We start from the raw sequence: 115,343 nt of genomic DNA, 5'->3' as shown, positions 1-115,343 counted from the left end.
TTTTTGGCCTTACCCTTTCTTACCCGATAAGCTTCCGGATTGGTCTTGCAGTGCGTTTCTTCGGTATCTTCATAGTAAGTGACATCGTATTCGCGCCCTTCTTCCAGGAAGTCAAGTTTGATGTCCAACGTCCCGCCTTTCCGGCTATAAGCGCTGCCAATAAACCATTCCTTACCATGGCGGCGGGCCGTTGTGATGTATTCGGCCATTTTGGAATGGAGCACGCGGCTTTCGTCCCATTTGCCAACGGGCATTTTCTGAATAAACTCGAACAAATCGGCCTTGGCCGCATAGGCCTCCGGCGCATCGGGGATGCAAACCAGGCCGCTGAAAATGATTAACGTCCGGGCTGCTTCCGAAGCCACTGTCGAAAAATAGCTGTTTGTTTTCCGGGGCCCTTTTTGCCGCAACCCGGCGTTGATCCCTGACAAGTCGAAATTACCGTTGTTCATATCCAAAGGGCCTGTTATGGCATTGATCAAGGCCATTTTGATGAAGGATTCCGGAGTAAACGCCCGCCTCGAATCTTGCTGGGCATGGCAATACTCCCGCGTGATAGCATTGGGGTAAGTACGCCGGATCCCTGTAAAAGGAACAGGGCTATCGTGAAAATCGATTAACAGTTTGCTTTGCGCACTTTTCCGGATGGATTCTCTGGAAAAATCGACTTTACTTCCCATAAAACCGTATTTGATGCCTTTCATCCCCAGAGACCTGTAATAGGGGAACAGTTCATCGTCCCCGTACTCCCCGTGCCTCCGGTCGTAATATAACATCAGATCAACCTCTTTTTCCGCTGCGTAATCTATGACAGCCTGTAAATCCAGTTTGTCCGACAGCTCGAAATGCCCTTTGGAAACGTGTTTGTACCATGCGTCATCGATCATAAAATATTCGATTTCGTTTTCGGCAGCAAAATCGACAAAACGCTTATAACTCTCCGTGTTAATCCCGTACACAAAACCATCGGGAGCTGTATATCCGTGTACACGCCAGTCCCACAGTGTTTTCCCCGGCTTGATCCAGCCCGTATCTTCCAATTCACACGGCGTGGCCAGGTTAACAGGAACGGTATTTACCACAAGGTCCCCTGCTGTTTCTCCTGTCAATATTACCCGCCAGGGGCTTACCCATTTTTTCTCGCTTAATTCTACTTTATTCACCGACTCAATTATCCCTTCGCCCTCGCCCAGGCCCAGTTGCATTGCCTCGATACCTCTTGCTGCGTACAGATCGGATTCCAAAAGCGCCAGATAGGGCCGGTTGGTAGATTCAACCACCAGCGGAACGCTGATTTTCCGGCCGTTTTTCTCTCGCAAATAATCCCTAAGGCCGCCCAATGTCACCGGCCCCAGTGGCTCGCTCTCGCCTGCCGGTGTATAATAGTGGCTTCCTTCCGGTAAAGCGTATTCACATTTGAAAATGGCTTCCTTTGGTTTTCCGCCTTCATCAAGAATGAATCGAAACGCTATACCCCGGTCGTAAGCCCTGGCTATCAGCTTGCCGCCTACTCCATCGATATCAATATCCAGTGTAAGTTCATTGAAATGGTCGCGGATAGCGCCGTGCTGACCCCAAACAGGGTTCCAGGTTGTATCTTTTGTGATCAAACTTGTTTTAAGAATATTTACGGTGGCGTTGGGCAGTATCGACAATTGTGAGCTGCCCACGACTTCGTGCCCCTGCCAAACCATTTCATATTCCAGCACGCCCGCTGTGTCGTTGAACCTAATTTGCAAGGTTTCATCAGGCGATTGCAACGATAGCGTGTTGCCCTTTTCGGCACAGCCCGTTAAAAGCATTATCGCTAAGTAAAAAAGCACTAAAATTTTCTTTTGCATATTTTTAAAATTATATTTTCATTTTAAGTTAATGTAATGTTGGTTCATCCGTCTATAGCTATAAACCCTTTCTGGGAACCACAGCGCCATCATATAAAATTTCCTGATATTATTTGAGACTTCTTCGTATAGTCATACAATCCGATTATTCTATCCGCGTAATAATTTCTACCGATAACAATTCGCCCGGAGTATAAATGACTATGTATTTATTCCCTTCAATAAGATGGAACCCTGAAGCCATTTGAATAATACCATTATCATTAATCCGGTATTCTACGTGTTCATTCAATGTAAATACTTTCTGTACCTTACCGTCATTAAGTGTAAAACTCCTACCTCCTACCTCGACCAATATCCCTTTCATTTTTCGACGATTGGTGTGCTTAACAACTGGCGGTAACCAGGTTGGTCCTTGTTCCGTATCTACTTTTAACTCACCTTCCAATTCCAAAGCCACAATCGGCACACATTTTTCATATGCACTTTCTGGAATGGTGACAGTCATGGTTGCCTTGTCCGTATTCTGCATAAAAGATAGGGCTATGTTTGTATCAAGCAGGTAAGCGTTTTTTACTTTTGATTGAATACCATTAACCTGAATTAATCTATTTTTTCTACCATACAAGTGCAGAAAAGCCTTGTTTTCTTTGGTCGTAACAGAGCCCCATTCGTATTCGGCTTTAAAGGGAGATCCTTTGGTTTCATAGATAGCTTCTCCATTCTGTTTTGTCCATTGTCCAATATTTTCCAGGCGTATTATCTCCTCCGGAGTAAAACGGCCATCGGGTCCGGGTCCAATATTCAGTAAAAAATTAGAATTACGGCATGCACACTTTGATAGCATGGCAATTACTTCCTCGGAGGATTTCCAGTTGGAATCGTTTTTATCAAAACCCCAGTTCAGTCTTAAGGTCATGATGGATTCAACGTATCCGTCAATACCCGGAGGTGCCAATTCACGATCGCCCAAATTCCGATAATCGCCAAGCTTATTTCCTATACGGCTACTTATAATGCATTCAGGTTGATATTTGCGTACCATATCGAAACACATCTGGTTTAGTTTCTTATGCTGATCAATTCCCATATCAAACCAAATCAAATCTATTTGTCCGTAATTGGTCAGCAATTCTTTCAGGTGAGTAGCTACTAGTGCTTCATAGGACTGGGGAATTTCAGAAGTATCTCTTCCCACTTTACTACGATGGTACCAATCCTTTTCGTGGGAATAATAGAGTCCCACACGTATTCCATTTTTATGACATTCTTCGATAAATGCCTTTACAATATCCTTTTCATAAACTGAGGATTTCATAATGTTCCAGTCCGATGCTTTTGTATCGAACATGGCAAAACCATCGTGATGCTTTGAGGTAAGCACGATATATTTCATACCGGCATTTTTAGCCATTCTTACCCATTCTGCCGCGTTATAATGGATTGGGTTGAACTGATGAGCAGCTTCTTTATAATCTTTTTGGGGAATATCTGCCATGAGATAAATCCATTCAGAACTTGCCCCCCCCATTTCCTTACCGTGGTCAATACCATCCCATTCGCCGCCAAAAACTGAATAAACCCCCCAATGAATAAACATGCCAAATCGGCCGTCCTCCCACCATTTCATTCTTTCATCAAGATCGGAAGCACTCATACCAGTGTTATGATTTGATTGGCAAATGGCGCTATTTAATAGTACCAGACAAAAAAATATGGATAAATAATATTTTTCTTTCATTGTTATATTCAATTTGATAGCAAGGTCTATTTATAAAATGTTGAAAAAATTCAACCTTAGTTACCTGGAGGTCATATCTACGTTGCTGCAATATTTTTCCCGAATAACTAGCATTGAACGAAAATTGCTCTCTCTTTTCATTCAACGTGCTTTTTATTCTTTTGCGAGGTGGACTATTCCACCACGCATCCTGAGATAATTGTTAACCAACAATAATGAGCTTATATTAAACTTTACTAAAAATAGATTTAATATCTTCTATTGACACGTTAAAAATGTTTTGAACTATTTCGTCTAAATATTTTTCATTACCGGTAACATGAACTATTCGTTGGACATGTGTAATGCTTTCTCCTGAATATAGCAATGCGGCCGGTGAAGAACTTTCGATTTCGTAAAAAGGCCCCATGATCGATCCGTCGTCAACAGGCCCGTCGTTGTATGAGTTTAAAGCATCGCCTTTTAAAGGATCTTCCTGTTTTCCCCATTTTGAATTTACATACCTGGCCGGCTCATCGGGTTTTGAGTACCACAGAATTGTTAAGCTATTTGTTTCAGGGTCGTAACTACCGCAATATGGTGTAGACCGCTCCGGCGATAAGCCAATTTTACTTCGATACTTGCCATCGACTTTAAAATAAGCGATTCCATCTTTAGTGATTAGTCTTTCTGATGGCACCTTACCGAAATAATCGTCTTCCACAACTTTCCCCAGCTCTTCTCCATCCCCTTTATTATAGGGCAAAAACACCACACCCTTTTCAGCCGGATTGAACATGCATAACAACCAAATAGATAAAAAACCGGAATCCTCTGTCCAGTTATTATCACCTCTGTTTGTTAATACATTTTTAGATTCGTACGCCACCCATTTAATCGATTCGTTTAGGGATGTTTTTAACGTTTTCTCCACTTCGCTATTTTCCAGAAGTTTAATGGTACGATCGATACCTATTTTCAAGGAAGTTCCTATAGCATTGGTTAACTCAAACGATTTTTGGAATACAGCCTTTTGTTCACTTTTTTCAACCAAATCAAAAGGTGCTGTATCAAGCTCTTTGGGCACGCTCCAGCTTTCGAATATTTGCTCATCTCCCTGGTCAAAGTAAATGGAAAACGGACCTCCTTCCGGTCCCAGCCAAAACCGCTCCTCACCTCCAAATGGATTAAACTTGTCATTAATTTGGCCAGCTTTTATGTAATCATGATTTATCCACCCAAAGCTTTTGCCTTTCATACCATTGGCCGTACTTGTCATTACCCTGCCCTGGTAACCGGGAGAAATGAGAACAGCAGCACCACTGTCATCATCCTTCAACTGAAGAATTTCAATCTGTTGATTCCTGAAGAACTCCACATCATAGCCATAATCGCCTTCAGTGTATTGATTCTTTTTATCCTGAAGGTTACACGACATCAATAAAACGGACATACATAAATAAAATAGTGTAGTATTCATTGATTCTAGGTATTAACTAATTTTGTTCATCAATTATTGATTTGACTAAAAACTTAAATAATCCGGTAAAAAAATCAGGATTATATATTTCAAAATACTTGTGATAACCTTCACCGGAAATCCGCTCCCTTCTTTTTACCCATTCATATCGGTAAGCCTGTTTATAAAGCCCCAGTGCAAAAACATCCCAAATTTTGCTTATGCCCATTAGGATCAGGACATACGTTCAGTTTATTCCGCTTCTGTTTCATCCCATATTTTTTTGAGAAAAAACGGATTGCATCATGAGACTACCAGCCAGCAATACAAAAAATTATTTTTTCCCATTCCGGTTATTCAATAGGTTTGATGTTCTAATTTATAATCGTTTGTATTTGCGTCCAGCCTTCCATACCTTCGTTTTCCTGAGTGGCACCGGGAGTACTTCTTCCATCAAGAATAATTTTTTTGAGCGCTGCTTTTAACCGGGCAGCTTTTTCTGGATATTCTGATATCAAATTTTTAGTTTCACCAATATCCTCTTTTAGGTTATATAATTGCATGGCCGGTAAATCCAGTTGTTCCTTTTTTAAATCTTGTGGTCGCGGGAAACTCCAGCCCCCAGATCCGGGACAAGTACATAATTTCCAATCGCCCTCCCTAATGGCAAACGAGCCGTTTATTGAATGATGGATGATATATTTACGAATATTTGTATCGCTTTCACCGGTAATAAGGGGTAACATACTGTAACTGTCTTCTGCTTCGTTATCCTGAATTTGGTATGCAGTGAGTTCGGCGCATGTGGCAAAAAAATCGGTGGTACATATTGTTTTATCCGAGCTTGTATTTTTTAATGCTCTGTTAGGCCATTCCACAATAAATGGCACACGGTGGCCGCCTTCAAAAATATCTGCTTTTGTGCCCCTGAACGTATAACTTGGGTCATGATCTACTTTGGCCAGTTCTTCAAAATCGGCTTTCGGTGAACACCCATTATCACTGGTAAATACCAAAAGCGTATTTTCTGATACCCCCTGGCTTTTTAACGCTTCCCTAATTTGGCGCACCACATCATCCACCTGCATCACAAAATCGCCATACATGTTTGTATTACTTTTACCTAAAAACTCTGTTCTGGGCAAAATAGGTGTGTGGGGGGCAGGTAATGGGAAGTATAAAAAGAATGGTGCCCCTCCGTTTGCTTTTTTGTTGATATAATTTACTGCCTTGTCTGTTAAATCCTGTAAAATATTGGCATGCACAAAATCATCCGATGTAAGCCCTTTTCTCCAAATTCCTTTTTCATCTACAGAAACCGTAGTTTTGGTGGGTACCATGGTTGCCATGTCATTTTCCACAAACACATATGGTGCCATATCCAGCGAACCACAAAAACCAAAAGAATAATCGAATCCATGGGATGATGGACCATTTTTTATTGGATTATTAAAGTTTACTTTAGGTTTTGAATTTAGCTTATTGATATATTGTGTTGACTCTTCATTTTCAAGGGACCAATCCCAGCCTAAATGCCATTTGCCAATATAGGCCGTTGAATACCCCTGGCGTTTTAGCATTTCTGCAATAGTGGTGGTTTCTTGTTTTATTAGCGATTTAGAATAACCACTTAATACACTACTCTTTAACGAACTTCTCCAGTTGTATCTCCCTGTTAATATTCCATAGCGGGTTGGCGTGCAAACTGCAGATGACGTATGCGCATCTGTAAACATGATTCCATTTGAGGCCATTTCATCCATGTTTGGCGTTGGTATCTTTCCATCCTGATTAAAACATTTCACATCACCATATCCCAGGTCATCGGCCAGAATATAAACAATATTTGGTTGTTTAGTTTCATGTTTTTTTCTTTTTGCCGCGGCATTAAAGGTACATGCAACCATAAAAACAGTGACTAATAAAATTAAAAAAGTGCTTCTCATTTTATAAAATTTAAGATCAAAAAGTGAAAATAGAAAAGTAAATCCCAATTGATTGTTGACAGCGACTCGATTGCTATTGTATATCATTCATCTTAGTGATTAAAGACCATTTATGGTAAATATGGCGATACCTGAGTGTAAAATGTTATTAAATTACATTGTCAACATTGATGTAACAGTTTAAATATATTATCCGAGATCTGTCATTCGGAATTTAAAAAATTACTTAGTGTCTACAGGCATCAGCCGCATCGAAAAAGTCCCGATATAGAAAATCTTACCCTTCTGTGTTTAAATTATGTTCAGATTTTGTTAATCGAATTGGTATTTAGTTGAACTCTATTGACAACTTTGGGGTTATTATTTCGTTTCATTTTATTTATGGTTAATATTTTATGTTATATATTTATATCTTTTGTTTTTTCATAGCACTGTTCACGATTATTCGATTACAAGTGAAAGGATTCCTCATTACATTTGGAATGAAAATAACAGTTCTATTGATTGCTCTTCAGCATCGTTCTGTTTTTGTCTATGGCATGTCCACTTTATCAAACATCAGGTCCTTTCCATCCGTTGTAATCAATCCCTGTTGCATCCTGGCCTCTCGTGCAGTTTTTATCGGATCAAGAATTGTATAAAGCTCAGTCTCAAACTCCTTAAGTTTACCAGCATATGCGGGATCAAGTGCCAGGTCATTGAGTTCTTTTGGGTCAGCCTCCATATCGAACAAGCTGGGTCTGTTTCTTTCGTAGAATACATATTTGTATTTCTTATTGACTAACATATACCAGGCGCCTGGAAATCCAACGCCGTGCCATTCGGAGAATATGTTGCGATCAGCCGCAGCCTCATTTCCCTGCAACACAGGCAGCAGGCTTTTACCCGGCATATTCTGATCGTGATAATTAATTCCGGCCATATCCATTATCGTTGGATACATATCAACCAGCGCCACCGGCTTATCGATTTTTGCGCCACGTTTTACTCCCGGCCCGGCAATAACCAACGGCACACTTACAGATCCTTCCATGGGTGTATGTTTGTTTCCAATCATACCATGTTCGCCCAAATTGTCACCATGGTCGGAGGTAAAGATGATGTAGGTATTTTCATACATTCCATTTTTTTTAAGTTCGGCGATAAGCTCGCCCAGCATGTCGTCTACACATGTTATCATTCCGTAATAGGCCTTGAGAGCTTTCTTCAACTTTTCCTCGTTCGGAGGTACATCAAGCCCATCCCACTGTTGAAAGCTCTGCAAGGCAGGATGCATATCCGTGTTTGGAAACTTGGCATCATGGGGCAGTGGAATGTCTACATCCGCATACATGTCGTAGTATTTTTGCGGAAGTGTAAAAGGCCAGTGCGGCATAAGTAAGCCAACATGCAACATCCAAGGCTTATCATCATCCTTCCGTTCCTTTAAAAACCTCAGGGCCCAGTCCGTTGTCGGGCGGTCTCGTCCATATTGCCCATTCTTTCCAACCTCGTACTTTGGGGTTTTATAATCTTCCAGCCTGAACGTCTTAACCGTAAGATGACCTTTGGCCTGTCGGGGGCGGTCAGGTAGAAAGCGCACATCCGCCCCGTTCACCACTCTTACAGGTCGTTTCGCCGAATGCCACTCCTCGGTAAAGCCCAGTTTTCCATACAATCCCGGCGAGTCCATTTTACCAAAATGTGCCGTATAATATCCGCTGTTGGTAACCCTGCTGGCCCAGGTAACCTCTTCCTCCGGCCACGCCTTAGCGTTATACCAGTTTTTAATCTGAAAAACGTGTTTACCATACATATACGCAGCACGACTGGGGCCACAGACAGGGGATGAGACATAGGTCCGGGTGAAGTGCATTCCGTCAGCCGCCAAGGCATCTAGGTTTGGAGTTTTCACGACTGGATTCCCCCGAAATCCGGAAATTGCCGGGTGTTGCTGATCGGTGCAGATGAACAGTATATTAGGTTTATCTTGTGCCCTTAATTTTAAGGTGTTACAGAAACATAATACCATGATACTGATAACTAATTTAAACACTATCGTTGTAGTAAACTTCATTTTCTTATTCATTCGCATTATTTATTACCTAGTGATTTTCCCCATAGTCCAATTTCTATCTTACGCTCTTTCTGAAAACAGATATTTACAAAGCAAACTCCTTGATTTTCAGAAAGAGTAAACCTTGAACTTTTCAATTCAAACACTTATAAAAAAGTAGTTTTCTTGCTGACACTTCTTAACCTTTAACTCCTAAAAACATTTTTCATAAAATGTTGAGGTCTACTTTCATTGACGGTTCCATGGTAAGTTTTATTTTGTACTTTTAATCAATTCAAAGCCTTGCACAAAAGGCAACTCACCTTTTTTCCTGTCAGGTCTTCCAATTTGAACACCCCATTTGGGCACCTCCCCCTTACCACTTTGAGTAAATGCTTCCGAACGATACGCCCCTCCGGCATGGGGAGAATTTACCAAATCGTAGATTTTGGTAAAATGAATACCATCTTCAGCATATTGAATCGTATTCGTGATTTCCTCAGGTCCGGTTGTTCCAATCATGGCTGCCACACCTTTACCTTGCGCCCATACCAGTACTTCATGGTTGCCGGGAATCACCGGATTTGCCTCGTGCTTCACATAAGGGCCTTGCGGACGCTCTGCAATGGCCACCCCCATTTTTGTTTCGCGTGCAGTTTTTCCCAACTGACGCCCTTTGTAATAGAACCAGTATTTTCCATCTTTAACGATCAAACAGGCATCATCCACCAGGTGGCTGTCAAAATCTTCCGGATTATCGCTATTCTTTAGCACCGGGTTATTGGGCAATCGCTCCCAAGGACCATCGGGCGAATCGGAAACGGCCATACCAATCTTCGAGTCAGGCTTCATCTTCGGGTTCTTTGAAATCCCGGTGAAAAAGAGCCAGTATTTACTTTCAGCAACCAGAATATTAGGCGTAAAAACACTGGCCTCATCCCACGCACCGGCCTCTGGATTCTTGTCGATTGCCATACCTTTTTCCGTCCAGTTCACACCATCAGACGATGTTGCATACCAAACCGTGGCATCATAGCCGCTGGACTTGGGGCCTTTTGAATACCAAACATAATATCGGTCGCTTACCTTGATAATATCGCTGGGATCCCGACGCATAACACCTTTCTCCAAACCAATTCCTTTCAAGTTAAATTTGGTAGCCGTAAGCGTTTTTATCTCATCCTGGCCGAAAACCGACATAGTTAACAGCATGAAAGAAAAAAATAACTTGTTCTTTAAAACCTTCATTCGATTGTGCTTATAGTAATTCTTGCTTAGTTGATGGTTCGCTGAAAGATGGCCTTCCGCGGCAACTTCGTTATTCGTATTTATTTTTCTTCTACAGACAATGTAAAGCCTTGCACAAAAGGCAACTCACCTTTTTTCCTGTTAGGTCTTCCTATTTTAACACCCCACTCGGGCATTTTACCTTTACCACTTTCCGTAAACGCTTCGGGACGATAAGCGCCAGCTGCAACTGGACTATTTACCACATCATGTGTTTTGGTAAAATGAATTCCATCTTTGGCATACTGTATGGTGTTTGTTATATCGTCAGGGCCAGTGGTCCCAATCATGGCTGCCACACCTTTGCCTTCGGTCCAAACAAAAACTTCGTGGTTGCCCTTAATAACCGGATTTTCCTCGTGTTTTACATAAGGACCTTGCGGATGCTCTGCAATGGCTACTCCCATCTTGGTTTGACCGGGACCTTTTCCCATCTGACGTCCTTTGTAGTAGAACCAGTATTTTCCTTCCCGAACAATCAGACAAGCATCATCCACCAGGTGACTATCAAAGTCCTCCGGGTTATCGCTGTTGGTAAGAGCCGGGTTCGAAGGCAGGCGCTCCCAAGGGCCATCGGGCGAATCGGATACGGCAATACCAATTTTTGAATCCGGATTGTAAGGCTGTTTGAATTTACGTGAAACACCGGTATAAAACAACCAGTATCTTCCTTCGGCCACAAGAATATTGGGCGTGAACACACTTTCACCTTCCCAGGTTCCGGGCTTACCTTTAGCCAACGCCATTCCTTTTTCTGTCCAGTTTTTACCGTCGGTAGAAGTGGCATACCACACGGTGGCATCGTAACCGGGAGATATTTTTCCTTTGGAATACCACACGTAATACAATTCACCAACTTTGATGATATCGCTGGGATCTCTTCGCATTACACCTTTTTCTAATCCAATGCCTTTTAAGTCAAAATTGTTAGCGGTAACCGTTTTCTTCTCTTCCTGCCCTACTACAGTTATAGATAACAGTAAAAAACCAATTATAAAATGTCTTTTTAAAATCTTCATTTGATTATCGTTTTATGTTATTTCTATTTATAATCTTCGTTTATTTCTGGCATTTCAGCATCCACCTTTTTTTGCCATTTTTCCAACTTGCTTAACAGCTCATCTCTTTTTTCCGGATACTGGTTGGCCAGGTTGTACGCTTCACTTAGATCATCCTTCAAATTATACAAGTACAATTCATCTGATTCAAATTCCTCAATCAACTTCCAATCTCCCTCGCGAATAGCGGCTCCCATAGAAAGCCCTTCTTTCCGGTGATGGGGAAAATGCCAGTAAATAGCCCTTTCCTGAATAGCTCCTGTCCCGTACATTACAGGAAGCAAGCTTTTGCCTTCCAGCTGTACATGATCAGATGGCGTGCCCCCGGCCAACGCCAAAAAGGTTGGAAAAAAATCAACCGTAGTAACGGGTACAGCACATTTGCTTCCGGGCTTTATTTTCCCAGGCCAGCTAACAATTAGGGGCACCCGAATTCCTCCCTCATTTAAGGTTCCTTTTTTGCCTTTTAAAGGTGGGTTTCCCCATAAGCCGCCATTATCCGAATAAAAAAACACGACGGTATTGTCCAATAAATCCATTTCTTTCAGTTTGTCCATAACCTTTCCCACGTTTTCATCCAGCTTCTCAATCATGGCAAAATAGGGATTACCATCATATTTTTCAATAGTTTCGGCCGGGGCGCTTAAAGGGGTATGAACAGTATACGTAGCCAGGCTTAGAAAAAAAGGCTTTTCTTTATTATGCGCAATGAATTGTACAGCTTCATCCCCCAGTCTGTCGGTTAAATATTCTCCTTCCCTTCGGTCTTTGATGGTGCCGTTTTTATAGGGATCGAAATAACTTTTGGGCTGTCCGTAGGCACAACCTCCGATATTCACATCGAATCCTTGTTTGTCGGGGTGATAGGCAGCATTCACAATTCCATCTTTTGTGTATACGGAACCTTCGCCACCTAAATGCCATTTGCCAATATAAGCGGTTGTAAAACCTTTCTGTTTCAATAGTTCTGCAAAAGTAACTTCTTCATCCGGTAAATGGTCCAGAAAATAAGCTTCCTTCAGTTTTTGTCCCTTGCTGAGTTTTGCCAAATATTTTTCCATGCCCATTCCAGGTATGTGGCAAGTCAGTTTTAGGGTAGCGGGATATTTTCCGGTCATCAGGCTTGCCCGGGTTGGCGAACATACCGGCGCAACGGCATAAGCATCTGTAAAAACCATTCCACCATAGGCCAACTGATCGATATTGGGCGTTTGAATTTCCGGTTTATGATTCATATAACCGACGTCGGAATAACCCAAGTCATCCACTACGATAAAAACGATATTGGGAAGTGTATTACACGACTTTTTTTGACAAGCAAAAAGAAATAACAGAAAGAAAATAACAGGTATAAAAAACCTCCTTTGCATTGTTCAAATTCACATTAAGTTAATATCAATACAATAATACATTTCACACCCTACAAACTTTACCTGTATTATAACAAAAGCTGCAAATATTATAACAACCCTCACTTACATATCAACCAACTGCCTGACTGAATTAATATTAAAGCTGTTTGTTTTTGATTTTAATGTTGCCAGAATAAACCTATTGATTCCAGAATAAATTAAAATCGTGAATAATAAACTCTATTATTTAAATGATTTGTCACAAGCACCGTTTCGATAAAACGTTTTCTTTGATAGAGTCAGACAATTATGAATCATCATAATGAAACTGAACAAACATTTATATTCATTTTTTTATAAACTTAAAATCTACTATTATGAAAAGAATTTTATCTCTAATTAGTTTTTTAATTGCATTTACTTTAAGCATTCATGCACAAACCTTAAACTACTATGTAGAAACAACAGGAAGTGATACCAATGATGGTTTAACAGTTGGGAATGCTCTGGCTACTGTTAGTGCTGCCATTACCGAAATTCACGCCGATTTTGCAGGAGGAACAAATAATGATTACACCATAAACCTTGGAGAAGGTATATTTGGTGCTGCCGATATAATAATTGATAACAACAGTTCTGCATTTACATTGAACCTTGTTGGTGCAGGCGCTGACAAAACTACGCTTACTGCTCAATCATCAGACGTAGTTACCGTTCCAAACATGTACCTTTTTAAGCAGTTTAATGATGACAACTCCAATGTAAACATTAATCTGAACAAACTAAGAGTTTCTAATTACGGATTTTTAACCAACAATTACGGCGCTATATTCTACAATGCTGCCAATGCCCTGGATGTAAATTTTTCAATTGACCAATGTATTGTAGAAAATATTACAAGTAATTTGGGTGGAATCTACTATACAAATCAAGCTACTACCTCTTTTACATTAACAAACACGTATTTGACCGACGTACTTACTCTTAATCATAACAACAGATTTCACTCTACAATTTATGTAGGAGCAGGTAAAGCAGAAATCAATAACTGCGTGTTTAACAACTTTACACAAGACCACAACAGTTCGACACAACAAATTAAAACCAAATGGGGAACTATCCTGTCTGGTGTTCAAGGTAAAACAACAACCGATGCCACCGAGCTTATTTTTGTAAACAATACAATTGTTAATGATAAAGCCATAAATATGGAAAAAACATGGTACGATAAATCTTCGGTATGGTTTACCAATGCCACTGAGAATGGAACAAGTCCAAAACTTACGATTGCCAACAACCTTTTCATCACCGACATGAAAGAATTCACCGGTACGGTAGGAACTGCCGAGGGTAGTTCTGAAGCAACAAAGTATTATCGTGCATTATCCATCACTCAGTCAGTAGCGGATGGCACTGCTGCTATCAATTGGTTAGCATCAAGCAATAATGTTATGATGGCTCAGCTTGGTTTTCCCGAAACAGGTAATATGATTGATGAAATGTTAACATACACTTCTACAGAAATCGATTTTGAAATGGATGGTGACCTTCCTAAAGTTTTATCTGCGGAAAATGGTGTTAGCTATGTTAAAGCTAGTGGAACAGCCATTGTTGAAGCTGGTTTAGCTTCAGTAGCACCGACTAGTGATATTACAGGTAAAACACGCGGCAGCAGCCCTTGGATTGGAGCTTATGATGCTGGTTTAAGTTCAGGTTTCTCTTCGGCGATGGCTACTGAGATTAAACTATACCCAAACCCAGCCAAAGATGTAGTTTATGTAAAAGAAGAAATAGCAAAATTGGTTATTTATGACCTTACCGGCCAGTTGGTCGCCTCTTATCCTGCAGAAAACATGAAAGTGAATGTAAGCGAATTATCAACAGGCATGTACATTGTAAATGGTATTAATACGAATGGTGTACGAATTCACACCAGCCAGTTGATAAAAGAGTAATAGGATTTTGTTTATATAACACAAAGGCCAATTCACATATGTGTTTTGGCCTTTACTGTATTATGTAAGTTCAATTAAAACTATTGAATGCAGATTTTCACATCATTGACTATAAATTTCTAAAACAAACTTGATATAGAACATCTGATTATCAACATAAGATTATTGCGTATTATTGTAGCAACGTTACCCCTCCCTAAACCACACACATCGCAAATTTTAAACACCTTCACACAACCATTTTTGACATTTGTTTATATTCCTGTCTCTATAGGAAAATATTTCTAATTTTATGACTTCAATAAATAATGGATCAAAACTCATTTTAAATGACCTATAAATTCTCCTTTGTCCTTGTATTAATATCTGTTCTGTCAATCCAGATTAAACTCCACAGTCAGGGCGTTTTTTTTGAGCACATTAAACACGAAGGAATTCACCAGGATGGAATATTTGATATTGTACAAGATGAAAATGGATTTTTGTGGTTGGCAACTCACAAAGGACTCGTTCGATATGATGGCATCAATACGATAGCTAATGAACACTTTTACGATGGACAACATATCAAGCCATGTGATAAGGTTTTTGAATTGGTGGTAGATAGAAACAATGATATTTTAGCAATTACCACAGTTGGCTTATGCAAATATGACCAACGGGCAAAGCGATTTCAAAGAATTCCTCATCCAGCTATTGATAATCGTTCCAAACTTTGTCAAACAAGAACTAATGATGTACTTATCACTTCATCCTCAGGCGTTGTATGTCTTTCCGAAAACAATAAAATTAAAGATGTTGTTATAGCTAATCATGATTTTTTTCCTTACGGGGAGAGAATAAGAACAATTTTTCATGTAGAAGATTCATTGTTTTTTGTTGCTGCGGAAAAGGGAGGCATAGGAATAGCACGATATGACCAAAGACGAAATATATTTAATATCATCACGTATTCTGATAGATCTTCTGTATGCAATACGGTTACCAGAGAATCAGATTCGGTGTTTTGGATGGGATTTCAAAGCAAAGTAAGTCGTGTAAAGCTAAAGAAAAAAGATGAATTAAATTCATTAGACCACTTGATAACCCAGGAAGAGTTTTCTCAGGAAATTAATAGCGTGACAGATATAGTTGTATCTTCTAACAACAATATTTATATATCAACTGTCGGAAATGGTTTGTATGAAATTAATCGTGCCACAAAGGAAGTTAAGAGATACTTACAAAATGAGAAAAACAACAGTTTAAAATGGAATACCTTATTATGTATGTTTGAAGATAATACTAAGGTTATATGGATTGGAAAGGGTCAGGGAGGCATCACAAAAATCGACACTAAGCGAAAACCCTTTTACAATTTAGTGCATCACTCTTTGGATAAAAAATCACTGTCCCATAATTATATCAATCCGGTTTTAGTTGATTCAAAAGGCCATCTATGGGCAGGAACATTGCAGGGTGAACTAAACCGATCTGTCAATACATTTGCTGAAACCCACATATCTGAATTTGAATTTGAACTAATTTATGATAAGGATATTATGAGATATGCTCTGTTCGAATTGAATAATCATGTAGTTATTGGAGCCGGCCCAACAATACTCTTTTTTAATCTGAACACTGAACAATTTTCGAGTTTGCCCCTAAATAGTAAATTGCAAAAAATCATTGGGAATAATCCAATTTTTAATTTTGAAGTTGATCATAAAAACAGGTTGTGGATTGGTGGTGCTCAAGGTTTGTTGTGCGTTGACTATGATAATGATTTTCAAAACCTTTTGTCGGGAAATTGTACCCAATTACCTGTTATGGCCAATACTGGAGTAGCATTAAGCGATAGAGTTAATCAAATTCTTTGCACCGAAAGTTATGGAATTTTTATAGCCATGAATAATGGGCTATTCTCTACTGTTGAAGATAGTGACACCATATACCTTAATCATTATTTCTACGAACCTGACAATGAAATATCTTTAAGTCATTCGAGAGTTACCTCGGTATGCGAGGGTGATAATGGCCAAATATGGATTGGAACTTATAATGGAGGATTGAATAGAATTATTTCTAAAGATGACGTTATAGTAGGTTTTCATCATATCAACAACCCAATAAACCTTCCTGTCAGTTCCATCTTTGATATTCAAACCGATGGAAAAAATAATTTATGGATTGCCTCCAATAACGGAATCATTAAATACAACACACAAAACAATACACACATCCAATACGCCTATCCTCTGCCTGAGGGAATTCATAAATTCAATGTAAAAGCCGGGGCAAAAACAAAAGATGGGCAATTGTTATTTGGAGGAAACAATGGCATCGTAACATTCCACCCCGAAAAAGTATCGATAAATGATATTCCTGCCAAAATAGCATTAACTGAATTACAGATTTTGGGTAAACGAGTAAAGGTTGGAGAAGAAATATTTGGAAGAGTGATATTACCAGAATCATTGGAAACATTAGAGCAGATCACCATACCTCACGAATGTAACAACTTTACCATTGAGTTCTCGGCATTGCATTATTCATCTCCCGAAAACAACTCTTTTAAATATAAACTGAAAGGTGTAGATAAAAATTGGCTGCATACATCTGCATTGAAAAATTCAGTAAACTACCCTCGATTACCTCATGGTGACTATACCTTTCAAATAAAAGCACTTAACTCCGACAAGGTTGAAAGCAAAAAAATCAGAGAGTTACACATTCGTGTTTTACCACCTTGGTATTCAACACGGATTGCCAAACTGTTCTTTAGTTTAGCCTTTTGCGGTATATTTTTTACAGTGTATAAAAATCTTTATCGCCTCTCTCAATTAAAGCAGTCTCTGAAATTAGAGGCATTGGCCAAACAGCAGGATAAAGAGTTGTTTGATATGAAGCAACGCTTTTTCACAAATATATCCCACGAGTTAAAAACACCGCTGTCTTTAATTATCGGTCCGGTAGAGGGAATGATAGCGGATGTGAAAGGTAAAGACAAGGAAACTAAAAATTTGTCCTTAGTTTTAAGGAATGCCCGCCGATTACAACGCCTGATAACCCAAATACTGGACTTCAGGAGGTTGGAGCAGAATAAAATGAAAGCTAACCTGCATAAAGCCGATATAAATGAATTAATTCATGACGTTTTATTGGCCTGCGAATATGGATTTCAGGAGGCAAACTTACAGGTTGAGTTTATAAAGAAAGTCGAGAAAATTGAAATATGGATAGATTACGATAAGATAGAAAAGGTACTTTACAATCTTATTTCAAATGTTTGTAAATATTCAAAAAAAGGTGGCAATGTAGTGGTTAAAACAACTATAGACAAGATAAAGAATGAGCTTGTTCTTAGCATTCTAAATGAAGGAGAAGGTGTACCTCCATCAAAGAAACAACAAATTTTTGACCGATTTTATCAATTGGATAATCAATCGTCCGGGGCAGGTATTGGACTTTCTATGAGCAGGGAATTTATTGAATTGCACAATGGTAACATTAATGAGGTTGGTAAGTATGGAGAAAACTCAGAGTTTGTCATTACCTTACCGCTCCGTAATCCGCAAATAGCAAAGGATAGTGATAAAACGATAAAACCTGCAAAAGAACTTTACAGTCCAATAAATAGCGAGTTAGTACAATCCGATGATAAACAGCAAACCATTCTTGTGGTAGAAGATAATACCGACATGCTTGAATTTATTAGTGATATTTGCCAAAAACAATTCCATGTGGTTAAAGCCATTAACGGTGTAGAAGGTTTAGAATCAGCCAGAAAACATATACCGGATATTATTATCAGTGATGTGATGATGCCGGAAATGAACGGGAATGAGCTGTGCAAATTACTTAAAGATGATGCTAAGACCTGTCATATACCTTTGATAATGCTTACTGCCAAAGACACCCTGGACGAAAGAATAGAAGGAATAGCAACAGGTGCAGATGCATATATTACAAAACCATTCCGCGCAGATCATTTATTGGCGCAGATCAATAACCTGCTCGATTCACGAAAGAAACTACAGCAAACATATAAGGAAAAATACGCCTACGTATCCGATAATATTAAAACCACGTCATATGATGATAAACTGTTAAAGAAATTTGTTGCGTTTGTTGATGCAAATATCTCTAATTCAGAACTAAAAGTTGAGGATGTAGCACAAGAATTAGCCTACAGTTATATGCAATTTAACCGTAAAATAAAGGCACTGACGGGAGAGTCGGTGGGCCAATTTATTACACAATACAGATTAAAGAAGGCTAAATTGATGTTTGAGAAAAACCCAACAGTAAGGGTGTCCGATGTAATAGCAGAAACTGGTTTCAATACCCATTCTTATTTTTCTAAATTGTTTAAAGCGCAGTTTGGTCTGACTCCGAAAGAATTTAGGGAACAGCTTTTATCTTAAACCCGGATTGTGTATTGGGGGTTCGTCATGCGCATGGCAAGTACTATAAAACAAGGCATTACCCAAACGAGGCATCACTTGTCCCGATTACTTTCGGGAGCATCGTTCTGGTGAGTTGAAGTGAAGCAGCAGAGTAGCCAGGTCATTTTGCCTGGTAGCGACCCCATAAATGGCGGTAGCCAGGTCATTTTGCCTGGTAGCGACCCCATAAATGCCGGTAGCAAGGTCATTTTGGCCGGTAGCGATCCCATAAATGCCGGTAGCAAGGTCATTTTGCCTGGTAGCGACCCCATAAATGCCGGTAGCAAGGTCATTTTGGCCGGTAGCGACCCCATAAATGCCGGTAGCAAGGCCGTATTGCCTGGTAGCGACTCTATAGTTTTATTTCTTTTTCTGCGAGGATCTCGTCCAGTAATTCATCAGGAACGTTAAAATCACCTTCACCAACGCCAAGTTTAATATGTGACCTGTTAGCGCCATGAAAATCGGTCCCCCCTGACTTTATAAAATCAAAATCTTCAATATACTCGGCACAGCGGAGCTTTTCCTCCTCAGAAAAAGAGGGATAATAACACTCCATACCATCCAAGCCCAATTCCTTTAGCTTTTTCAGCAACATACGGGTATTTTCTTCTGAATAACCTTTAAATCCAATCTTTAAGTGATAATGAGCCAGAAATGCTTTTCCTCCGGCAGCATGAATAGCGCTAAATGCGGCTTCCGGTTGTATGAGTTCCCCGTTTATGTAATCTATCTTATCCAGATAATTTATCCAGGAATTTCTCACACTCTTCGCAAGTCCTTTAGCCACCAGACATTTAGCAATAGCCTGCCTGTCCATGTACCCTCCGGTGACAAATGGCTCTACATCTTCCGGACCAATTGCAACGCCCATAGAACGGAGTTTTTTAAAAACCTGCAAAAGCCTGTCTGATCTATTCTGCCGGTAATTTGTATATATCCGTTTAAACCCTTCACTTTGTGGATCAATTCCCAGTCCGAGTATATGAATCAGGCGATTTTTACCAAATGTCGCACTAAATTCAATCCCGTTAATAAAAGTAACACCCAGTCTGTCTGCTTCATGTTGCGCTTCATCGAGACCGTCAATACTATCATGATCTGTTATGGCAACAGCCAGGAGCCCTGTTTCTTTTGCCTGGTAAATCAACTCCTTGGGAGTAACGGTTCCATCAGAAACTGTTGTATGCGTATGTAAATCTATCATGATATCCCCTTAATGCTTCTTACTTTATTAAAAATAGCCGGCACAAAAATACACTTCTAATGGTTGATTTAAAACTTTTGTTAACTCTCAGCAGGCCAACGTGCATAATTATTGAGGCTGTATGGGTTTTAGTGGGCATAATAAAGCACCACGAAGCGCTCAGAGGGTGTTCTCCCGCCAAGCCATACTTTTTAATAAAGCTGCCTCAAAAGTATTTGGGTTCATAGTATAATTTACGAATGGTAGGTAGGATACTAATCACCCCCATCCCACCACCTTTGTACATAGTTCTCACAATTTGCAAGTTACGTATTTTATTGACTTTTGATACGGTCTTTTTTATTGACCGATACCGTCGTTTTTGGGGGACCATGGTCGACATGTCATTCTCCACATACACATAGGACACCATATCGAGCGAGCCGAAAAAACCAAACCAATGTTCGAGACCATACGTTGTAGGGTCATTTTTACGGCTACATTAAGATTTACCTTTGGTCTTACATCTAAATTATCAATATTTTTGGCTCCTGCATTATCAAGGGCCCAATCCCAGCCTAAATGCCATTTACCAATGTATCCCGTGGCCATTGGCAGCCATATTTACCGGTTTGGGATAGAGATTTTCCTTCCGGATTAAAACATTTTACATCGCCGTAACCCAAATCATCGGCTAAAATATAGATGATATTTGGAGATTGGCTTTTACCTGCATCTTTCCCCCTGGCTTCAACTTTTTAGAGCTGAGCTGCTATTGCTATTAGTGTTAATATCAATAAAAAGTATGAATTTCATATCTTAAACTATGGTGGTTATATAAGCATGTTTGATTTTATTCATTCTAAGCATTCATTAATACTATCAAGTTCTTGTTTTTGAAAAACAGAGAAATCATAAGTCACAACCCCATGGTCATTTTTATGGCAGTTTCAATTCTAACATCCAGCAAGTCTTCAATTTCTATCTTTCGGGGCTTTTTAAACGTATTTACTGTATTCTATTACATCATTCCCAAATGAAATGAAAATTCTTTCTTTTGTTAACTCTTTTCCAAACAAGCTTTGAATAATATGTAAAACTCCACCAATAGCAAGAATATACCAAAATGGGTTTAATTTGAAACCTGATTTGTACCATCCGAATAACCCGATAAGTATTAGAATTATTCCGTAAATGAACATTGCTCTTATTCGGGAAGGGCTTAATCTTGGACTTACACTATATTTTATCAGCGTTTTTATATTCATTCTTATTTAGCGGCTAATTACTTTCTGCAATCCACTTTTTCGCATCATGCCTGTGGGGTTCATCGTCAAAGAACCGTGCTCCCTCACCTATTTTATTGTAATCCCCAATGTCGTTCCGGGCATTTTCTACCAGCTGTAGCAGCGCTTTAACTTCCCCGGGATGTGCTTTTGCCACATCAGTGGTTTCACCAATATCGTTTTCAAGGTCATACAACTGATGCTCCGGGATTTCCAGTACATCATGCAACTTCCATTTTGATGCATGCCCCAGGGCACCACACCATTCAGGCGCCTGTGGGCGCTTTAATACCAATTTCCATTTCCCCTTTCGCACGGCCTGTAGGTGAGTAAGGAAATAGTAGTAATAAATGCGTTCCTGATCGAAACTTACTTTTTCTCCCGTCATCAATGACAGTATATTCTCTCCGTCAAGAATCCGGTCATTGGGCAGGTCAACACCCGCCAGTTTACAAAAGGTAGGCATGATATCCATGCTGGTAGTAATTTCATCACAGGTCTTCCCCTTAGGAATCAAGCCCGGAGCCCACAACACGCAAGGCACCCGTACTCCGCCTTCCCAAGTGGTTACCTTGCCTCCACGCAAGGGAGCTGCACTACCTGCATTCTCTCCTCGAACCAGCCAGGGACCATTGTCGCTCGTAAAAATAACAACCGTATTCTTGTCTAAACCATATTCTTTTACAGCTTTAAGAATCTCCCCGGTACTCCAATCCAGTTCACCTATTACATCGCCATACAATCCACGTTCCGATTTTCCCTTGAATGCCTCGGATGCCCCAAGTTTGGTATGCGGCATGGTGTGGGCAAGGTAGAGAAAGAAAGGATTCTCCTTGTTCTGTTCAATAAAATTTATTGCTTCGGCATGGTATTTTTGTACCAGAAGATCCATCCCAGCCTTTTTTTCAACGACTTCGCGATTACGCCAGAGATCGATGTGTCCACCATCATTTCCGCTTCCTGTTCCAAACCAATAATCAAAGCCGAAGTTGTCGGGATAGATATCATCCCTGGCAAACCCGGCTTTATGTCCATTCATATCCCACTTCCCAATACAGGCCGTTGAATATCCGGCTTGTTTTAACAATGAAGACAGCATAATTTCTTTGGGGTGAACCATGGGGTGATTACGCTTAATATTCCCAACTTCGGCTACACGCATCGGATAACAGCCGGTGTTGAGAGCTGTACGGGAAGGGCCACAAATGGGCTGCACATAGAAATTAGTAAAGCGCATACCTTCTTTTGCCATTTTGTCGATTTGCGGAGTTTTTATATTGGGTGAACCATAACAGCCCAGATCCTGATAGCCCTGATCATCAGTGAAAATGATGATGAAATTTGGTTTTCGCTCATTTTTCTGCTGAGTACAAGAGAAAAACAAAAAAATACAACTGAATATAACAATTGGTTTAAACATCTTGTCTATAGTTAGTTTCACTCTTTATTTAATTGTAATGCAAGTGCTTTAGGATTATCGACATGTCCTGCCGGACGCGCATTTTTTGTCACTTCGGCATCAAACTCCTGCATGGCTTTTTTCAATTGCGCAACAATATCGGGATACTGGTCTTTCAGATTGATTTGCTCGCCCATATCCGTCTTTAGATTGTAAAGCGCTTCTTCCCCTTTAATAATACGGAGTTTCCAGTCTTTCCAGCGTACCGCTTCCAAAGTTCCCCAATGCGAATAAAAGAAATATTCGTGCGGACTATCTGCTCCATCCAGTAACACAGGCAGAATATCTTTGCCATCAATAATGCGGTCGTTGGGAATTTCAGCGCCAATTAATTTTGCAAAGGTTGGCAACAAATCCATTGTGGTGAGTAGCTTATCAATTTGGCTGCCCCCTTTAATTTTTCCGGGCCAGCGAATTACTGTTGGCATACGCATACCACCTTCCAGAGTCTGGGTTTTACGTCCCGACAATGGCTTTGCAGAGCCCCTTTTTCCTGCTGGTCCGTTATCGCTGGTAAATAATACGATTGTATTCTCATCAATGCCTTGCTCTTTTAGGGCCGCAAGAATTTCTCCCACCGACCAGTCGATTTCATAAATTGCAGTTGAATATAATTCCGGCGATGCTTGTACACCATTCGCTAATACCTGGGCATATTCTTCTTTAATTTCGGGCGAGGCTGCCAAGGGGCCATGCGGAATGGGGTGAGGAACATAAAGAAAGAAGTTTTCATTTTTATGGTCTTTTATGAATTTCACAGCTCGTTCCGTAATCCTTCGGGTTAAATAATCATCGTCCGGGTCAAGTTCAATTACTTCTTCCATTTCCAAAAGCGGAAGCGGCGGAAAGTTAAAATATTTTTGTCGCGCATGACGGGGTGATATGTCGTGGCTGTATGGCAAACCAAAGTACTCTTCAAAACCCTGGCGGGTTGGTAAAAACTCCGGCTGATCACCCAGATGCCATTTACCAAACATCCCGGTACAATAACCCACCGATTGCGCAATTTCGGCAATGGTAATTTCATCGGGATTCAGGCCATTACCATCGGCTGCCAGGCAAACCGGGAATCGCTTTCCGGGAGGGACATTAGGTAGCTCCACCGCCAAACCCGAGGGTGGTTCCATACTTACCCGTCGTGGGTAACAGCCGGTCATGAGTGCTGCACGCGAAGGCGTACAAACCGGAGCAGCCACATAAAAACTGGTGAGCATGGCACCTTCCTCCGCCATTTTATCGATGTTAGGGGTATAAACGTGCGCTCCTCCAAAACAGCTCAAATCACCATAGCCTTGATCGTCGGTAAAGATGATCACAAGGTTAGGAGACTTTTCTCCCGGCTCTTTTTTTTCAGTTTTTGGCGTGCAGTTTGTTCCTGCAAAAAGCAGCAAAACCAAAACGCTCTTAAATATCTGATTGGTTTTCATCATAAAATTTATTTAACCGAATATTTTTCTCTTAATTCAGTTAATCTCGCATCCATCTTGGCAACAATTTCAGGATGGTCATTCACTATATTTTGGGTTTGATTGGGATCAGTTTCCAGATTATACAATTGTGCAGAAGGCGCCTCTTCTTTCAACTTTCCATTTTCCATATCGCTATTCTTACCACCCACGAACTCTACTCCTGCAGGTCCTCCCCAGGCATGATGTTCAGGCTTGGAACCATTAAATCCACCACTGCCTTGCGCTGGGATGTACATCCATTTCCCTTGTCGAAGGGATAAATTTGTAGCTTTTCTTGGAGCCAAAAGGAGTTCTTCACGTACAGTTCCCTCTTCTCCCAGAAATGCAGGTAAAACATTCACACTATTTTTGTCGGCCAGCGACAGGCTTTCTTCCTGACCGGTAAGAGCCGCAAAGGTAGCCAGCATATCCAGCGATGAAATTAGCTGATCGGAAACCGTATTTTCAGGAACTTTGCCAGGCCATTTTACAATAAAAGGAACCCGGTGTCCGCCTTCCCATACACCAAACTTAAAGCCAAGTAAATCTCCGTTTATTTTGTGTCCTTTGTCTACAGCTATCCGGCCACCCAGGTTGAGCATCCCACCATTGTCACTGGTAAAAACAATCATGGTATTTTCGGTCAATCCATTTTCTTCGAGCGATTTTACCAACTCTCCTACCATCCAGTCCAATTCGTGAATATAGTCGCCATAAAGACCGGCCTGACTAGTCCCTTTGAAACGAGGTGCAGGCGTAAAAGGATGATGGATATTGGTTGTTGCAAAATAAAGGAAGAATGGATTCTCTTTGTTTTTGGTAATCCAATCTGTTGCTTTTTCAGTTAAGTAAGTCCCTGTTTTTTCATCGTCGTAGATTTTATGCGCCTCTAATGCCCCTGCAAATAAATTGTCACTCTTTTTGGAAGCTTCTTTGGGGAAAGTAGGTGTTGGCGAAGGTTTTAAATCGCCTTTATAATTTCTGCCTAAATAAACCAATGGATCGTTCGCATCGTATCCAACTACGGTTTTATTTTCAACATAAACAAACGGGCTGCCACTGTTTACAAAGGGAACACCCCAATAGTAGTCGAATCCCACTTCGTTGGGGCCAGCTCCGAGTGGTACTTGCCAGTCGTTCTCTTCTGTGCCAAATCCTAAATGCCATTTTCCCAAACAAGCGGTTTGGTAGCCTTTATTCTGAAATACCTTACCTACTGTAAGTGTGGTCGTATCAATAAGAAGTTTATTTAAGGTAGCTAAAGGTCCCCAGCTGTCAATTCTTATAGGGTATTCACCTGTTAGCAGCGCATAGCGCGAAGGCGTACAAACCGCTGAAGCGGTGTGCGCATCAGTAAATCGGCGACCTTCCTCTGCAAGCTTATCAATATTGGGTGTCTGTACTTTTGTGGCACCCTGGCAACTCAAATCACCATAGCCAAGGTCATCAGCATAAATGAGGATAACATTGGGGAGGATTTGTTTTTCTTCTTGTGTTTGTTTCTGCGCACAGGAACAGATTAAACCTGTAAGAAGCAAAAAGCATAAATTAATTTTCATCATGTTTTTCATTTTATTAAAATGATTTGTTTCTAAGGTATAAGATGGAACTCGCCTGATTTTAATAAATCGCCAATGTGTGAAGACTCTCTCATGCTCGCTTTATTCATTTAAAGTTTAGTTACATTCAAAACTACAAATAGCAGAAACTAATGTAAAAGGTGAATGTTGCAAACCTGTGGGCAGATGTTGCAATTTAAACCATATCAGCCTTTTTATGTCCTAAATACCAATTAAACTTTGATTTACATTAAATTGTGTTGGTAGTAATTCCAGACCCTTTCGATAGTATAAATAGAGCAATGGAATCAGGCATCAAACAAATACAAGGGTAATTGAATTTAAATCCAGACGGTTTACACGTCGATAGAAAATTTATAATGAATAATATATACGACTCCAGCCGGAGTCCAACGGTCTTACATTACATTGTTTCCAAATTCAGAAACACAAGGTATCGACGTTATTCGTATAGCAACTATTTCTATATAGTATAATAAAGGCAGCCCATATGAGCTGCCTTAATTTGTAAATCACTTTAAATTATTGGACAACATTAATCGTCCAGTCATGCGTAGTACCATCGGCCGAATGCACCCGGTAAGTAAAAGAGCCGGCAGATAAGTCATTAATAATCCCCGCTACAGGAGCCCCATTTAAAGGTTCCACTTTCGTTCCGTAATGGTAGATTAAAAAACCTATACCGGTAAAGGTTTCCCCTGCATTTAAAGTTACCGTAGCAGTAAAGGCATCTTCATCGATTACGGCCGTGCCCGATGATACTGTAACCTTTCGCGTACCTGTTACAGTTGTCTCGTCCACATAATATTCTTCCAGTTTAACCCCGTCTTTTGTTTCGAGTTTGAACAATTGAACGTTGTTAATAAAAGCATTGTCGCCCCATTGTGCCATATCCATTTCAATGCGCGGATCGCAAGAAAAAAGCGATGCCATGAACAAGAATATGAATCCAAATTTTATAATATTTTTCATTGCATTAAATTTTAAGTTTATCATACACTATTAAAACCATCCCGGGTTTTGCTCCAAAGTTACGCCACCTTTTTCCTCATAGAAATCGATTTCCTTTTTAGGGATAGCTTCTAGATAGTCTCTTTCTGGGTCGATATAATAGCCCCTGCCTGTTTCTGTAAAATCGGCATTTTTAAACAGTGTATTCATATATTCACCTCTTACATCAACATTTTGCCCAAGGTGTAATTTAAGCGATGCCAATTGGCTTTGTGCATATCCGGCAGCAAGCACACGCTCGTCGTCGTTCCAAAAATCTTCGAACTCCTGGTAATACGCGCCTACAGGCTTATAACCATTTACCACATCTTCGTAAATGGCCCAGCGTTTTAGGTCCGTTCTTCTGTAATTTTCCAGTATTAATTCCACCCGGCGTTCGCGGCGTATTTCATTTAAAATATTTGAAGCAGCAGGATCATAACCCTGGGCCACTGAATAGGTAACACTCCATGCATTGGCTTCGGCCATGTTCAGGTGTGTCATTCCAACGCGATCACGAATCACATTCACCGATTTATCAATATCTGTCTGGGTGATGCTTCCCAGCATCGCTTTCGCCTCGGCATAATTTAATAAAGCTTCGGCATAACGGATCATGATTTCATCCTGGTTATCGCCCCATTTGTCGACATAGTGATCACGCATGCCTTTAAATACTTTGTAACCACCACGTCCGGTAAAGGAGTTAGTTATATCCTGATATGGCCCTTTCGTCTGGTTTTCAGGAGCAACAGGAATAAACTGACCAGCGTAATCTGCAAAATTACCCCTGGCAGGTGAGTAAAGGGTTTGGTCCATTCGAGGATCGCGGGCAGCAATCAGGTTGGCCAGCTGGGTATAATCATAATCTACATCGGAAACACTTTCGGGTTTACCATCGGCCATTAGGTAATTATCAACAGCACTTTTAGTTAATCCACCACCATATGATGAACCACCGGCACCATGATTTCCGAATACATCCAAACCATAATCCATGTGTTTGTACAAGAATACACCTTTGGTGCCACTGTAATCCTGCTGGTTGAACAAATCGTAGTATTCCCATCCGGCCCTGCCTTTGTATATTTTGGTGCCTTGATAGGCAATCAGCATTTCTCCGGCTTCTACTGCAGCATTTAAAAAGTTGGTACCATCGGCACCATCTACTTTAAACGTAGTGTTTTTTTGGCCATGGTAATATTCCCAACTACCCTCGAAAAGGCCTACACGGGTTTTAAAGGCCAGTGCACTTTGTTTGTTGATGCGTGGCGCTGTGGCAAAGCCTTCGTTTTTCCAATCCAGGTAATCTATGGCTTTGTCCAGATCTTCTATAATTTTAGTTGCAACAAAATCGCGGCTGTCGCGTGTTTTAAACAATTCTTCGCTTTCGGTTCCCAATACCTGATCGATATAAGGAACACCACCAAAATCATGCAGCAATATAAAGTAATGCCATGCCCTGATAAAATAAGCCTCGCCAATATATTGCTTGGCTTCATCATCCAGTTCTACGAGTTTGTCCTGGCTATTCAAAACATAATTTACCTGTCGGATATAGGAATAACGATTGTTCCAGGTACCATTGGTTTCGCTGGCTGCCCCACTATTCGAGTGCTGCATTTCGTTGGAACCAGGGTCTTCAGCTAAAAAGTTATCGGTACCATTTTCTGCACTACTCACAATATTTTGGTTGGATAAAACATTGTTGTACAAACCATTTACATAGGTTTTAAAATCAGCGGCCTTTGTAAAAAAGGTGGCATCGCTCATGGCATCTTCCGGATACTTATCCAGAATACTGTCGTCACAGGCCGACATTGAAAAAATCAACCCGGTAATTATTATTGTGTATAATAGTATTCTTTTCATTTTTTTAAATTTTTAATGTTAGATACCCACTTTTACACCAAATGAGAATATGCGCGATGGCGGATAAGTTCCAAAATCTTCTTCAAATTGGATGGGATCGAAATGATTCGCCCATGATTTGAAATACACCATACCCAGGTTCTCGCCACTGATATTTACAGCCAGGCTGCGTAACCTTAGTTTCGAGACTATTGAAGCAGGTAACTGGTAACTTAAGTTCACATTTTTAATTCTCAGATGCGCCATATTGTGCGCATAATGGTCATTGGCGTTTCTTTCCCAAATCTGATTATAGTTAAAATCGTACGACCTTGGGAAAAAGGCATCCTGGTTATTTAAATTCCAGGTTCCTCCCAATTCTGCCTGTTGTTTGGTGTAAAAATTCTTTGAAACCATCACATACTTTCTTCGGGTATACAGCGTTTGTTTCCCCACCCCATCAAAGAGGGCAGAAAGAGTAAGACCTTTCCAGCTGGCGTTTAACGCAATGTGGTATTTGTAGCGTGGATAATTATAACCTAACAGTTTACGGTCGCCTTGCGAATACCAATAACTTCCTTGTCCGTTGTTTACCAAGCCATCGCCGTTGGTGTCGGCAAAGTTAAAATCACCCGGGTAAAACCATCCGTTTCTCCATAAAACAGTATTTTGAAAATCTTCAGGTGTTTCGCCAATTCCGCCCCAGGTATATCCGTATAATTCGCCAAATACTTGCCCTGGTGTCCATCCTGAGCGGGCTCCTGTCTCATTTTCTTCGTATTCAACTACGTAACCAATATAATCCGAAACGCCGGCACGAACACTGTACCTGATCGGATCTCCTGCCACATTAAAGGCTCTATCGCTCCAGGTTGCCGACATTTCCCATCCACGGGTTTCTGAAACGGCATTATTTTTCTTGGGTCCTGTGGTTCCCAAAACTTCTGAATATTGTTGGGCAGGTCCCTGTTGATCGAATACTGTTCTTTGGAACCAGTCGTATTCAACTTTTAAGCGGTTTTTTAAGGCGGCAGCCTCTACACCGAAACCAATGGTACGCGGTTTTGTCCAGGTAAGGTCGTCAGAAATAATACCCGGCATGCTTACATAAGGAAGTCGTCCTCCGTCTAAAATAACAGGCGTTTGGGCATTGGTACCCATAGTAGGTAAATAGGCGTAATTGCTACCAGTATTGTTACCCAGCTTACCCCACGAACCTTTAATTTTAAACATGCTTACATAGTCTTTTAAAGGCCAGAAATTCTCGCGGGCTACATTGTAACCTGCCGATACCGATGGGAAAAATGCCCAGCGTGTATCTGGTGAATATTTGGAAGACGCATCGTAACGCATGTTGATATCCAGCAAGTAGGTTTCTTTGTAATTGTAGCTTACCCTTCCGAAGTAACCCTGGGTTGCCCACGAATAAATGACATCATCAACCACAGGGCTATCGCTGTAGGTTGTGCTTAAAGAAGGAACCGAATTGGTGTAGAATAAGCTGTTGTAACCATAAAGGCTGTTAAATTTATTTTCTTCTTCGTTGTAACCTGCCAAGAGCGTTAAGTCGTGTTTATTTACCTGCAGCTTGTAGGTGGCAACAAAGTTTAGAGAATGGTAATATTTATTTTTAGACCTTTCTTCTATATCATTAATTGATGGGCTGCGTCGGCTTGGCTTTGGTGTGCCATCAGCATCCCAACTATTAAAAACAAATGAAGTATTGTTATCAAACTGATGGTTTGTATTCCAGGTGTAATCACCCTTTATACTTAACCCTTTTACCGGTTTAAAATCAAAATTACCCGTTAACCATACATCATCGTTGGTATTGTTAAAAGATCCCGAAGCCCCACTAAGGTTGGGTACAATGGAAAACTCGTTGGGCGAGCCATTGTCGTCGTATGATGGTAAGGAAGGGAAAAAACCTACCGCATCAAAAAAGTTTCCATCATTTTGACCATTTCTCCAAATCCTGGGGCGTTCCGATTGTTGGCGTCCGTATTTTGAACTTACCCCCACACTTAACCAATCGGTAATGTCGGAATTTACTTTTATCAAAGCCGAATAGCGTTTCATCCAGTCAACCGGGCTTTCATAAACCCCCTGGTTATCGATATATCCCAAACTGGCATAATAGGTCGTTTTTTCGCTCCCTCCGTTTATGCTTACATTGTATTTCTGGTTAAACACATTGTCGCGAAAAGCGGTGTCGAATTGATCGTTATTGGCATTGTACTCGTATACACTGCCATATTTTCCACTGGGTAAGATAATGTTGGTGGTTGTAATTTCACCATCGATGTATTGTGTCATACGCTCAATGGCTTCATCACTCCAAAGTGGCGATCTCAAATGGTTATACCTTTGGTTATTTCTAAAAATAGCATTCACATCACTATTAACGGTTTCAGGAAGTCCAATAGGCGAACTTACAATCATATCGGCTGAGAAATTAATCTGCATTTTTTGGCTCTTTTTCCCCGATTTTGTGGTGATTAACACCACGCCGTTAGGCGCACGCGACCCATAAATAGCTGAAGCTGCGGCATCTTTTAATACCGAAATACTTTCCACATCGTTGGCATTTACCAAGTCGATATCCTGTGGAACGCCATCAACCAGTATTAATGGAGAACCTGAAGCATTAAATCCGGTAAACCCACGGATATTTAAACTGGACTCCGCATTGGGGGCACCCGATTTGGTTGTAATGTTTAATCCGGGAACCGAGGCAGAAAGCATTTCCGTCACCGATTTTACTGGCCGGTTTTCCAGGTCTTTGGAATCCACCATTTGTACGGCCGAAGTCAGGTTTACTTTCTTTTGGGTACCGTAACCGATCACCACTACTTCATCGAGTCCTAACGCTTCATCAAGCAAAGTAATATTGATGACAGACCGTGAAGCAACTTGCACTTCCTGAGACTGCATCCCAATAAAAGAAAATAATAATACGGCATCGGCAGGGATATCCGTTAGTGCATATTTCCCATTGATATCCGTTATTGTTCCTACGCTTGTACCTTTTAATAGTACAGTTACTCCGGGCAAAGGTTGTCCTGAGTTGTCGGTAACGATACCTTTAATGGCAAACTTTTCTGCCTGTTGTATTACGGTCACATCAAATAGTACGATTTGTTTGTCTAACACCTTAAAGCCTACATTAGTGTCCTCAAACAAGTCTTTAAGCACATTATCAAGTGGTTCTTTTTCGTAGTCCACATTTACGTTTCTATCCAGATCGACATATTCCGAACTGAATGCAATTTTAAATTCAGTTTTTTCCTGAATAATTTCCAACACTTCTCCAATGGTAGTTTTTTCCATTTTAACGGATAGGGTCGCTTTCTGACCATATCCCCCAATGGCAGAAAGCTGAGCCAAGCATACTGTTAATAAAAACACACTGATTTTCATAATCCGTAGAATTTTTCGTCCTACAAAAGAAGACGTACCTTCTCTTGCGATACCAACTTTTTTCATAAATTTGTATTTAGGTTAACTAGTGTGGCATCATAATGCTGATGCCGATTATTACATCTATTTAGGAAAGTGTGCCAGCACTTTCCTTTTTTTTACTTCATCCTGGATTCAAAATAAATTGTATCATTTCTATGATTTATATTTACTGCGGTTATATGCCTTAAAATATTAATCACATCATCAAACTCCTCATCTTCAATCGATATTGTTATTTTGTAATCTTTTAGTTCGTCTGTCACTTTGAACTTATAATTAAATCTTCTTTCCAGTTTTAAAGCTGCTTCGGAAAGGGGACAATCATAAATATTCAATATCCCTTTTCGCCAGGAGGTATATTTATCAACTTTTACGGTTTTACGGACAACCTTAGCTTTATCCCTTTCGTAAACTACCTGATGACCCGGCTTTAACAACAACTTCTTGGCCGATTTATTCACAAAAGACATTTCAACAGATCCTTCTTCTAGTATAACTGATGTTACATTGGAAGATGGGTAGGCCTCCACCTCAAACTTAGTCCCCAGCACTTGAACATCTACATCCTGGCTTCTTACATTTAATGGCATCCCGGCATTGTTTGAAATGTCAAAATAGGCCTGCCCCTCCAATTTTAGATCTCTGTTTGATTGAGCAAACTTATTATTGTAGGTAAGTACCGAACCGGAATTTAACCAGACTTCTGAATTATCGGGCAAAACGATCCTGGATACCTGTCCGTTATCGGCAACCACCCTGGTGTATAGCGGACCTGCCAACATATCCTTTACCACAAAGCTACCCCCTCCTACAATTATTAACAACATAACTACCGCAGCATACTTGTATAAAGATCGTAACTTCTTTAACCTCATTAAATGGTTAAATTCATCCTTCATTATATGCGACTGAAACCGAATCAACCCTTTTTCGGTTTCCTTGCCCATCATTGACTTAGGAAGTTCCTTTTTCCAGGAAACCTTCTCATTTTTAAAAGTGATCTGGTTATCCTCGTTTTTCATCCAATCCAACAATTGTTTTTGTTCAGAATTCGAAGCCCTTCCTTCAAAATATTTTTGGATAATTTCTTTCATACTATAAATTCCTTCATTAGTAGTAGTCCATATTTTCAAAAACCCTACCTTATTTTTATACTTTTTTTTACTTTTTTTTACACTTATCATTTTAATTCAAGTTATAAACGACAATACTCGAATCGTATACCAGTTGTATATTAAAATGATGTATAATGCATTATTGACAACAACAGTTAATGCCGATACATAAGCACGGGGTGATTTTTACCAATTGTTTTGATACGGAATCGGCATTATGTATTCATGCAATCTAAAGCACACTTTACCCATAGAATCATGTTATAAATTTTAATTCCATTTATTAATTTTTGTTAATTATTTAAACTACTTTTACATTGTAACGATTTTCCATTGATCCCTATATTAAATAATAAACTGCATGAACAACATAGAAATAAATAACAGTTTAAGTCAAGGTAATCCGGATGCTTTTTCTGTTATTTATAAAGAGCTTCATCCCAGAATGCGCAGTTACTGTCGATTATTTATTAAAGAAGCAGATCAAATCGAAGATATTGTTCAGGATTGTTTTGTGCACCTTTGGGACAAACGGGGCAATATTGATGTACAGAAATCCATTGAGAGCTATTTGTTTGTTATCCTGAGAAACAAGTGTTTAAAAGTATTGAAAGACCAACAGCTGCTAAAAAATGAAATTCCCATTGAAGAGTTGCCAATCCAGGAACTTCAGTTTTTATATCAACTAGATTTTCTTGAAAAAAAAGAAAAACCATTAGAGGAAAGACTTATTGTTTCCCTTAAAAAAGCCATTGACGAATTACCCCCTAAAAGGAAAAAGGTATTTATAAAAAGTAAGATTGAGGGGATGAAGCAAATTGATATTGCCGAAGAAATGGGCGTATCAGTTAAAGTCATCGAAAAACATATAAGTCAGGCAAAAAAACAGTTAAGGAAGAAACTTTTGAAAGAATATGCCATGCTTACAGCCGTTATTGCAATGATTTTACAGTAAAACAACCAAAGCCATACACAAACCGCTCTTTACAAAATGAGCGACCTCCTTCTTTAACTACGTAACGAATTGTAATTCCGAACAAAGTGAGCCTGCCTGTCGGGCAGATAGGGAATCTTAATTCAGATAATCCAAAAATTGTCATTAAACCCGGATGATGTATTCGAAATACGTCATGCGCATTTAAAACACCATAAAACAAGGCATTACCGAAACGAGGCCTCACTTGTCCCGATTACTTTAAGGAGCATCGTTCTGGTGAGTTGAAGTGAAGCAACGAAGTGTCTTGTTTTAAAGTAATTTCAATGTGTAATAGAATTTCTAATGTATATGGCGGGTTAAACTTTATAACTAATATAGGTGACCGTTATTTATACCCCTATTAGACTTCATCTAAATGCCCATTCCATAAACAAAATCTATACATTACAAACGCTCAATATAAGCTTTTCTTTCCCAATAGCAATCAGGACGGCTGATGCCTGCTGACATGAAGGAATTTTTCATATTCCTAATGACAGATCTCGGATAAGCTTTTTATTTCATTCTGACCGAACATTAGTCATATATCATACAAAAGCCTGCTCTTTAATAGAAAGCAGGCTTTTGTATGATAATTTTATCTCCTGACAACAGGTCAGCATTTATTTCACAGGTTGCGGAATAAAAATCAACTCTAATTCCCGTTTATAATCGGCCAGGTCATTTAACACTTTTTCTTTCATATTTTTTAAGCTTTCATCTCCCAACGAAAACATTTCTTTATAATAGGAGATTCCATCTTGCAAATTCGCCTTAAACGAATTAAAATATTTTACCTGCGGTGGCGTAAAGTCTTCTTTACACTCCTCGATTTTGTTTTTTAGGTAATCCATATAAATTTTCAATTCCTTGATAAACACATTAGGCCTATCGGCATTAAAAAGACTGCTGGTTCTTCCATAAATATGGTCAACCATCTCTTTTAATGAGCTAATCTTATTAAAATAAGCTAAATTTGGTCCCGGACATACAACAACACCATGATTACCTTTGGGCAGTGCCAGTTTATGAAAATCCATTACAGTATTACCAAGTCCTACACACAAGCAGGCCTTTTCCACCAACTTGTCTACTTTAGCTTTTAATTCTGCAGGATTGGAAATCGTGTTTTTCAGCTCAGCAATCTTCGTTTTCTGATATTGAACCGAAGCTGTACAGATAGGATTTTTTGTGAATTCCGTATTGAACTGCAAAAATTTCTTTAAACACGCAGCGCCCGGCTTTCCGGCTTCAATACGTTTTTGTTTTTCGATATCGGCCCAGTTTCCCTTCACCGAATTAAAAGGAACACCTAACGGGGAAATATCGCTCAAATAGAAATCCTCCTCTTTTCCTTCTTTTAACACTTTTTGGGTAAACTCATCTACTGTAGTCGTTTCAGGCACTAACAAAAAAGGAGAACCCCAACCAACTGATTCCATTCCATAATAATCCAGGAACATTTGATGTTCGTGTGCATCACCAACACCGCCCTGAACCGTATAAGCTACCGGAAAAGCCTGCTCAACCTCAATACCTTTTTCTTGTTTTAACACATTAGCATAACCGGTGAACAACATACTTACCAGCTTCTCTTTGTTATCTTTAAATTCCTTTAGGATTGGGCCTAGCAAATAGCCATCTGATGCAAATGCATGACCTCCGCAATTTAAGCCGGATTCAATTCTATATTCTGAAACCCAAAGACCTTTTTTTCCCAGGAACCGGCCTTGAATCATAGCCGAACGGTAATCACTTACCTTTAATACAATCCTTTTTTTCAATTTTCCATCCGCATCAGGATAAAAATCTTTAAAGCTAGCCATGTAACCGTATAAGCGAGGGTTTAATCCGGCAGAAAGAACTAGAGAAGCATCCAGCTTACTTTCGGCAAAACCTTTTAAAGCAGCGTGTGCATCGTTATACTCAGTGGGATAAGGCTCTTTATCTTTATTAAAGTTTACGCCATCTAATTTGGTCATGATATTTACGTCAATACTTCCGGGACGCATGGAGCTTCGCAATTCTTCCTGCAACTTTCCTTTAGCACGACTATCTTCCCCAAGCATCTGATCATACTTGATTTTAAGAGGAGAATTTGCAGGCAACAACTCAAAATACTTGGTTATTTCGCTCCCTTCTTCAAACGGGGAATTCTTCACCGCTTCAAATTGTCTTAGGACAATGTCATGTACTAAATCTAAATACTGACGTACAATAGTCGCCCTGTTTTCGGGGTTTGAAGCATCTAACAATTCATAAGTCAGACCATTCTTTTTGCTATGTATTTCAATTAAATGATTCATTATATAATGATCCGACAATGGAACTACCGAGTGGATTCCATATTTGGCGACCTTTAATGGCGATTCAATTGTATATCCTGTGCCCATAACAGGGATATGAAAGGTATGCAGTGCTTTGTTTATCATCCGAATTAAATATTTTTAAAAACGCAAAGTTAATTATTGCAGATCGGTTACAAATCTTGATCGTGATAATTGATTGAGATAATCGCATAATTAACTAACTCGTACATTTTGTACGAATAGTCTAATTTGTTTGAACATGCCCTTCGATAGTGCCAGTGAGCGATTTATTGCCCAATAAAAAACGCCTACCAAATAAAGTAAGCGTTAAAATCACGTTCAAAGATACTCAAATATTTACATTCATCATGTATTTTCAATAACTATTCTATATAAAATCTTCTTTAATGCCTATTAAAAAAGATACCAGCGTTAAGTCAAGTTATTTATAATGATTTATTCTGTTAACGCAAGCCTGGCTTTACCGGTACTGTATAAATAAAATCCCATTCCTAATAAACCCGAGGCAATCCCAACCGAGTAAGAGATATTTTGATCCAACTGAAAACCCTCCGGCGCTATCAAAATATAGCTAATTACCACCGAAGTCATAAATACAGCAGGGATCAATACAAACCAATACTTACCGGTTGTTTTACGCATATATACTGCTGCCGTCCATAACACAAAAACAGACAATGTTTGGTTGGCCCAACCAAAATAACGCCAAACTATACCAAAATCAACTTGCGTTAAGATGATAGCAACCAAAAATATGGGGACAGTAACATACAAGCGTTGAATCAATTTACCTTGTTTGATTTTAAAAGAATCGGCAATGGTTAAACGGGCACTTCGAAAAGCGGTGTCGCCAGAGGTTATCGGTGCTGCGACTACTCCAATCAAAGCTAAAATCCCTCCCACTTTTCCTAATAAAGAATTACATATTTCATTTACAATAGGTGCTGCATTGTTTTTAGCTTCAGCAAAGCTAACTCCCAGATCGCTTACTCCACCAAAGAAAGCCATCGCAATTGCTGCCCAGATAAGTGCGACAATCCCTTCTGTGATCATTGCTCCAAAAAATATCTTCTTACCATCTTTTTCGTTGGGAAGACAGCGTGCCATTAGTGGGGATTGAGTTGAATGAAAACCCGATACAGCTCCGCAGGCAATAGTAATAAACAACAAAGGAAATATTGGAAAACTTGAGGATTCACTATGCATATTGACCAAGTTTCCCGGTACTAGTTCAGGAATTTTATATCCGCCAAACACCATTGTTACCGTAATTCCAACCGCCATAATCAATAAACTCAAACCAAAAACAGGATAAATTCTTCCAATAAGCTTGTCTATTGGAATCATAGTTGCCAATAAATAATATACAAATATACCGATAACCAAAATGGTAACATCCATACCTGTAATGCCTTGAAGAATTGCGGCGGGTCCTTTCACAAACACAACTCCTACTATAATCAATAAGCCAACTGCAAACACGCGCATAAAATTTTTGGTTCCATTGCCCAAATACATTCCAACAATTTCAGGTATGCTGGCACCCTTGTGCCGGATAGATAACATCCCCGAGAAATAATCATGAACAGAACCTATAAATATACAGCCAAGTACTATCCAAATAAATGCGACAGGTCCCCACAATGCACCTGCAATGGCACCAAATATGGGACCTAAACCTGCAATATTTAAAAACTGAATTAGAAAAATCCTGGCATTACTCAATGGCACAAAATCAACGCCGTCATGTTGGGTAATTGCCGGTGTAGGTCTATCGGGATCTGCCCCAAATTGTTTTTCGATAAAACCTCCGTAAATAAAATAAGCAGCAACCAGAACCGCAATACAGATAAAGAAAGTAATCATGAAAAGATTTTTATATTTAAAAACGATTTACATGAAATCAAATAAATTTCACAATGTCATACGCACAACAAATTTAATCATTCATAAAAAAATGGCAAGCCAAACGTTTTTGACTCGCCATTTTTTATGCCCACCATTGAACGAAAGCACCGCAGACCTCGTTACGCTTGTCTGGCCGGCGCATACTTTCATGCACTGTTCAATGATTTTATTGCAATAGCTATTGTTTTTACTTTTTAGTAGTTTGCATTGCTTTACAAAACGAATATAATTCATGTAATTGGCTTTTTAAACCATATGTTAAACATATTTATTTTCTTTAACCCACTAGCCACTCAGATGTTAACTTACGTTTTTATTTTTTTTAGAATGGATGACAATACGACCATAAAAATGATTTTTCGAAGCATATTGCATCTCGTTTAACTCAAACCCACAAATTGAATAATAACGCTCACTAAATTCGAATAATTATTTATTTTTGATGACATTAGAGATCCACAATATAACGATAGCCCATGCCGTCCATTATTAATTACAGAAGTAACGTTGAAGAAATAAAAAACACCGCTCTAGGTATTGTAGAAATTTTCGGCAACGATATGTATGTCAACGACAGTTATTTGACAGAAGTTATCAGCACGCTCAGGGAGAACACATCTAAAATGATAGATTCTTTAAACGAGGAAATTGTAAAAAGTACGCTGGCCCCATTAGATTCAAAACGCGACAATTCTGCCCGGGTAATCTTCCTGGAGGTAAAATCAAAAATATTGTGGCCCGATGAAAAAATCGCTCAAGCTGCCCAGACAATCATGGACGTGTTAAACAAATATGGCATGGAAGTCATCCACCTGAGTTACCGCGAAGAATCGGAATGCCTTAAATCAATGCTGGAAGATTTTGAGAAAGATGAAATAGCTGCGGCTTGCAGCAAACTTCACGATTTTGATATACTCATTGATCAGTTAAAAAAGGATCAGGAAATATTTGAGAAAGCATTTCAAGAATATCTCTCCAAAAAAGAAGAAAAGCGCAACCTGTTATCCGCAAGCAAAATTGCTCAACTAATCAAAGATCAAATCAATAAGGAATTAACCAATTATATTGAAGTGATGGCCAAAGTCAAACCTGAACTTTTTGCCGAACCTGCCCAAAAGATGGAAAACATTATTGCCGAAAACAATACCGTTGTAAAAGAAAGAATTGCGAAATTAAACGAAAGGGAACTGCTATAATACTGCTATAATATTATAACTATCGAATGACTACTGCCGTAACAATCTGATGCCCCACCTCTTCGTTTAGGGCATGCATTATTTTATCCTTTAACATCAACAGTTCGTTTCGCATTACGCTGGAATTAATACTAAGGTACAAGGTGCCCTGGTGAACATAGATATTGGTTGTGGCACGTGCAACCGTTTTTCCGATTACCTTTTCCCACGACCTGATTACCCGGTTCTCGAGCATTTTGTGATCCAATTCCCTGTTTTGACTCAGGTATTCCTTAATGATTGATTTTATATGTTGTGCATTTTTCCTTTCCATAGCTGCTACCCTTGCTTGTTAAATTCTCCTTCTTCCACCAAAAATATACTGCTTTCCTTATTAATCTTTTTCAGTACAGGCTTAATTCTGTTTAACTGGGTGTCCGTAATAAATATCTGACTAAAAAAATCGCTACCCACTAATTCAATCAGTCGATCACCCCGTTCACTATCCAATTTATCAAAAATATCGTCGAGCAACAATATGGGTTTTCTTTTTTTGTGTTCTGACAAGAACTTGAACTGCCCCAGCTTTAACGCTATTAAAAAAGTCTTTTTTTGCCCTTGCGAACCCATTTTTTTTATGGGGTACCCTCCTATTTTAAAATCAACATCATCTTTATGAATCCCCTTGGTACTATAACCAAGTATCATATCTTTTTCTCTGCAGTCCCTCAAAGCACGCTCAAAGTCAGCTTCGCTCAGATGCGACTTGTAGGCAAACTCCACCACTTCCTTATCGCCGGAAATAAAGTTATACATTTCCAGGAAAACAGGTTTTAATTCTTCCAGGAATTGCAGTCGGGCATTGGAAATTTTCTTACTCAATTCAAGGATTTGAAAATCCCAGGTATCCAACATTTCATGCGCTTGTGCATTTAACGATTTCAAATTCTTCAAATATATGTTGCGCTGTGAAATGACTTTGTTATAATTAATCAGATGCTCCAAATAAGCCTTGTCGTATTGCGAAATAACACTATCGATATATCTTCGCCGCTGTTCGCTACCCTCCACAATCAATCGCTCATCCTGAGGCGAAATCATTACCAGAGGCAGCAGGCCTATATGATTCGAGAGTTTATCGTACTCCTTTTTGTTACGCTTAAACTGTTTCTTTACCCCTTTTTTAAACCCGCAATAAATATGCTCTTCTTCCCTATTGACCTCATAGGTACCTTGAATCACGAAGAAATCGTGCTCGTGCCGAATATTTTGGCTATCCACAGGGTTAAAATAACTTTTACAAAACGACATATAATAAATGGCATCGAGCATATTGGTTTTTCCGGCACCGTTTGAACCAATAAAACAATTTATGCCCTCGTTCAATTGAAGTTGTGCAAGTTCAATGTTTTTAAAATTAATGAGATGTAAATGTTTAAGATACATGCAAGCCTTTGTTTAAGCTCACAAATGTAATTATTCTCTAAGAAATAAAGCATCCGCAACCTTTGACTTTCACCAAAAATGCAGGCCAAAGCGTTTGTTAATTGATTCTGCTGACAATATTTTAACAAAACACCTAAAGAAATACGATTACGTATTTTGATTTTTTCACAAAACAACTACATTTGCGTAGCAATAAAAAATAAATAATTCATGTCGAATAAGGAAAAAGAATACGCCACGGAAACCAGCATGGAAAATGTTGAGCAAGCGTTAAGTAAAACGGAACAATTTATTGAGGATAATCAAAAGGTTCTTACCATTATCATGTTTGCCGTTATTATTGTAATCGGAGGATACTGGGGGGCTAAAAAATTATATTTCGCACCGCAAGAACAACAAGCACAAGTAGATATGTTTCAAGCTCAAAACTACTTTGAGAAAGACAGCTTTAACCTGGCTTTAAATGGTGACGGAATGAATCTTGGCTTTTTGGAAATTGTTGACGATTACGGAATGACCAAGCCGGGAAACCTGGCCAAATATTATGCAGGTGTATCTTACCTGCATTTAGGTCAATTTGATGATGCCATTGAATTTTTGAGCAGCTTTTCGAGTGACGACGAGTTGTTAGATGCGACAGCAAAAGGTGCTCTTGGCGATGCATACCTCGAAAAAGGCGATGTGGATGCTGCCATCAGCCATTATAAAGGTGCCGCTGATATCAACAACAGTATTGTGGCCCCTACCTATCTTTTAAAATTGGGATTGGTTTACGAAGAACAGAAGGAATACGGCCAGGCATTGGAAGCATACCAAAAAATAAAGGACGATTTCAAAACAGCCATGGAAGCCAGAAACATCGACAAGTACATTACCAGAGCGCAAATTTTAGCAAGCAAATAATTCAAGAAATAAAAATAAATGATGAAAGAGGTTGCCGGTTTTGGTAACCTCTTTTACATTGGTACCCTAAAATTGATTTTATGGCAACAAGTTTGAAAAACCTGTCGGACTACGACAAAAGCAAAATGCCTTCCGCTGCAAACATGAAATTTGGCATTGTGGTGGCTGAATGGAACGAGGAAATTACCGAAGCGCTATACGATGGGGCATACAATACCTTAATTGAAAATGGGGCCAATCCTGATAACATTATCAAAAAATATGTTCCCGGTAGCTTTGAGCTTACAAAAGGTGCCAAATATATGGCCGATTACACCGACGTGGATGCCGTCATTTGCCTGGGTTGTGTTATCCAGGGCGACACGCCACATTTCGATTTTGTATGTGATGGTGTAACGCAAGGTATCACTCAATTAAATTTAGATTATCCCATACCGTTTATTTTCGGGCTTATTACAACCCTAAACTTACAACAAGCCAAGGACAGAGCTGGTGGAAAGCATGGCAACAAAGGTGATGAAGGAGCAATTACCGCCATAAAAATGGTAGATATGGGTTGGAGTTTAAAAAAATAAATTCTAGATTTGAACGCGCATTGGGGGAGATACCAAAGCGGCCAACTGGGACGGACTGTAACTCCGTTGTCTTACGACTTCGCAGGTTCGAATCCTGCTCTCCCCACTTAAAATCGGAAGACGTTCGATTTATATGAAATATGCCAATGTGGCTCTCGAAAACAAACGAACCGAAGATTTGTATTTTAAGGAAGTGGCCCAAGCATTGCATTCAAGGGGTAAATGGCAGCATAAAAGTGGCCATCGCCCATAACAAAGCACAGGCGAAAGTAGCTCAGCTGATAGAGCATCAGCCTTCCAAGCTGAGGGTCGCGGGTTTGATCCCCGTCTTTCGCTCATTCAAAAGCCATTCGACTTCGTTCGGATGGCTTTTTTTATGTGGTATCAGTACCCCATAGATACACGCTAAAATTTGAAAACTAGCATTGCCTGCGGAGAATCCATTATGGAATCCTTCCAACTAAAACAACATGGCATTAATCTTTTTTCTTGTTTCTGCGTTAAAACATATATCATGCAAGATAAATCGACTAGTTATGCCTTTTGACAAAGAAAGAAAATTAAATGAGTTATTTACCAACTTTAAACGTACGGACAAATTTTATGCTGAATTTAAGTTGGAATTCAAATCGGTGATAATGGATGTTATTTTGGATTATTATCCCGAATTTAAGCAAAAGGATGTTCTGAACGATATGATGGGCCATTATGCAACCGAAGTTTTGAGTGCGACGGAGTCCGTATTGGACAAAGACAAAAACTATCCTGAGGAAAGAAAAATTGAAGAGTTGGGGTACATGGACAGGCTTTTAAACAAGGAACAGGTTATCGCCAGGCAAAGCGCTTTTTCCGAAACCGTACATCAAAAAGTTAAGGAGCTAATTGTTGCACATTACCCCAACATAGTAGACTTGTCCACATATGGGTTTAGATTGCTCGAAAGAAATATGAAGATGCATTTGATTGGTTTTATTTCGCAATTTTTATCGTTTGTAAAATAGTAGCCTAATTTTATTATTTTTGCGCTTTCTACAACCCGAATAACAAGGAAAGTACATGAAATTAAAAAAGTTATTACCCGAACTGGCTACAGGAATTATAAATGAGGGCCTCGACAAAACACCCAGACAGATTCAAACAGATGCCATTCCTAAAATTAAATCCGGTGCTGATGTAATTCTGATATCACCAAAAGATTCGGGTAAAACCACAGCCCTTGTTATTGGAACCATCCAGCAATTGAAAAAGCCGTTTGAAGAGGCACCCCGCGCCATCATTATCACGTCAACTAAAGAAAAAGCATTTGAAATCGAAGAACAGATAGCGCTGCTTGGCAAACAGTGCAATCTAAGGACTTTTGTAGCTTTTGACAAGGGTATCATTCAGTATCAGAAAGATGAAATTTACGATGGTCTGGATGTATTAATTTGCACGCCCAAACGCCTGACCGAACTGGTTAACATCAACGGTGTTCCCATGACCAAAATAAGCCTTATTATTATGGACGATGCCGACACGCTTATCACAAACAGTTCCCACTCCATTATTTATCGCATTGGCGATGGCGTAAAAAAAGCGCAGATAATTATTGCAGCCGACAAATGGCACAATAAATTCGACGATCTGTCGGACAGAATATTAAAAAACCCTATCATTATCGAAAACAAATAAAAGGATTCAAGTTCTGAAAGAAAAAACAATGTATTGAATTACCGCAAATAGCGATAACTACAGTGCAGAAACTTTTACCTCTACAAACTTGTAATATTATACCTGCAAAACATATAAAAAAAATGTGTTACCAATCAGATGATTGGCGTCTAAACAAAAAAGAAATACATTTTCACCTAAAACAAAAGAACTAAAACCACACGATGCACAACTTAGTCTGATCATGTATATCCATACTGGTCAATACATTAATAGTGTCCAACACTGGTTAGCCACTTGGCAAAGTTTGATTTTGGCTACTGAAATTTTAGCTAAACTTAACCGCTGTGGGGACCGTAATTATTCCGGTAAATAATTAGTATATTACCTCCCATATTCTGCTGAAAAATGGCAGAATATGGGAGGTGAGGTACCTAAAGTTAAGCTTTTGGAATGGTAAAACATTGACATTATTCGTACATTGTTAATGTAAAATACGACACATAAATGGAAGAATATTATACCCTAATTAAAATTGGCATAGTTGTTTTAGCAGCCCTAATAATTAACCTTATATTACGAAGAGTGATTAAACTTTTGACGACCAAATACGCCAAAAGAGTTTCAGCCGATGCCACCTCGTTTTCGTTCCTTAAAAATTCTGTAGGGTTCATCATATTTAGTGTAGTCATCATTTATATTATCCAATATATACCGGGATTAAAAAATATTGGGACTGCTTTATTTGCCGGTGCAGGTATTTTTGCTGCCATTGTTGGTTTTGCAGCCCAAAAAGCGTTTGGAAATATAATAAGCGGTATATTTATACTGATATTTCGTCCTTTTAGGGTGGGTGATACGGTGTATATTGGTAACATATACCGAGGTATTGTTGAGGAGATAACATTAAGACATATTGTAATTCGGGATTACGAAAACAGGAGAATTATTATACCCAATGGAATTATCAGTGAAGAAACCATAGTAAACAGTTCCATCTCGGATATTTCCATCAAAAAGCATATTGAATTCCGCATAGATTTTAATTCTGACATCGATAAAGCGCTGGAGATATTGAAGGAAGAGGCAGAAAAGCATCCATTGACAGTGGATGCCAGAACCGCTGAACAAATTGAAAAGGGCTCGCCTAAAGTAATGGTCAGGATCGTAACCATTGAAGAGTATGCCTATCGACTGCGGGCTTGGGTTTGGGCCAAGGATAACGATGATGCGTTCATTATATCCTGTGACTTAAACTATTCAATACCCAAACTATTTAAAGAGAATGGCATTTCGATACCCTATCCTCACCAAGAGGTTATAATAAAAAAACAGCTTGATAAATTTGGAAAGTAACTCATATGATGGAAGAAATTAAAAACGTTTTAGATTATACCATACTTAATTTGGGCAATACGCAATTAAAAGTTTTTACGCTATTTATAATAATTGCCATTTATTTTGTCACTAGGCTTATTCTTAGAATCATAAAAAAGGCTTTATGGCAAAAACGATTATTTAGTAAGCTTGACGATGGAACTGCCTACGCCATATTTAAAATCATCAAGTATATAGTTTGGCTTATTGCCATCGGTTTCTTTTTGGAATCCATGGGCATTAAATTAACTTTACTTATAGCCGGTTCAGCTGCTCTGTTGGTTGGGGTAGGTCTTGGTTTACAACAAACCTTTAACGATGTTATTTCCGGAATCATCTTATTATCGGAGCGTTCCATCAAACTAGGTGATATTTTGGAAATTGATGGTGACATCGTTAAGGTTCAAATTATTGGAATTAGAACATCGAAAGGATTAAACCGGGACGAAATAACGGTGATCATCCCCAATTCCCTGATTACAACAAACAAAGTAATCAACTGGAGTCATCAGTCAAAGAAAACCAGGTTTAAAATAAATATTGGCGTTAGCTATGGAAGTGACATTGAGTTGGTGATAAAAACCCTGGAAGCCAGCGTTTTAGCTCATCCCGACATATTCAACAAGAACTTGATAGAAGCCAGACTGATTGATTTTGGATCGTCATCCATTGATTTTCAGGTCCTGTTTTTTAGCGAGAATATATTTGAAATAGAAAGAGTCAAAAGCGATATCAGAAGAATTATTCATGCCAAACTGAAGGAAAATGGCATAACTATCCCATTCCCTCAAATGGATTTACATTTAAAATCAAAAGAATTTTAATAAAATGAAAATAGCGCTTATTTATAATAAAGATTTAACGGGTGTAATTAACACGTTGGGCATGCAGAATAAAGAGTTTTATTCTGAGGCGAATGTAAAACGGGTAGCCGAAAGCCTTGAAAAAGCCGGGCATAATGTACATATTTTAGATGGAAACATGTACATCATTGAACGTCTGCAACATTATATGCCCAGGGTTATTGATGGTGAGCATATGGGAATGGTGTTTAATATGGCCTATGGTATTCAAGGTGAAAGCAGATATACGCACATCCCTTCCATGCTGGAAATGCTAGGAATTCCTTACGTGGGCTCGACACCTTCGGGACATGCTTTGGCATTAGATAAAGTAATGACAAAAATTGTTTGGCAAAACCACCGGTTGCCAACGCCCGATTTTTGGGTTTTCAGCAGTGTTGAGGACGACTTTTCAACGGTTCATTATCCAGTAATTGTTAAACCCAAAATGGAAAGCGTTTCTTTTGGGCTCAAGGTGGTTTACAACCAAGAAGATTTAAAAGAAGCCGTTAATTTTATTGTAACGGAATTTCAGCAACAAGCTTTAGTGGAGGAGTTTATTCGTGGAAGAGAATTTTGTGTTGGTCTGCTCGGAAACAACCCGGTTGAAGCCTTTCCTGTTTTGGAAATAGACCTGGAGGGTGACCCTGATGCCATTCAAACGGTGGGTGATAAAAAAGGAAAACCACGCCAAAAAGTCTGTCCGGCCAATATATCTCCGGAACTGGCCGACAGAATGCAAAAATTCAGTATTGAATCCTTTAAAGCTTTAGGTTTAAGAGATTTCGCCCGGGTTGACATACGCTTGGACGAAGAGGACAATATATATTTGTTAGAAATTAACTCCATGGCAAGCCTTGGGGTTTCCGGCTCTTATCCCCATGCGGCAAAAGTAGCAGGTTACGATTATCAGAAATTGGTTAATCGAATGCTGGACGTTGCTGCGATTAGATATTTTGGTGGCATGCGACCTATCGAAGGAGAGGCATCTTCAAAGAAACTTCCTTTACACAGTCGTCTTCGCACTTTTATCCGAAGTAGAAACGACCAGGCAGAGACATTGTTGGAGAAACTGGTTAATATCAACACATATGTTCGTAACGTAAGTGGTATCAACCAGGCCATTAATTTAATAAAAACAGAATTAGCACCTATTGGTTTTACGCAAGAGGTTTTTCCGAACCTTGAAGTGGGCAACGTGGTTTATTTCTCAAATTCTTATAAAGAAGAAGTTGATTGGCTCTTAATATTGTCTGTTGATGACCAACAAAAACTGGAAGAACAGGAATCTTTTTATGCAACAGAACACAAGTTATACGGTACTGGTGTATGGGAAAACAAAGGTGGTATTGTAACAACATTACTGGCATTGCAGGCTTTAAGGTTTAGCCGCTTATTAAAAAAACTTAAAATTGGAGTTATAGTTATTCCTGATACTAATATCGGCGGTAAGTTCTCACGAGAAGTGTTAAATACTAAAGCAGCAAAAGCAAGGCACATTATTGCTTTGCATGGAGGAAATGATGAAGGAAGTGTTATTACCAGCCGCTCAGGTAGTACCAATTACGTTTACGATGTTAAATTGGTTGACAATACAGCTGAGAATGTGGCAAAAGTATCGGCCCTATTTTATAAAACTTTGGCATCTATTGTGGATATCTCAAAGAATAACCCGGATGTGGTATTAGCCCCATACAACACCAGTTTTAAATCAAATATCTTTAAAGGTTTTGCCAGCGGCTCCTCTAAAATAAGTGTTCGCTTTAACCACAAAGAAGAGTATGAAGCGATTGACCAAAAAGTCAGTAAATTGGTAACCCCTACAAAGAATCAGTTAAAAATGTATAGCAGTCAGTTGCAAGGCGGGGTTTCAAGGCTTCCGATGCCCGAATCTGAAGATAGCAAAAGGGTATTCAATATCTTGCGGAAATTGTCAAAACTAAGCGATGTGAATATTAAAAAAGAACACCGTTGGAGCTCGTCTAACATTTGTAATGTAGTAAAAGGTTGCCCTAAAATTGACGGACTGGGACCCACAGGCGGTTACGATAAAAAATGGGCTGAGTACATATACAGAAATAGTATTACGGACAGAGCTTTGCTTTTGGCTCTTTTGTTAAATGAAAAACTATAAAATTGGATTCGTATTCCCATGGGCTATAATGGCCTATGGGAATACCATTGAAAACAGTTATTATTCGTGAATAAGTAGCGGTAATTATTTACACTCCATCATACCCTATGCAAGTTTGTCAGCTAAAGAGGTCATTATGACATTATTACTCCCCTTCCCTCTGTCAAAATTACTGACGAATCATATCCTCTCTTTTATACTCAAAAAACTAAATATTTGTAAATCAGCAAAAACACTAAAACAGCGTAAGAGGTTACTGTAAATTGGCATTCTGTTTGAAAAATCCTCAATGAGTTTATAAAAATTTGTTGAACTAAAATTTTTGGAGGATTAACGCTATGACACTTGCAAAATTATCAAACAACTGGTTCCCATCAGTTCCTTCAATTTTCGATAGGTTTTTTGATGGCGAATTAATGGATTGGAATAGGACCAACTATTCCAGCACAGACACTACCTTACCTGCGGTAAACGTTAAAGAAAACAACAATGAGTTTTTAATTGACGTTGCTGCTCCGGGGTTATCTAAAGAAGACTTCAAATTAAACTATGACAACGGTCGCTTGACTATTTCATCTGAAAAGAAAAATGAATTTGAAGAAAAAGAGGGCGAAAAGATCACAAGACGTGAATATAGTTACCAGTCGTTCCAACGCTCATTCACCGTTTCTGAAAATGTAGTTGACGCGGAAAAAATTGGAGCCAATTACGAAAACGGGATCCTTCACATCACACTTCCTAAACGTGAGGAAGTTAAGCCCAAACCCGCAAAACAAATTAAGATTATGTAATTGATAATGGGCAGGCCATCCCTGCCCTGTTTTATAAATCTTAAATTTCTTGTTAAGAAATGAGCCATTGTATTGTTTCCTCATACGGGTAAATCAATATTGGCAAGTTTCTCCAATAACTTAGAAACTAAAACTTAAATGAGATGAAAACAATTATATGTAATAGCATTTACCCTTGGTTCAACCCATTGTTTGAGTTTAGTGTCTTTGAGCCATTCATTAAATATGAGAATGCGGTAACGGAGGAGGTTTCACAAACTCCTGATGCTTACAAAATTAAATATTCCGTTCCCGGTTTAAAAAAAAGAGACTTAAATATTTGTGTACAGGACAAGATTCTAACTGTTAAAGGCGCTTTTAAAAAAGGTAAATCGTGGTGGAATAATAAAGAAAACAAGACAATAGAACACCACTTTTTAAAAAACACAAGGTTGTCAGTTGATATGGATATTGATAAAATAAAAGCTAAACTGAAAGATGGAGTTTTAAATATTGAAATACCTAAAAAAGAAAAATTTATAAGCTACCGGGAAATTCCGGTATCAGGCAAATCCGAAACAATAAAGGCTATTGATACCGAAAGGAATAAGGCCACAAGCATTATTAAGAATTTTAAGCAACAAATTGGAAGTCTATTTAAAAAATCAGCATAGTGGCAGTGCTTATATCCAGCTGTTTAAACGGCTAATCATTGGAAATCATTAATACAAATACTTATAAATATACATAAAAAGCCAGATGAAACACTGGAAAAAACAATGCAACAAAAAAAAGAGACTTGTGGTTTAGTTCACTAAATAGTCATCAATAAAAACTATTTATTAAAAGGAGGGCAACGTAATGAAACGATTTAGTTTATTATTAATTGCAGCAGTTTTAGGCAGCGCCCTTACAATAGGTACTTTTCAGTTTATAGGAACGAAAACAAGTAAAACTGTTAAAGTTGAACATATTTCCGGTACCCCAGTTGTTGGCGCTGCTTATTCGGTAAATAAAAATGGCGAAATAGTACCGTTAGAGTTTACGGAAGTGGCAAAAAAAGTAATGCCTGCGGTTGTACATATTAAATCAACACAGGTTCAAAACGTTCAGAACTACAATTATCGTCAATATCCTGATCGGTTTAGGGATTTTTTTCAAGATGATATGTTCAAACATTTTTTTGGACCTGACTTTAAATTTGATTCACCACAACCCCAAAACAGAGGACCTCAAACAAGGGTAGGAACAGGTTCCGGGGTCATCATCAATGCCGATGGTTATGTTGTAACAAATAATCATGTTATTGCTAATGCGGACGACATTGAGGTTACCTTGGATGACAATCGGGTGTTTAAAGCGAAAATAATCGGTACAGACTCTTCCACTGATTTGGCGCTGCTACAAATAAAAGAAAAGGATTTACCATACTTACCACTTGTAAACTCAGATGAAGTGCAAGTTGGGGAATGGGTGTTGGCAGTAGGGAATCCTTTTAATTTAAATTCAACTGTAACGGCCGGAATCATTAGTGCCACAGGGCGAAATATAAATATTTTAAGGGATCAAAGTGCCATTGAATCTTTTATTCAAACAGATGCGGCCATCAATCCCGGTAATAGCGGAGGCGCCCTGGTAAACCTTCATGGCGGTTTGATTGGCATTAATACCGCTATTGCGAGCCCTACCGGAGCTTATGCAGGATATGGCTTTGCTGTTCCGGCGAATATTGTTTCCAAAGTGATTGATGATTTGCTCAAATATGGAATGGTGCAAAGAGGTTATCTGGGATTAATAATTCGCAGCGTCGACGGTAACCTCGCCAAAGAAAAAGACCTTTATGTGACTGAAGGTGTTTTTGTGGACAGCATTGCGAAGAATAGTGCAGCCGGAGAAGCCGGAATTAAAGTTGGTGATGTGATTTCAAAAGTAGATGATATTCAAGTAAATGCTTCTGCTAAATTACTTGAAATTATAGGAAGACATCATCCGGGAGATAAAGTGGCACTCGAAGTTGACCGGAAAGGTAAGAAACTGGAATTCCTGGTCACACTGCGAAATCAAGAGGGAAAAACAAAGCTGAATGAACGGGATGCCAAAAAAATACTGGATGTATTAGGGGTAGAGTTAGAAGAGATAGATAAAACAACCGCCAACAAACTTGGTATAGATAGTGGATTGAGGATTACAAAGTTATTCGCCGGAAAATTAAAGAGGCATACCGATGTACGAGTTGGTTTTATTATTACAAAAGTGGATGGAGAACCTTACAAGTCGATTAAGGAACTTGTAAAATACCTTGAAAACAAAAAAGGTGGTGTTATGATGGAAGGTGTCTATGAGGATTATCCGGGGACTTATTATTACGCCTTTGGGTTGTAGCCAACTTAAGTAATAGTTCGCAGTAAAATTTTAAAAGATGTGTGAAATAAAAATATCCGGGTTTTGCTTTTAAGGTTGAATTCTATTTTAAACGATGACCAGCCTGCTCTTACTAAGGCAAGGCTATATTAAGCCAATACCTGCAAAGCATTTCCCGGGTATGTATGAGTTGTATCCTTTCTGGATTCGCTTAAGCACATCACCCCTTTGGCTACCTGCTTCACACCAATGCGTGAGATATTAAATGAGGATTAACCCTTAAACCAGAATCATTAAAGGAAGTCAAAATTTAATGCTTGAGGATTTAAGGATTAAACCGGCTTTTTAACCGTTAATTCTAATTATTTAAACTTTAACGCTTTCTCTTTTTCTCCCAGTCTTGTATATACGGCATACAGCATCTTTTTCAAATTAGGATCCTGTTTAACTTGGTATGCTTTTAACAGGTAACCTTCAGCTTCCCGATAAATGACTTTAGCTTCCTCCAGCGATTTATGATAGTTTGAGTAATCAACCCGTGTTGGCTTTGCTATTGCTTCGTATGCTTTTTTCTTTTTAGCATATACCTTGTTCCCTTTTTCGAAAAGAATATGACCCAGCCGCATATTCGCTGACGTGTATTCCGCATCCTTGTCCAGTGCTAATTTATAAGCTTCAACAGCTTGATCAATGTCACCTTGGCTTTGGTAGGCCACTCCCATATAATACTTGTACTTTGGAGAATCCGGGAACCATTGTCCCATTTTTTCGGATGAAATCAATAGTTTATCGTACTGTTTAGTTTTTAGATAATGTGAACTTAGTGCTTTCTCAACATCCACTTTAAACTCGGGAAAATATTTTACTTTTTCCATCAATGCCCATTCATGCATTTCATGGTTTTTCATCTCTTTGGTTAAAGATATAGCCTTGTCATAAATGGACAATTCAAGCACCTTATAATTGAGAGCCTTTTTATAATGCTTCAGCGCTTCCCGAACATTACCTGTCTCTTCTAAACAAATACCGGCGTATCCATAAGCTTCTGCGAGCTGCACAGAGTCGCCTATTTCTGTTGCAAAGGCATCTTTATATTTCGATAAAGCCTCGCTGTAGTTTTGTTCCAACACTAAACTTTTTGCTGTATTGAATATCGCGTTTGCCTCTTGTCCCACCACTTGCCATGTCGAAATTATGACAAGTATAGCCAATATTATTTTTCTTAGGTTATTCATCTTTTTACATTTTCTTTCAAAGGTCATACAACCTGCATGAAACCATTAATTTACAAGGTTTTGGTATTGATTACACTGCCGATTACTGATAAGCCATCATTTCCCCTTCGTCCATTCTTTTCAAGCGCAACAATGCTTCCATAAAATAGTAATCGGCATAAATAATTGGTACGTCAATTTCGGAATTTCGAGGATGGTTTCCCGTTGAATGCAACAAAATAGCATTATTGGTTTCCCTGCTCCAATATTTATCAGACGAAAGAGTTGACAAAAGCGTTTCAGCGGCATTCTTGTATTTGTGCGCTAATTCTCTTTCTTCTACCTGGTTGGAAAGCTCTAACATACCACAAGCAGCAATTGCGGCAGCCGATGCATCTTTGGGAGCTTTGGGAATGCGTGGGTCGTCAAAATCCCAAAAAGGGATACCGTCTTCAGGCATACGTTCCAGAAAATGATCTGCCAGTTTTTTGGAGGTCTCCAGAAAGTCTTTCCGTCCCGTTTCGCGGCTGGCAATGGCAAAGCCATAAATACCCCAGGTTTGTCCGCGTGCCCACATAGATTCATCGGCATAACCCTGATGTGTGTGTCCCTTAATAAATTCACCTGTTTCCTTGTCAAAATCCCCTACATGGTAAACGGCATTATCCGAGCGAACTATATTTTTCATGGTCACTTCGGCGTGACTCTCTGCCATTTGATATAATTGTTGACCGCCCCCGTTTTTGGATGCCCAGAACAACAATTCCAGATTCATCATATTATCGATGATGGTATTATGCGAATACTCTTTTTTGCGAGGCCAGGAATGAATAGTACCTACATGAGGATTATAAAGCGTTGCCAAGGTATCCGCGGCAGCCAACATCACCTCCTTGTAGGCCTTATTTCCGGTCAATCGGTAACCGTTGCCAAAACTACAATACACCTGAAAACCTATATCATGATCGTAAGCCTTGTTAAAGGCAATGTATTTAATAGGTTCGGTAAATTTTTTAGCTTGCTTTAATATTTCCTCATTACCCGTATACTCATAGGCATACCAAAGTACGCCCGGATAGAAACCGCTGGTCCAATCTTTTACCCCCACATAATTCCATTCCTTTTTACCCGGATCAATGTTTCGGGGGAATGAATCTGCATACTGGGTTTGACCTATACTTTTTGTAACCTGCTCAAGGCAATAATCCAACGAAACCTTTGTATCCAATTCTTGAGGGGTTGTACAACTAATCATAAGCGCGACAAGTACCAATTGACTTAAAATTAATAGTTTTCTCATTTTAATATTTTAATAATGTGTATCTACTGCAATTCCTTAATGCCATACACAGGTTGTTTATTACAATTTTTATTGTAACGAAAGTAGATAAAACCCAAAAATGAAGATAGGGAAAGCATACCAAACAATGCAATGATTGTTGCATGGTTGCGTATGTCACTCAAGCACAAAGCATTCAGTACTATTTGCCACATACACACCATATTCATCTCAGTGTTTCTTTTTTAGTGCCTTGGAAATGGATTTTTCGAACAAAAGCCCCATCATTTGGTAACCCTTGTAATTGGGATGTACCCCATCCGGAGAAAACTCTTTTTTTAAACCTTTGTGTTCGTTCGCCATTGGCGTGTGGCAGTCAATATAGGAAAGCTTGTTTTTTTTTGCGTAAGCTTTCAGCAGTTTATTGAGTTCGATAACCTTTTCCGCAGGTTTTATTTCCTTTCTCCATTTGTATTGCACAACCGGCAAAACAGAACACAACACAACCTCAATTTGATTGGCTTTGGCCAATTCAACCATTGAAAATATATTGCCTGCTATCTCCTTTATCGTAATGGGGCCTTTATTTTGCGCTATATCGTTGGTTCCGGCTAAAATCACGACCACCTTAGGCTGAAGCTCAATAACATCTGCTCGAAAACGAAGCAACATTTGCGATGTCACCTGTCCGCTGATACCCCTATTAATATAAGGTTTACCTTTCCAGAACATAGAATCTCGGGAGCCCCATTTTTCGGTTATGGAGTTGCCCATAAAAACCACTCTCTGCTCTTTTTTTGCTGGAACTTTGAGCATGGCGTTTTCTTTCCGGTAACGATTCAAATTGGCCCAATCGGTTTCTTGTGCAGACAAAACGTTTGGCATGAGCAAAGTTAGCAATAGAAATACCGCATTTAAACTTTTCATAACTTATTAATTAATTTGCTGAATAAGAAGTACATTCCAAGCCGCAATTTCTCTATTAATAGTAAGTTTCCCATCCTTATCTGCAATAATGATTTCTGTTTTCAAGTTATTTGCATAATCCTTCATCACTTTTATTTGCTCACGTGTTGGAGGCTCCGGCTTTCCCATTTTTTCCCAATAGTTATAAATATTCCCGTGGTCTTTATCCAGTGTTTCTATTTTAAACTGGGTTCCGGGTTTTAAATCAGTCATGGTAACATTTAGCTGACGCGATTTTCCTTCCTCATATTTCTCAATTTTCTTAATGCTTGCCGGAACTGCCTGGTAATGATCTTCAGGATAGTTATAGGCTAGCGCAACCACTTTTCCGTTACCTGATTTGCGGCTTACGAACAAGAAATCGTTCTTAAACAGTTTTTCGTCACCCAACTGATGCAGCATTTTGTATGCATGATAAGTAGGTTTTACCAACCCCTGGTAGTTGATCATACCGAAACCGCCATGAAAAATACTTGCTCCTCCTCCTTTCTCTTCAAAAATATCAGTGAAGGTCCAAAATGCCAACGAGTTGGTTAAACCGATACAATCCAGGTTAACCTTTGTGATGTACGCGGCGGGAGGAAGAAAATCGTGCATGGCGTCCCTACTGTTAGGACTGGTATTCCACTCTGTCAAATGAATTTCAGCATCAGGGTAAGCGCTGTTAGCAATTACTTCGTTTAACCATTTAATGTCAATCATGGTAGAATTTACAAAACGAGAAAAATCTTTTCCTTTACCTGTTCTGGGATCCAACGGGTAATCGGTAGGATAAGGGTGTGTGGTGACAAAATCTACCGGAAGATTCTCTTTTTTACAATATTCAAGGAAGTCTTCTATCCAAACGCCACGCCACGCCAAATCGTTGATGTTTTCAGCTGTAAACGTTTTGGTAAATCCCTTGGTGTCTTCCCGTTCGCCTTTATAGCGATCATCAGCCACAAAGTTACTTGTTGAAGGACCGCCTACCTTCAACAGACTATCCACAGAGCGTACTGCTTTTACAGATGCCTTATACAAGTCGAAATATTGCGATTTTGTTCCATCAAAAAAAGCTCTGCACAAGTTTGGTTCATTCCAAACCTCAAAATACCAGGTACGTACTTCATCCATCCCATATCTATCAACACAGTGTTGGGTAAAAGCTTTTACCAGATCATGCCATTTCCCTAAATACCCTTCTCCGGGAGTCGTGTACGCTTTCCACCAGAATACGGTCTGAGAATTTTCAGCCGCCATGGTTTTTGGAAAATAACTCAGCTCAACAAAAGGACGAACATCCAGCTCGAGCATGCGATCAAACACATCATCGATATATTGCCAGTTGTAGGTAGTTTTACCTCTTTCTGTAACAATTGGAAACATATCATCGTGAAATAAGCCATGGAATCGCACTGTTTCGAAACCACAGGTCTGATGAACCAGTTCAAGCTGTTCGAGCCAGCCTGCCCTTAAAGCTTCGTTGGCCCGACCTGCACCAACACATTTACTCCAAAAATGATCGAATGTTTCACCTTCAGATGTGGCACTTATCGTTACGTTATTTTGAGCACTTACCAGTTGAGTAAGCACCATAACTATTAAAATAAAAATATTCTTCAATTGCATTTAATAATTTTTTAGTCATGATAAACAATAAAGCTAAGTTAAGTATGCTGAAATTATCCGTATGAAGAATTTATCTCAAAGAGTAGTAAATATGTTGCATTCGCGGTTTACCTTAACGTAAACAACTACCTCCTTAAACAAAAAACCTTTTTTTTCTGAACCCACCTGAATGTTAACCCAATATTTCCCTTTTATATCACCATTATAAATACAACAGTAGCAAGGAGATATCTCTTTTCGGTTGTTTCCGGTTAAAATTATCAGAGATCCGTCTTTCGGGATTTGAAAAATTCCTTCATGTCAGGCCGATTCAGCTGTCCCGATTGCTAGCATGATAGAAAATCTTACAAGGCTGTTTTTCAATAAGGTTTTGGTTTTGGTCAACGAATTGGCATTTAAATGAAGCTATTTGACAATTGTGGATTAAATACCAAAAAGTTAGAATACAATTTAATCACTGCCTGTGATATGAAACAGGAACTTATCTTAATGAAACATTCAAGACAACTACTTACAGAAAAATAATGGAATGAAATCCCGGATATAATTAATCCGAAACTACTGTATTCTTATCTTTGTCCGAGTTAAGAATACTAATTTTACCTTTTAGTTAAAAGAGAGTGGCACCAATAAAAATGACAAAACAGATATGAAGACAGCAAATATCTTTTCGATAGCACTACTAATTTCAGCTTTATTCTCCCAATCTATAGTAAGTCAAAAAAATAAGGTTGACAAGCAAAAAACAAATGTAATTTTACTAATGGCAGATGATTTAGGATGGGGAGATGTTGGTTTTAACGGCAATAAAAAAATTATTACCCCACATTTAGACGACATGTCGGATGATGGTATCCGTTTTACGGATTTTTACGCTGCGGCCCCACTTTGCTCACCGACAAGGGCCAGTTGTTTAACCGGTCGCAGTCCTTTCCGTCAGGGAATATTTGCTGCGCATACTGGTGCCATGCGGCATGCAGAAAAAACCATTGCCGAAGTGCTAAAAAATGAAGGTTATCAAACCGGTTTCTTCGGCAAATGGCACCTGGGATGGATAGAATCAGAAAAAGTTGAGTCAAGAGGCTATTATTCACCACCATGGCAACACGGATACGATGAAACATTCGCTACTAAAAGCGCTGTTCCCACCTGGAACCCAACTAAGACACCTGCGGGGTGGAACAGCTGGGGAAGTATGGATGATGGTTCGTGGGGTGGATCGATATATGTTCACAACGGTGTACCAGCAAAGGAAAATTTAGAGGGTGACGATAGCCGTATTATCATGGACAGGGCCATCCCTTTTATTGAAAAATCGATTAATGAGGGAAAACCGTTTTTTGCTACTATCTGGTTTCACGCACCACATGAACCGGTAGTTGCCGGTCCCGAGTATTTAGCTAAATATCCCAATCTGCCGGAAGACCAAAAACACTTGTATGGCTGCATTACTGCCATGGACGAACAAATAGGCCGTTTAAGAACATTTTTACAAGAACAAGGAATTGAAGAAAACACGGTACTTTTCTTTTGCAGCGATAACGGCCCTGCCGATCCTCAGGCCAAAGCAGGAATAGCATCTGCCGGACCGTATCGCGGACACAAACATCAGATGTGGGAAGGCGGTCTTCGTGTACCATCTCTAATATTATGGCCTGAGCATATCAATGGCGCACAGGTTACCAATTTCCAGGCCAATACCAACGATTACTTTCCTACTATTCTGGATATGCTTAATATCCCTGTTCATACTAAAATTCCTTTAGACGGAATAAGCTTAGTTCCTGTTTTAAAAGGAATAACAGCTAAACGAAACAAAAGTATGGCCTTTGGCTATAAGCGCATTTATAAAAACACGGAATTATTTGCATTATTAAACGGTAAATACAAAATCTGTATTCCGGATAAAGGCAAAGATATGATGCTTTTTAATTTGGAAGAAGATCCTTCTGAATCGCATGACCTGGCAAGTGAAATGCCGGAATTATTTGAAAGGATGAAAGCAGCACTTCAGGAAACGAAAGAATCGTGGAAAGACAGTCGCGAAGGGAAAGATTATCAATGGTAAATGATTTTTTGGCAGGAGAATAAAATAAAACTGCTTACCCCCATCCTCACACCATTTTTCAACGGCCATAGCTTTGCAATGTTCCCGCTAAAGTAATAGCGACAAGTGATCGGCGAAGGATTTGGTGTGGTACCCTCCCCTATCTCAGGTATTCGGGGAAGAGCCATTTGCATGGAGCTTTAATTTGAATAGTTAGTGAAAATCTTACAACCAAATGAAAAACAATAAACTTCTATCTCTGATTGCACTATTCGTTTCCTGTTCTTTCAACCATAAAATAAATCGATATAGTCGGAAAACGATTATATCATGGTTGATGCCAAAGTAAATGATAAAGAAGGATCAAACACACTGTAATGGCAACCGACTCAGAATTTTACAATGAGGCAGTCGCCAGAACCGGGGGAGCTATGAAAAATGGTACTCTAAAAGAAATCCTGTTACGCAAAACAACTACTTCAAAACAAGGCGTTTTACGGAGTTGCTCATACTCTCCTGAGCGGTGCAATGCCTCGTATCAGCAACTCCTTGTTTTATGGTATTTTAAATGCTCATTACATATCTCTAATACATATCCGGGTTTAATCACTTGCTCATCAACAACTAATTCGCTTTTTTTCATGCCGACAATTCGTTTGTTTTTTGCAAAGGAAACACCGGTAACAAAAAAATAACTTTGATGAAAGACTACCGACTATTCATCATCAAAAACCTGCTCCAGTTTAATATAATCAATTGCAAATTGTCCCTTTGAAGGTTTCCAGTTGCTCTTGAAAATACGTACTAAGTTATCTCCGGCTTTTAATTCTACAATACCAAAATCAATTTCGGTAAAGGTTTCTGATGGTGGAAAAACAAAACCTCTATATTGATGACTATTTATCAACACATTGTGGTTTGATTCTCCAGCAGGGGAAGCATATCGTACTTTAAAACGATATTTAGACGGTTTTGCTACTTGAGCCAAAATTGATACATGGTCGTAGGGATTATCAAAATTTGTAACATATCCTCTACCACTGTAATCTTGTATATATGTATCAACAATTACATTGTATAAGTCGCCACCGGCAGCAAAGCCGTTTTCAGCTTCTAACTTGAGTGTTGTTTTTGTACGCTTTGCATTAGCCAAACCTTCTTTTGAAGGAACAATGGGAATAATATTTCCCTCTTTGTCATACCTAAGGTAATCTGCCATTACGCAGCGTGTTTCACTTAATCCGCCGGATAACCAAGCGCTGTGGTAAAACATGATATCTTTTCCTTTATAAGTCACAATACCTCCATGATTGGTGCCACTTTGACCTTCAAAATCATCGATAAAACAACCTTTATATTCGTATGGTCCTAAGGGTTTATCGGCCACGCCATAAAACATCTTTTCAGGCCATCGTCGTGGAGTAAGGCCGGGGTAAGTCAGGTAATACTTTCCTTTATATTTATGAACCCAGGGACCCTCAAACACATACTTTAACTGGGGCTTTAGGTCTACTTCTGTTTCTGGTTTAATAGACATTAAATCATCATTCAATTCAGCGCCGTAGCACTGACGGTCGTGCCCCCAAAAAAGATATGGAGTACCCTGCCCGTCCGGCAGGCGGGCATCGTCATCGATAAAAATAGCAGGATCCTGACCAAATTCCACTCCTTTAATATAACCTAAGTCGGTAAAAGGTCCTTCGGGACGGTCACTACGGGCAACCCCGGTTCTAAAAAGTCCGATACCGGCTTCTTTCATGCAATATATAAGGTAGTATTTTCCCCGGTAATAGGCCGCATCCATGGCCCAGGCATGACTCTCTGCCCAATCTACATTTTCTAAATGTAATATACGGCCATGGTCTGTCCAATTGACCATGTCGGTAGTAGAAAAGGCATGATAGCCAGTCATTCCGTAATGGTTATTAGAACCGGGTTCATCATGGCTGGTATAAACCCAAAGGCGATCGTCGTTTGGCCAAACATGGGGTGAAGGATCGGCTGTAAAAACATGGGTAAAAACAGGGTTTTGCGCAGAACCAACCGTTAGCACAAAACACATACTAAGTAGCAGAAATATTTTCTTCATGGTAATAAATTTCTTACAAAACAGCTAAGTCGCAAAAAAATAAATATATCTTCTCTACCACTTCGCGTTTTTGCCGTTATAATTTTTTTTAGGTCTTTACTTTTTCACCATAATGATGGTTTGTCCAGCTTCGGTTTCAATATCGTACAAATAAGTATCTTTTAAATCAAAACCTTTTAATTCAGCTTTTTTTGAAATGATTGGCTCTTGAATATCCGGAACCTGATAGAATTGGTTTTTGTTCTTACCCTTGGCAATGGTAAGTGCTTTGCCTCCTTCGGTTGTTAACTCAGAATAGGAACGGATTCTGCAATTACCCCCTAAATTGGACTTGATAACAGCTTTTACGATCTCGCCGTTATTCCATTCCAACGATTCAATTTCGAATCCTCCACGAGCACGCAGTCCCGTTACGCTTCCTGTAAGCCAAACATCGGGCAATGCAGGAATTAAATGGATAGCTCCATCGTGACTCTGCATCATCATTTCTGTTAAACCGGAAGTAAACCCAAAGTTTCCATCAATTTGAAAAGGTGGGTGGGCGTCTAACATGTTGCCATAAGTACCGCCACCTCGAGTGCCGGGAACACCAACCAATTTAATTTGGTCGGTCATCATTTTGTAAGCATGGTTACCATCTAATAACCGTGCCCACTGGTTAATCTTCCAGTTCATCGACCAACCGGTAGACGGGTCTCCTCGGTATATCAACACATTCTTTACAGCTTCTGCCAGTTCCGGTGTACGGTAAGGTGAAAAATGATTGGAAGGATGCATCCCATATAAATGCGAAATATGACGGTGCTTATCTTCCGGATCGTCCCAATCGTGAATCCATTCCTGAATTTGCCCGTGCTGACCTATTTGGTTTGGTGCCAGTTTTGGCAAGGTGGCTTCGATTTCCTTAATAAGTTCAGCATCTTCATTTAATAACTTAGCTGCCTCGGCCGTTTTGGTCAACATATCAAAAATCAATTGATTGTCCATAGTAGTTGCATAGGCAATATTGACCATTTTTGGCATATGAGCAGGTCTGTTTTCGGGCGAAGTGGAAGGTGCAAAAATCAACCACCCATTTTCAGGTTCAGGTGTTAAGAAGCTAAGACAGAACTCAGCAGAACCTTTCATGGCAGGATACACCTCACGTAAATATTCCAGATCGCCATTGTACAGGTATTTCTCCCATAAGTGTTGACTCAGCCACATTCCTCCGCTAGGCCACATACCCCAGGTAGCCCCATCAACCGGGCCGCAAATACGCCACAAATCGGTATTATGGTGACATACCCAACCTTCTGCTCCATACATATCGCGAGCTGTTTTTTGACCGGCTACCGATAATTCTTTTACCAACTCAATCAAGGGTTCGTGGGTCTCGCTCAGGTTGGTTGGTTCCGCAGGCCAGTAATTCATCTCGGTATTGATATTTACCGTATAAGCACTTTTCCATGGAGGAGTAAGCTCGTTACACCATATCCCCTGCAAATTACCTGCCTGTCCTCCGGGTTGAGAAGAACATATCAACAAGTAACGTCCATACTGATAATAAAGAGCTGCTAAAGCCGGATCATTTCCTACAGCAAATTGCTTAATACGCACATTGGTTGGGTTCTTGATAGAATCTGTAACACCCAAATTAAGCGATACCCTGTTGAAATATTTTTGGTATAAAGAAGAATGGCCTGATTTTAATTGGCCATAATCTTTCTTTTCAGCCTTGGCCAAATACTCTGTCGCTCGTTGGTGCTCATTAGCACTAACATCTTTGTAATTTACAAAATTGGTTGCTATGGATAAATACAGCGTAGCAGTATTGGCTCCATCTAAAACCAGGGTGCTATCAGTAGCAGATAGCCAACCTCCCTCAGGCACTATTTTTAATCTTGATTCGAATTTTACACGACCTTCGATAGGCTTAGCATTTTCAGGTGTTCTTTTACTTTTTAGGTCTGCACCTTTTCCGGTCATAGTAAGTATGTCGTTACCTTCTGTTTTCACCTCAACCACAGAAGGTGCAGGGCGATCCATGCCGGCAAAAAAACTGATTTTACCTTTCTCGCTAGCTGTTAACCTGATAACAATCACCTGGTCGGCAAAAGAGGTAAATACTTCTCTTTGATACTGAACACCATCTACCGTGTAAGAAGTTCGGTTGACTGCATCTTCAATATCTAATTCACGGTAGTAATTAGAATAATCATCGTGATTGTTGAAGTTTAACCTCAAGTTACCAACGGTTTCATAGTTCATCCCATGTGAAGTTTTTGAAATAATCTTCGCATTGGCCAGGTTGTGCGCTTCCTTATACTTACCATCGAAAAGTAACTGACGAATCTCTTGCAAAATACCTTTTGCTTCCGGATTATCATTTCTATGTGGACCTCCGGCCCACAGGGTTCCTTCGTTTAATTGGATATTTTCCTTGTCGGGTCTACCGAACACCATGGCTCCCAATCGACCGTTACCAATAGGCAATGCTTCGTTCCAGTCTGCTGCCGGGGCATCATACCAGAGCTTAAGATTACTATTTTGTCTTTCAGCTGTATTGCACCCGCCGATTAATAAGGTAAACATGCATACCGAAATCAAGCAGAATTTACCATGTTGAGATAATCTTTTCATTTTTTTTATTTTGTAATTATTATTAGCTCAATAATTTATACTTTCTTGTTGATCCTCTATTAAATTATTTTACTGTTGTAAAAAGCGATGAAGGCAAACCCTCTTTGTTATATAAATTTACACCCTCCGGGTTTGAAGACCAGGCATAACGAACCTCTGCGGGATATAAGATTTCCGGATGAGATACTTCAACTTTATTTTTACCAATAATCTTTGCTTGCGCCCATTTCCACTTTCTATCCAACCCGCAAATCTGGAAACGTTTTAAAGGTTCATTTACGGCCACAGTTGGTTCCATCAAGTGTTTTTTGCCTACCATTAAGCCAGAACCGGCATGGTTAAAAGTTATAATTACTTTATTATCCTTAATCTTTGAGGTCTTGTAAATAGGGCCACTGCAAACTATTTTTTTTCCATAGGCTTTATTCAATGCCCACAAGGACAGTCTTTTTCCTGCATCCATCTTGTTTTTAGGATGAATATCTTTTGCTTCTCCAATATCATTTAACACGGCCATTCCCGAATTTGGTATTTCCATTGCCCGTCGCATCTGATCCTGCACGGTTACCCAGCCATCAACCTCTTCAAGAGGATCTGCATTTGGATCTTTATAATTGGCCAGCTGGCAATAATAGAAATATAACTTCTCCTGATCCCAAGCTTTACGCCAACCATTGACCATGGCAGACAGTCGCATGGCATATTGCTCCGGTAAGTTATTTCCGTTGCTCTCGCCCTGATACCAGATGGCTCCCTTTATAGCAAAAGGAACTACCGTGTGAATCATTCCATTATACAAGGTTGAAGCGGTTTGTTTATTCCTATCAGGATGTTCTGGTTTAGGAGGCTTTCTCGGCTCGTTTTCACCCTTCTGTTTGGCCTCCTGCGCTTTCAATTTCCAATTAGCCATCTCTTGCTCAAATTCTTTATTCACTTTTTCCTCGTCCCAGTTAGCCAAAGCTTGCTGATAGCTATCTATCTCATTCTTGTAAAACGATTTAAGTGTTTCATTGATTTGATAAGAATGCATCGGTATCCAAGGTTCCACTTTTGTACCGCCCAGATTACAAGCTATAATTGCCACAGGCACATTCAATTCACGACGTAATTCGCGGGCAAAGAAATAAGCTGTCCCACAAAATTCATGTACAGGTCCTTTTACGGCTTTAGACCATGTTCCTTTACCCAGGTACTTTTCTTTGAGAACACTACAGTCCTTACCTACTCTAAACTGACGTAATAAAGTATCGTTTGCATTAGCCTCTTCTTTTCTTAAATATTCTACTAATGGCTCATATTTAGGCTCTTTGGCTTTCCCAATCAACATCCTAAAAGGACGATACATATTGGATTGTCCGCCGGCAAACCAAACCTCTCCCACCAACACATCCGTAATTTCCACGGCTGCACTGTCACCATTCAACAACGCAGAGATCGTCATGGTTTTAGAAACAGCCGATGCCTTCAACGGACTAAGAACCACCTGCCAACGGCCATTTGCATTTACTTTAACGCTGTTTGTTTGGCCCGCAAAAGAAACTTCAACCGTTGCACCTGCATCAGAGGTTCCCCAAACCGGTACTTCCTGGCCTTGCTGCACCACCATGTGATCGTTGAATATTGCCGGCATGGTTAATTCCACAGCCGAACAAATTCCGGTAAGCAATAATCCGAGTATAATCGATATTAACCTGTTCATGTTATGTTACAAATTTATAGTTTTATCCATGCCCGAAACAGGCAACAAGAACTTTATTTTAAATAAGGCTCTTCCCCCTGAATGGATTCTATGATTCTCAACGCTTTATTAATTTCGCCTTTTGATCCCCTTAAAAGAAGCGATACAGCTCCCTCTGCACCGCCAATTCCACCGGAACCATAATGTATGACTTCCAGTTCCGCAAACTGCTTTATGGCTTCGATTTCGGTGAATAACTCTCCTTTAACACTCCAAAGCCACGGTGTCTTTCGATCTACTTTTTCGTGTTCTATTTTGCTATACCTGCTCATTAGATCAATATTCCCGGAAGATTCCTTTTCTAGTCCTGCCGGAATAATAAAGCGAAGTTTCTTTTCTTGTACAAAAGGGTAAATATTTCCAGTAGTTCCACCGGTTGGATGACCAATCAGTATGGCAGCCTGTCCTTTTTGATGATTGATGATATTAGCTCCTTTTATTATGATATCACCTTCTTTCATTTCCGGCAATATTTCTTGATAGTCAATGTCGGATATCGTTCCGTTTACAAAAACCAATTCATTGCGCTTTTTACTTCTATCCACTTTTTTATCCGATTTGGCAGGACTGATATACCCATACACGTATTCCCCGCTGTTTAGGGAGTCCTTGATCATTTCTTCGGCTACATATGTGTTGGTTGTTCCTTTGGTCAGAATAATCTTACCGTTTCTCAAGCGTTCCTTTACTGGCGGGTACACCACCAGTCCCTTTGCAATCAGACGTTTGCTTTCAGCCACGGTTAAGGACACCCATGTTTGATGCGTTCCTGCTTTTAACCCAACAGGAGACTCAACTATCGTCTGATTCTTTTGCGTTTGTTCAATTATAACATTCGTATCACTTGATTTAAGAAAATCAAAACGGTTTATTTTTATTACCAAAATGAGCAAGGTAACAGCCAAAACCAGACTTAGAATTTTATCACTCTTCATAAGTTATCATTAAATCAAAATGTTATTATTTATTTACGAATCCATTCCAGCATAAATCCGACAGGACAAAAGAACCTGCACCAGGCTTTGGGAACAAACATTGCCAGCACCAGAAAGAATGAGGCGAACCCAATAACCCAAAGGCTCACTTTTGTTATGGAAAATATGGTGAATGGCTCTATTAATGTTAAATCATATGAGTATCCTGTCCATAAACTCACCAATAAAACCAAAAATATTCTCTCCCTCAAAGGCTTCAGAATTTTTGTTCCCCTGGGCGAAATCCGAATCTTTTTTGAACACGCTTTCCCGCATAGTTCCTGCACTGCCCCATAAGGACACACCCATGAACAATAAAAAGCTTTACCAAAAACGATTGGGATTACACTCGCCGAGGCCACCAGAATAATCATGATCAACTGGAGCTGCCAGTTAACGCCTCCCGATAACCAATTTATGATCTGAACAAACGAGATCAGCCTTCCTAGCCAGAAACCAAAAACAAGTACTGTTAACAATTGCAGTACAGTTCTGTATTTCATCATTTTTTGAGGAAGAAAGCAGGCAATGACAAGGACGACCAAGAGCAGCAAGGAAACAATATTCTCGACCTTCCAAAAATTAAACTTTGGCTTAACCTGAATTGTTGCAGCTGAATTTTGTACTCCCGAAATAATAGCATGACTCGTAATTGTGGCTCCGGCAACGGCGTCAACCGGTAAACTTTTTATTTGATTGCGTTGAAGACCGTTCCATTTTTTTAGAATGCCTTTTTTTACCGCATCAGCCAGATAATTTTCACTTTCATAATTCTCTCCCAACAGAATACCGCATATCGTATCATTAACATCAGTAAAAGTTATAACAGGCACACGACCTCCATAGCCATGTTCTCCTTTATAAGTAAAAGCATAACCTATTAATACATCTGAATGATTGAAAATATTAAACTGAAAATTGTTTACCCTTTTCATGGCATCTACATTAGGGAAAAAGCTTTTACAATCTTCAGGCTCAAGCCCAACGATATATTCTTTACTTACTTTATCTTTTAAAGAAATTCCAAATACACGTCCTCTCCAAGCCCCGGCAGAAAGTAGTAATAATCCGATTAAAACGAGGTTAATTACGGATTTAAGAATGCTATCCCAAGATTTAATTTTCATATTAATAAATTAGCCTGCAAGATATTTACTCTTCGTTAATAACTTTAATCAATTGTACATTATTATCTTTTTCACAAGCTATTAAATAAAATCCATTTGCATACTCACTAAAATCAAGTTCTGCTTTAACATCAAAAACATTTACACTTATTAAATCTAATTTACTGCCTATTAAATTATAAATTGCAATACGCCCATACCCCCCCTGTCCAAGCATTACTTGCGCTTTATTTTTTAACAGATTTGGAAATACACGAATATTTTCCGCTTTGTGATCTTCAATTCCTATGTGATACTCTGTTACCAACAATGATAATTCAGGAGCACTAGAACCTTCTTTTGAGTGGAAGTCAATCCCGTTTCCTGTGAAATTAGCGCATTTAAATAAGCTGCCTCAACATCGGATTTAAAAGCATTTGAATTCTCTTCTTTTTCAGTAACCACTGTAAACTTACCCCTTCTTCCCTGATGCCACTAACTCAACGGTCAATTATTCATACAATATTACTCCCTTAAATTATAACTCAACATTTGATCGGTATCGGAAGATCCGCCAACAAAAACATTAAACCTGCCCGCTTCTATTTTTTGTTGCATATCAATACCGGTAAATGACATGTTATCAGGCGTTAAATTAAATTTGATTGTTTGTGTTTCTCCAGGCTTAAGCGTAACTTTTTCAAATCCTTTTAGGGCTCGAATTGGTTGCAGTACCGTGGCATATTCATCTTGCAGGTATATCTGACACACTTCCTTTCCTGCAACATCTCCAACATTGGTAATATCCACGCTCACCTGGACCGAATCTCCAATACCTACTATCGTATCCGATATACTCAGGTTTGAATAACGAAATTGAGTATAACTCAAACCAAACCCAAAAGGAAATAAAGGTTGGTTTTTAGCGAACAGATATCCTTTTTTATAATTAATGTGCTTTTGGTAATAATAAGCTGGAAGCTGACCTACTGATTGGGGCACTGTAACCGTCAGTTTTCCCGAAGGGTTGACCTCTCCGAACAATATTTTTGCTATTGCTTCTTTTCCTCTTTCGCTTAAATCCCAACAATCGATAATGGCATCAGCCTTTTCTGCCATATCAACAATCGAAAGGGTTCGCCGGTGTTCCAAAATAACCACCACTTTTTTCCCTGTCTTTTTAAGTTCTTCCAATAATAAATTTTGTTGCCCTACGGGATTAAGTTCTGCCCGATCGCCATATTCGTCGGAAACAAAGTATGCCTCTTTGGCCGTTTTATGGTCCCCTCCTACAAACAACAAAACAACATCCGCTTTTTTTGCCAGTTGCACGGCCTCCTTGATCAATGGCTTATCTTCTTCTAAACTATAAAGGGTGGGCATTCGCACCGGCTTGCTGATTCCGCATCCTTTGGCATAACTCACTTTAACCCCCTCCGGAAGCTGATTTTTAATCGCGGTAATATTTTCTTTATCGGCATTGGGACCAATGACTGCAATATGCTTATAGGCCTTAGGATGCATGGGTAGTGTTCTATTTTCATTCTTTAACAGTATTATGGATTCCAAATCGACTTCTAGCGCCAAATCCAACGTTTCTTTTGTTCTTGTTTTTTGAAGTGCCAAAGAAACATCTACATACGGGTTATCGAATAAACCTAACTTGAATTTTGTGAGTAACACCCGCCTTACGGCATCATCAATTAATTCCAGTAATTCCGGTTTATCCTCCACCATATTTTCCAATAAGGCATAACCATCATTTCCATATAAATCGATATCCATCCCTGCCTTAAGCGCCATTTCTGCAGCAGCTTCAAATGATTCAGCTACTTTCATAAAATGGTGAAGGCGCTCAATATCTGTGGCATCGGAAACCACGTATCCATCAAAGCCCCAGTAATTTTTTAAAGTGTCTGTAAGCAACTTTCGGTTGGCATGACTCGCAACTCCGTTTATATCGGCATGCGATGCCATAATACCCAACGTTTTAGCTTCTTTTACGGCAGCTTTAAAGGGAGGTAATATTTCGTCAACAAAACTTCGGGGGGACATTTGCATAGAAGCAAAGTTTTTTCCTCCTTGCACTTGTGCATATCCGGCAAAGTGCTTGGTTACGGCACCAATATGCGTGCTTTTTAAGCCCAAGTTATGGCCCTGCACACCTTTTACCGCGCTTACCACCATGCGAGAGGTCAGATAGGGGTCTTCGCCAAATGTTTCCGTCATACGACCAAAACGAGGATCCCTAACCAGGTCTGCCTCGGGAGAATGACACATATGAAGGCCACGTATCCGTGCTTCCCGGCCAAGTGCGTCCCACAGTTGCTTTACCAGCTCCGTATTAAACGACGAAGCCATGGTCAGTGGCCTGCTAAAATGTGTATTCCCTTTGGCTTCCACGCCATTATAACACTCTATAATAAACATCGCAGGAATACCGAAACGGTTGTGCTCTATTATATATTTCTGAAGTTTATTGCACAAAATAGCACCTTGCTTTGGTTCATATGCAGTTCCTGCATTCTTAATGCCTGCAATTCCATTTTCGATATACTCTTTTGCCTCATCATTTACATCAAGTTCCCCTTCTTTATTAAGATGTATACGGTTACCGGAATGAAAAATACGCATCTGGCTGATCTTTTCCTGAAGGTTTAACTGACTCAAGAGGTTTTCGGCACGTTGGGCATCAGATAAATTACTGTTCCTATAGTCATTCGGATGAAAGTTGTTACATGCACCTAATCCTAGCAATACAATAAGCAACCCTATAATTGATTTTAAATTCATTGTGATTTTATATAATTAGATGATGGATTTAGTTTAGCACCTGCAAGAAAACTTACCTTTACTCAAGTCTTTAACAAGAAAGCCTCAAAAACAAGGCTTGTACAGCCAAGCCTGAAAAAACGGAGTCCCGAAATAGGTTTAGTAGGTTTTAATTGAAACAAAACATACTCGGAATGCGTATTTTTAGGCCGGCGTAACGCAGTACTTGGGGTTTTCCTGCCAAAACTTATTTTATTTGGTTACCAATACCCTCGTCAATCACTTTACCTTTTGATTTTACCTTAACTCCTGAACTCTTAGGCGAGAGATAAACCGGATAATCAGTTAGGTTATTCAATTCAAAATCTGCCCCTTTAAAATTATTTTGGTGCGGAAAATTTCCGTTCAATAAACGAATGTTTCCTTTATCCCCACCAACCATTATGCGCAACCCATTTTCAACAGCTTCAGATGATCCTTTCAGGGTAATCTTATGACCACTCCCACCAATATATGCTACACTACCAGATCCGTTATAGTAGCCATTTTCAGCAGGTATGATGGTAATATCCGCATGATAACCTTTGTCATTTCCATAAGTGCTCGCATAAACAGGCCCATAAGCACAATCGGCTTTACAATTAACCACATCGCCATTTCCTAAAGAATAGCCGTTTTCACATCCAATAACAATACAACCTTCAACATATTTCTTTCCGGTAGCATGGGCAACTGTTACGCCTGTGCGCATATTTTTAATGGTACAATTCAATATAGTAGGATTATCAGTTCCTCTCTTAATTATTTCGCCATCAATAATAGTAGTGCCCCCATTATACGCACGAATACCTGCTTCTCCCAGACTAAGCATATATCCGGCTGGCAGCCTATATCCCCAGGTAGTCATAAAATCAATATCGAATGCCGGACCTGATGTTTCTGCCAGCATATCATCTGTTTTACGCACGGCTCCTTCAATAACACAACCTTCGATGGTTGGGTAACTGGCCGCCTGCATAAACATACAATGTCCATATGATCGATGAATGATGGTACAGTTTTTTGCATGATTTCGTAAACCACGCACAAGAAAAGCAGAGTGTTTACGGTGGTTTATCATATTGTTCTTGCCTCCTTTACCAAAAGCATCGCCATAACCATATGGATAGGATCCTTTAACCGTCATGTGAAAGCCTTCAATAAGGTTATCTTTTCCATCCATACATACCCCTAATGCTCCTTTATTGGGTCCATCATACACCGAACCAACATCTACCATGGTAAGATTTTTTAAAACATTGTTGTTACCGGTTACTACTACCTCATGCACCCTGTATTTTCCAAAACAATTAAATACAGCGGTTTCAATATTAAGGGTTACACCGGTAAAATCGTATGTACTGTTACTTCCCGAAAAAAGCAACAAAATCTTAGCCCTGTCTTCACAATCACTTGTTCCGTATGTTCCCCCCTTGATATCTTCCGTTGTAATTGAATAGGTTCCCGGTTTTAAAACCACATTCACATGGTCATCATCCAGGTATGGCAATAATTCTTTCAGTGAATTAACGGTTCTTGAAAAAGCCGAGGAATGCAAAGTGAAAAACATCAAGAGTAACAAAGTTAATATCTTACTTAATTTCATGTTATTTTGTTTTGTTTTGTTTAAAATCAATTTCATATAAAATATAATTAATAGTATCGAACCTTTATTTATGTTTTTATTTTTTCACACCTTATGTTAGTTTGAAATGATTAGAGCTTTTTTACAAGGTTCTGCCAATCGAAACTCCACCTGGTATATATTTTGTCTGTTCATATTACCGTTACGTTCAATATACGAACCATCCTGCCGGAACAAATGCATTTTGCCCGGTTTAAAGTAGGCTGTAACCGGAATTTTCACAACCACGGGTTGATCGCCTACAAGCATCAGGCTTTGCTTTGTTTTTTCAATGGAAACAGTTGCCGGCGTGGTCACGGCCAATATTTCCCATTCATTATATTTTTTTTACCACATTATCTGTTCCTTTATCAACAACCTCTACTTTGGGGCTTGACCTAAAGCCCAAAATAATACTGGAATAATCCAAAAAATATTTTTCATGCCTGTTGATTACAGTTTAATAAAATACTTAGCAAACCGATATTTGCTTCTCATACAATATCTTTTTTGCCTGCACTTACTATTTATAATACTTTGATAGGTTAACAATTACGCATTTTTACGTATTCATCGTCGGTATAAAATATTAAGTTCGGAAAAGAACAGAATGGCTTGTCCTTTATATTTAACTTGAAATAAATACCTACATTACCAAAATCACCTCGTATTTATCAAAAAGCACACCGTCAAGTAAAAAAAACTTAACAATTCGATGTACGATTGTATTTCTATATTTTACTTCTCAACTTCAAAACTTATCTTACTTACTTGATATTCTTCACCATTCTTATCTATTCCATGTACTATAATTTGATAGGTTCCAGGAATATCAGATGTGGAAAATGAATAATACTGTGTTAGCGCGTCATTAAAAATCAAATTTGAATCCCAAAAAAGGCAGTTTCTTCTGTCTGGGCTAATGCTATCTGCTGGATTTTCCGATTCAGCACCTATAACTTTTTTATTCTTGTCGAGTAATGCACATTTAAAAAACATCCCGTTTTTAGGTAACTCAACACCTGCCATATCGTTGTTCTTAGAAAAAACACTAATAATACCGCAATAGGCCTGATCACCTACTATATAACCACTATTAATTAATTCAATACGTTCAACTTTGGATGTAATAATATTTAAAAAAACATCCTCATCCGATATAGAAACATTGTCTACTAACAAAAGAAAAGGCTGAGAACGTAAACTATTTATTTGACCATTATTAGAGAATAAAGTCAGTTTTTCTTTTGCATTCTTTATTTCCGGTATTAGTTCATGGATAAAATCCTTAATACTCACAAGGTCTATGTATTCTTCTGTGTAAAAAGTTTTGTCAGGCTCACCAAAAAAACTTACCCCATCCTTTTCTACATTGGTATTATCAAGTTCGCTTACACTCTCAAACAACTGATTTATTTGTGCATTAATACAAATCTCCTCCGCGACAAGTTTCTCCTTTTCAGAAAGAGAGAACTCAACATGATTCAAATTTACCGCACGATTACAAAAATCCAAATCGATCTCTATAGTAAGATTCAAGTCATTCTTTTCTGCATTAATAAATAATTCATCAGCGCCAGTTTTATCCGGTACTTGCAAATAAAAACGACCTTTAATATCAGTATATACTATTTCAAAAACCGGATTTTTACCTAATAGTGCCAAACTAACCAATGCATTATCAACAGGTTGTTTATCTGTTGAATTCAGTACTGTTCCACTTATAGCCAGTCCATTTATCTCTGGCATAAAATAAGCATCCTCTCCTTCACCAGGGTTCTTATAGTTTTGGATTATACATGTTTCCGTCAAATTTTTGGCACCTTCTTTCACCACTGCAACACAATAATTGTTTACTTGGCCACTATTATTATCCGTTTTCAATTCAACATTAATTCTCTCACCTGGTAAATACTTCAACTTGTCCAGGTTAATTTCAAAGTTTGGAATTTCACTTACCTCACAATATTTTATAGAATCTTCGCTTCGTTTATGATTTTGATTTAATACCGGGCTGGTCGGATTTATAATCTTCACTTGTGAATAAGCATATGATTCAGTAGGATAATTCCTCATCCACCTCGTATATGCTTTTAAATAATAAATACCGGTCAACAAATTATTGGGGATTTGCACAGTCCCAACTGCTTTATTTCCATCGATAGGCCATTTTAATTGTTGAACTGGCATACCATCAGGTTTTATTAATTCAACATAAAGTACAGTACTAAATTCCCTATCTGAAACAATATTTTTACGATAATTAGCTTGTAGAAAGATATCTTCTCCTACCGCATAAATGGAACGGTCGGTAAATAAAGTGACCTCCTCATGAAGCATATTCGACATTATTGGTATATGCGAAGGTTGTTTCACTTCTTGAGCAGCAGTTATTTTAAATAAACTCAATAGGAAAACAACGGTATATAAAATATGTGTGCTTTTATTCATTAGCTAAGTTTTATATCAATGATATATTTGAATTACTACTCAAAAAAATCTGGTTTAATCAATGATCCTCCCCCATAGGTACAATCAAAACAAATTGGAGATGCTATCATACCATTGACATCAAAATAAATTGGTTCATAAAGTGGTGGGTCATCCGGATCATATTCTTCGAGTTCACAATTTTCATTAAGCATTTCATTTAGCGGGCCTTTAAAATTTAATCGTTTTTCTGAGTATGAAGCTGCCCAAAAGAAACCTAAAACTACCTCATCCGCATCGTTCACGTTACAAATGTTACCCGTTACTGAACTTGGTTGGGTTTGATGTAAACCGCTTCCTTCTGAAACAATTACTTGTGTCTTACTCCAATAATCGTAAGCCGTCATGCTCATTGCATACTGCTTAACCAAAACACTATAGTTATAATTTAATTTGATGCCCGAAGCGTAGATTAGAGGAATTTTCTTTTTCTCATTAGATGATAAATTATCTGTTGATGCTGTATACAAATCCGACACTTCCTTTGTAGTATAACAAACCGATAAACTATCCGTAGGTTCTTCAAAATAAATACTGCCCGTGTAATCATCGGAATAACGCATTTCTGCTATTAAATATGGCGAATGATGTTCCCATGTTTCCTCCAATATCCATCGATAATAGCCAGTTGCACTTTCCTCTGCTTTTAGATCGGCATAATATTGCAAACCACTCTGACTTGTTAAGGATGATGATTGATATGCCTCCTCAATAAAATAGAGGCTATCCACAGGGCTACTTTCATAGAGCGTTTCGAAATCGGAGGCATACTCTTTTCCTTCTGGTGTGATAACGTTGATCATAAACTGACTTCCAAACGGCAGTGCCTCTGGCGGTATTTCAGCATGATAATTACCATCGCTTGCTTCTTCGTAGGTAAATTCCTCGCCCTCGGCATTGGTTGCCCACACAGTGCATCCAGATACCCAATTGATAGCACTTTCATTAAGAGAAGTTGATTTGGATACCAACACTGTTTGTATACTGTTGCCTTTAACAATACTTCCATCCACCACCAAAAACTCCGTATTACCCTGAATAGGCGGATTGTATACTTCAATACAACCGTATATCATCACACTCAATAGGAACACAGTTGCAGTCCGCAGCAACTTATAATTGCTTAAAAGTATGGAATGAAACACCATATTTTTAATGAGCTTATTGCGATATATTATTGATAAATACTTATTCTTTAGCATAGTTCCCAAATTTAAAATTCCATGATAGGCTGACGATAGGTTGTCCGAATATGGATAATTTATAAGCCTGCATATCGCCATTATTCGATTCGTAGTACACCGAATAGGCATTTTTTCGGCCGGTAACATTATAGATATTTAACGTCCAAAAGCTATGTATCGCTTTCTTTCGGCGTAAATTACCTTCCAGGTTTACCGATAAATCTACCCTAAAATAGTCCGGTATCCTATATCCATTACGATCAGAGTAATACAGTATCTCCTGACCGTTTGACTGATAAGATGTAATGGGGTATGTGATGGGTCTACCCGTACTATAATCAACAATGGTTGAAAAACTCAGGCGCATATTTGAACGTAATGTGGCGGTAAGATTAAAACTGTGTGGCCGGTCATAATTAGATGGATATGCCCTTCCGTTGTTAATCGCCTCTGACGGCAAATCATTATCCACCTTAACCATTGATTTTGAATAAGTATAGGACATTCTTCCCGAGAACACACCACTTGGTTTTTTAAGCATAAATTCCAAACCTTCAACATCCTGATTCCCTTGCAGCAATAACATTTCAGTTGGGTCTCCCGAGAGAAAGTCCACACCATCCTTATACTCAACTATATTATTCATGTATTTTTTATACACTTCAACAGATGCTTCGAGACCACTTCCGGGCATATTATGATAATAACCTATTGATAACTGATTGGAAACCGGTGGTTTTAAATGATAGTCGGCAAGCTTCCACATATCCGTTGGCGCCATAGCAATTGTATTGCTCAGCATAAATACATATTGCTTGTTTCTATTGTAAGAAGCCTTTACCGAATTGTTAATGCCTAGTTGATAATTAAGCGAAAGACGCGGTTCCAGGCTCGAATATGATTTTATTACCTCTCCTGAGCCATAAGACTTAGTTTCTTTGATATTATTTTCATCTATAGGTGAATCCGGGTAATATACATTTACATCCTTTGCTCCCAAATATGAAAACATACTGAATCGTAATCCGGCATTTATTTTCAACTTTGGTAACAGTGAAAACTCATCGCTGACATAAAGAGCCGATTCTACACCTCGTTCCTTACCCATTTCTATTGGAACTCGTGAAGATTCATTATTAAACGGTAAAACATCTCCTCTATCCTGATGATAGAATATGGAGTTTACTCCAAATGAAATCAAGTGGTCTTTCTTTGTATTATAAATCAGGTCTGCCCTTAACTCTGAATGGTTCAGCTTAAACTCCCGCGTATAAGCTTCTGACGGATTGTCTTTGCCATTGTGTTTGTTCAGATATTGGCTATGTACCAAAGATACATCACCATTTAGTGAGGAAGAGAACAAATGTTTCCAATTGACTGAAACGCCTGTATTTTCATAATAGTAATCATCGGTTGAAGCCAGTGAAAATTCATCCTTACTCCTATAGAAAAATGTTTTTAAAGAGTTCTTTTGGTTAATCTCTGTATTAAAAGATGCGCTTAAATCATAAAAGGCTGCATTACTATTTTGAATATCAATATCGTCAATCTTTGATAACAACCAGTCTGAGTATGTACCTCTGTAGTTTAGCACAAAGGTGCTTTTATCTTTCTTTATAGGTCCCTCTACAGCCATGTGTCCGGTAACAAAACTAATCCCCCCTTTTCCATAGAGTTCCTTTTTATTACCACTACGTGTATTAATATCAAATATGGAAGATAAACGACCTCCATATTTTGCGGGTATATTACTTTTATATAAAGAAAAAGCGTTCACTACATCAGAACTAAACGCCGAAAAGAAACCAAAAAGGTGCGATGTGTTATATATGGGAATTTTATTGATGTAAAACATGTTTTGGTCGGCCGTTCCCCCTCTCACATTCAATCCGGAAGACCCTTCACCGGCACTTTGAACTCCGGGAAGCATTTGCGCTATTTTCAGGATATCCTGCTCTCCCATTACAACCGGAATATTTTTAATGCTTTTACTTGTCATGCGCTCAAATCCCATCTGCATTCCGGTCACATTATTGTTGGCTCCAACCACTACCTTTACTTCCTTAATACTAAAATTCTCCTTTTCCATCGCTATGGAAAAAGCTCCATCAGAATATACATCAAGATAAAACTTCTTTTCTTTCATTGACATTGACCGGGCAACTACTTCATATTCTCCCTGCTTTAATATTAAATTAAAGTAACCGTCGATATCAGTTGCCGCCCCAATATCCTCATTTTCGATATAAACCGTAGCACCTATTAAAGCATGCCCTGTTTCCAGATCGGTTATTTTTCCGCGAATCGCACATCTTTTGCCATTCGTGAACCTTTTTCCTTCACCTACTTTAATGACAGTTGGGCTGATGAACTTCTTTCCTTCAATATAGTTTTTCTCTGCTTCAGTATATTCATCATCCGTTTCGGTAATAGTTGATTGGTATAAATTAATTTTTGAAAAATAATCGGGAAGTTTTTCTACAATTCTTTCCCCGGGGTATATGATGATGTTTCTTTGTTTATCGATATAAAAGTTTAAGCCTCTTTTTTGAAGGATGTCATTTAACACCTTTGAAAGCTCCAAATTCACCCCGGAAACACTGACCTCTAAATCTTTAACCCATACATCATTATATTGGATATGATATAAAGTTTGCTTTTCAACCACGGCAACAAACTCACTAAATGTGGCATTTTTTAATGAAACCGAAAGCGTCACTAAATCCTTTTGCCCATAAACAAAAGAACTTACTATGGTTAGCAGAAAAATTAAGGTGTTTTTTTGCATAAAATCTGTTTATTAACTTTGATGTGATACCGATTGTATAATGAATTTTCCTGTTTTAACCGTTTTTCGATATCTTTTCACAAAAAGCAAGCAGGTTTGCCATGTCGGTTCCCGTTAATTTGTATTGTTTTATATCGTGTTCATTTATATACTTTGATATCTGCTTTTTATGCTCCGGGAAAAGTTTTATCAATGTTTTTTTCCCTTTAAAGATATAGTGAGTCCCATTTGATATCAGATAGAATTTTTTCTTCTGTTCGGAAAACTTATGTGCCATAAACGAGACTTTATGAGCAGACTCAGACCGATCTTTTTCCCAATAACACAAACAACTCATATCTCCATTATATATTTCTTCATAAAAGCAATTTCCTTTTCCATTCAAATTGCACTTCTTAAATTGGTGACCATCAATAACAAACTCTGAAATAAAATCTACCGGAGGCATATACGATGTCTTATAGTTGGAGTTTTTATTCCTTTGAACTAATAATGTCTGATCCCATACATTATATTTTAGCTTTAAATCTTCAAATTTTAAATTATGAATTACTATATGTCCTTTTTTATACTCATCCTGATTAAAATAGGGATGTCCGAGGTCGTTCACATAAATATTTTCAAAGAACTTACCGCTCACCAATACATCTCCCGTTCCGTATTTTTGACCTACAGCCTGAAATAAGTCCTCTCCCGGAGCCAACTCAACCATATAATGTTGACCTAACAAATCAATAGGTGAAACATATATACACAAAAGAAATAGCCAATTTTTAACTATATATTTCAACCACATAATTCTTTTTTTTATATTCTTTATCACGTTAACTCAAATAAGAAACCTATATTCCTATTCGTTATTACAATCAGTATTTGCATGTAAAAAATACCTAACCATAGTACTAATCTTAAACGAATGCAATCGATTGCGCACCATATGAAATCAAAGTACAAACTTTTTAATGTCTCTAGCCTTGAGTTCACTACGCTCGTTAACACCTTTCATTGATATACCATTATTCTTGTACGGGGTCAGTTGGGACATCGAATGCTAACTTCATTGTAAAAGTGATATAAGTTTTTTATCTATATCTTACACAATTACAAAGTTTGTATATGTTCCCTCTATAATCCATCATCTGGAATTTATCCCCATAAATCATGCGCCTCATAAAACCCTTCTGTGTCTAGGTGTACATATAAAGTTATACTCCCCTCAATAAAATCTCTACTCCCAAACAAAATTAGAAACACTAACGCTAACACTTGGAGGGTCCGCCCCATTCTCCTGTACTTCTGTTAAATCCCATAGTTTACCTAAAAATATTGTCCCAGTTGAGGTAACTGTATTTGCCATATTAATACTTGTAACACCTACAACTTTATAAGTGCCACAAGTAACAGATATTACCGCATTTCCAATCATAAAACAGATGGAACTTCTAATGATGCAATTCCAAGACATTGAGAAAATGTTTAATCCCCTACAGTAATACAATTTGATAATCCACCTACTGTTGAATAACCTATACCGTTAGCAAAAACATTACTTCATGTGGTAACTATCTTATCGAGATTAATGCTTGTTAAACTAGGTTTATCTCTAAAAGAATGATCTCCTAATGTAAGAACAGTTGATTGTAAATTGGCTCTTTCTAACGCATTATTACAAGCATCACCCGAACCCTTGTTAAATTCGACATCAACAATTACACACCCCTTACCGAAACGCTTACTTTTTTTTGCAGTATCAGTTTCATGCCGCTGGACATAGTTGCTATAGCAACAATGTTAAAGGTTTTATCCAATATTGCTCCTTTGGGAACCTGATAATTAAACATCCCGGTTTTTCCGGAATTAGAATTACATAAGGTTAAGTTTTTATGGAAATATTTTCCCTCGATCAGTTTCCCTTCATAAAACTCTACATTTTTAATTCTTTTAGCACCTTCCCCAAGCAACGAAGCTTTTAACTTATACATGTTAGCAGATCTGATTTCATCAATTTTTTGTATGCTCAAAGCAGGTTGCTCACGTTCTTTCCCGAGATTGGTATACTCTTTTAAGCCCGTACCAACCATACCTCCTTTGTAGTAATATTCGGCTGTTAAGTTTCCACTACGGTCGTACCTTTTACAAGTACCGTTTAAGTTGCCACTTTTGTATTCCTGTACTTTCCATATCTTTCCATTAGAATGGTAGGTATATCGACTACCTTCTTTTTTGTTGTTTACATAGTTTATTTTTTCGTACACATTCCCTGTCTTTGAGTAACGAATACTAACACCGTGTCTGACCGTTTCACCCTTTTCGTTTTTCATGAGTGAAACTTTCCATTCCACCGGAGAAGAAGGATCGTTGTTAAAATGTTTTTTTTGGATAAAAGTTCCATCCGGATTTGCCGCTGCACTTTTTTTTGTGGTTTCTTTCTGAGATCCCAAAAATTCACATCCTGTCAGGAAAAGTGTAACGGTTAATAATGCTATTGCTAATTTCATATTATAATAATTTAATAGTTATCCTGTTTTGAATCAATTTTGTACCACATTATCTGTTCCTTTATCAACAACCTCTGCTATAGGGCTTGTTACTGTGCATCCTGATGAGTATTTGGTGAGTTCTACAGGCACACTAGTTTCATTTATTAACTGTATTGCGGATGCATTGTGTTTGCTTTGAAGCTCCGACTCTGTGCTATTTGTTTCATTATATCTATATCCTACGTAACCAATTTTCATTGGCATGGTGTACATGCTCATGTCCTCGGTAGCAGTAATTTTTATTTTATGATTTGAACCCGATATTTCCATAAAACTATGGGTTCCCATAACTGATTCAGCGGAGATCAATTCCAATTCAATATCCGCATTTTTCTTATTGCTATATGGAATACTCAATATAGGCCCAAATGCTGCATCTACTTTACAGTTTCGCACAACTGAGTTTGAAGGTACACTGTAACCGTGATCGCAACGCGTTACCACACAATCCGTAACAGTAGCAACATCACTGGATATTGTAAGGGTAATACCTCCCCGCATTTTATCCACCACACAATTCTCAACTGTTATTTTGCCCGTACGCCTGCTCACACCATTAACATCGGTTCCATCCAGATATGCACGAATACCGTCTTCTGTAAGGCTTAGCATTTCACCTTTGGGGATATCGGAGCCTTCGTACCAATCAGGGTACATTCTTTTAAAATCATGGTCGAATGCGGGACCACTGGTTTCTTCGTATATTTCATCGGTTAAACGCAAAGCTCCTTCCATATTTACATTTCGGATAACCGTGTTTTGCGCGCCATGAATATGTATACCATGCCCAAAGGCAAATACCTTGAACATGCATCCATCTACCCATACATTATCTCCCAAGATGGACATTGCTGAATGTTTATACAAAGCAACAGCAGATCCTGATCCTTTACCATACATATCCCCATATCCATAGGGTGAAGAACCGCGTATGATAATCTCACATCCAAAAAATGAGATATTATTTCCATGAACTTCAAATTCCGCAAGGCTCTTGTAAGGCCTGTCTTCACCTGTATTTTCGAAATGCCCACCGTTAAAAATCAAGTTGCTGCCATCTATTCGATAGGTGGCAAACTCGTGCGTACTTCCGGGTCCCATGTTTCTGAGCACGGATGTTGGAATGATAATTCTTACATCATTAAAATTAAACTCATTGTTAGATCCGCTAAAATGAAAAATAGTTTTAGGATCATCAGGCATATGATCTTTCACCACATATTCGCCTGGCAGCATATTAATTACCCTACCAGACATTTGACCGGCCAATCTAAGTTCTTCGATACTAGCTACAGTAATCGAATCAGAAGTTGGTGCTTTTTGTTCCTGAGTTAAACTTCCACCGTCTGCTACTTTTTTCAGAGCAGAAACTGCAGGATAATCAGTGTCTAACAATATTGTTTGCGCTTGACTTAAAACACAAAATAATAATAAAAAAATCCAAAAAATATTTTTCATGCCTGTTGATTACTGTTAAACAATATACTTAGCAAAACCTTTATTTGGTTCTCATGTAATATCCTTTTTGTCCGAACTTTCTATTTGAAATTCTGATATAGCTGCATGAGTATGCGTTTTTACATATTCATCGTCGGTATACAATATCACGTGATACAAGCTCAAGCTCGCCAGGAAACAGAATGTCTTCTTCTCCTTTGTATTTAACTTAAAATGAATACCTGGATAATCACCTGGCAATATAGAAATTTCATTAGCTCCATTAGGCCAGCTTTATTATATATACTTATTACCATTGTATGATAAATATAGAATACAGGCCAATAATTCCATTCCAAAATAATTCCTCATTTTATTCCTTGATTAAATATGTTATTCTCCGCACTATATCTTTATAAAACGGATGTAATTACCATCCATCCCTAACAAATACACGCCATTGCTTAGGTAGGAAATATCTATTATTTGTCCATGATAACCGGGTATCTGACTCACTGCATTTCCGAGGACATCCAGTATCTCGAGATCCCCTATATAATTATTAATCCTTAAATTATTTTTCGCTGGGTTAGGAAATACATTAAACTCTTTCTCCTCGGTTGTAAAAACACCAATATCCGAATCCTTGCTAACCGTATTATTTTTAAATCCCAGGGACATTCCCTTTGTGTTACCTTGATTTACTGAGAAATAGGTTACACCTATCACAAAATAATGAGTGCCATTCGATTGAGGTACGATATTATCGACCACTAATTCGGAATCGGTAGTGTTACTATATATTTTATTACCAATACCTAAATTATCCTGTAACAAATCGGGATGAAAATCTTTAGCACTGCCTTCTACCAATTTTAGTTGGAGTTTTGCATAACCTGACGGCATGAATGTTTCGTTATCTATACCAAAAACGTGTTGATTAAAATTGTACGTTTCAGAAGTATTCAATTCTAAATCAGGACTTATCAAATAAACAGCATCGATATCCGACACCTTGCCCAAATCCAGTTTTGTATAAATATTGATACCCTGTTCCGATACAACCGACCATGGGTTTTCAATGTCCCATACTGAGTGACAGAAAGTATAACTTTGACTTTCACTGCCAATTTCTACACTTTCAAAATCATTACCAGCACTATTCAAGCGCATTAAGTTTGTTGGTCCATCTATAATATGATAAGCACTTTGTGAATTCAATAATGTGCTGATACCAATTACAAATAGTACTATTAACCACCTCTTATTCATCTGTTAAAATTTATTTTCATCGGTCAGTTAACCCGCACCGCAGCACTGCGGGGAAATCTCAAACATATTAGATTCCCGAAAAACGGGACAGACTATCTGCTGAGTATAATTTAGGATAATCAAATTTGCATGCTCATTTCATCTTATAGATTTTCAATAATTTACATGATAAAAATACATGTAAATACCTAAATAAAGTAGGGTGATTGTTGCGTGTTTTATAATTATTGTTGCGAACTATATAGTAGGTGGTATGCAACCTTTTTAAGCTAATGATGAGCATAGATAACTAAAAGTGTGATTCAGAATAATAAAGGAATTAATTATCGAGTAATGGTCAAAAATTATATTTCTGAAATCAAAAACCTGACACAAAAGATCATGCGTCAGGCTTTATTTTTCATTAAACCCGGATTATGTATTAGAGGTTCGTCATGAGCATGGCAAGTACAATAAAACAAGGCATTACTGAAACGAGGCATCACTTGTCCCGATTACTTTCGGGAGCATCGTTCTGGTGGGTTGAAGTGATGCAACGAAGTGCCTTGTTTTAAAGTATTTTCAATGTGTAATAGAATTTCTAATGCATATGGCGGGTTAAATACAAATTTAACTATATACCATTATATTCCCTATAGTTCTTCTTCAATCACATCCGCTGTTACTTCTGTAAAATTCTCAGGAATTGTTAACGGTAGAAACCAATTGGCCTGATCACTCAATTTTTGCTCCATAGTAGCAGCGGTTCCCAAATCTCCTACCGCTGTATATTTTGAGGCAACCGCCTTAGCTAGTATGCTTGCATCATTAAAGTTTAAAGAAGCTCTGACCAAATCACTATATCTATTTCCTTCAAACGCTGTTTCTAAAGCGGCTTCATTAAGGATAAATGAAGCTACCTGACCAATAGAATCTGTTAATGTAGCCGCAGTTTCATCAATTTCAAGTGGTGCCATACCTACACGGCCTCTAATTCCCAGATTACCTCCGGTCTGTAAACCACTTGAATTTGTTATCACATATTCATCTTGTGTGAAATTCAAAAAATCCTGAGTATTACCCGTAAATCGTGGAGCACCCACTGTTACTGCATCGTCAAATACCCCTTGATTAATAACTGCCAATGCATGAGCAGGGTAACCTGCCGCATTAATAGCCTCGGCATATTTTAAATAAACATGTGAAGCCCGCTGAAACATAAAATAATCATAGTCGTATTTTGCAATCCTGGCTTCCTCGCCTTCTCCAATATAAGAACCTAGTATTCTATTGTCACCTTGCTCATAGGCCAGATCATCGTAATATTTGTATTGCACACTCCAATTAGAAATCAGTGCGGCTGAAGGTTTTACCTCAGTAGTTAAAGTCTCATAGGCCGTATTGTACTGCCTATAGTCATCATAATATCTGGTTAACATGATATATTCAGAACTGCCTGGATTTTCCTCGGCAAATATATTTGCCCAATTATTTTTATTAACCGAATAATTACCGTTTTTACCGCTATATGTAACACCATAAGTGGAAGTCAGATTATATAACGAACCTGCTTCGTTAACATAGTAATCGAGAAATTGCTTATAGTACGTTGCAGCCATTACATAATTACCACCCCACAAGTACAAATCGCCTAAAAGAAGATCATTAACAGGAATTGTTGAACCAACACCAAGATCCGAAACATTATCAATGTTGCTATAAGGAAGTAAGTTATTTATTAAACTGTCAACCCCCTGGGCAATGGTTAATACAGGATAATTATCTTCTAAGTCTTCTGTACTTTCCACCGGCTCAACCATATAAGGTAGTTTACCATAGTTAGTCATTATTTGGATTTGAGCCCATGTACGAACCCGTAAAATAGAAACATAATAGGTTAACAACTCATTTTCGTACGCCACAGTATCCATTCGTTGAAGCGCATAGTTACAGTTATTTACAATAGAAAATAAGTTTGTGGGATCAACGTAGCTGTTATCTTCGCTAATATTGTGCGAATTAATTTTTCGCAACTCATCTTTTGCACCTGATGCTACATCCATTAAATCGGCACGTAGCTCGCCTAAAATCACATATTGCTCCGTGGCATCCTGCATTTGCGATAACACCCCGAACAAAGCGGATCGGGCTTCAATTTTATCATCACCAAGATAATCCTCGGTCAATAACACTTCTTCAGGATCAACATCCAATATGTCATCACATGAAGTAAAAACACATGATACAATAAAGAAGGTGTATAATATTATAATATATTTTTTCATCTCACTATTATTTAAAAGTCGTTTGTACATTATAAACCAATCTTAACACCGAAGAATATAGAGGTAAACTGAGGTGTTAAACCTGCATCGATACCTTGCTGATAACTTACGCCTGACATACTCACTTCGGGATCATATCCTAAATAGTCGGTCAAAGTAAACAAGTTATTGGCTGTAACGCTAAACGAAATATCCTTGGCAAAACTTTTCAAAATTTCAGGACTATATGATAAGCTCAATGTTTTTAGGCGAATGTATGAACCATCTTCAATCCATCTGTCAGAGAATCTTGAATTACCTGTTGGATCACCATATTCGGCACGAGGAATAGTTGTTTGCTGCCCTTCGACCTGCCAACGGTTAGCAACCGCTAAACTTTGGTTTGCAAAACTGCTCATTGATTCTGTTTGTCTGCGCAGGGCATTGTAGATATCATTACCTTGACTAAAGGTAAATACAGCGGACAACGATAATTTATTATACGTAAATGTATTATAGAACATTCCGGTAAAATCGGGATTAGGATCTCCAATTACCTGCATATCTTCTTCATCAATCACATTGTTACCATCAGTATCCATAAATTTAACATCGCCCGCTACAAACGGTTGGTTAAAACCTTCATAATCGACCCATGATAAGCCAGCCTGGTCAGCAGCACTTTGCGTAGCGTAAATTCCATCTGTTTTATATCCGTAGAACAACCCGACCGGGCTACCTTCCTGGTTAATAACAGTTGCTCCAACACCGTCTATCTCAATTATATTAGCGTTACCTGGTAAATAAACAATCTCGTTTTTATATTTCGAAATATTTCCACCTATATCCCATTTAAAGTTTTCGCTATTGATTAAACGTGCATTAAAACCCAGATCGAAACCTGTATTGCTCAACTCTCCTTCATTACTCAAATATCCGTCATACCCGTAAACAGGATTAACCGATGTATAGTTTAACAACTGATCTGTTTCGTTATTATAAAAATCAAGGTTCACCTGAAGTCGTTCGTTAAACAATCCAAGGTCAACTCCTACATTTGCTTTAACTGTTCTTTCCCACTGCATTGTGGTATTTGCGAGATTTCCACTTATTAAACCTGTACCCACCGAATAGCGTGTTGAAACAAAGTATGAATATGCATTATAATTACCTACCGCATCATTACCTGTTATACCATAGCTGGCCCGCAATTTAAGTTGATTCAGGAATCCAAGACCTTTCATAAAGTTTTCTGACGACATCAACCATGCAGCACCTACACTAGGGAAATATCCATAGCGAGTGCCACTATCACCTTGTCCAAAACGCGAAGAACCTTCGTAAGACATGCTGGCATTCAAGAAGTACTTACCCAAATATCCATAATTGATATTGGAATATAGGGATGCATATTTCCAGTTACCAATACTACCTGACGTTATGTAAGTTTCTTTATCACCACTTTGCAGAGAGGTAAACTCATCGTCACTGGAGTTGCCACTTTCGGAATAGGAGTTTTCGTAATTGTTTACATTATATCTTCCCCCTAAGTGAAAACCAAATTTATGGTTGTAGGTATTTACATTAAAGCTTACACGAGAATCGTTATAAATAGAGAAATAACGTTCAACTCTTGTTCCGGCAGAACGATTCAATACATCGCCATATATATTCTCTCCTGTTGTAACGCCATTACTAGGGAAGAAAACATCATCGCGGTTGTAAACGTAATTAGATCCAATAATCGAAGTTAACTTCAGATTATTTGTAAGATCGTATCCCAATTTAAAATTACCATATAGCTTATAGTTTGTGTTCTCGTTCTCCACCTGATCGGTTAAAACACTTGGGTTAGTATAGCCCGAAATTGGGTCCACGTCTTCGTAAATATCAGTAATAATTCCATCGCCGCCTATTACTGTGGGAGCTAAAATGGGCGCTTTTATAAGTGATGTATATATAGGAGATGTGCGTCCCAACATTCCGTCATCGGACAACTTATTTTTTTGATAGCTAACAGCCAAATTAGTCTGAATTGAAAACTTTTCTGTAACAGTTGACTCTGAATTGAATCGGGTAGAGAAACGTGTAGATGCCGTATTAGAAACAATACCGCTATTATCCATAAATCCAATAGACAAACCATATTTAGCAATCTCATCACCTCCGGTTACCCGAAAGAAATAGTCTTGTGTATAACTATCTTCAAATACTTCTTTTTGCCAGTTAGTATTATTGTGATACCGCTGATAGTCGGCAAAAGCCGTGTTTTCGTTTAAATAAGGTAATTGCGACAGTTCATTATCGGTATACAAGCCCGAGCTATTGATCTGGTTCACCAAATAGCTCTTATAATCTGATGACTCCATCATAGGAATATTGGTTGGGGCCATATTTAAACCACCTTGTACCGAGAAATCAATTTTTGTGGTTACATCTTTTGTTCGCGTTGTTTCAATTAATATAACTCCATTGGCAGCTTTAGATCCATATAAGGAAGTAGCATCCTTAATTACCGTAATATTGGCAATATCCTTCGGATTAATATCTGCTAAGGGATCATAAGTATACCCCTCAATTAAAGATCCTGCAAAGATATTATTTTCCATGATCATTCCATCAACAACAATAAGGGGCTGACCGGATGCCAATAAAGAGTTATATCCTCTTATAAACATATTTGATCCAACACCCGGGACTCCCGAACGATCTAGCGTTCGCATACCCGCAACATCTCCTTTCATATATTTGGCCACCGTACGAGAACTATTTTCAACATCACCTATTATAGAACTAATTGCATTGGTTACCGAAGAGCGTGATTGTTTTTCAACAGGCATTAAAACATTACCGAAGTTTGTTTTAAAACCCTCTTCATACAGTTTAATTTCCAGTTCTATTCTTCCTTTTAAAGCAACCTCGGTATAAGCATATGCCTGGGCATTTACCATAAGTGTTACTTTATAATTCGGAACGTCAATACTAAAGCTACCATCCTCCCCGGTAAATACCGATGAAAAAGTTGCTACAGAAACGTTTGCTCCAACAACCGGCTCACCGGAAGCTGCATCTGATACCTTACCTGTTACTTTTTGTGCATTTACCTCTTGTGCATTTACATCGAATACGGAAATGCATAACATAAATATCACTAAAGTATATATATGCCTGAGTTTTACCATAATAATATTGTTCATATCTATTATATATTTTTTATCTATTCTGCAGGAACTAATTCAATATAATCAATGCCAACCATTCTGTCGTAAAGTACAATCGCCGCATCTTCTACATCCATAATCACCTTAACCTTAACATAGTAGCTGTTCTTAGCATTATCGTCTACAAACACAGGAATGTCATAAGTATCACCTATTTTTACGCGCGCTTCAGAGTAGTTGTTGATAACTTCGGTAGGGATATCATAAACGGTTTTACCATCTGGTCCGTTAACGGTTACCTCAAATTTTAATTGGGTTTCTTTGGTAGCTCCAACAGGAGAATACTTGATATACAAGTCGTACTTAGCGGAAAGTACATTACTAAATGCTACCTCAAAATAGTTATTATCCTCATTTAGTGATTCACCAACAAACATGACCTTATTGGTAAAATCTCCTGAAGCTGTAATGTCATACTTTTTATTAATACTAAAATCAGACAAAGAACCAACATCTCTTCTTTCCGTATCTTCAACTTCGTACCTGACCGGTTTGTAAATCAAATCATTTACATCAAAAGTATAACTATCTGGTATCAATATGCTACCATTACTTAATTCTACCTCATTAGAAAGTACCGATTGATCAACATAAATCATATTCCCAAATGTATTGGTCACATATTCACCTGTCATCAAGTCTGTATCCATCCAGGGGAAATTAAGGTTATTGTAAATAGTTTGCTCTGTATTGGTTGTAACTACATCGTCATCAGGATGCGTATAAAAAGAACTTATCTGACTATAAGCATCGTTGTATACTACATCTGTTAACGCAACCAGGCTATAACGCTCTTCTTCGGAGTTTAAATTACCAATTACATCAAAATAAGTATTTGACTCCACAAAAACCGAATCGTAAACTGTTTGCCCCAAGCTATTCGTGCCGGTAACAACACTATTATCTTTGTCGAACAACGTCACATTATATTGTGTCAGAAATTCTTTCATCCCGGGAAAGTCATCCGAGTTGGTAAAATAACTCCAGATATTTTCACGAACCAAAGCGACATCACTTATTTTATGAAGAATTCCGTTGCTACATAAATTGTCATTGGAAGTAACATCAACTCCTGAAAAGCTACTGGTTCCATCTTCATTTATGTACTCTATATATTTGTTATTAAGCACTTTTACCAGTCCGTCTTCAATTTTACTGGTAGAAGCAAAAGAATACATACTTATATGATTACCGATCAAGGCTTTAAGTCTTTCCGGATCATCTAATATTTCTTGTGGCACATTAGTAAAAGCCTCGTTAACCGGTGCCCATACTGTAAAAGCCTGATTCTGTGATAAAACTTCATCCAAACCGGTCTGACTTAACAAATCTGCAAAAGTACTTAACTCGGAATCTGCTTTTATTAATGCTAGCAAATCGGTATTTAACCTGCTATCACTTTGCTCATAATGATCGTCCCATTGCTCGCTTTCACAAGCACTCAAGGCAAAAATCACCAAAAGAGCTAGCAAACTATGTAATATTTTTTTGTTCATCTGTTTAAATTTATTTTCATTTGTTACTTGACCTCTCCCAATGAAAGTGGGAGAACAAGCAGATAAGTTAACTCGCAATTAAAGATTACCTGCCTGTTATATAGATATAAAGTATTATTAATCGACCGGTATAAATTCAAAATAATCAAGTGGTATACCACCGCTCTTCACGGCTACTAATTTTATCTTATGTCGTTTTTGTACAGGACATAATAACTCCTTGGTAATAATAAATCTCATACAGCCATTACTATCACTTTGCTTAGTTCCAGCCTTATTGGTAATCCATTCTTTTCCCAAACGCCATCCGTTTGCTTCCATGGCCACTGAATCGGGAGCGCCTACCTGACTAGCTTTTTTGGTTACATCATAAATAGAACCAACCGGTTCATCGTCCCAATACACCTGGAACTTACCACGGGCGTTATTTCCACCATTCGAACAAACCAGGAACTCATACTTTCCTTTTGCTAAAATTGGGGTTATAAATTCGTACCAAACACAACCTCCCATGTCAAAGAAGTTCCAGTCAAGGTTAACGTTTTTTGACCTTTGTATAAACCGTACCTTGTTTGTTGGAGGATACCAGTCAACTTCTGAATATTTATCAGCTGTTACTTTATTCATACTTCTTATTGCCCTCGAAATATATTCCGGCTGTGACGAAACCGGGTCGAATAAGATATGTTTGGCTTTAGGAATAAAAATATCCATTAAGGTATCTACAGTGTGATACACCCCATTTTTGGCAGGATAGTTACTATAATCGCTCACCAACGACACCCAGGTTTCAACTTCTCCTCCTGTTTCCGATTCATTAATTTTTAATACATCATCGTTTTTATCTACTTTGATGGCATTGTTCTCCAACACGGTACTTAAATAACCTTCATCGGGGATATCAGCTGAATATAAAAAGGAAACGGTTGCATGGTAAGCCATCCAACGATTTAAGCCGTTGGTCACCTCTTCGTAATCTGTATCTCCTTCGGCATATTTATCTGCCAAATCGTCGAATGAATTAATGCCAGATAATGCAAATACAGAGTCGGTCTCTGCAAAAATGGTAAAGTTCTTTTTATTACCGGTTTCGGTTAGCTTAACCGAAAAATCATCATATAATCCCGTTTTCTTTAAAGCTTCAATAAAGATGGTATGCTTCCCGGCCCTCTCGATAACTACAGGAACCGGATCGGAGTATGGTGTTAGTACCTTATCGATACAATGAATATAACCATTGTCCGATCTGATATCATATTGCAAAAATTTAGCTTCACGATTAATGATAAGGTTTCCTATTCCACCACCTAGCAGGTACGACGATGTTAAATAATCTCCTGTATAGGTTGTGTCCGGCATACGTCCTTCGATAAAGCCGCTAGCACCCACACTTTTTGCCATGGTATGAAACTTAACCAGTTCTTTTACCTCTTCAATTTGTTCCTGGGTAGTTAGTTCACTCACCAAGTTTACGCCCCATCTTTCTTTGATATATGGATCCAGTACTTCGTTTACTGGCACAAAACAGGTGTAAGATCCATAAGACTGTAATGATGTATAGTACCCGGTTAAATGAAGCATTTCAACAAAAGTTGAAAATTTTTCAGGACTCGCATCCAACGTTTGTGCAATCGTTAACTCATCAGTTGTTAAAAACGTTTTGTCACCCAAACCGTCGTCACATCCAACACCTGCAATAAATACCAGAAGTATTGTACTTATTACTATTCCTGACAATTTTATTATCCTTTTCATGCGTCTAAAATTTATTATTAATGTTCGCATATCTGCCTTAACGGCAAACAGGTAACAAGCCTTCCTGATTTGTTCTAATCGAAATAAAAATTTATTGGCCTGTTTCATATCCTAATTTTTTAATATCGTTCTTTTAACTCTCTCTTAATAACACTTAGTTTAGATAGTATGGATTTTGCTCCAGGTTCTGATTCAAGTTAAGTTCGCTTTGATAAATGGGCAAAAAGTATGATGCCGTATCTGAGTAATAACTTTCAATAACGTCATAATCATCTGCGCCTGCTTTTATTTCAACCAGTTCAGTAATCAGATAATGGTCTTCAAAATTATTTCTTCGTGCAAAACGCAACAGGTCGTACCAGCGTTTACCTTCAAACGCAAATTCTTTTTGTCTTTCCTCCAACAAGTCGTAATACAAATTTGTTACGTCCAGTGGGGTGCCTGTAGCACGCATATGTACCTCATTAATTAGGTCGTAAGCTTTATCCATATCCCTTTGAGTTTCTGATAAAATGTAAGCTTCTGCCTGCATTAATAATACATCGGCATAACGATAAAATATCCAGGTATTATAAAACTCTGTATAATTACGGAATATTCCGGCTTTGGCATCCACCCCGGCATACTTAAACACAGTACTTGTCTGCATATCGTAAGTCGCCCTGTTGGCCCGCACATCGTTTACATCTGTTGAATATAAATCGGTAATATCACTGTAAGGCTTTACTTTTGGGTCTCCATCATAAAAATAGCTTCGCAGCGTGCTAAAGATGTCATCAAACTGTAACTCAAAAATCCCTTCTGAAGAATTACCTTCAAAAAACATTTGGTTAAACCATTCACTTCCCTCAACCAGGCTGTATTTTTCTTGGTCGATAACTGACTGACACGCATCAATACATTCGTCGTATTTTTCCTGCCACAAATAAATATCGGCCAATAAAGAATAGGCCGCACCTTTTGTTAATCTTCCTTTATCATATTTAACACCCTCCTCGTACGAAACAGGTAAATCATCAATAACCGAAACAATATCAGCAGTAATTTGATTTAACACTTCACCTTCGCTACTTTTTACAGGATAGAAATCAGCCTGATCACTTAAGGTTGCCTCCTCAATAAAGGGCACTTCCTTATAGTTTTTTACCAAAATAAAATATACCAATGAACGTAAGGTAAGGGCTTCTGCCTTATAACGATTTAAAGCCTGTTCGGTAAATGTAGGATCGTTCGCTTTTGCCTGATCGGCAAATGCCAATACCATATTACAGTAGTTAATGGTTTTATAAAAATTAGTCCAACTCACATATCCATTGGTTGGATTAACATAATTCTTCATCAAATTCTGTGCACTGCTGCTGGCATCTATCGAAACCATCATTTCGGCCCTGGCCTCACCCCACAGTAAAACACGCTCCATAAAACTATTTTCATTCATGGAAGCATAGATACCGGCCACAGCAGAATTCACCTGTTCCTTATTCTGCCAAAACTCATCCTGAACCAGATCATCCTTAGGAGTCAAGTCCAAATAGCCGTTGCAGCTCGTAGTAAACATTGCTAAAATGCTTAATACTACTCCGATTTTTAAAATATATTTTCGCATAATTAATTCAATTTAAAATGATAAGTTTAATCCAACGGTAACCTGTCTCGATCGAGGCGTCTGGTTACTATCAAAACCTAAAGTCTTCCAGTTACTGCTTGCTCCTGTTTCTGGATCAGGACCAGTGTATTTGGTAAATGTTAATAGGTTTTGTCCAGTTACATATACATTGGCTCGGGTAAAACCTATGTTTTTCAAGAGGCTCTTAGGTAAATTATACTTCAGCGTAACTGATTTCAAACGTAAAAAAGAAGCATCCTCAAGATATCTGTCGGAACCCAGGTTGTTTTTTGGACTATTAAAATAGGCACGAGGGATATCAGTCTCGTCACCCTCAAATCGCCATCGGCGCAAGGTAGCCGTACTCTGGTTGTCGTAACCACTCATACTTTCGGTATTCATACGGGCCAGGTTTATCAATTCCTGCTTATATCTGAAGTTGAAGAACACATTCAACGAAATATTCTTATAGCTTACTCTTGGGCCAAATCCACCATGCAGTTTGGTATTTGCATTACCAATATAAACCACATCCAATTCGTTGATATTACCATCATGGTTAATATCCTCATATTTGGCATCTCCGGCCGCAAATGAATTTGAGTTATTGAACATCATTACCTTGGCTTCACCATTCATATCGTAAATGATGTCTCCGTTGGCATCTCTTGCGTACAAATCATCAGATGTACTATATACACCTTTATACCTGTAACCGTAGAACGAACCAATAGGATTATCCTCCTGTATGCGTCTTACATAACCACCTGAACCGGTTGACAAAGCGTTTCCTTCTTCCACATCCATGGCATCGGTTATTTCAACAATTTCATTTATGTTCTGCGATATATTAAAGTTAAAATCCAGCTTAAAATCTCTGGTTTTAACCAGCGTACTCATGACATTAAATTCCCATCCCTTGTTTTCAATGGTACCAATATTTAAATAAGCCAGCGTTGAATAACCTGAAGTAGTCGGGATGCTCGTATTTTTACTCAACATGTCTTCAGTTCGCTTTAAATACAAATCAAAATCGGCATCTAACCTTCCTTTAAACAAACGGGCATTAAAACCAAGGTTTTCCTGAGTAACTGTTTCCCATTTTAATCCGTCCAACTCAATACTTGAAGAATAGGCCGGACGCACATCGATATAATTATAGTTATAGGTTGAATAAACATTGTATTGACCATAATTAAAACCTGGTGAATTACCGTTTTTACCATAACTGGCCCTCACACTTAATTCATCAATCCATTGGGCCGACTTCAGGAAGCCTTCTTCGTTAATTAGCCATTTGGCGCTAACGCTTGGAAATAATCCGTAGCGGTTGTCATCTCCGAAACGGGAGCTTCCTTCATAGTTTATTCCACCACCCAGAATATACTTACCTCTATACATATAGTTAAAAGCCATACTATAGGTTAATTGTCGGTATTGGGTGTAACCCGATTCAATACTGTTTCCTGAACCCTCGATACGGGTATCGATAATTGGAGTTTGTAACAAAGTACTGGGGCTGTTGCTTGTTGATGCCTTATAGGTTTGGGTTGTTTTATCGTAAGTAATAAACTTACCATTGACAAACAGCGAGTGATCCTCGTTTAATTTTGGCATCCAGGTAACACGGTTTTCTGTTCTGACCACAAAAAACTCACTATCCGTTTGTGAAGATTTATTTGCATAGGAACCTGACCAATATGTACCTAAGGCTTCTTCCGGCACAAAGTGCAAGGTTTTATTGTTATTGGCATCAAACGAAACAATACCATCGTACCTTAAGCTTGGGGTAACATCATAGCGAACCCTGAAGTTAGGAGATATACGATTACTCTCCACATTATAGGTAGCTAAGTTAGCCATTGCAACCGGGTTATAATAAGTAATTCCGCTACCCTGGAAAGCATCCTCAGGCGTGAAATAAGCTCCGGTTGAATTTCCTTCTTCATCCAGCTCGTAGATAGACTGGTTAGGCATTTTAGTTAAGGCAACATTTCTGACACTGGTAGATGAATTACTAGTCAACTGAAAAGCTTTATCCAAAGAACCATGGCTAAAGGCCAGCTCTGAAGTAATTTTCAATTTATCAGAAACAAAATAATCTAATATCGCCCTGGTTGTAAACAGCTCATTTGCGGTTCCAATTGTGGTACCTTCCTGACTCTTATAACTCGATGATATACGGTACATCGCCTTTTCACCACCTCCGGAAATGGAGAAGTTATGATCTTGCGAATGTCCTAATTGGGTTATTTCATCTAACCAGTTTATATCTTTATTATAATAATTGTATAAATCATACGTAGGATCAAATTCAACTTGTGGATAAGTTCCTCTGTTGGCACCCAACTGTAAAGTTTCCTCTTTAATTAGAGTTGAGTATTGTCTTCCATTCAGCATGGGAATACCTTCAGGTTGCTGACTCAATGATCCACGGAAACCATAAGAGAAAACGGCTTTGCCACGCGCTCCTCTTTTAGTGGTTATCATTAAAACTCCATTGGCACCTTTTGATCCATATTGAGCTGTTGCCGCGGCATCTTTTAAAACCGATATTTCTGCAATATCATCGGCAGAGACACCAATTAATGCGGCGTATTCCTGCTCATCGGCCACACTAAAGTCAAAAGTATCGTCAAATTCTGTTTCAAAAGGAATACCGTTAATAACAATAAGCGGTTCAGAAGAAGTGTTTAAGGAAGAAGTACCCCTGATGCGTATTGACATACCGGCACCCGGGTCACCTGACTGCGCTACAATCTCCACACCACTCAAACGTCCCTGAAGCTGATCGCTCAACGATGTTGAAGACACTTCGGTTACGTCCTTCATATCGATGGTTTGCACAGCTGTGGCTATACGCTTAGGATCCATAGCAAACTCCCCGTCGTTTATCATTTTGCGGGCACTCACTACGAACTCATCAATCTGTACTGCTGTTTCTTTTAACTCGACGTTAATTACACCTTTACCTCCGGGCTCAATCGTTTTTGTATCAAAACCAATGAACGAAAATGATAAGGTGTTTTCTGCATTTCGCACCTTAATAGAGAAGTTACCGTTAAAATCGGTAATGGTACCATTGACAAAACGGTTGGTACTATTTTTTTCTGCAACCGTTACCCCTACCAAGGGTTCACTGTCAGTAGCTGAAGTAACCTTACCTCTAATGATAAGCCCATCTTGTGCCTTCAGCTCGGGTAGTGTCACCAGGTTTCCCAGCAATACTATTGTTACAATAAGCAATTTTAAACAATTGCTTCTTTTCCTTCGACAATTATCTGTAGCACCAGGCTGGCTTACAATTGCCTTTAATATATTTTTATAATTATTCATCGACTCCACCAACTTTTGGATTAATATTTATTGGATTTATTCGTTTCATAGTATTTGCAGCACTACTTTAAGTAACTGTCAATTTCATGTATCACAACCCGTTTCGAAAAAAGGTTTGTGATTCCCGAGGTTTTCGCGATTACATCGCCAGAATCCGTATCTTTTATCGTTACCTGTTGAGTGGCAAAATCATTTTCTATATCGAATGATAAATAAACCGGCACAAAATCAATAACTTCAGGGTAATAGAGTGAATTATACTCTCCCGTTGTCTGTCCATCCGTCGGTATTGGGTGCTGAATAAAATGAGTTTTAACGAAATTCAGCAATTGTACTGTTGCAATAGCTCTGTCAAGTTGACTCAACGTACTTAAATAAGCGGGATCAGGATCAGGAATCACCCCATCGGCAACAGCTTGCAAAACTGCATCATTATTAGGAGCAAATAACGTATATGTTTTTCTAAGGTCTAAGAAATTAATTAATGTAGCTCCGCTATAGGTCGTAAGACTCAGTTTAGCACCAGCCCCATCAATGGCCATCAGAAACTGCGAGAAGTTAGATGAGTTATCTTCCAATGCATCGTAAGTAAAATCAATTGGTGGATTAACGAATTTATCCGTTGCATAAAATTTACCATTCGATAATTGAGTTACTTCATCAAAATTAACATATTCACCATTTAACAAATCTCCACCCCCTTGCACCTTCGTACCATCAAAGTATACAAACTCACCTTTTTCTGTCTGATAATAATTTGCTTGATCTAAACCTTCTTTAATCATCTGATTCAATACGATATCGTTAATGGTCTCCTGAACGTAAGCCATTTCGGTACTGCTCGGCGAAGCACTGGTTGGATCTGGATAAGTTCTGTTATTGGAATCATCAGGATCTCCGGTTACCGACATATAAATTACTGACATATCTTCAGTATAACCTTCAATGGTAATTTTTCGGGTAGTACTATTGGGATCCGGTATATTCACCCATTGGTCGTTTCTGATTCCTAAAATGCTAAAATCAATACCACTTCCCTTTAGCGTATTATCCAATCCCATATTCTTAATAGAGCTTAACATAACCGAGTAATCAGTATTAAGAACCAAAGGACCATAAACAGTAGCGAAACTAGTTGTGGGATAAATTTTGTTCACTCCCACAAATAATCCATTACTACAGAACTTTGTATCCACAACATCAGCCTCATTCATATTAACTGTCTCGAGACCTACATTAAAAGTTTCTGCAAACTGGCTGGGGCATACATCCCAAAATTGAGTAAAAAAGTTAACATTCAGGAAAATACCCAATACATCCAAAGGCATATCATCGTAAGAATCGTAATTTTTAGCAAGCTCATTATCCTCTTGTAGATAATTTATTAAAGCCTCGTTTGTAGGAACCAATAAACCTGTTGCATCGGCATAGGTGCGATCCACATTATTCAATAACTTTGGCATGATCTCGTCGCTCGGGTCAAACGCCAGAAAATTATTGGCAATACCCGTTTGATAACGAATCTGGAAAAGAGAATCCTCAACTCCTGTATATGGGTTTTCTTCCAAACCCATATAGTACATGTAGCCAAAACGATCGAGCATATTTTTAAACATGCTATATTTGCCTCCATACTCTTCCGAACTTAGGTTCATATACATATTAGGTTTTGGCTCCAGCACCTTAGCCAAAGCATAAATCAACCCGTTCTCGGCTACAATTTCCGTCTCCGTAACTTCTGAATCAAAAACCCGCATCTCCCCTTCCAACAATTCTCTCTCTCCCGGGAACATATAGGTATAATCGCTTCTTTCAATAGCGTTTTTATCTGAATCGATATACAGATCCAGGAAGTAGTTAGTCGTCTTATTCCTAGTTCTACTTCTGTCAACCAGGTAATCTTTATTTTGCACTTCCTGCAAATAAGGATTCTCGCTACCTTTTACAACGTGCAACGAATCGCTGTAGAGGGTATATCTACGGAAACTATTACCGGCATACCATCCATTTTTATAAAACGTTAAGGTGGTTGTATTGTAAGCATCAATGATTAAAGAATACTTTACTATATCCTCTACTTTATACTGTGGCATCTCTGCAACAGAACTGTAACCATTCGCTTGTAAATATGCATTAAAAGCTTCATCTGTCGGAGCAAATGAAGTCCAGGATCCTCCAGTTTTAAGAGGTTCTGCATACTCTGTGCGATCTAAACATTGTAGGTAATGACTAAAATTACCCATACTTTCTAATTGCTGATATACAGGACCCGCAAGCGTATCCGGGCGTGCGAATTCCTCCTCATCTGGTCTACAACCTCCAAATGAAACAAGTAATCCCAACATGCATATCAGAAATAAATTTTGAATTTTTCCCATGATATTTATTTAAAAATCGATTTAAGTTTTCTAGCCATTAATTCCGAACTATTTTTTAGGTTTATTTCAGAACTTTTAAGGTTTCGAATGAGAGTTGATTCCTTTATAGAATCTGGACAAATACAAATATATACGGGGATACACCTAGCTGATATTGAATATGTTTCAAATAGCGTTGTAATTGTTGCACCCGAAGAGGTTTGGCGAACAAACAATATGTAACTAACTATTATAATGACCGTTAAAAAAAAATGAACATTTGGAATATCTTTACATTTTGCTGTACTTTTTAACATTTGTAACAGCGCGTCAAGTGCATAATTGCGAGATTTAAGTTTCAGTTTATGCTATATGTTGCATTAGATGCAACATATAGCATATTAGAATTACGATGGATTCTATCAAAGCAATACCCTTGCACTAATATTAGGGAAATTACATTAGGGAAAGTTTCCCAAAAACTAATGTTCTTTATTTTTATGTGATTTGCATGGTCGGGTCATTAGTGAGAATTCATTGCACTATTAACCCACAATACGTATAGGTCGTAAATGGAAATTGTTATAGTTTAATATCGGGTAGCTTCCCCGTAATTATTTCAAAATTTCTTTTCGGAGATAGTTGCATTGCTCTCGGCAAACTGCTTGGGAGTTTTCCCATAAAACTTTTTGAAAGAGGAAATAAAATGTGAGGAATCAACGAAGCCCACCATAATCGCAACCTCGTTGACATTGTATTCTTTACCGGCTAAAAACTGGGCAGCTTTTCTTAAACGGATTGCCTTTATAAACTGGCTTGGAGTAGTATTTGTCAAAGCCTTAAACTTACGGAACAACTGACTTCTGCTCATTCCGAGTTCAGAACTTAAACTTTCAACAGATAGTTGAGGATCGTTTATTGAGGCTTCAATAAACTCTTTGGACTTATCCAGAAATTTTTTGTCCAATGGTAACATACCATCATCGTCCGCTACCGAAGCTTTTATATCCGAATTATACTTAGCTGATATGTTTTTACGCAGTTGTAGTAAATTTGCGATTTGAATGGTTAAAAGGTCAATGCTAAAAGGCTTTTCAACATATGCATCGGCATGGTGAGTGTAGCCTTCCAATTTTTGATCAGGCGTAGCACGAGCGGTTAACAAAACGACCGGAATATGAGAAGTAATTATATTGGTTTTAATATGCTTACACAGCTCCAGACCGTCCATTTCGGGCATCATTATATCCGATAATATTAAATCAGGCATGTTTTCGTTTGCCAATTTGAGCGCTTCTTTTCCGTTCGCACAGCTTAAAACCCTGTAATTATATAAGTTATGTACCAAATATTCTCTTAGGTCGTCATAGTCTTCAACAATCAAAATCAAATCGGAATGTTCCGCATTTTTAGCTTTAATTTCCTCCCGAGCAATTTCGGCGGTTGTTTTCAGTATGGTCTCCGATAGCGGTTTGTCGGGAACGACCTGCAATTCAGAATCGATATAAGCCTCTCTTCCAATTGGAAAAGTGATGGTAAAGCAACTGCCTTTCCCCACTTCACTGGCAACCTGCTTTCGCCCTTTATGCAACTCAATTAAACTTTTTGTAAAGGATAGCCCCACACCAGCCCCTGTATACTTGTGATCGGCCTGATCGGTAGTATAAAAACGATCAAATATTTTATCTAAGTCTTTTGCTGGAATTCCAATTCCCCTGTCGGTAACTTTAATACTTGCTTCGTTATTTTCAATAATGACTTCCAAGTCAATTTCTCCATTTACCGGTGAGAATTTGACTGCGTTTGACAAAAGGTTAAATAATATTTTATCCAAAATTCCTTCATCGAACCAACCTTTATAACCTTCGGGGCGATTCGTATGAAAATTGAGTTTTAGGCTTCTGTTATTCGCTATATCATTAAAGTTTGCCAATACATCTTCTACATACTTTATTATATCTACTTCTGCCACATGCAATCGAATCCTGTTTTCTTCGATTCGTCTAAAGTCCATCAGCTGGTTTACGATACGCGTCAAACGTTGTGCATTCCTGTTCATTATATCAAACATTGAACTTAGTTGCTTATCCCCAAAATTATAGGTTGCCAATCGCTCCAATGGGGAGGCAATTAGCGTAAGCGGAGTGCGTAACTCGTGAGAAATATTGGTAAAGAAACGAATTCTTTTTTTGCTCAACTCTTCCAGTCTTTTATTTTCTTCTATTTCTTCGGCCAACCTGTTTTTTTGCATGGTACTGTTTTTAACAAACCTCCTATATACCGCCAAAAAAGCAACCAATATTAAAAAGTACAAAATAAAGGCAGGAAGACTCCTTGAAAATGGTGGTTTCACCCTAACGTTGATGAATTCCTTTTCTTTACTCCAAACGCCATCGCCATTTGATGCCTTTACTTTCAAAGTGTAATAGCCGGCCGGAATCTTGGTATAGTTGGCGATCCTATTATTACCGGCCTCTTGCCATTCCTTGTCGTAACCATCCAGCATATACAAGTACCTTGCCTTCTCCGGTGAAGTGTAATTCACCGCTACAAGCTCGAATCCAAAGGAAGACTGTTCGTTTTTAAGGATAATATGATCCGTTAAATCTATGTGTTTTTTAAGCGGGGAATTTTTAGTTCCTATGGGAACTGATTGGTTCAGTATGCGCATATCGGATAAGTGAACCATCGGGGCTATTGTATTATCTATAATTGAATCCGGATGGAACATATTGAATCCGTTTAATCCCGAAAACAACATATAGCCCTTCTCAGTCTTCAGCGAAACAAATTCTTCGAAAACGTTTGACTGCAACCCATCGTATTTATTGTATGTTTTAAACTCCCCTGACTTTTGGTTGTATTTTACAATACCTATCTTGGTACTTGCCCATATGTTATCGTTATCGTCAACCAGTACAGCACAGATATAATTTTTAGGTAATCCGTCTTTCTCTGTCAGTAATAATTCAGTTTCACCTGCTTGCTTAAAGCGCAGTAAACCCTTATTGGTTGCCATCCACACATAACCAGCCCGATCGCGGGCCATTCCATTAATCTTTATATTTTTATTTTTCTGAAGATCGGGGAGATTAAAAACGTAATCTTCAATTCTATTTTCGGTTTTATCGTATATATACAACCCTTTAGTCCAGGTACCTATCAGTATTTTATTGCCGTTATCGATAAAACACCTTGCAAAGTTCACATCCCTAAGGTGCGAAAACTTACCAGTAGCAGTATGATAGATATCCACACTAGAGTTAGAACCAATCCAAATACGATCCTCGCCATCTTTGTATAATGCGTATACATATTTGTCCGAAATAGAGTTGTTCCTGCCATCGGGCATGGCAAATTTACTAAAGGTAACGTTTTTCTTATCGAAGAGATAAATTCCATCGCCATAAGTACCCACCAGCAGTTTACCTTTTTCAAGTTCGTGAATACATATTACAATGTCATTGTCTAACCAGTTAGGGTTGGAAGGATCTGCTTTGTAATTGATGAAAGTACCATTTGCCTGATCAAATTTACTTATACCGCCTCCCTCTTTTGTTCCTACCCACAGATCGCCATCAGAGTCCTCATAGAATGCCCTTACGTTATTACTTAACAAACCAGAATCCGTAAAATCGAACCTGTAAAGATTAAATTTCTTTTTGTGTTTATTCAAGAAGTTTATCCCATTATTGTAGGTACCCACCCAAATATTTCCGGCCTTGTCGGGATAAATTATATTGGGATTTTTACTGTTGATGCCATTCGGTTTATACTTATCGGGCTGTAATAAACTCTTGTGTCCGGTATGCAAGTCTATGGTCTGTACCCCCAGGTCTTTTATGGCCACTATTAGTTTCTCGTCGTTGTAGGTGGCTATTGAAGATATCCAATTGAAATCGTCATTAGAATATTCTGATTTGTATGCCAAAGTTATACTGTCATCTTCCAGCTTAAATATCGAATGGTCGTGATGCGTCCCTATCCAAAGCGTATTATTTTTGTCTTGAAATAAACAAGTTATATGCAGTGAATCTATCTGACGGTTTTTGAAACCCATCTTCGTAAAAGATGCTGTTTTATTATGGTATGAATACAAACCATGATCGGTACCAAACCACAATTTACGGTTATTATCCTCATAAATAAATGTAAGCCCTTTGGGTGTATCGCTATTGATTTCCGAAAAATTGATAAACCTGTCCTCGTCCTCTATATATTTAAACAAGCCTTCGGAATATACCTCGCTAAAACCTTCCACCCAAACATTGCCCAAATGATCAACACAAACCACACCGTGGTAAAAGGGCGAAAAATGAACTATGCTGGAATCAGAAACCGGATAATTGCGGTATTTATAGCTTGTTTTGTCGAGTCTTGAAACACCAGACGAATTTACTACCCAAATACAGTTTCGTATAGTATCTTCAGCTATTGATGAAATGAAATTATCGTTCAAAGAATGACTGTCGCCAGGTATATGTGTGAAATTTTTAAAACCATACCCATCAAAACGACATAATCCTTCCGGGGTCCCAAACCACATGAATCCATCTTTATCCTGAATTATGGTATTTACGGTATTTGAAAGTAATCCATTTTCATAATTGTAGTGTTTAAATTGAAATGAGCTTGCAATATTGGCATATACACCATTTGCGGCTATAAGGAATAACAGCCCCCAAAAATAAAACAGTTTTACAGATATACAATTAACTAACCTGTCAAAAAGCACTTTACGAAATTTCAAAACATTCAAGCAACTGGTCCGCCATAATGAATTTTTAAACATAAATAGTCCTATTATTTGGAATCACCCACACCTTAATAATACAAATGAATCCACAAAAAACAATTAACACCCAATAAAAAAAATGGTAGAACAAAGTACTAAAACCTTATTACATACGAAAACAAAAAATACTAATTCTTATTTCTACCCCATGTACTCAGTGAATTCAATGTAACTAGTAAGCTACCCAACATCACCTTTTAGAATTTTGAATAATCTGGTATTACCTCCAGTGCAAGCGTTGGACTCTGATTTCCGCGGTAATATCTCTGCCGGATGGCTTTGGCGCTTGTGAAATCTGCAGGGAATTAACCCCATTGATTCACGAGAATTCATGAATAATGACGAACAACGCAGGCTTTAGCAGGGTTGATCCTGATTTTTATAAAATTTAATTAACGTTCGCCTACGGGTTAAAAATTTCGTGAATTTGTGAGGTCAAAACACACTTTTGGTCCACCACGTCGAACGTAAAGGAAGATGAAAAATATACGATATATCTGTTAATATTATTTACTTGCACTTAAGAACTATGGACTCAAATCAAATTTTTTAAAAAAATAACGCCCGCAACCATCATCTGCAGCCTTCGTCACCATGTAAAGATAATTACCATAATAAGTCATTGGATTACCTTTATTTACATAACTACCCCCGACCGGAGTCAGCTACATAGTATTCTAACTACTTCCATTAGACACCAAATGAATACTAACCGCAAACAATGTTTGCCAACTTGCTGTTTTTCATCCACGATTCTCATTTTCAAAGACCCGAGAACCATTTTGCATATGTCAGAATAAACTTGATTTTTAATTGGATTGATAAAAACGCGCAGGGACATTTGCTCCATTTTTAATACTACAGCAATTACAGATATATTTTTTTCATTTTCTAAGTGATGGATTATATTCTTTGGCATAAACCAATACAGTCGCTATCTTCAACGCTGATGACAGCCCCATTCAATTTATCCCTCCATTGATTTTTCCTGTTGGTGAGCTTGATCTGCCAATTCTTCCATATTCATCTCTTTAATGAAGATGAGTTCGTGACTGGCTTGCCGTGAAAGTTTCTCATTACACCCTCTTAACCTTTACAACACCAGTTCTATAGGCATCGAGCAAACGATTCAGGTTTTGTATTTGTTCGCGAATGTGAGTGCCAATATCGGTATCGCCAACTTGAATGCGATGGGTAGCATGTTCTATCATATTCCTGGTCGATACAATATCCACCTCGTCCTCAATGGCCTTTCGTTTTGACTCAAAAGGAGCATGCTCGGCAAGGATTAAATTGTAGGAATCGTAAATTAAGGTATATCCTGCGATACCTGTCACTTTTTGATAGGGCTTAGACATCCCGCCATCAATCACAAAAAGTTTACCCCCTGCTTTTACCGGGCTTTCTCCCTTGGTTACCTTTACAGGCACATGTCCGTTTACAATATGGGCAGTTTCCGGGTCCAGTCCGAACTCGGATAAAATCCGGCAACTGGTATCTTTGTCGTCACGGAGTTTATAATACATATTACTTTCCTCTTTTTGAGTTTCTTTGTCGTCGAGCAAGTATCGCTCAAAGGTAGCCATCTTCTTTTTCCCGAAAAGAGGAGAATCCGCACCACTCCACAAGTACCACATATAATCGCGATCTTTGCTCATTCGTTCAGGATGTTCACGATTAAAATAAGCACGGCGCGACACCATGTCGAATTGATCGCACAAGGCTTTCCCCTTGTACTTTTTCCCGTTCAAGACGACCTCTTTAAATTCACCTTTATCATCGAGCGGAATGCAACCGTGATATAATAAATTGGAATTATAGGACAAATACGTAGCTCCTTTTGAAAAAAGGGTTTTAATGTGCCGTTGCAATTTCTCGCAGTTTAAGAAAGAAAATCGAAGTTTCTCGGCCAAATCCCTTTCTTCATCCGTTAGTTCATATGGATTTTCGGGATCAACCGTAGGAAACGATTTATCTTTTAATTCCAGCTCACGGCCGCCTATAGTAACCGTTCCTTTTTCGTAATCTATTTTATCCAGCAAAAGCCGATCATCCATACCCATTTCAGGGTTTCGACGAATAATTTCTGCAGCCAGCTTCATTTCAATAATGGTTATGGCCTTATGCATCTTGCTGGTCAGCTTAATATGTGTGGAACCCACATTCTCAGGCGGTGTATTCATGGGAATAAATGGATCGCAAGGATCCCCTTGGTAGGCTTTCATGGCAAAAGTGGCCAAGGGCATCAGGTTTATCCCGTATGCATCTTCCAATGTATCCAGGTTATTGTATCGCGCACTTAAACGTATTACAGCTGCGATGCTTGCACGAATCCCGGTAGCTGCCGCCATCCATACTATATCGTGATTACCCCATTGAATATCTACCGAATGATGGTGATGAATAAGATCCATCACTTTATCCGCATGTGGTCCCCGATCGAAAATATCGCCTATGATATGCAATCGATCTATTAACAACCTCTGAATAAACTTACTGATGGCCACAATAAAATGGTTAGCCCTGTCTACATCAATGATTGATTGAATAATACGATCAAAATACTTTTCTTTTTTAGCATTGGGTTCGTTTAACAGCTCATCGATTACATAGGAAAAATCGGTAGGCATAGCCTTTCGAACCTTGGAGCGCGTATATTTATCGGCCGAAACACGGGCTACGGCAATGAGCCTTCGGAGCGTTATCGCATACCAGTTATCCAGATCTTTTTCTTCCTTGGTGATGATTTCCAGTTTTTCTTCCGGATAATAAATCAACGTGGCCAGTTGATTCTTGGTCTTTTCGCTTAATGAATACTGGTAAACAGCGTCAATTTTCTTGCGAACCATGCCGGATGCATTCCGTAACACATGACTGAAAGTCTCATATTCGCCATGAATGTCCGTTAAAAAATGCTCGGTGCCCTTAGGAAGATTCAATATGGATTCCAAGTTTATTATCTCGGTACAGGCCGCCTGAACCGTCGGAAATTTCTCGGCCAGAAGATTCAAATACCTTAGCTCATCTGCTGTATAATTGTTTGTAATCTGCTCACCTTTTTCATTATTAAGAACCATTGCCTGCTATTTGTACCTTGGGGTTATTATTATTTGTACTTTACTTTATCCTAACCAGAACAAACCAAAACCAAATAGGTTTTTGTCTGGTCCAGGTTAGTCGGCAAAATTTACGAATGCATATATCAAACTGAATTTTCAATTCTTTCACTACTGACTGTTAAATAACAATACATTATAAATTTTCCTTACGTACCTTATCAATCATCAAAGGGTGTAATATCTAAATATGTGTAAGAACCAAGTATTTTCTTCAATCTGGAGGCGATCTCATCAACCCCTCCCCCTACATTTGATTCAATATTGATAGGGATAACCGGATCGTGCAGTGACAAACGCACCAAGAACCAACCATGCTCCGTTACGGATTTGCATTGCACCCTAATACCTTCATAGTTCTCCGGCACTTTCTCCCAGTCCTTGAATAAATTATTCTCCAGCTCCTGAATCACTGACTGTCCATAGGAAGCGAAATCTTCGGTGTTGATTTTCACCCTGAATTCTTTGCTCTCAACCGGGGTTGGAAGCACTTTAATCAGTTGGGAAAGATCTTTGTTCTCCAACCTCAAATCCGCCAGTTTAATCAAGAGTTTAGCCACCAGGTACGCGCCATCGTCTAAAAAGTAATTTTCCTTAAGGGCGGCGTGACCACTGGTTTCAATAGCCAACCAACTTTCTTCGCCAACCGCGTTTAACCTGAGCGATTCATTAATTACATTTTTATATCCGCGCTTAAAACGTTTATGTTTTCCATTCAAATGATCGTTAATAAACCAGGTCAGACCATCAGAGGTGATTGAGTCCGTAACCACGGTACTTCCCGGATGCTCATCCAATATTACGGCTGAGATCAATGCTATTAACTCATTTCGGTTAATTGGATTACCCTGCTTGTCGACAATGGCAGAACGGTCTACATCGGTGTCAAAAATGATACCTAAATCCGCTTTTTCCCGTTTTACCGCCTCGCAGATGGACTCCATAGCTTCTTTGTCTTCGGGATTAGGCACATGATTAGGAAAGTTCCCGTCGGGCTCTAAAAACTGGCTTCCCGAAATTTCCGCACCAAGCTCAGTAAGCACCTTTTCGGCAAAAAAACCACCGGCACCGTTACCAGCATCCACGATAATCCTAAGGTCCTTAAGGGGGTGCTTTTTGTCAACACCATCCTTAACTCCGGAACGAATGGCCCGAACCAAAGAGTTTGAATAAATGGAAATATAATCAAGCTCTCTCACTGTTCCACGGCCCTGAATTGATTCCAGGCTATGCTGCGCAGCCAGGTCAAGAATTTCGGTAATGTCACTTTTATCCGCCCCCCCTTCTTCCGTAAAAAACTTTAATCCGTTTCGGTTAAAAGGCAGATGGCTGGCCGTAAGCATTACTCCGGCATCAATGGAATAATCATGATCTACCGTTGTCATGAACATCGCTGGCGTTGAAGCTATTCCGCAATCGTAAACATCGACTCCTACATCGGTTAATCCAAGCATAAATGCCTTTTTCAACGAAGGTCCCGTTAAACGGGAATCCATACCAACGGCAACTGTTATTTTTGCTTTATTTAATTTTCTGTTTAACCAATGCGCAAAAGCTTTACCCAGTTGCTTTACTACTTCATTGGTTAGGTTTAATGTCTCACCTTGTATTCCTTCCATGGCCACTCCCCGGATGTCGGAGCCATTTTGCAGTTTTTTCCAGTTTACTGATGTGTTCATAGTAAGCTAATTAATGTTGTCAATCACAAGAATAAAATATGAATACTAAATAGAAATAATTGTCATTTGTCCTCAGATTAATCAGACTCTTGATTTTCCACTGGAAAACCCTAAACAGCAGGCTGTTTAAGGTTTAAATCGTGAAATCCGCGGACAAAAAAGTAACTGACCAGCAATTGTAATTCTGTGATTTCGAACTTACATCCACTATACTGATGTTTATACTAGAAGTCAATATCATACAAACCCTCAGCGTCTTTTTCAAACCACTCAACACTCATATCCGTCATAGGGTGGCTACGAAGACGCTCTAAAATTTCGAAGCTGATGGTAGCAGCCTGACTGCCCATCATACTCACCCTATGCACCTGGTCAACTGTTTTAAAGCTGGCCGCCAGTACCCCTGTTTTTAGACCAAATTGTTTGATATTTTCCACAATATTACCCACCACTTCAATGCCGTGTGAAGAAATGTTGTCAAGTCTGTTAACATAAGGTGCTACCCAATCGGCTCCTGCCCTTGCCGCAACCAATGCTTGCTGTTGCGTAAAGATAGCCGTTGCCGTAACGTTAATACCTTGTTTTTTAATCATCGGCATGGCTTTGTAACCTTCCATGGTGACCGGAATTTTCGCAAAATAGTTATCGCCCAAAGCAAATTTCTCTTTGTAGGCAATGGCTTCGCGTAGCATGTCCTCAGCTTTGCTGCTGATCATCTGTACGTGTAACATCTTATCTCCAACCAACTCAACCAATTCGGGCATAATCACCGACATAGGTTTTTTTTCTATAGCGATAATGGTTGGATTTGTGGTTACCCCTTCAATTGGGAAATAATTAAACAATTGTTTTAACTCGTCAATATTGGCAGTGTCTGCTAAATAAATCATTTTTAACTTTTAAGTTGTAGTTTAACCTAATTTGATAAGCAACCAATCAATGGTGCTTAAAATTTAATGAATCAAAAAACACAAAGCTATGAATATTTTAGCTTGTTAATAAATTAAACATCTAACAAGTTAAAATTTTAATAATTTAATGACTTAGGATTAGCCAAAAGCATCTCTTCGGCCTCTACACTCCAAAGACCGTTATTTTTTTGGCAAATATCAGCAAGTAAGTTGTAAACTGCGTTATTCCTGCCAAGTTCCTTGAAATCGGCAATAGCAGTTAACGGCATTTCAACATGCGGATAAATCAACTTTTTACCACCCGGAATATTAGGCAGGTCAAGTGTTGCTTCCGGAACCACATTTAAACCACCAACATGTGTTACTAAACCTGCCGGATCCAGGCCTTTGGTCATTATCTCAAGTGCTTCCTTCATATCATAGGTATTTCCACCTGAGGTACCCACAATATGAGTATACGCGTAATGCACATTATAAAAATTCATTTTTGCCGAGAAATCACTATTGGAAGGTCCCGCAAAAAAGTTCAAACACCCGTCGAAACCAAGAATAGCATCCCCCTGCTCAATTACCGGAGCTACCGGAGCAAACACAAAAACATCGTTATATCCCTCTCCTCCTGTAATGTCGCGCAATCCCGTTATGGCATCATCCATTGAAGCAGTATTTACATAACGAAGATCAATTCCCCGTTCTTTGGCAAAATCCACGGTATATAAACTTGCTGCACGATCTAAACGTGCCTGGTCGATATCGGTAACAACCAATAACGAAGGTTTACGGTCTTCGCGACGCAACGCGTAATTAATGGCAGCCAGTCCCATAGGTCCTACCCCGGCCAAAATAGCCATTTTACCTCCGTCCACAATTTCCATATCGTGCACATAACTACCAGCTTTAGTATGGTAATTTGCATGCATGGCTCCAATAACGCAGCTTAAAGGTTCGGCCAACGATGCTGGATAATACCCAGGCCCATCATACGCAAGCAAACAATCCTGAACCAATACGTCTTTGGGTATGATCACATACGTTGCATCGCCTCCGATATGCTGATAAGAGTAACCCGGCGCACTTAAAACGCCGACAGGTCCGTCCTCATAATAAATAGCCGGTTGAATCGAAAACTTCTGTCCTTCCTTGAATTTGCCGATCCAGTTGGCACCCACCTCAACAATTTCACCTGCAAATTCATGTCCGATAATGATCGGATTATCTGCAACATCATCTGGCACACGTTTATGATCTGTTGCTTGATTAGCCGCTTTATAACTTGACATACAAAGACTGTCTGTTACTACCTTTGCTAATATTTCATCATCGCTTATTTCCGGTAATTCAAATTCTTCAATGCGAAGATCTTTCTTTCCATATAGTCGAACTGCTTTAGTCTTCATAATTTTCTATATTTATTTTTATATAATTCAAAATCTTTTCGGGCTGCTGAATTACGGGCACATTATCACCTTCCATGCCAGGTTTTCCATAACCCCAACTTACACCTAAAGGGATCATTCCGGCAGCTTGGGCTGTTTGCATATCCACCACGGAATCGCCCACAAAGAGGATATGCTTTGGATCGCAATTAATTTGTCTGGCAAAGTGCAATGCACCTTTGGGATCCGGCTTGTGTGGAAAAACATTACTGTGCCCAATAACACTCCTAAAAGTCCACGTGTTGAAATATTCCTCCACAACAATATCCGTTAAATGCTGGGGTTTATTGGTGTTTATAGCAAAGGGAATATCCATTTCTGTTAACTCGTTCAGCACATGGTCTATCTTGGGGAACAACGTGCTTTTGTTACAAATATTTTTTTCGTAGCAAGCAGAATATTTGTTCAGATAAAGCATGGTATCCTTACCCCTTAAAAGCGGTGGAAGAGAAGCATCCACCAACCTTCTCGCACCATTTCCGATCCACTTCACATATTCTTTAAGTTCATGCGTCGGATACCCATGCTCTCTCAGCATCTGGTTATTGGCATCTGCAATATCCTCGATAGAGTCAATTAGTGTTCCATCCAAATCAAAAATAACAGCTTTTATTTCCATTCTTAATATTTTATTGTCTGAGTGAACGAACCATATTTATTTCAGCATTTCCTGCCCGCCTGTCACAGGGACTGCCTGTCCTGTTTCATATTCCTGTTCCATGATGTAGTATACCGCCCGCATCACATCTATTACTGTACAACCTCTACCGGCAGGCACCTGGGCTTCGTAAAATGCTTTGACATCTTCAATGGTTTTGGCTCCTTTTACTTTCCCCGCATTCAGATACTGCACAAACAATCCCTTTTCAGGGTCGCTCCATAAGGGGCCATCGAAGAAATTACCGGGGCAAACAGAATTCACCTTTACTCTGTTTGGCATTAGTTCCATGGCAAAAGATTGCGTTAAACCTATACCTCCGAATTTACCGCCCGCATAGGCAAAGTTTCTGTTACTGCCTTTCAATCCCGATTTAGAATTGATTTGAATGATATCCGCAAAATACCCTTCCTTATGGGCAGTTTGGATCTTTAAAACGGGCGATGCATATTTGGCACAATTGAAATATCCGGTATAATTCACCTTGGTCATTAAATCAAAAGCTTCGGGGGTCATCTCATCTAAACCACCGGCCCTCAGGATTCCGGCATTTGATATAAACACATCAAAACCACCAAATTCGCACACCGTTTCGTAAATAAGGTTTTCGACAGATTGGGGATCGGATACGTCAACCTTAACAAAAAAGGCCTTATTAGCGCCTGCTTTCTGGTTTAATTCAGTAGCATACTCCTGTCCCTTTTCTTCGTTCAGATCGGCAATAACCACATTGGCGCCATCCCGAATCATATATTCAACCAGACCTCCGCCAAAGCCCTGCGCACCTCCTGTTATAATCGCTGTTTTACCGGAAGCTCTTCCTGGTTTGGTTGCTTGTATTTGAGGTTCTTGTCCCTTTAAAAGACAATCTACTTCGTAATTTGTTTCAGCTGCTGCCACTACACCAATACCATCAACATATATCAATTTTGGAACCTGGTTGTTGGACAGCTTATAATCCTGCACCTTTTTTCTGAGTTCCGCAATCATTGCCGTTGCATCTTCTTTTTCTTCCACCTTTATTTCAGCAATAGAAGGGTCGGCTTTTAGACTTGCTTTCGCAACCTTTATTTTATCATCCGAAAGTATCATCCGAAGTGCCGGAAGAATTTCCACTATTTTTTTATTGATTGCCATATTAATTTATCATTTCTTTTATCATGAAACATATTTTTTTCCATTGAGACTATAACACTAATTTTCGGCTAATGTTACGGTGACACACGGAAAGAAACATTAATTTTTTTCATTGTGCGTTTGAAACCTTACCCAGTAGTGCCGGACTTGTCCACCAATTGATTCGGGCGGTAGTGACACAAAAAACTTAAAAACTTCAATTTACGGTTTACTTTAAAAACTTACTTATCACAGCATGCCCCAGTTCAACAAATGGTTGTAAACTGTTGCCATTTCTTTCTCCGTTTATTTTCACATAGCCTTCTTCACCTTTTGCTTTTAAATATTGGTGAGCCGCTACAACACAAGCTCCTTTGTATGAAAGTTCTTTCAGTTCATCATCTAAATCAATATGCCCTCTGGTTTCTACTTTCATGGGTATCATATCCGGAGAGTTATGCTCCGTGCCGAAAGTGACCAAAACCTCATTCTCCCAAAAAAACATGGCATATTCCTTTAACAGATTCAAGTCATTTCTGTTGGGTATAAACTCAATGGAATGTACATTCCTGTTTTTTAGTTCTCCCAACAACACTTCCTTATCCTTTTCAAAAGCCGTATATTCTCCATTTGGGTTATCCGCCAACAAAGGATAGGTTGGTATACCGCCGGCATTGAGTATAATTTCTTTAATTAAATGGATAGGCAGAAAAGCTTTTGAACCTTCTTCAACAAAAGCTTCTTTGCCCGCTTTAAAAAGCATATTCCTTATTTCATTTTCCACAGCTGCTTTACTTTCCAAATTTGCGCTTGGTGCCTGACCTCCATAAAGTTTCTCGAAAAAAGCGAACCGTTCTTCAATGGAAGCATATTTTTCGAATACCTTAATCCGAAGTGCCTTGGCAATGTGTCTTTCGCGAACTAAGTCGACCGCATATTTTGCAAATATCTCATCCAAGCTGAGTATGATATCTGAACCCATGTTCTTAAGCAGGATATTGGTCTTATCCAACATCGCCCCAACCCTCTTGATGATCTCTTTCTTTATTTCGTTCACCTGAGATACATAAGGCTCATCAAGCTGTGGGGGAAAACTTAAACCTTTACCTGACAAATAAACGCGTCCCGGGTTTCCAGGGTCGTTTAACCTCAGGCCTTTTTCCTTATCTTTTTGGTTTACACCAATAAATTCGATATTAAAAAGTGGAAATATCTTATTATCGACAGCCAACTGATTAAACTCCTCATATCCATCGGTCGAATAAAAATCGTTTATCCCCAATATTCGTACATCCTGCTCTTTGGCCAATTTGAATATTTCAGGTATGTCCTTAAAGGCACTAAAGGAATAAGGTGTATGAAGATGTGCATTAACGTTTAATATGTGCAGGTCTGTTTCTTCGCGTGACCATTTCAACAATTGTGATTTTTCGGGCAGTGTAGATAGATTTTGCATGAATTTACAATTAGTATCCCCGAAGATTTTAAACTGAAGGTTTCGGGATTTTCCTTCGATCAACAAGACATCAGTATCATGACACAAGACTGACATGCATGAAATTAAAAATCAATTGGTCATGTTAAACATTCAGTTTGTGCGATTAATCTCTGTTCCTGTTGGTTTCTTAATTTAATAAAGGGTAACAAATAGTTGAAGTAAGGTAAAGCCGGATATCTTTTTTAAAGACATCCGGCCAGGATCATAAGGGGATTAAATACCTAATTTACCCCGTCGGATAATCTCGGCATTCGTAAAATTATTTTTAACCATATGTCCCTTTAGCGGAACAATTTTTTCGTGAATGGCATCAATCATCCATTCTTTACATGGGAAGAAAAACTCTTCCAACTCATAAGCTGGTGTTATCCAGTTGCGAGAACCCACTACTACAGGTGGTGCGTCGAGCTCATCAAACGCTAATTCT

Annotated in this window: 75 protein-coding genes and 2 tRNA genes (2 of these 77 cut by a window edge); 18 read left to right on the top strand and 59 right to left on the bottom strand. The window is 38.7% G+C overall.

Annotation, left to right across the window (positions count from 1 at the left end):
- From ACT29I_RS13435 to ACT29I_RS13400, 8 genes are all read right to left on the bottom strand, one after another.
- Window positions 1–1,802, bottom strand: the 5' portion of a protein-coding gene (locus ACT29I_RS13435; protein ID WP_430934681.1) for a glycoside hydrolase family 97 protein. 73 nt of this gene lie to the left of the window's left edge; only the first 1,802 of its 1,875 coding nucleotides appear in the window; its start codon is at window positions 1,800–1,802; the stop codon falls past the left edge of the window.
- A gap of 184 nt (window positions 1,803–1,986) precedes the next feature.
- Window positions 1,987–3,582 (bottom strand): alpha-L-fucosidase, encoded by a 1,596-nt coding sequence (locus tag ACT29I_RS13430; protein ID WP_444793682.1) that lies wholly within the window; start codon window positions 3,580–3,582, stop codon window positions 1,987–1,989.
- A gap of 226 nt (window positions 3,583–3,808) precedes the next feature.
- Window positions 3,809–5,041 carry a DUF6786 family protein gene (locus ACT29I_RS13425; RefSeq protein WP_444793681.1) on the bottom strand — a complete coding sequence of 411 codons (1,233 nt, stop codon included), beginning with the start codon at window positions 5,039–5,041 and terminating at the stop codon, window positions 3,809–3,811.
- Window positions 5,042–5,394: 353 nt separating this feature from the next.
- Window positions 5,395–6,966, bottom strand: a complete 1,572-nt coding sequence (locus ACT29I_RS13420; RefSeq protein ID WP_430934684.1) for a sulfatase family protein — start codon at window positions 6,964–6,966, stop codon at window positions 5,395–5,397.
- Between the two features lie 532 nt (window positions 6,967–7,498).
- Complete coding sequence (locus tag ACT29I_RS13415; RefSeq protein WP_444793680.1) at window positions 7,499–9,034, bottom strand: sulfatase family protein; 1,536 nt, start codon at window positions 9,032–9,034, stop codon at window positions 7,499–7,501.
- A 240-nt stretch (window positions 9,035–9,274) separates the two neighbouring features.
- The gene (locus ACT29I_RS13410) at window positions 9,275–10,249 is read right to left on the bottom strand and encodes a family 43 glycosylhydrolase (RefSeq protein ID WP_444793679.1); all 975 of its coding nucleotides are present in this window, start codon (window positions 10,247–10,249) and stop codon (window positions 9,275–9,277) included.
- A gap of 80 nt (window positions 10,250–10,329) precedes the next feature.
- Entirely contained in the window at window positions 10,330–11,307 is a 978-nt protein-coding gene (locus ACT29I_RS13405; protein WP_444793678.1) for a family 43 glycosylhydrolase, read from the bottom strand.
- 23 nt (window positions 11,308–11,330) lie between these two features.
- On the bottom strand, window positions 11,331–12,716 hold the full coding sequence (locus tag ACT29I_RS13400) for a sulfatase (protein WP_444793677.1): 1,386 nt from the start codon (window positions 12,714–12,716) through the stop codon (window positions 11,331–11,333).
- 359 nt (window positions 12,717–13,075) lie between these two features.
- Between ACT29I_RS13400 and ACT29I_RS13395 the strand changes: the two genes are divergently transcribed.
- From ACT29I_RS13395 to ACT29I_RS13385, 3 genes are all read left to right on the top strand, one after another.
- Window positions 13,076–14,653, top strand: coding sequence for a T9SS type A sorting domain-containing protein (locus ACT29I_RS13395; protein WP_444793676.1), 1,578 nt, complete (start codon window positions 13,076–13,078; stop codon window positions 14,651–14,653).
- 329 nt (window positions 14,654–14,982) lie between these two features.
- Window positions 14,983–19,059, top strand: coding sequence for a hybrid sensor histidine kinase/response regulator transcription factor (locus ACT29I_RS13390; RefSeq protein ID WP_444793675.1), 4,077 nt, complete (start codon window positions 14,983–14,985; stop codon window positions 19,057–19,059).
- A 120-nt stretch (window positions 19,060–19,179) separates the two neighbouring features.
- Window positions 19,180–19,491 (top strand): hypothetical protein, encoded by a 312-nt coding sequence (locus tag ACT29I_RS13385; protein ID WP_444793674.1) that lies wholly within the window; start codon window positions 19,180–19,182, stop codon window positions 19,489–19,491.
- On the opposite strand, the gene ACT29I_RS13380 is transcribed toward ACT29I_RS13385, so the two are convergent.
- The 10 genes from ACT29I_RS13380 to ACT29I_RS13335 form a co-directional block, all read right to left on the bottom strand.
- Window positions 19,433–20,287 (bottom strand): PHP domain-containing protein, encoded by an 855-nt coding sequence (locus ACT29I_RS13380; RefSeq protein ID WP_444793673.1) that lies wholly within the window; start codon window positions 20,285–20,287, stop codon window positions 19,433–19,435. The two genes, ACT29I_RS13385 and ACT29I_RS13380, sit on opposite strands and share 59 nt — an antisense overlap.
- 339 nt (window positions 20,288–20,626) lie before the next feature.
- Complete coding sequence (locus tag ACT29I_RS13375; RefSeq protein WP_444793672.1) at window positions 20,627–20,878, bottom strand: hypothetical protein; 252 nt, start codon at window positions 20,876–20,878, stop codon at window positions 20,627–20,629.
- Between the two features lie 386 nt (window positions 20,879–21,264).
- Window positions 21,265–21,534, bottom strand: a complete 270-nt coding sequence (locus ACT29I_RS13370) for a hypothetical protein (RefSeq protein ID WP_444793671.1) — start codon at window positions 21,532–21,534, stop codon at window positions 21,265–21,267.
- Between the two features lie 13 nt (window positions 21,535–21,547).
- On the bottom strand, window positions 21,548–22,993 hold the full coding sequence (locus ACT29I_RS13365) for a sulfatase family protein (RefSeq protein WP_444793670.1): 1,446 nt from the start codon (window positions 22,991–22,993) through the stop codon (window positions 21,548–21,550).
- Window positions 22,990–24,441, bottom strand: coding sequence for a sulfatase family protein (locus ACT29I_RS13360; protein ID WP_444793669.1), 1,452 nt, complete (start codon window positions 24,439–24,441; stop codon window positions 22,990–22,992). The genes ACT29I_RS13365 and ACT29I_RS13360 overlap by 4 nt, the downstream gene beginning before the upstream one ends.
- Window positions 24,442–24,446: 5 nt before the next feature.
- Window positions 24,447–26,021 (bottom strand): sulfatase-like hydrolase/transferase, encoded by a 1,575-nt coding sequence (locus ACT29I_RS13355; RefSeq protein WP_444793668.1) that lies wholly within the window; start codon window positions 26,019–26,021, stop codon window positions 24,447–24,449.
- Window positions 26,022–26,561: 540 nt separating this feature from the next.
- The gene (locus ACT29I_RS13350) at window positions 26,562–27,011 is read right to left on the bottom strand and encodes a DUF5018-related domain-containing protein (protein ID WP_430937112.1); all 450 of its coding nucleotides are present in this window, start codon (window positions 27,009–27,011) and stop codon (window positions 26,562–26,564) included.
- 30 nt (window positions 27,012–27,041) lie between these two features.
- A complete protein-coding gene (locus ACT29I_RS13345; RefSeq protein WP_444793667.1) occupies window positions 27,042–28,901 on the bottom strand; it encodes a RagB/SusD family nutrient uptake outer membrane protein in 1,860 nt (619 codons plus the stop codon).
- An 18-nt stretch (window positions 28,902–28,919) separates the two neighbouring features.
- Window positions 28,920–32,366 (bottom strand): SusC/RagA family TonB-linked outer membrane protein, encoded by a 3,447-nt coding sequence (locus ACT29I_RS13340; RefSeq protein ID WP_444793666.1) that lies wholly within the window; start codon window positions 32,364–32,366, stop codon window positions 28,920–28,922.
- A gap of 92 nt (window positions 32,367–32,458) precedes the next feature.
- Entirely contained in the window at window positions 32,459–33,526 is a 1,068-nt protein-coding gene (locus ACT29I_RS13335) for a FecR family protein (protein ID WP_430937106.1), read from the bottom strand.
- A gap of 292 nt (window positions 33,527–33,818) precedes the next feature.
- Between ACT29I_RS13335 and ACT29I_RS13330 the strand changes: the two genes are divergently transcribed.
- The gene (locus ACT29I_RS13330) at window positions 33,819–34,412 is read left to right on the top strand and encodes an RNA polymerase sigma-70 factor (RefSeq protein WP_430937104.1); all 594 of its coding nucleotides are present in this window, start codon (window positions 33,819–33,821) and stop codon (window positions 34,410–34,412) included.
- A 644-nt stretch (window positions 34,413–35,056) separates the two neighbouring features.
- Here ACT29I_RS13330 and ACT29I_RS13325 read toward each other — a convergent pair.
- On the bottom strand, window positions 35,057–36,865 hold the full coding sequence (locus tag ACT29I_RS13325; protein WP_430933916.1) for a hypothetical protein: 1,809 nt from the start codon (window positions 36,863–36,865) through the stop codon (window positions 35,057–35,059).
- Window positions 36,866–37,198: 333 nt separating this feature from the next.
- Window positions 37,199–38,629 carry a carbon starvation CstA family protein gene (locus ACT29I_RS13320; RefSeq protein WP_444793665.1) on the bottom strand — a complete coding sequence of 477 codons (1,431 nt, stop codon included), beginning with the start codon at window positions 38,627–38,629 and terminating at the stop codon, window positions 37,199–37,201.
- Between the two features lie 518 nt (window positions 38,630–39,147).
- Between ACT29I_RS13320 and ACT29I_RS13315 the strand changes: the two genes are divergently transcribed.
- Window positions 39,148–39,867, top strand: coding sequence for a DUF6261 family protein (locus tag ACT29I_RS13315; RefSeq protein WP_430933914.1), 720 nt, complete (start codon window positions 39,148–39,150; stop codon window positions 39,865–39,867).
- A gap of 19 nt (window positions 39,868–39,886) precedes the next feature.
- Here ACT29I_RS13315 and ACT29I_RS13310 read toward each other — a convergent pair whose 3' ends face one another.
- Both ACT29I_RS13310 and recF read right to left on the bottom strand, forming a co-directional pair.
- Window positions 39,887–40,180, bottom strand: coding sequence for a DUF721 domain-containing protein (locus tag ACT29I_RS13310; RefSeq protein WP_430933913.1), 294 nt, complete (start codon window positions 40,178–40,180; stop codon window positions 39,887–39,889).
- A 5-nt stretch (window positions 40,181–40,185) separates the two neighbouring features.
- Window positions 40,186–41,292, bottom strand: a complete 1,107-nt coding sequence (gene recF / locus ACT29I_RS13305; protein ID WP_430933912.1) for a DNA replication/repair protein RecF — start codon at window positions 41,290–41,292, stop codon at window positions 40,186–40,188.
- A gap of 210 nt (window positions 41,293–41,502) precedes the next feature.
- Here recF and ACT29I_RS13300 point away from each other — a divergent pair, with 210 nt between their 5' ends.
- The 12 genes from ACT29I_RS13300 (at window position 41,503) to ACT29I_RS13245 (ending at window position 51,925) form a co-directional block, all read left to right on the top strand.
- On the top strand, window positions 41,503–42,195 hold the full coding sequence (locus ACT29I_RS13300) for a tetratricopeptide repeat protein (RefSeq protein WP_430933911.1): 693 nt from the start codon (window positions 41,503–41,505) through the stop codon (window positions 42,193–42,195).
- An 80-nt stretch (window positions 42,196–42,275) separates the two neighbouring features.
- Window positions 42,276–42,770 (top strand): 6,7-dimethyl-8-ribityllumazine synthase, encoded by a 495-nt coding sequence (gene ribH, locus ACT29I_RS13295; protein ID WP_444793664.1) that lies wholly within the window; start codon window positions 42,276–42,278, stop codon window positions 42,768–42,770.
- 23 nt (window positions 42,771–42,793) lie between these two features.
- Window positions 42,794–42,876, top strand: a tRNA-Tyr gene (locus tag ACT29I_RS13290).
- Between the two features lie 157 nt (window positions 42,877–43,033).
- Window positions 43,034–43,106: transfer RNA gene (locus tag ACT29I_RS13285), tRNA-Gly, on the top strand.
- A gap of 200 nt (window positions 43,107–43,306) precedes the next feature.
- Window positions 43,307–43,771 carry a hypothetical protein gene (locus tag ACT29I_RS13280; protein WP_430933909.1) on the top strand — a complete coding sequence of 155 codons (465 nt, stop codon included), beginning with the start codon at window positions 43,307–43,309 and terminating at the stop codon, window positions 43,769–43,771.
- 55 nt (window positions 43,772–43,826) lie between these two features.
- On the top strand, window positions 43,827–44,441 hold the full coding sequence (locus ACT29I_RS13275) for a DEAD/DEAH box helicase (protein ID WP_430933908.1): 615 nt from the start codon (window positions 43,827–43,829) through the stop codon (window positions 44,439–44,441).
- Between the two features lie 486 nt (window positions 44,442–44,927).
- The gene (locus tag ACT29I_RS13270) at window positions 44,928–45,776 is read left to right on the top strand and encodes a mechanosensitive ion channel family protein (RefSeq protein WP_444793663.1); all 849 of its coding nucleotides are present in this window, start codon (window positions 44,928–44,930) and stop codon (window positions 45,774–45,776) included.
- Window positions 45,777–45,781: 5 nt separating this feature from the next.
- Window positions 45,782–46,621 carry a mechanosensitive ion channel family protein gene (locus ACT29I_RS13265; RefSeq protein ID WP_430933906.1) on the top strand — a complete coding sequence of 280 codons (840 nt, stop codon included), beginning with the start codon at window positions 45,782–45,784 and terminating at the stop codon, window positions 46,619–46,621.
- A gap of 4 nt (window positions 46,622–46,625) precedes the next feature.
- On the top strand, window positions 46,626–48,773 hold the full coding sequence (locus ACT29I_RS13260) for an ATP-grasp domain-containing protein (protein WP_430933905.1): 2,148 nt from the start codon (window positions 46,626–46,628) through the stop codon (window positions 48,771–48,773).
- Window positions 48,774–49,111: 338 nt separating this feature from the next.
- Window positions 49,112–49,564, top strand: coding sequence for an Hsp20/alpha crystallin family protein (locus tag ACT29I_RS13255; RefSeq protein ID WP_444793662.1), 453 nt, complete (start codon window positions 49,112–49,114; stop codon window positions 49,562–49,564).
- Between the two features lie 143 nt (window positions 49,565–49,707).
- Window positions 49,708–50,217, top strand: coding sequence for an Hsp20/alpha crystallin family protein (locus ACT29I_RS13250; RefSeq protein WP_444793661.1), 510 nt, complete (start codon window positions 49,708–49,710; stop codon window positions 50,215–50,217).
- Between the two features lie 187 nt (window positions 50,218–50,404).
- Window positions 50,405–51,925, top strand: coding sequence for a Do family serine endopeptidase (locus ACT29I_RS13245; protein ID WP_430933902.1), 1,521 nt, complete (start codon window positions 50,405–50,407; stop codon window positions 51,923–51,925).
- 341 nt (window positions 51,926–52,266) lie between these two features.
- Here ACT29I_RS13245 and ACT29I_RS13240 read toward each other — a convergent pair whose 3' ends face one another.
- The 4 genes from ACT29I_RS13240 to ACT29I_RS13225 all read right to left on the bottom strand — a co-directional run bounded on the left by ACT29I_RS13240 (window position 52,267) and on the right by ACT29I_RS13225 (window position 56,971).
- Window positions 52,267–53,139, bottom strand: a complete 873-nt coding sequence (locus tag ACT29I_RS13240; protein ID WP_444793660.1) for a tetratricopeptide repeat protein — start codon at window positions 53,137–53,139, stop codon at window positions 52,267–52,269.
- A gap of 82 nt (window positions 53,140–53,221) precedes the next feature.
- Window positions 53,222–54,418 carry a glycoside hydrolase family 88 protein gene (locus ACT29I_RS13235; protein ID WP_444793659.1) on the bottom strand — a complete coding sequence of 399 codons (1,197 nt, stop codon included), beginning with the start codon at window positions 54,416–54,418 and terminating at the stop codon, window positions 53,222–53,224.
- Between the two features lie 210 nt (window positions 54,419–54,628).
- Window positions 54,629–55,324: an SGNH/GDSL hydrolase family protein gene (locus ACT29I_RS13230; protein ID WP_430933899.1), complete on the bottom strand. Its 696-nt coding sequence runs from the start codon at window positions 55,322–55,324 to the stop codon at window positions 54,629–54,631.
- A gap of 6 nt (window positions 55,325–55,330) precedes the next feature.
- Window positions 55,331–56,971 carry a GH39 family glycosyl hydrolase gene (locus ACT29I_RS13225; protein WP_444793658.1) on the bottom strand — a complete coding sequence of 547 codons (1,641 nt, stop codon included), beginning with the start codon at window positions 56,969–56,971 and terminating at the stop codon, window positions 55,331–55,333.
- 649 nt (window positions 56,972–57,620) lie between these two features.
- On the opposite strand from ACT29I_RS13225, the gene ACT29I_RS13220 reads away from it, so the two are divergent.
- Window positions 57,621–59,039, top strand: coding sequence for a sulfatase-like hydrolase/transferase (locus tag ACT29I_RS13220; RefSeq protein ID WP_444793657.1), 1,419 nt, complete (start codon window positions 57,621–57,623; stop codon window positions 59,037–59,039).
- 694 nt (window positions 59,040–59,733) lie between these two features.
- On the opposite strand, the gene ACT29I_RS13215 is transcribed toward ACT29I_RS13220, so the two are convergent.
- From ACT29I_RS13215 to ACT29I_RS13055, 33 genes are all read right to left on the bottom strand, one after another.
- Window positions 59,734–61,107 carry a family 43 glycosylhydrolase gene (locus tag ACT29I_RS13215; protein WP_444793656.1) on the bottom strand — a complete coding sequence of 458 codons (1,374 nt, stop codon included), beginning with the start codon at window positions 61,105–61,107 and terminating at the stop codon, window positions 59,734–59,736.
- A 96-nt stretch (window positions 61,108–61,203) separates the two neighbouring features.
- On the bottom strand, window positions 61,204–63,729 hold the full coding sequence (locus ACT29I_RS13210; protein ID WP_444793655.1) for a glycosyl hydrolase family 95 catalytic domain-containing protein: 2,526 nt from the start codon (window positions 63,727–63,729) through the stop codon (window positions 61,204–61,206).
- A 64-nt stretch (window positions 63,730–63,793) separates the two neighbouring features.
- Complete coding sequence (locus ACT29I_RS13205; RefSeq protein ID WP_444793654.1) at window positions 63,794–65,428, bottom strand: sialate O-acetylesterase; 1,635 nt, start codon at window positions 65,426–65,428, stop codon at window positions 63,794–63,796.
- A gap of 53 nt (window positions 65,429–65,481) precedes the next feature.
- Window positions 65,482–66,402, bottom strand: coding sequence for a hypothetical protein (locus ACT29I_RS13200; RefSeq protein ID WP_444793653.1), 921 nt, complete (start codon window positions 66,400–66,402; stop codon window positions 65,482–65,484).
- Window positions 66,403–66,431: 29 nt separating this feature from the next.
- Entirely contained in the window at window positions 66,432–67,568 is a 1,137-nt protein-coding gene (locus ACT29I_RS13195; protein WP_444793652.1) for a 4Fe-4S binding protein, read from the bottom strand.
- Between the two features lie 25 nt (window positions 67,569–67,593).
- Window positions 67,594–67,875 carry a hypothetical protein gene (locus ACT29I_RS13190; RefSeq protein ID WP_430933891.1) on the bottom strand — a complete coding sequence of 94 codons (282 nt, stop codon included), beginning with the start codon at window positions 67,873–67,875 and terminating at the stop codon, window positions 67,594–67,596.
- Window positions 67,876–68,072: 197 nt separating this feature from the next.
- Entirely contained in the window at window positions 68,073–70,340 is a 2,268-nt protein-coding gene (locus tag ACT29I_RS13185) for a glycoside hydrolase family 3 N-terminal domain-containing protein (RefSeq protein WP_444793651.1), read from the bottom strand.
- A gap of 226 nt (window positions 70,341–70,566) precedes the next feature.
- The gene (locus tag ACT29I_RS13180) at window positions 70,567–71,964 is read right to left on the bottom strand and encodes a hypothetical protein (protein WP_430933889.1); all 1,398 of its coding nucleotides are present in this window, start codon (window positions 71,962–71,964) and stop codon (window positions 70,567–70,569) included.
- A 96-nt stretch (window positions 71,965–72,060) separates the two neighbouring features.
- Complete coding sequence (locus ACT29I_RS13175) at window positions 72,061–72,306, bottom strand: hypothetical protein (RefSeq protein WP_430933888.1); 246 nt, start codon at window positions 72,304–72,306, stop codon at window positions 72,061–72,063.
- 414 nt (window positions 72,307–72,720) lie between these two features.
- Window positions 72,721–74,433 (bottom strand): hypothetical protein, encoded by a 1,713-nt coding sequence (locus tag ACT29I_RS13170; protein ID WP_444793650.1) that lies wholly within the window; start codon window positions 74,431–74,433, stop codon window positions 72,721–72,723.
- 35 nt (window positions 74,434–74,468) lie between these two features.
- The gene (locus ACT29I_RS13165) at window positions 74,469–75,674 is read right to left on the bottom strand and encodes a DUF4249 domain-containing protein (protein WP_444793649.1); all 1,206 of its coding nucleotides are present in this window, start codon (window positions 75,672–75,674) and stop codon (window positions 74,469–74,471) included.
- The gene (locus tag ACT29I_RS13160) at window positions 75,661–78,444 is read right to left on the bottom strand and encodes a TonB-dependent receptor (RefSeq protein ID WP_444793648.1); all 2,784 of its coding nucleotides are present in this window, start codon (window positions 78,442–78,444) and stop codon (window positions 75,661–75,663) included. Before ACT29I_RS13160 ends, ACT29I_RS13165 begins: the two co-directional genes overlap by 14 nt.
- A gap of 55 nt (window positions 78,445–78,499) precedes the next feature.
- Window positions 78,500–79,240 (bottom strand): hypothetical protein, encoded by a 741-nt coding sequence (locus ACT29I_RS13155; RefSeq protein ID WP_444793647.1) that lies wholly within the window; start codon window positions 79,238–79,240, stop codon window positions 78,500–78,502.
- A 432-nt stretch (window positions 79,241–79,672) separates the two neighbouring features.
- Entirely contained in the window at window positions 79,673–79,909 is a 237-nt protein-coding gene (locus ACT29I_RS13150) for a hypothetical protein (protein WP_444793646.1), read from the bottom strand.
- Between the two features lie 244 nt (window positions 79,910–80,153).
- Window positions 80,154–80,942, bottom strand: a complete 789-nt coding sequence (locus ACT29I_RS13145; protein ID WP_444793645.1) for a toxin-antitoxin system YwqK family antitoxin — start codon at window positions 80,940–80,942, stop codon at window positions 80,154–80,156.
- Window positions 80,943–80,975: 33 nt separating this feature from the next.
- Window positions 80,976–82,442: a hypothetical protein gene (locus ACT29I_RS13140; RefSeq protein ID WP_444793644.1), complete on the bottom strand. Its 1,467-nt coding sequence runs from the start codon at window positions 82,440–82,442 to the stop codon at window positions 80,976–80,978.
- A 384-nt stretch (window positions 82,443–82,826) separates the two neighbouring features.
- Window positions 82,827–83,693 (bottom strand): T9SS type A sorting domain-containing protein, encoded by an 867-nt coding sequence (locus ACT29I_RS13135; RefSeq protein WP_444793643.1) that lies wholly within the window; start codon window positions 83,691–83,693, stop codon window positions 82,827–82,829.
- A 632-nt stretch (window positions 83,694–84,325) separates the two neighbouring features.
- Complete coding sequence (locus ACT29I_RS13130) at window positions 84,326–85,957, bottom strand: hypothetical protein (protein ID WP_444793642.1); 1,632 nt, start codon at window positions 85,955–85,957, stop codon at window positions 84,326–84,328.
- 29 nt (window positions 85,958–85,986) lie between these two features.
- The gene (locus tag ACT29I_RS13125) at window positions 85,987–89,133 is read right to left on the bottom strand and encodes a SusC/RagA family TonB-linked outer membrane protein (RefSeq protein ID WP_430933876.1); all 3,147 of its coding nucleotides are present in this window, start codon (window positions 89,131–89,133) and stop codon (window positions 85,987–85,989) included.
- A gap of 20 nt (window positions 89,134–89,153) precedes the next feature.
- Window positions 89,154–90,653, bottom strand: coding sequence for a fasciclin domain-containing protein (locus tag ACT29I_RS13120; RefSeq protein WP_430933875.1), 1,500 nt, complete (start codon window positions 90,651–90,653; stop codon window positions 89,154–89,156).
- A 117-nt stretch (window positions 90,654–90,770) separates the two neighbouring features.
- Entirely contained in the window at window positions 90,771–92,408 is a 1,638-nt protein-coding gene (locus ACT29I_RS13115; protein ID WP_444793641.1) for a fasciclin domain-containing protein, read from the bottom strand.
- 154 nt (window positions 92,409–92,562) lie between these two features.
- Window positions 92,563–94,014 (bottom strand): RagB/SusD family nutrient uptake outer membrane protein, encoded by a 1,452-nt coding sequence (locus ACT29I_RS13110; protein WP_430933872.1) that lies wholly within the window; start codon window positions 94,012–94,014, stop codon window positions 92,563–92,565.
- 12 nt (window positions 94,015–94,026) lie between these two features.
- Window positions 94,027–97,350, bottom strand: coding sequence for a SusC/RagA family TonB-linked outer membrane protein (locus ACT29I_RS13105; protein ID WP_430933871.1), 3,324 nt, complete (start codon window positions 97,348–97,350; stop codon window positions 94,027–94,029).
- A gap of 62 nt (window positions 97,351–97,412) precedes the next feature.
- Entirely contained in the window at window positions 97,413–99,728 is a 2,316-nt protein-coding gene (locus tag ACT29I_RS13100; protein WP_444793640.1) for a fasciclin domain-containing protein, read from the bottom strand.
- Window positions 99,729–100,326: 598 nt separating this feature from the next.
- Window positions 100,327–104,457, bottom strand: a complete 4,131-nt coding sequence (locus ACT29I_RS13095) for a hybrid sensor histidine kinase/response regulator transcription factor (RefSeq protein ID WP_444793639.1) — start codon at window positions 104,455–104,457, stop codon at window positions 100,327–100,329.
- Window positions 104,458–105,578: 1,121 nt separating this feature from the next.
- Window positions 105,579–107,579: a fructose-1,6-bisphosphatase gene (locus tag ACT29I_RS13090; protein ID WP_430933868.1), complete on the bottom strand. Its 2,001-nt coding sequence runs from the start codon at window positions 107,577–107,579 to the stop codon at window positions 105,579–105,581.
- A gap of 200 nt (window positions 107,580–107,779) precedes the next feature.
- A complete protein-coding gene (locus tag ACT29I_RS13085) occupies window positions 107,780–109,297 on the bottom strand; it encodes a phosphoglucomutase (protein WP_444793638.1) in 1,518 nt (505 codons plus the stop codon).
- Between the two features lie 224 nt (window positions 109,298–109,521).
- Complete coding sequence (locus ACT29I_RS13080; protein ID WP_444793637.1) at window positions 109,522–110,187, bottom strand: transaldolase family protein; 666 nt, start codon at window positions 110,185–110,187, stop codon at window positions 109,522–109,524.
- Window positions 110,188–110,324: 137 nt separating this feature from the next.
- Window positions 110,325–111,605: a zinc-binding dehydrogenase gene (locus ACT29I_RS13075; protein WP_430933865.1), complete on the bottom strand. Its 1,281-nt coding sequence runs from the start codon at window positions 111,603–111,605 to the stop codon at window positions 110,325–110,327.
- Window positions 111,595–112,263: an HAD family hydrolase gene (locus ACT29I_RS13070; RefSeq protein ID WP_444793636.1), complete on the bottom strand. Its 669-nt coding sequence runs from the start codon at window positions 112,261–112,263 to the stop codon at window positions 111,595–111,597. The genes ACT29I_RS13075 and ACT29I_RS13070 overlap by 11 nt, the downstream gene beginning before the upstream one ends.
- A 36-nt stretch (window positions 112,264–112,299) precedes the next feature.
- The gene (locus ACT29I_RS13065) at window positions 112,300–113,439 is read right to left on the bottom strand and encodes an SDR family NAD(P)-dependent oxidoreductase (protein ID WP_430933863.1); all 1,140 of its coding nucleotides are present in this window, start codon (window positions 113,437–113,439) and stop codon (window positions 112,300–112,302) included.
- Between the two features lie 208 nt (window positions 113,440–113,647).
- Window positions 113,648–114,874: a hypothetical protein gene (locus ACT29I_RS13060; RefSeq protein WP_444793635.1), complete on the bottom strand. Its 1,227-nt coding sequence runs from the start codon at window positions 114,872–114,874 to the stop codon at window positions 113,648–113,650.
- 255 nt (window positions 114,875–115,129) lie between these two features.
- Window positions 115,130–115,343: the final stretch of an alpha-ketoacid dehydrogenase subunit alpha/beta gene (locus tag ACT29I_RS13055; RefSeq protein ID WP_444793634.1), read on the bottom strand. Its footprint extends 2,255 nt past the window's final position; 214 of the gene's 2,469 nt are visible here — the last part of the coding sequence; its start codon lies off the right edge, out of view — the gene reads right to left on this strand; its stop codon occupies window positions 115,130–115,132.

This window comes from Saccharicrinis sp. GN24d3 (genome assembly GCF_052400645.1).
Lineage (GTDB): Bacteria > Bacteroidota > Bacteroidia > Bacteroidales > Marinilabiliaceae > Saccharicrinis.
Note: the sequence above shows the minus strand (reverse complement) of the source record. Positions and strands in the feature narration are given on the sequence as shown.

Coding starts and splice junctions, on each gene's coding strand:
- ACT29I_RS13430 (WP_444793682.1), bottom strand. CDS start 3,582: ATGAAAGAAAAATATTATTTATCCATATTTTTTTGTCTGGTACTATTA.
- ACT29I_RS13425 (WP_444793681.1), bottom strand. CDS start 5,041: ATGAATACTACACTATTTTATTTATGTATGTCCGTTTTATTGATGTCG.
- ACT29I_RS13420 (WP_430934684.1), bottom strand. CDS start 6,966: ATGAGAAGCACTTTTTTAATTTTATTAGTCACTGTTTTTATGGTTGCA.
- ACT29I_RS13415 (WP_444793680.1), bottom strand. CDS start 9,034: ATGAATAAGAAAATGAAGTTTACTACAACGATAGTGTTTAAATTAGTT.
- ACT29I_RS13410 (WP_444793679.1), bottom strand. CDS start 10,249: ATGAAGGTTTTAAAGAACAAGTTATTTTTTTCTTTCATGCTGTTAACT.
- ACT29I_RS13405 (WP_444793678.1), bottom strand. CDS start 11,307: ATGAAGATTTTAAAAAGACATTTTATAATTGGTTTTTTACTGTTATCT.
- ACT29I_RS13400 (WP_444793677.1), bottom strand. CDS start 12,716: ATGCAAAGGAGGTTTTTTATACCTGTTATTTTCTTTCTGTTATTTCTT.
- ACT29I_RS13395 (WP_444793676.1), top strand. CDS start 13,076: ATGAAAAGAATTTTATCTCTAATTAGTTTTTTAATTGCATTTACTTTA.
- ACT29I_RS13390 (WP_444793675.1), top strand. CDS start 14,983: ATGACCTATAAATTCTCCTTTGTCCTTGTATTAATATCTGTTCTGTCA.
- ACT29I_RS13380 (WP_444793673.1), bottom strand. CDS start 20,287: ATGATAGATTTACATACGCATACAACAGTTTCTGATGGAACCGTTACT.
- ACT29I_RS13375 (WP_444793672.1), bottom strand. CDS start 20,878: ATGGCCACGGGATACATTGGTAAATGGCATTTAGGCTGGGATTGGGCC.
- ACT29I_RS13370 (WP_444793671.1), bottom strand. CDS start 21,534: ATGAATATAAAAACGCTGATAAAATATAGTGTAAGTCCAAGATTAAGC.
- ACT29I_RS13360 (WP_444793669.1), bottom strand. CDS start 24,441: ATGATGAAAACCAATCAGATATTTAAGAGCGTTTTGGTTTTGCTGCTT.
- ACT29I_RS13355 (WP_444793668.1), bottom strand. CDS start 26,021: ATGATGAAAATTAATTTATGCTTTTTGCTTCTTACAGGTTTAATCTGT.
- ACT29I_RS13350 (WP_430937112.1), bottom strand. CDS start 27,011: ATGAAAAATATTATAAAATTTGGATTCATATTCTTGTTCATGGCATCG.
- ACT29I_RS13345 (WP_444793667.1), bottom strand. CDS start 28,901: ATGAAAAGAATACTATTATACACAATAATAATTACCGGGTTGATTTTT.
- ACT29I_RS13340 (WP_444793666.1), bottom strand. CDS start 32,366: ATGAAAAAAGTTGGTATCGCAAGAGAAGGTACGTCTTCTTTTGTAGGA.
- ACT29I_RS13335 (WP_430937106.1), bottom strand. CDS start 33,526: ATGATAAGTGTAAAAAAAAGTAAAAAAAAGTATAAAAATAAGGTAGGG.
- ACT29I_RS13330 (WP_430937104.1), top strand. CDS start 33,819: ATGAACAACATAGAAATAAATAACAGTTTAAGTCAAGGTAATCCGGAT.
- ACT29I_RS13325 (WP_430933916.1), bottom strand. CDS start 36,865: ATGATAAACAAAGCACTGCATACCTTTCATATCCCTGTTATGGGCACA.
- ACT29I_RS13320 (WP_444793665.1), bottom strand. CDS start 38,629: ATGATTACTTTCTTTATCTGTATTGCGGTTCTGGTTGCTGCTTATTTT.
- ACT29I_RS13315 (WP_430933914.1), top strand. CDS start 39,148: ATGCCGTCCATTATTAATTACAGAAGTAACGTTGAAGAAATAAAAAAC.
- ACT29I_RS13310 (WP_430933913.1), bottom strand. CDS start 40,180: ATGGAAAGGAAAAATGCACAACATATAAAATCAATCATTAAGGAATAC.
- recF (WP_430933912.1), bottom strand. CDS start 41,292: ATGTATCTTAAACATTTACATCTCATTAATTTTAAAAACATTGAACTT.
- ACT29I_RS13300 (WP_430933911.1), top strand. CDS start 41,503: ATGTCGAATAAGGAAAAAGAATACGCCACGGAAACCAGCATGGAAAAT.
- ribH (WP_444793664.1), top strand. CDS start 42,276: ATGGCAACAAGTTTGAAAAACCTGTCGGACTACGACAAAAGCAAAATG.
- ACT29I_RS13280 (WP_430933909.1), top strand. CDS start 43,307: ATGCCTTTTGACAAAGAAAGAAAATTAAATGAGTTATTTACCAACTTT.
- ACT29I_RS13275 (WP_430933908.1), top strand. CDS start 43,827: ATGAAATTAAAAAAGTTATTACCCGAACTGGCTACAGGAATTATAAAT.
- ACT29I_RS13270 (WP_444793663.1), top strand. CDS start 44,928: ATGGAAGAATATTATACCCTAATTAAAATTGGCATAGTTGTTTTAGCA.
- ACT29I_RS13265 (WP_430933906.1), top strand. CDS start 45,782: ATGATGGAAGAAATTAAAAACGTTTTAGATTATACCATACTTAATTTG.
- ACT29I_RS13260 (WP_430933905.1), top strand. CDS start 46,626: ATGAAAATAGCGCTTATTTATAATAAAGATTTAACGGGTGTAATTAAC.
- ACT29I_RS13255 (WP_444793662.1), top strand. CDS start 49,112: ATGACACTTGCAAAATTATCAAACAACTGGTTCCCATCAGTTCCTTCA.
- ACT29I_RS13250 (WP_444793661.1), top strand. CDS start 49,708: ATGAAAACAATTATATGTAATAGCATTTACCCTTGGTTCAACCCATTG.
- ACT29I_RS13245 (WP_430933902.1), top strand. CDS start 50,405: ATGAAACGATTTAGTTTATTATTAATTGCAGCAGTTTTAGGCAGCGCC.
- ACT29I_RS13240 (WP_444793660.1), bottom strand. CDS start 53,139: ATGAATAACCTAAGAAAAATAATATTGGCTATACTTGTCATAATTTCG.
- ACT29I_RS13235 (WP_444793659.1), bottom strand. CDS start 54,418: ATGAGAAAACTATTAATTTTAAGTCAATTGGTACTTGTCGCGCTTATG.
- ACT29I_RS13230 (WP_430933899.1), bottom strand. CDS start 55,324: ATGAAAAGTTTAAATGCGGTATTTCTATTGCTAACTTTGCTCATGCCA.
- ACT29I_RS13225 (WP_444793658.1), bottom strand. CDS start 56,971: ATGCAATTGAAGAATATTTTTATTTTAATAGTTATGGTGCTTACTCAA.
- ACT29I_RS13220 (WP_444793657.1), top strand. CDS start 57,621: ATGAAGACAGCAAATATCTTTTCGATAGCACTACTAATTTCAGCTTTA.
- ACT29I_RS13215 (WP_444793656.1), bottom strand. CDS start 61,107: ATGAAGAAAATATTTCTGCTACTTAGTATGTGTTTTGTGCTAACGGTT.
- ACT29I_RS13210 (WP_444793655.1), bottom strand. CDS start 63,729: ATGAAAAGATTATCTCAACATGGTAAATTCTGCTTGATTTCGGTATGC.
- ACT29I_RS13205 (WP_444793654.1), bottom strand. CDS start 65,428: ATGAACAGGTTAATATCGATTATACTCGGATTATTGCTTACCGGAATT.
- ACT29I_RS13200 (WP_444793653.1), bottom strand. CDS start 66,402: ATGAAGAGTGATAAAATTCTAAGTCTGGTTTTGGCTGTTACCTTGCTC.
- ACT29I_RS13195 (WP_444793652.1), bottom strand. CDS start 67,568: ATGAAAATTAAATCTTGGGATAGCATTCTTAAATCCGTAATTAACCTC.
- ACT29I_RS13185 (WP_444793651.1), bottom strand. CDS start 70,340: ATGAATTTAAAATCAATTATAGGGTTGCTTATTGTATTGCTAGGATTA.
- ACT29I_RS13180 (WP_430933889.1), bottom strand. CDS start 71,964: ATGAAATTAAGTAAGATATTAACTTTGTTACTCTTGATGTTTTTCACT.
- ACT29I_RS13170 (WP_444793650.1), bottom strand. CDS start 74,433: ATGAATAAAAGCACACATATTTTATATACCGTTGTTTTCCTATTGAGT.
- ACT29I_RS13165 (WP_444793649.1), bottom strand. CDS start 75,674: ATGCTAAAGAATAAGTATTTATCAATAATATATCGCAATAAGCTCATT.
- ACT29I_RS13160 (WP_444793648.1), bottom strand. CDS start 78,444: ATGCAAAAAAACACCTTAATTTTTCTGCTAACCATAGTAAGTTCTTTT.
- ACT29I_RS13155 (WP_444793647.1), bottom strand. CDS start 79,240: ATGTGGTTGAAATATATAGTTAAAAATTGGCTATTTCTTTTGTGTATA.
- ACT29I_RS13150 (WP_444793646.1), bottom strand. CDS start 79,909: ATGTCTTGGAATTGCATCATTAGAAGTTCCATCTGTTTTATGATTGGA.
- ACT29I_RS13145 (WP_444793645.1), bottom strand. CDS start 80,942: ATGAAATTAGCAATAGCATTATTAACCGTTACACTTTTCCTGACAGGA.
- ACT29I_RS13140 (WP_444793644.1), bottom strand. CDS start 82,442: ATGAAAAATATTTTTTGGATTTTTTTATTATTATTTTGTGTTTTAAGT.
- ACT29I_RS13135 (WP_444793643.1), bottom strand. CDS start 83,693: ATGAATAAGAGGTGGTTAATAGTACTATTTGTAATTGGTATCAGCACA.
- ACT29I_RS13130 (WP_444793642.1), bottom strand. CDS start 85,957: ATGAAAAAATATATTATAATATTATACACCTTCTTTATTGTATCATGT.
- ACT29I_RS13125 (WP_430933876.1), bottom strand. CDS start 89,133: ATGAACAATATTATTATGGTAAAACTCAGGCATATATATACTTTAGTG.
- ACT29I_RS13120 (WP_430933875.1), bottom strand. CDS start 90,653: ATGAACAAAAAAATATTACATAGTTTGCTAGCTCTTTTGGTGATTTTT.
- ACT29I_RS13115 (WP_444793641.1), bottom strand. CDS start 92,408: ATGAAAAGGATAATAAAATTGTCAGGAATAGTAATAAGTACAATACTT.
- ACT29I_RS13110 (WP_430933872.1), bottom strand. CDS start 94,014: ATGCGAAAATATATTTTAAAAATCGGAGTAGTATTAAGCATTTTAGCA.
- ACT29I_RS13105 (WP_430933871.1), bottom strand. CDS start 97,350: ATGAATAATTATAAAAATATATTAAAGGCAATTGTAAGCCAGCCTGGT.
- ACT29I_RS13100 (WP_444793640.1), bottom strand. CDS start 99,728: ATGGGAAAAATTCAAAATTTATTTCTGATATGCATGTTGGGATTACTT.
- ACT29I_RS13090 (WP_430933868.1), bottom strand. CDS start 107,579: ATGGTTCTTAATAATGAAAAAGGTGAGCAGATTACAAACAATTATACA.
- ACT29I_RS13085 (WP_444793638.1), bottom strand. CDS start 109,297: ATGAACACATCAGTAAACTGGAAAAAACTGCAAAATGGCTCCGACATC.
- ACT29I_RS13080 (WP_444793637.1), bottom strand. CDS start 110,187: ATGATTTATTTAGCAGACACTGCCAATATTGACGAGTTAAAACAATTG.
- ACT29I_RS13075 (WP_430933865.1), bottom strand. CDS start 111,605: ATGAAGACTAAAGCAGTTCGACTATATGGAAAGAAAGATCTTCGCATT.
- ACT29I_RS13070 (WP_444793636.1), bottom strand. CDS start 112,263: ATGGAAATAAAAGCTGTTATTTTTGATTTGGATGGAACACTAATTGAC.
- ACT29I_RS13065 (WP_430933863.1), bottom strand. CDS start 113,439: ATGGCAATCAATAAAAAAATAGTGGAAATTCTTCCGGCACTTCGGATG.
- ACT29I_RS13060 (WP_444793635.1), bottom strand. CDS start 114,874: ATGCAAAATCTATCTACACTGCCCGAAAAATCACAATTGTTGAAATGG.